Genomic DNA, 112644 nt, shown 5'->3' on the forward strand with positions numbered 1-112644 from the left:
AGGGAATGTTCCGCTCCGCCAAAAGCTGCGTGATCAGGCGGTTTTCCGAGTGCGGCGGGGTGAGGATCACGCCATCGGGCTGCAAGGCGGACAGCGCCGCCCCCAGCTCACGCTCGACATGATCGGAGTGGGTATCGACCAGCTCCACCATCATCCGGTAGCCGTGCTGCGAGCACGTCAGGATGCCGCCCAGCAGCATCTGGTCAACCCAGTCCGTGCCGAGCCGCGCGCGCCAATCGGCAAGCGTGCGTTCCCGGTCATTGATGGCGAGGATGATGTAGGAGCGCGATCCGCTCATCCGCTGGGCGGCGAGGCTGGGGACATAGCCCAGCCGGTCGATCGAGGCGCGCACCTTGTCGCGCAGCTGCGGGCGCACGTTCGGCCCGCCGTTTACCACCCGGCTTACGGTTTGGAGCGAAACACCCGCATCCTCCGCGACGTCCCTGATCGTGACTGTCTTGCGCACCCGCGCCATTGCCCGTCAAACCCCGTCCCGTTTACCGAATGCACGCGCGTCCCGTCGCGGGATCGCTGGCGCAGCGATAGACCCTGATCCAGTCGATTGCGAATTGCGCGGGAAAGGTATCCGCTGCAACCCCCTTGGCATTGTTTTCTTCCGACAATCGACCGCCCACGGCAAGGTTTGCCATGACATAGAAGGGTTGGTCGAAAGGTGCTGACGGGCGGCCTTTGGCGTTTGGTGCGGCGGTACTCCATTGGTCGGCAGTCACTGTTAGATGCACGCGGTCATCGACGAGGAACCGGATCAAGCCCTCGCCCCATTCCACTGAATAGACGTGGAAATCGTCCGACGGCAGGGCCAGATCGGGCAGCGCATTGCGGTGATCGACGAACTTGTTCTGCGGCGCGAAATTGCCGAAATGGAGTGCGCTGATGGTGCGGTTTTCGCCGCGACCGCCTTCGCATCGCTTGCACTTGGCGCCGATATTGACCGCTTCGAGAATATCGATCTCGCCCGATCGCGGCCAAGCGCCATAGACGTTGTCTTCCGGCATCATCCACACCGCGGGCCATGTCCCCTGCCCCGGCGGTACCTTGGCGCGCACTTCGATCCGGCCATATTTCCAAGCGTGCTGGCCGATGGTGCGAACCTTGCCGGAGGTGTGCGATTGGGTCACGCTGGGGTTATTGTATTCCGCAATCTCAGGCGGGCGCGCGGGGCCGACGAAGCGCTCCTTGCGGGCCTTCAGCAGCAGCATCCCGCCTTCGACCGCGATGTTATCGGGACGGTCGGTGTAGCATTGCCGTTCGGCATTGCCGCCGCCCCAGCACGAGACTTCGGGCGTCCACTTGGAGCGGTCGAGCTGCGCGCCTTCGAACTCGTCGGCCCAGACCAGCTCCCAGCCCGCCCCTTCCAGCGGGGCGAGCGCCTGCTGCTCGGTCGGAGGCGTCGCCCCCAAAAGCAGCAGGGCCGCTGTCAGCGTCCCCGCCTTCAGCAGCCCTGCAATCGTCATATCGTACTCTCTGATCAGAAGTCGAAGCGGGCAATGAAGGTGTAGCGGCGGTCATTGCGGAACACCGCACTGATCGGACGCGTTCCGTCATAGTCGATGACCGTTGACAGTTGGGTGGTCTCGTCGAGCAGGTTCACGCCCTGCACGCCCAGCTTGATGTTGTCGGTCAAGCTGTAAAGGATCGTCCCGTCAAGCTGGCCGCCGGCCTCCTGGAAGATCGGTGCGAACGGGAAAAGATCGTCCCGCTGCGTAACGAGGAAGGCGCTGCGCCAGTTATAGGCGGCACGCATCGACAGCGGCCCCTTTTCATAGAACAGCGTGGCGTTGACAGTATGCTTCGAAATCCCGGCAAGCGGCAGCTGACCGGAGAACGGGCCGTTGTTGAGCGGCTGGCCGCTCGAATTGACCGAGGGCGAACCAATGCCCGAGATGTTCGGGTTCGGGAAGTCACTGCCATCGACGTAGGTATACGTCACGGCCGTCCCAAGCCCGCTCAACAATCCGGGCAGGAAATCAAAGGTCTGCTGATAGGCCAGTTCGACACCCTTCAGAACGCCTGAGAGATCGTTGGCCGGACCATTGATGATCACTTCCTCGGAATTGCCATTGGGCGGGTCGTAATTGACGAGGCCCGTTCCGTTAGTAACGATCCCCTTGATGTCCTTGACGAAGAATGCCGCGCTCAGCTGGCCGACCTTGCCGAAATACCACTCCGCGCTGAGATCGTAGTTCCACGATTCGGTCGGCCGCAAGTTGCGGTTCCCGGTCGACACGGAGAGCAGCGGCCCATCCGTCACACGGCCGCTGAAGCCCAACACCCCGCCTGCGTTGAACAGGTTCAGGTCGGGACGACTGATCCCCTTCGAAACCGCCGCCCGAACAACGATCCCGCCGCCGTTGTCGTAGCGGACGTTGAAGGATGGCAGGAAGTGATCGAAGTTGATGTCGCGGGTGTCGCGGATGAGTTGACCGGTGTGCAACGCCGCAAATTCGGCAAGGCGTGAGCCGGTGAGCTGGCAGAAGACCTGCTGCGGAACGCCCGGGCCAGCCCCGCGGCAGGCGGCGGCGATTTCAGCCACCTGCACCGTGCCGTCACCGTTGCCGCCGACCGACGTCGCATCGAAGCGTGCCGGATCGGGGAACGCCAACAGCGAATTGTTGCTGACGTTTGTCCGAACGTAACGCAGGCCAATGTTCCCCGCGAGCGAAGCGCCTCCATCAAAATCGGCACCGAAATCAACGCGCGCATAGGCTGCCGAAGTGATTTCGGTGACATCCGAAACTTCCCCGGGGCAGAACGGACCGCACGCCACCGTCGTACCATCCAGCAATACACGGGTGCGGCCATTGACGCCGAGGTTGAAGCGTTCCGGGGACTGACCCAGGGTGCTGATTTGGTCCCACTGCTGATCTGTCACGCCCGACAGATATTCGCCAAGGAAGTCATCACCGCCATAGAAGAACGCACCGCCACCCGCGATCGGAGTGCTTGCTTCGCCCCGCTGGAAGTTGTCGGCGAACGGCGTGCGATACGCGGACGCATCGGGGACTTCATCGGTGAAGACACCACCCGCGATCGCGAATTCCTGCCCCGGCAGACCGGTGAAGAAGCGGCCCGGCCGAAAACCGCCGGTCGCAGCGCAGCCCGGACCTTCGTTCCACGGTGCACAGCCCGCACGCCCGGCCCAAGGCGCCGAAAGGTTGCCCCAGGTGCTGAAGTTAGTGTTGCGGTTGACACGATCGCGCGCCGCCCAGCGGCCGCCGACCTCGACCTTGCGGAAGAAACCATCGTCGCTGAGGTCGTATTCGAGACTGCCCGCAAGGCTGAACAATTCGCCCTCGTTCGCCTCGCGGCTGTCGAGACCGAACCAGTAATAGTTATTGCGCCCGCTGGTGAAGTAATCGGTCAGTGCGCCGACCGGGGCCAAGAATTGGATATCCGGCGTCTTGCCCCCCAGATCGATGGCGATGTCACTCCAGGTGCTCAACGCGCCGAATACCGCATCGCGGCGAAGGTTCGAGCTCAGGCTCTGCATCTCGATCTTGCCGCGGAAGCGCTCAGTGAAGTTCATCTTCGCATCGAACGAGATGTCCTGAGTGACCGAATTGACTTCACGCAGGAAGCGCAGCGAATCCGTGGGGATACCACCGCGCCCGAACGGGTTGGCATAGGCATTGCCGACATTCTGCGTGAGAATACCGCTGACGAAGTTGCCGTTCTCATCGAATTCGAAATTTGTACCCGGACGCGGCTGGTTCGTCGACACGCCATCGTCGATCCGGCCAAGCAGCGCAAATTCCTCCGTTGCAAAGCTCGTCTCCGAACGCAGGTATTCCAGCGTCATCACCAAGTCGCCATCAAGCGTTTCGAACTGGCCGATCGCCGAGATCGCCTCGCGATCGCGATCAAGTGTGGTCGAACGCACGTTGGCGAACTGCGGCACAACGACCGAGTTTGCTGGCGGGAAGTTTTCGGGCGTAAAGTTGGGCACATCACCGAACCCGCCCGAGTTGAGATTGAAAATGCGCGCACAGCCGCCGGAGAGGTCAGCCGGGCGATAGCAATAATCGACCAGCTGCGAGGCATCAGTCCGGCTCTTCAGCTTCGACTTCGAATAGCTGAGCTGCAACCCAAAGGTGCCCTGTCCGGTATCGAAGGTATTGGAGGCCAGGATGTTGTAGGTCGGCGACCATTCCTGCCGCAGATCGCCGTAGTTCGCTTCGATCGATCCGGCGACGTGGAAGCCGCGCCTGTCGAGCGGCTTGCGGGTGACGAGATTGACCAGACCCGCAATATGGCCTTCGATCTGGTCGGCAGTGATGTTCTTGTAGACTTCGACACGGCCCACAAGTTCGGGCGAAACGTCCTCGAAGCTCAGCGCACGGCCGCCATTGGCCGAGAAGATGTCGCGCCCGTTCAGCTGCGAACTGACAAAGGGCAGGCCACGAATGATCACGCCCGTGCCTTCGACCGAGAAGCGGGTTGGGTCAGACGTCTTTTCGAACCGGCCGATGTTGACGCCGGGGATACGCTGGAGCGTTTCCGCCACCGAACGGTCGGGCAGCGCGCCGATGTCTTCTGCCGAGATCACGTCGACCACGGTATCGGCGTTGCGCTTGATGTTCTGGGCGGATTGCAGCGAGGCGCGGAAGCCGGTGACGATGATATCGCCTACTTCCTCTTCGGCGGCGGCATCAGCGGCTTCTTGCGCGGTGGCATCGGCGTCCTGCGCCCATGCAGGAGCCGCAGTCGCCGCGGAAATCGCCAGCGCCGATGCGGTGCCGAGTGCGAACAGGCGCCGACGCGGCGCAACACTAGCGGTGTTCATGTGTTTCATCTCTCCCCATGCCGCGCGACAGATTCGTGTCTGTAACTGCGGTCTGCGAGATATTCCTACCGCATCTTGAGAGCGTTCTCAAGACTTGTAATCTTGGGTTCATATTGCATTCTGGCAACACTTCGCGGGGTAGTGTATTCCCCGCGGGCATAGCCCGCAGAGGCACGACCGGGATTGAGGAAAACGTGGCAATAGAACGAATTATCATCGTCGGTGGCGGTACGGCCGGGTGGATGGCAGCAGCAGCCCTGTCGCGCATCAAGGCGGGGCGGGCTGTGGAAATCACACTCATTGAGTCCGAAGCCATCGGCACGGTCGGGGTTGGCGAGGCAACGATTCCACCCTTTGTGGGCTTTAACGATCTGCTCGGCATCAAGGAAAGCGAGATGCTGGCCGCGGTCGGCGGCACGTTCAAACTGGGCATCCAGTTCGAAAACTGGGGCAATCTGGGCGAAAGCTACATCCACCCCTTCGGCGCCTATGGCTACTCGATGGGCGGGATCAGCTTTCATCATGTGTGGCACCGCATGGCCAAGGCCGGGGACAAGCGCCCCATCCAAGTCTTCAACGTGGAAACGATGGCTGCCTATTTCGGCAAGTTCGCCCGCACCGAGGATTACGCGAGCGAAGATCTGCCGCCGGTCAATTATGCCTATCACCTCGATGCCGGGCGTTATGCCGCGTTCCTGCGCCGCTTTGCGGAAGAACGCGGCGTGGTGCGGCAGGAAGGCAAGGTCGCCGATGTCGCGCTCGACCCTGAGAGCGGCTTTGTCACCGGAGTCACGCTGGACGATGGCCGCCAGTTTGCGGGCGACCTGTTCATCGATTGCTCGGGCTTCCGGGGCTTGCTGATCGAGCAGGCGCTGAAGACAGGCTATGACGACTGGAGCCAACATCTGCCCTGCAACCGTGCAGTGGCGCTGCCCTGCAAGCGTGACGACGGCAGCCCGCCCCCGCCCTTCACCCGCGCCACCGCGCATAGCGCCGGATGGCAATGGCAGGTGCCGCTGCAACACCGCAACGGAAACGGCCATGTCTATTGCTCCAGCTACATGGAAGACCAGCAGGCGCTCGACATCCTGCTCGGCAATATCGCGGGCAAACCGCAGGCGGAGCCCAATTGGCTGCGCTTTGTGACCGGGCGTCGCAAGAAGTTCTGGAACAAGAACGTCGTCGCCCTTGGGCTGGCGGCCGGCTTCATGGAGCCGCTGGAATCGACCTCGATCCACCTCATCAACACCGGGATAGACAAGCTGATCTCGCTGCTTTCGCTCGATGGGATCACACAGGTGCAGGAGGATACCTTCAACCGCCTGACGGGCCGCGAATATGCCCGCATCCGCGACTTCCTGATCCTGCACTACAACGCCACACAGCGCACCGATTCCGACTTCTGGAATTACGTCCGCACGATGGACGTGCCGGACACGCTCAAGGAGAAGGTCGAGATTTTCCGCGCCAACGGCCAGATCTTCCGCGAGGAGGACGAGCTGTTCACTGAAACCAGCTGGGCCGCGGTCATGATGGGTCAGGGGATCACCATGGGCGGGCACAATGCCATGGCCGACGCGCTCGATCCGGCCAAGACCCGCACAGAGGTGGACGAGATGGAAAGGTCGATCCGCTACCTCGTCCAGCATATGCCGGGGCATGGCGATTATCTGGCGCGCTATTGCCCCGCGCCGATCGCAGCGTGACTCCCGTCTAGCGGGCGATTCTTGACAAACGCGGGCGGCGCTTGAAAGGGGAAGCGTTGCCCCTCTCCCGCTCGCCCCGAGGTTTCCCCGCCATGACCCACGATCCGCACGGCTGGACCGCGCTGGTGCTGGCCGGACAGCGCCCGGGCGTTGACCCGGTGGCCGCCCATTTCGGGCTGGAGGCCAAGGCGCTGATGCCGGTCGCCGGTGAATTGATGCTGGGCCGGGTGCTGATGGCGCTGGCCGACACCCCGCAAGTCGCGCGGATCATTGTGCTGGCGCAAAACACGCTCAAGCTGAAAGCGCACCCCGATCTGGCCTGGGCGGTCGAAGAGCCGCGGATCACGTTCCAGGTTTCAGGCCCCACGATCAGCGGATCCGTTCTGGCGGCGGTGAACGATCCAGCGATCGGCCTACCGGTGCTAGTCACCACCGCCGACAATGTGATGCTCACGCCTGCCACCCTTGCGGAATTCATCGCCGGTGCCGGGTCAAGTGATGTCAGCGTGGCGATGGTCGAGCGCGCCCGGTTGGAAGCTGCGGTCGGCCCGAACCGGCGGACTTGGCTGACCTTCAAGGGCGGCGCTTACACCGGCGCGAACCTGTTCGCCCTGACTGCCCCGGCTGCACGCAATGCGCTGACGTTTTGGGAGCGGGTTGAGCAGGATCGCAAATCGGTGCTGCGGCTCGCCTCGCATTTTGGCCCGGTCTTGATGGCAAAGCTGCTGCTGCGGCGGATGACCGTCCACGAAGCGCTTGCGGCCGCAGGCACGAAGCTTGGCGCGAGCGCCGCGCCGGTGCTGCTCAGTGACGGGCGCATGGGGGTCGATGTCGACAAGGTCGAGGATCACGCGCTGGCCGAGCGGCTGCTGACGGCGCGGAACTGACACCTGTGCAAGCCATCGCCCTCTACGATCTCGACCGCACGGTGACCCGCGCGCCGACATTTACCCCGTTCCTTGTTCACATGGCTGCAAGCGGCAACCCGCTACGGCTGCTCGGCGTGCCACTGTGGGTGCTGGCGATGCTGGGCTACAAGGCAAAATTCTACGGGAGAAAGCCGCTCAAGCAGTTCGGTCTCAACCTGCTTGTCGGGCGCAAGGTGCGCAATGGGCGCCTGCAACCCCGGATCGACGCTTTCGTCGCCGGGCAGCTGGCACGCAATATCCAGCCGGGCGCGCGTGCGCAGATCGCCGCCGACCGGGAAGCGGGCGTGCGCCTCGTCCTCGTCACCGCTGCACCGGAGATTTACGCTGAGGCGTTGGCGCAGGCGCTGGGTTTCGAGGCCTGCATCGCCACCCGCCACCAGTGCGATGGTGCGGGCAACCTCCTCGCGCTGATCGACGGCGAGAACAATTACGGCGCACATAAGGTCGCCCGCGTCGAGGCATGGCTGGCAGAGCAAAGTCTCGCCCGCGCGGATTGCCACCTCACCGCCTATACCGACCACGCCAGCGACGCGCCGATCCTGAACTATGCCGACACCGGCGTGCTGGTCGGCCGCTACGCCAAGGCCCAGCCCGGGTGGGCGCAGGCTGACTGGAGCGCGCCTGAAATGAGCCGGGCCGCCACATGAGCCGCATCTGCTTCCTGTTCAACCACGACCAGACGCATCAGTTGGCGCATTCGCTCCCCATCGCGATGGCGTTGGCGGCGCGGAGCGAGCACCGGATCGTGCTTGCTTACACCAAGCCCGCGATCAGGGCCGAGATTGAGCGGCAGGCGGAGCCCGCGCTGCTCGCCAAGGTGGAACTGGTGCGGCTCACCCTCAAGCAGAGCGGATCGCAAGCGATCGCGAGCCTGCTCGAGCGACTGGTTCCGGCGCGTAAACTGCTCATCTACCGCGACAATCTCGATTTCTTTGCCAGCTTCGATGCGGTGGTGGTCTCGGAAAAGACCACGCTGCTGCTCAAGACCCTTTACGGGATGGACAAGGTTAAGCTGATCCACACCCGCCACGGCGCAGGCGACCGGGCAATCGGCTTCAACAAGGAAAGCGCCGGTTTCGATCTGGTGCTCGTCTCCGGCCCCAAAATCCGCGACCGGCTGATCGCGGAAGCGGGGCTCACGCCGGAACAGATCGCGCTGGTCGGCTATCCCAAGTTCGATCTGTGCGCGAACAACCGTTTCGCGGATACCTTCCCCGCGCCCGAGCGGCCGACCGTGATCTACAACCCCCACCCCTCGCCCAAGCTATCGAGCTGGTTCAAGCATGGCGCGGCGGTGATCGCGGCATTCCGGAATCAGGATCGTTACAATCTGATCTTCGCGCCGCACGTGATGTTGTTTGAGCGCAAGTGGGTGGTCACGCTGGACCCGCCGAGCCTTGCACGGGTGGTGCCGCCTGGCGCAGGGTACCGCGCAGAACGCCGCATCCACATCGACACGGGCAGTGCCGCCAGCAGCGACATGAGCTACACCAACCGCGCGGACATCTACCTCGGTGATGTCAGCAGCCAGGTCTATGAGTTCCTGCGCGCGCCCCGTCCGTGCCTGTTCTTGAACTCGCATGGCGTGGATTGGCATGATGATCCCAACTACCTCCACTGGCGCGCGGGCTCGGTGCTGGATTCGCCCGCCCATCTGCTCGATGCGATAGATGCTGCGGTCGCTGCGCATCCCGACTATGCACCCACCCAACAGGCACTGATCGACGCGACCTTCTCTCTCAGCGAGCGCGCCTCGGCCGAGCGGGCGGCGGATGCGATTGGCGAATTTCTCGAAGGAACCAAGCCCCTTGGGTAGTCTCACCGATTTCTGGCGTTACGGCGTGGTCAAGACAGCGCGCAAGCTGAAGGCCGCCGCACTATCGCCGGTGCTGGCCGCGCGCGGCGATGGTCCGGTGCGCTCGGCTTACGGCGTGCTGATGGTGCCCAACTGGCAGGACACCACGTTCCGCTATTGCATCTTCGGCACCTATGGCAGCGACTTGTCCGATCTGCTTCTGGGACAGCGGGAGCCATTCGTGTTTGTCGATATCGGCGCCAATCAGGGGCTCTATTCGCTGATCGCCGCGCAGAACCCCAAGTGCCGCCAGATCATCGCCTTTGAGCCCGTTCCAGTGACCCACGCGCGGCTAGCGGCGAATGTGGGGCTGAATGGCGGGGCGGAGCGCACGGTGTTGCACATGCTCGCCATCGCCGACAGCGTGGGCGAGGTTGAAATCAGCGTCGCGGAAGGTCACACCGGCACGGCAACGCTGGCAGGGCGCGAGGGACAGAGTGGTGGCGGCGGCGTGGTGATCCACACCATCGACGCCCCGCTGGTCGATCCGCTGCTGGCGGGCGAACTCCCGATGTTCGTGAAGATCGACGTCGAAGGGCTGGAGTCGGTGGTCATCGCCGAACTCGCCAAGACCAAGGCTGTCGCCCGCGTTGAGGCGATCTTCTACGAGGTCGATAACCGCTGGGCCAGCGCTCGCGAGATCGAGACTCTCCTACGTGCCAGCGGCTTTACACGCTTCGCCAAGTACGGGCGCGGCCACCACTACGACGTGCTGGCGACGCGCTCCTGAAGCAACGCCTGCGCGAGCGCCCGGCCTGACAACCAGGCGCCCTCCACCCGCGGGCTGTGGAGATAATCGCCCGCGATCCCGATCCGCAAAGCTGCATCGAAGCGCGCGCCTTCGCCGCTAAGCGCCTGCGGAAGGGCATAGAGCCATCGGTGCGTGTCCAAATGTCGTGGCGCGGCCGATGCGGCGCCGGTCGCAGCGAAGAAGTCGGCGAGCAAGATTTGTGCGACCTCTTCCTTGGGCAAGTCGATCAGTTCTCGGCTGCGGGTCGGCGAGGCGTGGATCACCCAAGTCTCCACCCCGCTACGCCCCGGCTTGGCCGAGTTGCGCGCGGCCCAGCTTACGGGGCCGGTATCGGAACGGTAGGTGTCGGCAGCAATCGGCAGCCTTGCGTTGAAGCCTGCCATTACAGCCCAGCAGGGTTCGGATTGGATATCCCCCGCTAGCGCTGCAAGTTCGGGCGCAGGCTCAGCCAGCAGCACGGCAGCCTGTTCGGCAGGGACAGCCACGAGCACTCTGGCGGCGGTGAAACTCTGATCGCCTGCTTCGATCCGCCAGCCTCCCGACGCCTGCTCCAAACGCTCGGCCCGCACACCCCAGCGCACGTCGAGCGTCTCGGCCATCGCCTTCACGCAAGCGTTCATCCCCGGCGTGCCGACCCACGCATCCTCGCCCGCAGCAGGCCATCGCGCGGCAACGCCTGCCGCTTCCCACGCCGCCACCGCCTCGCAGAATGCCGGATCGCGTGCGGTGAAATACTGCGCGCCGTGATCGAAGCCGATCTGCTCGCCGCCGATCTCCGCCCGCCGCGCCGCCATGCGCCCACCGGGGCCGCGCCCCTTGTCGAGCACGATGATGCGCTGACCCGCAGCCGCCAAAGCGGTCGCCGCGGAAAGTCCCGCCATGCCGCCGCCGATAATCAGAATATCACAATGTCCGTCCATCCCGCGCCAACGCTCGGAAGGCGGCGAAGTTTCAGGGCGCAGACCGCGGCGCGCGCGCTTCAGCCAGCAGCAGCGAAAATTGCTTGGCGTCATCGGTCCAGCGCGCCCGCGGCTCCCAGCCGCCCGCTGCCAGCAGCATCTGGCCCGACTGCTTGGTGAACTTGTGGCTGTTCTCGGTGTGGATGCTTTCACCCTCGCGCATGGAGAACGGCTGCTCGCTGACCGTGAAAGCGAGGTCTTGCCGCGCGACCAGATGCATCTCGATCCGCGCGAAGGTATCGTTCCAGCGCGCTTCGTGGCGGAAGGCGTCGACCGGAATATCACCGCCCAGCTCGTGATTGATGCGCGTCAGCAGGTTGAGGTTGAACTGCGCCGTCACCCCCGCCGCATCGTCATAGGCGGCGAGCAGGACGTCCTCGTCCTTCACCAGATCCATCCCGATCAACAGCAGCGCGCCCTCCCCCAAAGTCTCGCGCATCGAGCGCAGCAGGTCAGTCGCGGTGCGGGCGATCATGTTGCCGATGGTCGAGCCGGGGAAAAAGCCAAGTTTGGGCAAGCTGGCGACCTCTGCGGGAAGCTCGACCCGGCGCATGAAATCGGCCTCGACCGGATAGACCGGCAGGCCCGGAAACTTCGCCGCCAACGCCGCCGAAGATGCGCGCAGAAAATCGCCCGCGATGTCGAGCGGGACATAGGCCGAAGGCTGAATCGCCGACAGCAGCAGCGGCGTCTTGACCGATGAGCCCGAGCCAAACTCCACCACCGCCCGGCCCGGCCCGATCAGCTCGGCAATCTCTTGAGACCGACCGCGCAGGATCGCAGTCTCGGCGCGAGTCGGGTAATACTCGGGCAGCTGGGTGATGTCCTCGAACAACTGCGATCCGGCATCGTCATAGAACCAGCGCGCGGGGATCGCCTTCTGGGCAGCGGCAAGCCCCGCCAGAACATCGGCGCGGAACGCCAGATCGACGCCGCCGGCATCGCGATTGACCAGTTTGAGGCCCTTGGCAAAAGTCATCTCAAACGTCCTTGGCGAGCCTGAGCGCGGTGAATTGCCAGCGCTGATGCGGATAGAAGAAATTTCGATAGGAGGCGCGCGAATGGCCGCGCACCGTGGCGCAAGACGCGCCGCGCAGCACCACCTGTCCGCTCATGAATTTGCCATTATACTCGCCCACCGCGCCGTCGGCGACGCGGAAGCCGGGAAAAGGCAGATAGGCCGAGCGGGTAAATTGCCAGCCATCGCCGAACAGCCCCGCGCTGCCCGTGGGCAAAGGCGGGGCGGCGGCATCAAGCTGATTGCCGCCCGCAGGATCGTGCGCCGCTGCGATCGCTTCCCATTCGAATTCGGTCGGCAGCCGTGCGCCGGCCCAGGTCGCGAAAGCATCGGCCTCGAAATGCGAAATGTGGGTGACGGGTGCGTGGGCATCGCGGGTCTGCCAGCCTTGGTGGGTAAAGTGCTGATCCTCGCGCCAGTAAAGCGGCGCTGTGATGGCTTCACGCTGCACCCAGCCCCAGCCATCGGCGAGCCACAGGCGCGCATTGCGGTAGCCGCCATCGGCGATGAACGCGTCCCACTCGCCATTGGTTACCAGCCGGTCAGCCAGCGCAAAGGGTTCGAGCAGCACGCGGTGGCGCGGGCCTTCGTTGTCAAAGGCGAAGCCCTCCCCCTGATGCCCGACCAGCGCAATCCCTCCGGGATGCGCGTGCCAGCCCATCGGTGCGACGGGCGCGGCAGCGGCGGGCGGCGCACCATCCCACATGGCCGGGCCGAGCGGGTTCTGGAACAGGGCGTGCTTGATGTCGGTCAGCAGCAACTCGATGTGCTGCTGTTCATGCGCCACGCCAAGCGCAATCAGCGGCGCAAGTGCTGGGTCATCGAGCAGCGGCGCCATGGCCTCATTCACCACCGCGCGCCATTCCAGCACCTCAGCGAGCGAGGGGCGCGACAGCAACCCGCGCGCTGCCCGGCTGATCCGTGCACCCTCCGCCTCGTAATAGGAATTGAACAGAAACGGCCAGTCTTCGCGGTGGAGCTGATATCCCGGTGCGTGTTCGCGCAGCAGGAAGGTCTCCCAGAACCATGTCGTATGCGCCAAGTGCCACTTGCCAGGGCTCGCATCTTCCATCGACTGGATGCTGGCATCGGCGTCGCTCAACGGCGCGACCAGCGCTTCGGTCAGAGCGCGCGTCGCCCGGAACCGATCAGCCAAAGCGGCAAGATCATCGGCGCCGGCAGCCATCTGTCGTTCGTTGCGCTGCAACCCGCGTCTCCTGTTCCACCCTGCACCGTCAGATACGGATCATGTCTGCCTGCCGTTACACAAGAAAGACGCAACATAGGCACGAGGCTATCGGAAAATCATCACACGCATCAGATTTTCCTGCCGGATAGAAGCGGACTAAGCCCACCCCGACCCGAAATCAGGCCGCGTTGGCGCTGACTTCGGCCTCGCGTTCGCCTGCGGCAGAGTTCAACATCTCGGCCACTAGGAACGCCAGTTCGAGCGACTGTTCGGCGTTGAGGCGCGGGTCGCAATGGGTGTGATAGCGGTCGCCAAGGCGCTCTTCGGTGAGACCCACGGCCCCGCCGACGCATTCGGTCACGTCCTGCCCGGTCATCTCGATATGGATGCCTCCGGGATGAGAGCCTTCGGCGCGGTGGACGGCGAAGAAGCCCTTCACTTCGCGCGTGATCCGGTCGAACGGACGGGTCTTGAAGCCGGTGTCGGACTTCACGACGTTGCCGTGCATCGGGTCGCAGCTCCATACCACCGGGTGCCCTTCGCGCTGCACCGCGCGGACGAGGCGCGGCAAGCCGTCTTCGACCTTGTCATGGCCAAACCGGCTGATGAGCGTGATGCGCCCGGCTTCCCGCTTGGGGTTGAGATCGTCGAGCAGGCGCAGCAGTGCATCGGGCTCCAGCGAAGGCCCGCACTTCATACCCAGCGGGTTGCCGATCCCGCGCGCATATTCGATATGCGCCGAGCCGGGGAACCGCGTGCGATCGCCGATCCACAGCATGTGCGCCGAGGTCGCGTACCAATCGCCGGTCAGCGAATCCTGCCGCGTCATCGCCTCTTCGTAAGGCAGCAGCAGGCTTTCGTGGCTGGTGTAGAAGCTGGTGCCCTTCAATTGCGGCACGGTGCCGGGGTCGATCCCGCAGGCTTCCATGAAATCGAGCGCTTCGCCGATCCGGTCGGCCATCTCGCTGAACTTTTCGGTCCACGGCGTGCGGCCCATGAAATCGAGCGTCCACTGGTGGACCTGCCGCAGGTTGGCATAGCCGCCGCCCGCAAAGGCGCGCAGCAGGTTGAGTGTGGCGGCGGCCTGCGAATAGGCTTTGACCATGCGAGCCGGATCATTGCGGCGCGACACCGGATCGAACTCGATCCCGTTGATGTTGTCGCCGAGGTAGCTCGGCAGGGTCACGCCATCAATGGTTTCCGTCGGAGCCGAGCGCGGCTTGGCGAACTGTCCCGCCATGCGGCCGACCTTCACCACCGGACGCTTGCTGGCGAAGGTCATGACGACCGCCATCTGCAACAGCACGCGGAACGTATCGCGGATGTTGTTGGGGTGGAATTCGGCGAAGCTTTCCGCGCAGTCGCCGCCTTGCAGCAGGAACCCGTGGCCGTTCGCGACCTGCGCCAGATCGGCCTTGAGCGCGCGCGCTTCGCCTGCAAACACCAGCGGGGGATAGTGCGCGAGGGTCTTTTCCGCTTCCGCCAGCTCAGCCGCATCTTCGTAATGCGGCAGATGGCGCGCTTCGTGAGCCTTCCAGCTATCCGGGGTCCAGGTCTCGGGCACAGTCACAACTCTTTCTTCTCAATGGCGCGCGGCAAGGCTTGCGCGGGGGCGCCCGCTACAGGAGCGGGGCACGAATTGTAAAGCAGCAATGCCGCTCAAAACAACTTTATTTCCCGAACAGTGCCAGTGAGCGCAGCGATCAGCGACCTGAAGGCGCCGTCAGCGTAGCATTTGCACTCGCTCCGGCAGCCGGAGCCTCGGCCAAAGTCTGGCCTTCGGGAATGATGGCCAGACGGAATGGCGACGCCTTGGCCAGATAGCGATCAGCCAGGAACTGCATCACCTGCGGGCTGGTCTGCGAATAATCCGCCAGCAAGCTGCGCAGCAGGATGACACGCTGGGGATCCTGCGTCGCGCCTTCCAGGTTGTAGAGCCAGAACTGGTTGCCGGTCGATGCACGCCGGATCATCTGACTCAATGGCTCGGTCACCCGTTCAAGTTCATCGGCGGTGGGCGGGCTGGCGGCGAGGTCCCTGGCGATTTTCTCGGCCTCGGCGAAGAACACCGGCACGAACTCAGGTTCAAGCTGGGCAAGCGCAGTGATCCGCCCGCCGCTGGCGAGATCTGTCGGCCAGTTCGAGAACACCTGCGGCGAATAGCTCGCCCCGGCGCGTTCGCGCAGCGCATCCATCAGGCGGTTGTTGAACAGTTGGGTGAGAATTTCGAGCTGGCGGCTTTCGCGCAAGCTCGCAACTCCGCCCCCGCTGGGCCAGGCGACCACGGCGGCGGCCTGATTGGCATCGCCGCGGTGGGTCACGACCGAGGGAGTGGCCGAAGTCGGGGCGAAGGGCGGAACGCGCGCCGCAACATCGGCCGGGATCGGCTCACGCCGCGGCAGTGCTCCGAAGGTGAGGCGCAGCTGTTCGATCACGGCGGGGTGATCGAATTCGCCAAACACCAGCACTTCGATCGGCCCTTGCTTGAGCAGCGGCTCCCACACCGCGCGGAAGCCCTCGGGCGTGGCGGTCTTGAGCGCAGCCGGATCGGGCGTCGCAAACCGCTCGTCGCCGCCAGTCACGAGATATTCCAGATCGCGGTTGAGAATGCCGCCGGGGCTGGTGGAATAGGTGTTGTAGGCCAGCTCTGACGCCGCCTTGGCGCGGATCACCGGATCCTTGTCCCAGCGCGGCATCCCGAGCTTGGCGGCAAACAGATAGAGCTGGTCGTTCACATCTTCCGACCGGGTTTGAGCGGTAAAGGTGAACACCGCCTCGTCGATCGCAAAATCGAAGCCGATCTTGCGGCCTGTTGCCAGGCGGTCGAGCTCGTTCTGCCCGAGCTCGCCCACGCCCGATCCGACCAGCGCGCCTTGACCCAGCGCGGCATAGACCGCGTTGTCCTTGTCAAAAGCGCGGTAGCCTGCGCCAAAGCGCACGCGCACTGTCACCCGGCCCGGTTCGGCATCATTGGCCCAAACCAGTGCTTTAACGCCGTTGGCAAAGTCGACCTGCTCGATCTCGAGCACGCCGAGCGGGTTCTGCGCGGTGATGGCGCCGGGGGAACCGACCGGGGGCAGTTCGTCGAACGAGATCGACTGTGCAGCCAGCCGCGCAGTGCCATCGACCTTGGCTTCGGCAGCAAGCGCCAGCTTCAGCACGCCCACATCGGCCTCACCCGCTGTCGGCGTCACATAGACCGAACGGGTCACCGTGCCTTCAAACAGCCCGCGGGTCCGTTCCAGCACCACATCGGGCGTCAGGCGCGGCTTCATGCCCCGGAACACGTCAAGCACCACCTTGGGCGCGGCCACCGTCTCGCGGATATCGACCGCGTTGACGACGTTGTTGGCAAGATCAGAACCCGACTCCACGGTTTCCTGCTCGACCCCGTTGGCGAAGACCACGTCGAACTCGGCGACCTCGCGGTCAATTTCTTCCTGCGTCGGCGGGTTGGTGAGCGCGTCGGCAATCACGGCCCGAACATCGGCGAGCGCTGCCTGCCAGTCGCCCGTCAGCGGGGCAAAGGTCACGAAGGTCGCATCGGTTGAGCGCGAGACATCGTCCTGCTGCACCTGCGCATAGAGGAAGCTGCCGCCGCCGCGTGCGCGCGATTCGAGCCGCCGGTTGATGATCGCCTGAGCGACAGCATCGGTCAGCAGGCCTTCATTATACTTGATCGTATCGGTCACTTGCCGCCACGGACGCATCACCGCATAGGTCAGGCTCCGCGGCAAATCGGGTTCCACGCCGACCGCCAGCTGGCCAATCGGTGCGCCGGTCACGCCGTCATCCTGCGCGCCTGCGGGCGGGACAGGATCGCCGAAATCAGGGGCGACGCCGGGCTTGCCGGTGCCTTTCCAGTCCCCGAACCACTGCTCCACCAGCCCTGCCAGCACCATCGGATCGGCATCGCCGACAACCACGATCACGGTGTTTTCCGGGCGATACCAACGGTCATAGAACGCCTTCACGTCCTTGCCATTGGCGGCCTTCAGGGTTTCATCCGTGCCAATCGGGCTGCGGGTGGCGAGGCGCTGTCCGGCAAAGAAGGTCTGCCGCGTAAGGTCTGCCATGCGTAGCCCCGCCCCGCCGCGTTCACGCTTTTCGGCGAGCACGATCGGACGTTCGGCCGAAACATTGGCGTCGTTCAGCACCGGCTCGCGGATCATGCCCGACAGCAGCTTGAAACTCTCGCTGAGCTTGGCATCGTCGATATTGGGAATGTCGAGCTTGTAGGCGGTGTGGGTCGGGCTGGTTTCGGCGTTGGCATCACTGCCAAAGGTCGCACCCAACCGCTGCCAGGCGTAGATGGCCTCGGCCTGCCCGAGATACTTGCTCTCACGGAACAGCAAGTGTTCGAGCAGGTGAGCATAGCCCTGCTCCTTATCGGTTTCGTGCAGGGAGCCTGCATCAATGCGCACCCGGATCGAAACCTGGCGCGGCGGCACGCCATTGCGGCGCACTGCATAGCGTACGCCGTTCTTCATCTGCCCGAATAGCCACTTTTCATCGACCGGAACGTCCGAGCCCTTGTAAAGCCACGGCACTTCGCTGCCCGTCTGGAGCGCCTGCGGCTGGGGCACCGGCGGCAGTGGTTGCACTTCGACCGGCGGCGGGGGAGCGGCCTGCTGCGCGAGCAGCGGCTGCACCAGCGCAAAGGGGGCAAGAAGAATGGCGAGAGCGCGACCAGCACGGGAAAACGACGTCATATCTCACTTATAGGGCGGCAAAGTGTGAAGCGATAGTGAATGGTTCTCGGCCCATCCGCCCTTGCCCCGCGCAGCTGCGGCACCTAGATTGGGCTCATGTTCATAGAAACCGAAACCACTCCGAACCCCTCCGCCCTCAAGTTCCTGCCGGGCACCACCGTGATGCCCACCGGCAGCCGCGAATTCGCCACGCCCGAAGCGGCGGAAGCGAGCCCGCTGGCGCAGGCGATCTTCGACACGGGCGAGGTCGTGAACGTGTTCTTCGGTTCCGATTTCGTCAGCGTCACCGCTGCGCCGGGTGCCGATTGGAGCGCCCTGAAGCCGCAGGTCATCGCGATCCTGCTCGACCATTTCGTCTCGGAAGCACCGCTGTTTGCTGGCGGGAGCGGCAACGGGATTTCCGTTCCGCCCGAAGACGAAGCGGTGGTGGAAGAGCGTCCCGAAGATGCCGAGGTGATCGCGGCGATCAACGAACTGCTCGAGACCCGCGTGCGGCCCGCCGTGGCAGGTGACGGCGGCGACATCGCCTATCGCGGCTTCCGCGACGGGGTTGTGTATCTCACCCTGCAAGGCTCATGCTCGGGCTGCCCGTCGAGCACTGCGACGCTCAAGCACGGCATCGAAGGCCTGCTGAAGCATTACGTCCCCGAAGTGACCGAGGTGCGGGCGGCGTGACGGTGCAATTTCACGACCACGTCCTTTCGGACGCGGCGCTCGACCAGCTGTTCAATGAAGCGCGCAGCTATAATGGCTGGTTCGACAAGACTGTTTCGGACGAACAGCTTCACGCGATCTGGGATCTGATGAAGATGGCCCCGACCTCTGCCAATATGCAGCCGGTCAGAATCGTGTGGGTCAAATCATCCGATGCCAAAGCCAAGCTCGCCGAATGCGTGATGGAAGGCAACCGCGCCAAGGTGCTGGCCGCCCCCGTTACCGCTGTGATCGGATACGACATCGACTTCCACGAGGAACTGCCGTGGCTGTTCCCTCACGCCGACGCGAAGAGCTGGTTCGAGGGTGACGAACGGGCCCGTGAGCAAGGCGCGTTCCGCAACTCCTCGCTGCAAGGCGCCTATCTCATGCTCGCCGCACGCGCGCTGGGCCTCGATTGCGGCCCGATGTCAGGCTTCAACGGCGATGCCGTGAACGCCGCCTTCTTCGCCGACGAACCGCGTCACCGGGTCAATTTCATCTGCTCGGTCGGCTATGGCGATCCCGCCAGCATCTTCGAGCGCAGCCCGCGTCCGGAATTCGCGACCTTCAACCGCATCGCCTGACAGAAATCTCGCGCTTGCGCGGGCGCGCGGTGTGAGGCATCGCGCAGCGCCATGCGCGTGCTTGCCATCGAAACCGCCTCAGAGGCGTGCAGCATCGCCCTTACCGAGGGCGCAGCGATGCTTGCGCATGATCACCGCGTGATGGCCCGCGGCCATGCCGAGGCGCTGGTGCCGATGATCGGTGCCTTGCCGGACAAAGGCCGCGCCGACCGCATTCTCGTCAGCCTCGGGCCGGGCAGTTTCACCGGTGTGCGCATCGGATTGGCAACCGCCCGCGCGCTCGGGTTTGCGTGGGGCGCAGAGGTGCTCGGCTATCCGACATTGGCGCTGATCGCAGCGCAGGCCCAAGCGCTGCATCCGGGCGAACCCGTGACGGTCTGCATGAATGGCGGACACGGCGAATGGTTCGTACAGGATTTCGGAGCTGATGGCCTGACCGCCAATGAGCTGTCCTCTATGGCTCCTGCGGCGGCGATGGCAGCCGGAGCGCGGAACCTGATCGCAGGCAATCGCGCCGAGGACTTCGCCGCACTGTTGGGCGATGCACGACAAGTTGTCACGCTGCTGCCGGATGCCGCACAAGTGGGGCTGGTGCCTGACGCGCTGCTCACCACGCACCTCGCGCCAATCTATGGCCGGGGTGCCGATGCCACCCCGATGGCGCTGCGCAAACCCGCATGACCCCCCGCCCCGCTCCCAGTCCCGCTCTCATCGACCGGATCATGGTGGTGATGGAGGCAGCGTTCGACCCGGCCTATGGCGAGGCCTGGAACCGGCGGCAGGTGGCCGATGCGCTGACTCTATCCAGCACCCACGCGCTGGTGGTCGACGCTAACGGCGCGCCGATCCCTGACGAAGGCGATTTCAGTGAAGGCCCCGCACCCGCCGGCTTCGTGCTCACGCGCTATGTGCTCGACGAAGAAGAACTGCTGCTGATCGCGGTCATACCCGGCGCGCGGCGGCGCGGAGTTGGCGCGGCACTGCTCGAACACTTGTTCGCCGCCGCCCGATTGCGCGGCGTCACACGTATCTTCTTGGAAATGCGGCGCGGCAACCCCGCCATCCAATTGTATCACAAGTTTGGTTTTGAACCTATCGGTGAGCGGCGTAACTATTACCGCATGGCAAATGGCGAGCGTGTCGATGCGATTACTTTCGGTCGATCAATCTAGTAGAACTCCATTCATCGCAAATTGATGGCCAAGCGGACCACCACAGTTGCCAAGATTGACGACTTGATCCATGGCGCAGTAACCGGCGCGACTTGAACGCCGTGTGAGAGGAACTCATGCAGGATCTGGAAATTGATATGAACGAAACACTTATCACGCTGACCAGCGACATTGTCGCTGCGCACGTCAGCAACAATGATGTGGCGGTGACTGACGTCCCGGCACTCATCACCAACGTCTACAACGCGCTCGCCAATCTGGGTGAGAAGGTTGAGATCGAAGAACCCAAGCCCAAGCCTGCGGTCGCGATCCGCAATTCGGTCAAGCCGGATCACATCGTCTGTCTTGAAGATGGCAAGGAGCTGAAGATGCTCAAGCGCTATCTTCGCACCAATTACAACATGACGCCCGAAGACTACCGCGCGCGTTGGGGCCTGCCGGCCGATTACCCGATGGTCGCCCCCAACTATGCCGAAAAGCGCCGCGATCTTGCCAAGAAGATCGGTCTTGGTCGCAAGCCCGGCACTGTGATGGCTCCCAAGACGCGCCGCACCAAGAAGACGGCGTAAAACTGCGCCTTCCGGTCGCATTGTCCATCAGCCTGTCAGACCGCCCCTGTTGAGAGGGTGGACGGCCCGCTTGAGCAAGCAGCCTCGTCCCTGTAGGGATGAGGCTGTCTTGCTTTCGGGCGATCGCATCCCACAGGGGCGGCGCACTCGGCAATGGAGCGTTCCTTGACCCAGAAAATCGATCTCGAACAACTTTGCGCCGAAAAAGGCCTGCGCATTACCGAACAGCGCCGGGTGATCGCCAAGGTGTTGTCGGAAAGTGACGACCATCCCGATGTCGAGCTGCTGCACAGCCGCGCTGCTGCGGTCGATCCGCGCATCTCGATTGCGACGGTGTACCGCACCGTGCGCCTGTTCGAGGAAGCGGGTATCCTCGATCGCCATGATTTCGGCGATGGCCGCTCACGTTACGAGCCGGTGCCCGAAGCGCACCACGATCACCTGATCGACGTGGAAACCGGCAAGGTCGTCGAATTCGTCGACCCGGAAGTCGAAGCGCTGCAACGCCAGATTGCCGAGCGGCTGGGATACCGGCTCGTCGACCACCGCATGGAGCTCTACGGCGTGCGCCTGTCCCGCAATGACTGACGCAGAACTGCGCGCGGCTGCCGCGCGGGGGGAAAGCACGCCGGTATCCGCCATCGGCTGGATGCGGCTGACTGTCCGCGCGCTCGCGCTGGTCGGCCTCATCATCGTCTTCGTGCCGTTGCACTATCTGTTCCGGGTGGTGTCCTATGGATCACCGTTCCCGATGCTATTCCTGCGCTATGCGGCGCGGGTGTGCGGGGCCAGGGTCGAGGTGATCGGCACCCATCTGAAGCGCGACGTATTCTTCGTCGCCAACCACTTGTCGTGGATCGACATTCTCGCACTGGCAGGCGCTAGCGGCACCGCCTTTGTGGCCAAGGCGGAACTGGCTGAGGCCCCCGTGGTCGGCTGGCTCGCCAGTCTTAACCGCACTGTCTTCGTCAAACGCGAGCACCGCATGGGCGTGGCCGAGCAGATCAATGCGCTGAAGGAAGCGTTGGTCGATAACTGGTCGGTCACGGTATTCCCTGAAGGCACCACCACCGACGGCCAATCGCTGCTGCCGTTCAAGACCTCGATGCTGTCGGTGCTTGAACCGCCGCCGCCGGGCGTGCTGGTGCAGCCGGTGATCTTGGATTACGGCCCGGTTGCTGAATGGATCGGCTGGGTAGGCGAGGAAAGCGGCATCAACAATGCCAAGCGGGTGCTGTCACGCAAGGGCACCTTCAAGGTCCGGCTGCACTACCTCGAACCGTTCAGCCCGGAAGACTTCCGCGGCCGCAAGGCGATCAGCCATGAATCGCGCCGCCGGATCGAGGAAGCGCTGATCGACATTCTCGGCAAGCCGCTGCGCCCGTTCGCGCACACGGTTGCCCCGGTTCGCTACGAACCGAAGGTTGACGCGGCGGACTAAAGCCCTGCCCTGACCAGCCAATCGTGGAAGATGCGCACCGGGCGGCTTTCCAGCGCGACCGGTTTGCACACGAACCAGTAGCTATAGGGGCTCTCGACCGGCTTGCCCGGCAGGTTGATCAAGCGATTGTCGTTGGCGCGGCGCAAGTGGTCGTCGTGCATGATCGCGATGCCAAGGCCCTGTGCGGCCGCCTCCAGCATCAGCGCGCCGGAGTCGTAGTGGTCGATCGCGGCGGGATCCATCGCGTCGAGCCCGTTGGCCTTCTTCCACGCCATGAAGCTCTCGGGCAGTTCGTTGTGGATCAGGAAGGTCTGCTTGGTCATCACTTCAGGCGTGATGTCTGGGCCGATCGCGCGGGCGGTGTCCTTGGAACAGATCGCATGGACGAGATTGTGGTCGAGCCGCACAGCGTGCAGCCCGCTTGCCGGTCCGCGTGACAGGATGATCGCGGCATCGAGCGTGTCGCCCACCCGGTCTTCAAGATGCGGGGCGGTGTCGATGTCGATATGCAGCAGCGGGTGACGCTTGCGCAGCTCGCCCAGCCGCGGGAACAGACGCTGGCTGCCGAACATCGGCAACACGCCAAGACGCAGACGCAGCAGCGCGATATTGTCCGATTGGCTCTCCACCGCACGGGCGAGCGCTTCCATATGCGGGTTCACCGCCTCGTAGAAGGCCTGGCCCTCATCCGTCAGCTGCATCGACTGTCGCGCGCGGGTAAATAGCTTCTTGCCGACGAATTCTTCGAGATTGCTGATCCGGCGCGACAGCGCCGAGGGGCTGAGACCGATCTCCTCCGCCGCCGCCCGGGCAGAACCCAGACGGACCGTGCGCATGAAGGCTTCAAGCGCGCGCAGGGGGGGAAGACGACGTGCCGGCATGAATTCTCTCCTTGGTGAGAAGAGATACGCCCGAGACGCCGATTGGATGCAAAAAATCGAAGAAAAAATGCGTGGAAGACGAAAAAGTTGCGCCTATTGCATCTCACTTGCATCTTCTGGCGGGTGCAAGCGCAGCCGGGTCACGTGGGTTTCGTCGCCCGCCGTCACCTCAATCCGCCAACCGCTCGGATGTTCCAGCACTGTGCCGACATCTGGCACAGCCTCAGCCAGCACGAAGGCGAGACCGCCCAACGTGTCGACCGATTCTGCCACCTCGGCGAGGCGCGGGTCGATCCGCTCGGCAATGTCATCAAGCTCGGCGCGCGCGTCCACGTCCCACATGCCTTCGCCGATGGGGACGATCAGTTCTTCGGGCGTCTCGTCGTGCTCATCCTCGATCTCGCCGACGATTTCCTCGACCAGATCCTCAATCGTGATGAGCCCGTCGGTCCCCGAGAATTCATCGAGGACGATGGCAAGGTGCACGCGCTGGGTGCGCATGTCAGCGAGCACGTCCAGCGCGCCGCGCGCCTGCGGCACATAAAGCGGCTGGCGCATCAGCGTGGTCCAGTCAGCGGGTGGCGGCGTGCCGTTGGCGAGGAAAGGGAACACGTCCTTGATGTGGATCATGCCCACCACGCTATCGAGCGTTTCGCGATAGACCGGCATCCGCGAATGGCCATGCTCGCTGAAGGCGGCGACCATTTCTTCCCAGCTGATCGAGGCATCGACCGCGATGATCTTGCCGCGCGGCACAGCCACGTCATCGGCATCATGTTCAGAGAAGTGGAGGAGGTTGCGCAGCATCTGCCGCTCGACTCGCGACAGGTCACCCCCGCCACTGCCACCGGTATCAGAACCGGCGCCGCCGTTTTCGTCCTCGTGCTCGTCAATGGCTTCTTCAAGCTGCTCACGCAGGGAGCGGGCGCCTTCGAGCTTCAGGAGCTTGCGCAGCGCAGGCCACAGCCCGCTGCTACTGTCCGCGTCTCCGGATTGAGATGCGGGCGAATGGGAATCGGCCATGGCCTTGAATGGGGCTCCTATGCAGTTTCAAGCGTCATATGGGTCAGCGATGCCCAGTTTGGCAAGTATCGCTGTCTCCAGCGCCTCCATCGCCTCGGCCTGAGCGTCGCTGTCGACATGGTCGTGGCCGGCAAGATGGAGCAGTCCGTGGACGATGAGATGAGCGGCGTGGGCTTCAAGCGCCACGCCCTTCTCCGCCGCTTCGCGTGCACAAGTTTCATGCGCCAGTGCGATGTCACCGAGCATTTCGGGCGGGCCGTCTGATGCGAGGGCTTCGAGTTCCTCTCGCTCCAGCATCGGGAAGCTGAGGACGTTGGTCGGCTTGTCGCGCGCGCGCCATTCGCGGTTCAGCGTGTGAACCTCGGCATCGGAGGTGAACAGCAGGCTGGCGATCAGGCGTGGGTTGGCGAGCAGGGGTTCGGCCTCTCCCGCCGCCTGCGCGGCGCGCTCTGCCAGCGCTTCCCAGTCGCCCGCAGGCCAGTCTTCGATGTCGATGTCGAGTTGCATGATGGCGCCGCCCTTAGCGCGGAAAGCGCCGCCGCGAAACGCCGCGCTGCGTAATGCGGTCGCCTATTCGTGCCGCAGCGCGTCGATCGGATCGAGCTTGGACGCACGGCTGGCGGGGTAGTACCCGAACACGATCCCCATGCCCGCCGCGAACAGGAAGCTCACCAAATTGATCATCGGATCGAACACGAACGGCACATCGATGGCCGCTGCGAGCCCGATCGAAGCGCCGAAGCCCAAGGCAATCCCCACCAACCCGCCCAGCGCACAGAGCACCACCGCCTCGGTCAGGAACTGCAAGCGCACCTCGCGCGCCAGCGCGCCGATGGCGAGGCGGATGCCGATTTCGCGGGTCCGCTCGGTCACGGACACCAGCATGATGTTCATGATCCCGATCCCGCCGACCAAAAGGCTGATCGAGGCAATCACCGCCACCATCGCGGTCAGCGCGCCAGTTGCCGCGCCCAGCGCCTGATTGACCTGCGCGGTGTCGATGACGTTGAAGTCGTTGGGCTGCTCCCCTTGCAACAGGCGGCGCTCACGCAGCAGATCGACCAGCGAATCCTGAATGACAGACGGCGCATAGGAGGGGTCATACTTCAGTACGAAGTAATCGAGATTGTCATTGCCGCGGAACCGCCGCTGGACGTTCTTGAGCGGCAGATAGACCGCATCATCATCATCCGCCCCGTTGCCGCCCTGCCCGCGCTCTTCCATCACGCCAATCACCTGGCACGAGACATCGCCGAGCCGCATCCGCGCGCCGATCGGGCTGGTGCCCGGCACGAAGATCGCTTCGCGCACCTTGAGGCCGAGCAGACAGACGTTCTTGCCTGCCTCTTCTTCGTCCTTGCTGAAGGGACGACCTTCCTCGACCGTGATCGATTGCGCATCGAGGAAGTCGTTATTCGAGCCGACGACCCGTGTGTCCCAATCCTGCCCGTTGTAAAAGGCCGTAGCGTTGGAGGCGACGGTGCCGGCAGCGATTGTCACCCCGGCGATTTGCTGCTCGACCGCCTTCACATCCGCCTCATCGAAAGGACGGATCGTGCCGCGATCAGTGCGGACCGGGAAAACGATGAAGTTGCTCGCGCCGAGCGAGGAAATTTCTTCCTGCACAGAAGCGGTAACACCGTTGCCGAGCGTGACCATCGTCACCACCGCCGCGACCCCGATAATGATCCCGAGCGTCGTCAGGATCGAACGCAGGATGTGGCGGCGGATTTCGCGCAGCGCCAGAAGGAGGGTCGATCCAAGCATCAGGCGGGGCTGCCTTCCACGGCATGCGCACTGCGATCAATCCGTTCGACCAGGCCATCACGGAAGCGAACGATGGTCTTGGCGTAGGCGGCCATTTCCTCCTCGTGCGTAACCATCAGCACAGTGATGCCCTCACCATTCAGGCGTTGCAGTAGCTGCATGATCTCGACCGAGCGTTCGCTATCGAGGTTGCCGGTCGGTTCATCCGCCAGCAGCACATCGGGCTGCGTCACCAGTGCCCGCGCGATGGCGACGCGCTGTTGCTGACCGCCGGACAGTTCGGCCGGGGTGTGCGAAGCCCACGGCACCAGCCCGACCTGATCGAGAGCCCGCAAAGCCGATTCCCGCCGCTGGGCCTTGTTCTCGCCCCGATAGAGCAGCGGCAGCTCGACATTCTCGAGCGCGGTGGTGCGCGCGAGCAGGTTGAAGCCCTGAAACACGAAACCGAGATAGCGGCGGCGCAGCAGGCTGCGCTGATCGCGGTCCAGTTTTTGCACTTCAACCCCGCGAAACCGGAACACGCCGCCCGTCGGCACATCAAGGCAGCCGAGGATGTTCATCGTCGTCGACTTGCCGGACCCGGACGGCCCCATGATCGCGACGAACTCGCCGCGCTCGATGGTAAGGTCGACCCCTTTCAGCGCCTGAAACGCCGCCGCTCCGTTGCCGAAGGTCTTGGTGATGCCTTCCAGCTGGATCAGGGGTTCTGCTGTCACTGGGCCGCTGCCTTGATCCCGGTGACGACCTTCATCCCCGGCTTCAGCCCCTTGGAGGTGACCACGGTCCGCCGCCCATCGCTGCGGCCGGTCACGACTTCGACGGCTTTCAGCGTACCATCGGCTTGCAGCACCTGCACCAGCTGGCGGCTGCCTTCGCCGATGCTGGCCTGCTGCTTACCATCCTCAAGCCCGATCTGCGGATTGAACACGCCGCCCGCGGCTTCCTCCTCGGTCTCCGGACGGAACCGCAGCGCCGCGTTGGGCACCAGCATCGCGCGGCCGGTGTTCTGGGTTGCGATGGTTGCGGTCGCGGTCATTCCGGGACGCAGCAAGCCCTCGGGATTTTGCACGGTAAGCCGCGCTTCATAGCTGACCACCGATCCGCCTGTTGCCGCAGCTCCGGTGCCGCCGCTCGCCGCAGCCTGAGTCGTGCCGGTCGAAGCCAGATCGACCCGTTCGACCGTCGCCGGAAACTGGCGGCCGGGATAGGCATCGACGGTGAAGGTCGACTTCTGGCCCGGTCTGACCTGGCCCACATCGGCTTCGTCAATCGACACGCGCAGCTGCATGGCGGACAGGTCTTCAGCGATCACGAACAGCGTCACGGTGTTGAAGCTGGCAACCACGGTCTGCCCCGGTTCCACCCGGCGAGCGAGCACGACGCCGGTGACAGGCGCCCGGATCACGGCGCGGGTGCGGGTCGTGAGGCTGCCGTTCAGCGAAGCCTGCGCCGCTTCGATGTTGGCGCGCGCGGAAGCGACTGCGGCGCGATCACGCGCCACTGCGGCCTCGGCCCGCTCAACCTCGATCTGCGAAGGCACGCGTCCACCTGACAGGCGGCGCACTTCCTCAAGGCGGGCAAGCTGGACCTGATCGATCTCGATGGTTGCCTGCGCCTGCGCCAGCGCGGCGCGCGCGGCATTGAGGTTGGCGCGCGATTGGGCGATCTGCTGGTCGATAATCTCGGTATTTATCACCGCAATCACCTGCCCCTTGGTCACGCGGTCGTTGACGTCGACCAGCACGCTATCGAGCGGGCCGGTGACTTCTGCGCCGACCTCGACCTGATTGGTCGGGCGCAGATTGCCGGTCGCTGTGACCGACAGCGACAGCGATTCCTGCGCTACCGGAGCAGTGATATAGTCAGGCTTGGGCGCTTCCCCGGTGCATTGCGCGATGCCGAGGATCAGCAGCAGCACGATCAGGCCGAGCAGCCAGTACTTCATCCACCGCCGCCAGCGCGGGCGCGGCTTGGTGCCGAGGAATTCATCGACGCTTGGCTGCTCGTCCGGCTTGCTCAAATCGATCACTTGGTGGGCCCCTTCGCCGCGATGTCGTCAAGTCCAGCGCCATCGGGCACCGACCATCCCCCGCCCAGCGCGCGCGCCAGGCTGATAAAGGCGAGCGCGCGTCCGGCCTTGGCGTTGACCTCGGCGGTGCGTGTGCTCAGCAGCTGGCTTTCGGTCACCAGCAGCGTCTGAAAATCGATCAGCCCGGCCTGATACTGGCTGCGGGCGAGGATCGCGGCGTTCTGCGCGCCGTCACTGGCCTCAATGAGCGCCGTGACCCGCGTGCCGCTGGTCTCAAGGTCGACGCCTGCGCTTTCGACCTCTTCAAGCGCCACGAGAATGCTCTGCCGCCATGCCGCAAGCGAGCCATCCGCAATCGCTTCAGCACTCTCGATCTGCCCGCGCGCACGGCCGCCATCGAAGATCAGCTGGGAGAGGCTCGCGAATATATTGCCGGTAAGAATGTCGAACAGACTGCCCACATCGGTCGCGCTGGTGCCGATCGTGCCAGAGAGCCGCACCAGCGGGTAAAGCTGCGCGCGGGCCACGCCAATTCGGTTGAGATCGGCAGCCAGCCGGGCCTCGGCGCCGCTCACATCGGGGCGGCGACGCAGCATGTCGGCGGGAACGGACAGCGCAACATCGGTCGGCGGCACGGGAACGGCGCGCGGCGCTTCGGTCAGGGCGCGATAGACGCGGCCGGGCGGTTCGCCAATCAGGGTCGAAATCGCATTCGCCACCGCCACCAGGTCGCCTTCCAGCAGCGGAATACTGGCTGCGGTCTGGGCGCGCTGGGTGCGGGCCTGTTCTACGTCAAGGCTGTCGACCAATCCGGCCTGATTGCGCCAGCGGGCAATCTGGAGGTTGTCCTCCTGATTACCGAGCGTCTCGCGTGCAATAGCCAGCTGCGCGGCGAGTGAGCGCGCGGTCACCACCTGGCTCGCCACCTCTGCGACGATCACCCGTTCCAGATCGCCGACCGAATATCCCGCCGCCTGCAAATCATTGCGCGCGGCATCGACCGAGGCATCCAGCCGCCCGAACACATCGGCCTCCCACGCGAGATCTGCGCCAGCTGAGAACTGCACATCATTGCTGGCAAAATCGCCAACGTCGCGACCTGCGCCGCCACTTCCGGTGATTTGCGGCAAACGGGCCGCGCGGGCTTGGCGCAAGCCTGCCCGTGCCGCACGCAGCCGGGTTACGGCCTGCGTCAGATCGAGGTTGCTGGTTTGCGCCTGCGCGACGAATTCCTCGACCAGGGGGTCGTTCAGCAACACCCAGTAGCGATCAAGCGGAATGTCGGCCCCGGCAGGCTCGGCCAGAACCCATTGGTCCGGGATCGCCTGAGCGCTGGCCATCGCCGGCGGCGCGGCGCGCGGAATGGCGCAACCCGACAGAGCGAGCGCTGCGAGCGACAGCGGCACAATTCCGCGCGATACCGTAGCTCGGCCCCAAGGGCGATAAGCGGTCATGCGCGATCCCGAAATTGGTGATGAACCACGACGCCCGCCCCTGTGTTGCCGCGCAGATCAAAAGCGTTGCTCAGGCCGTCGGGACCAGAACAAAACTTCGCCAATGGCGGCCGTAAAATCATTATGTTGCTAACAGTCAGCCCCGATCCGCACAACGCAGTTTCGTCGGGCTGACTGCATCGCTCATCGAACAAGTGCGCGCCGCAGAGCTGTTAGCCCTCCTCGCCGCCCCCCTCATAGGCCTCGACAATGCGGCCCACGATCGGGTGGCGCACCACGTCAGCGGCGGTGAAGCGGATTGTGCCGAAGCCGTCGATGCCCTCCAGCCGCTCGACCGCGTCGTTCAATCCGCTCATCCTCGGACCGCCGGGAATATCGACCTGACGCGGATCGCCGCAGACCACCATCCGACTGTTCTGTCCAAAGCGGGTGAGGAACATCTTCATCTGTTCCTTGGTGGTGTTCTGCGCTTCGTCGAGGATGATGAAGCTGTCCGCCAGCGTCCGCCCGCGCATGAAGGCGATGGGCGCGATCTCGATCTCGCCATTAGCCAGCCTGCGCTCGACCTGTTCGGGCGGCATGCAGTCATTCAATGCGTCGTAGAGCGGCCGGAGATAGGGATCGACCTTCTCCTTCATGTCGCCGGGGAGGAAGCCCAGCTTCTCCCCGGCCTCCACCGCCGGGCGCGACAGGATCAGGCGCTGCACGCTCCCCGTGATCAACTGGCTGACCGCCTGGGCCACCGCGATATAAGTCTTGCCGGTGCCAGCCGGGCCAAGCGCAAAGATGATGTCATCCTTCGCCAGCGACCGCATATATTCGATCTGTGTCGCCGAGCGCGGCACGATCGTTTTCTTGCGCGTGCGGATCATAATCGGCGGGCCGTCCATCTCGCCCGAGATGATCCCTTCCAGCGTCGGTTCGGCCGACATCGCGATCATCGACTCCACCGCGCCCGCATCCAGCGCCTCACCGCGCGCCAGCCGGTCATACATGGTCTTCAATGTCTCGCGCGCCCGGGCGACGTCATCTTCAGGGCCTTCGATCACCACCTGATGCCCTCGGGCGTGGATATAGACGCCGAGCCGGTTTTCCACCTGCACCAGATTGGCATCGAACTGGCCGAACAACGGCCCCAGTAGCGCCTGGTTCTCGAAAGTCAGATCAACGCGCGCGCGCCGCGGTTCCGGAATGCCGCGCGGATCGGGCGAGAGCGCCGGGTGTCCGGCACGGGAGGGTCGTCGGCCCATAGGTTCCTTTGGCTGCGGCCGTGGGACAATCCCTCGTCCATGAGTCGTGAGGGTAAGCAGCCCTTCGCGCAAAGCAAGCAGGCTGCGGCGAGATGGTGGTGGATAGTCATCGAAACGCCATGTGCTTGCCATCGGGCGGGCCTAACGCGGTGCCTTTCGGAACGGACGGTTCATCCGGCATTCATGGCTAAAGTGTTGATATTTTGAAGAAGGAGTCGTCCTGATGAAGCACCTCTACACGTTCTTCGCCTTGGTGGCCGCTGCGGCCATCAGCGTCCCGGTCGCAGCACAGGAAAGCCAGGCCGAAAGCGCTGCGACAGACAGGACACCCTCAATTGCACTGGCCCCAATTGCATTGGCCAACGCCATCGCCGGCGAACCTGCCAAACGGCGTCCGCTTGCCCGCCTACGCTCACCGCTTTGCTTGGCCGTCGCGGCGCAGGATGAAGGCTTCGCGCGGACCGTAGCCAAGCGCATCATCGACAATGCCAAGGCTTCCGGTGTCAAAACCCGCCGCGCCGGGTGCAAACCCAATGCGCTGGTCACATTCTCGGACGATGCCCTCAACCAGATTTCCGCCTATCGCGCCGAGGGCCGTAAGGTGTTCAGGCGCATGAGCGAGCGCGAAATTGACGCCGCTCTTGCCGGGCGCGATCCGGCCTATGTGTTCCAAGCCGTCGAAGCGACCCCGCGGATCATGGAGGGTGATGCGCCGTGGCTGGATTGCGCTCAAAACTGGACAAAAGAACGCTCATACGTCCGCACGCCGGAGGATATGTTGAGCACGCTGGTGGTGATCGAGGCCGGGGCGATTGACGGTCTTAGCCCCGTGCAGATTGCAGACTATGCCAGCCTGCGCCTGCTCGCACCGACCGGGGAAGTTGCCGCAGATGGCGCGCGGACGCCCGACACGATCCTGTCGCTGTTTGCTGCCCCGGCTGAGGCCCCGAGCGAGATGACCCGCGCCGACCGCGCCTATCTCACATCGCTCTACAAGCTGCCGCGCACCGCTTTTGCCGCTGAAGTGCTGGAGGAAGCCGCGCAGGTCGCGAGCCGGTAGCGCTCTTTCAGGCGGGGGCGGAAATTACGCCCCTGAGCGAATTCGGGCCCGCGTCGGCGAGTGTCACTTCGACAAGATCACCAATTGCATAATCGCCCTCAAACCACACCGATTGCAGCCACGGCGACTTGCCGAGCCACTGGCCGGGGTCGCGGCCCGTGCGATCAATCATGACCGAGCAGGTCTTGCCGACACTCGCCTGATTGAAGGCATATTGGTGATGCGCGAGGCGGGCCTGCAAGCGTTGCAGGCGGTCGGCCATCACGTCTGGCGCAATCTGCCCCTCCATCGTCGCAGCAGGCGTGCCGGGTCGCGGCGAGTACTTGAAGCTGAAGCACGCAGCGTAGCGGACTTCGTCGACGATCCGCAGCGTGTCTTCAAACTCCGCCTCGGTCTCGCCCGGAAAGCCGACGATGAAATCTCCTGACAGCGCGATGTCGGGGCGCACCGCGCGGAAGCGTTCGATGATCCTCAGATAGCTTTCCGCCGTGTGCTGGCGGTTCATCGCCTTGAGGATGCGGTCATTCCCCGCCTGCACGGGCAAGTGCAGATAGGGCATGAGCTTATCCACCTCACCATGTGCGGCGATCAGCGCGTCGTCCATGTCGTTGGGGTGGCTGGTGGTGTAGCGGATGCGCTCCAGCCCATCGATCCGAGCGAGCGCGTGGATCAGGCCTGCCAGCCCGGTGCGGCGGCCCTTGTCGTCCTCGCCGCTCCAGGCGTTGACGTTCTGGCCGAGCAGCGTGATCTCCTTCGCGCCCGCCTCGACCAGCTTCTGCGCCTCGGCCACGAGATGCGGGAAGGGCCGCGAGATTTCCGCGCCGCGCGTATAGGGCACCACGCAGTAGGTGCAGAACTTGTCGCAGCCTTCCTGCACCGTCAGGAACGCACTGGGACCACGCTTCTTGCGCTGCGGGAGCGCGTCAAACTTGGCGATGGCGGGCATATCGGTATCGGTCGCGCGTTTGCCCTGCACCGCCTTGTCGAGCATTTCCGGCAGGCGGTGATAGGCCTGCGGGCCGACCACGATGCTGACCGCAGGCGCGCGCTTCATGATCTCCTCGCCCTCGGCCTGAGCAACGCAGCCGGCGACCGCAATCAGCGGCTGCTTGCCGGCCTGCTTGCCCGCAAAGACCAACCGGCCAATGTCCGAATAGACCTTCTCAGCGGCTCTCTCGCGGATGTGGCAGGTGTTGAGGATGACGAGATCGGCGTCCTCTCCCTCCGGCGCGGGCGCAATGCCGCGGTCCCCCAAAAGCTCGGCCATCCGCTCGCCATCATAGACGTTCATCTGGCAGCCGAAGCTTTTGACGCGGTAGGTTTTGGGAGGGACGGCAGCAGGTTTCATCAGGCCCGCGCCCTTAGCGCCGATGGCGGTCGCGTTCAATCGCCGCTGCGCCCGGCGGTTACCTGCGTTTGCCCTCGGGCTCGCGCAGGCTGTTGTGGACGCAGGGCTCTTCCGGCTTGGTGCCCGGCCCGGGGTGCGGCTTGTCCTCAGGCCCGCACTCCACGAAAGGCTTGGTGATGCCATTGGCTTTCATCACCTCGAAAGCGTCGCGGCTGGCATAGGCCGCGATCCAGGTGATGCAATCGGCCAGCGGACGCACTTTATGCTTGGTGATGCTGCCCTTGCGGGGCTCGCAATTGATGGTGAAGACATTGGCCGCAGGCGGCTCGCTGCTGCGCGCGAAGCGCCGCAGGATCTCGCCGCGTTCGTTGAAGACGGTTCGACGCAGGGCATTGGCGCGCACCTCGTCACGGTAGAAGGGCGAGGTGTTGAACAGGAAGGCGCGCACTTCGGGATGCGCGTTAGAAACCTCTGTCGCCAATGCACCGCCGAGCGAATGGCCGACCACTACCCACGGCAGATCATTGCCCAGCCGCTCGCGTTCGGCATCGAAATAGCGCAACGCCAGTTCGATCTGGTCATTGCGCAATGTGCCGAAGAAGATGTCGGAGAGGCCCTTGAAATCGGTGCCTCGGAAAGCGAGCACCCGCGCGACGGGCCTACGGGCCGCATCGCCGCCTGTGCCTGGCGCATACTGGTTAAACAGCTCGTAGCTGAAGCCCTTCCCCGCATCCTCGGGCGCGATCGACATATGCTCGATCCGCTGGAGCACCCGGCCCGGCTTGGCGAAAAGGTCATCGTCGCCGGTGTAGGCGTTGGTCGAGGCGACCACATAGGGCCACGCCTCGACCGCCGCCTCGCGCACAAAGCCGCACCACCCGCCAGGCTCAAGTTGGCAGGGGGAGCGCGACTGTGTGATGTCGGGCAGGGTGGCGCAGGCTCCCAGCAGCAGGGCACACAAGGCCACTGCCACCGAACGAATTGTCACCCCCTGGGCCCCTCGGTCCCCGTCAGGCCACCGTCGCCTTGACGATCTTGCCGGGGCTGCGCGGCGGTTCGCCCTTGGGCAGCGCGTGGACGTGTTCCATGCCGCTCGTGACCTGACCCCACACGGTATACTGCTTGTCGAGGAAGCGCGCATCATCAAGGCAGATGAAGAACTGCGAATTGGCGCTGTTCGGGTTCTGCGAACGGGCCATCGAGCACACGCCTTCGACGTGGGGTTCGGCGTTGAACTCGGCCGCGAGGTCGGGCTTGTCGCTGCCGCCCATGCCGGTGCCGGTCGGATCGCCGCCCTGCGCCATGAAGCCATTGATGACGCGGTGGAAGATCACGCCATCATAGAAGCCTTCGCTCGCCAGTTCGGTGATGCGCGCGACATGGCCGGGGGCCAGATCAGGGCGCAGCTTGATCACAACGTCGCGGGCTTCGCCGTCGCCGGTGTCGAGAGTGAAGGTGAGGGTATCGGCCATTTGTCTGTCTCCGCGTAACAATTCGGGCGGTTCTATAGCGCCCGTGACGAGCCTGTCACCCTCCCCGCTTGCTTTTCATAGGTCGCCACGTAAACGCCTCTGATATGGCCGAAGATCGCATCCACGACGACGACCTTGCCCTCGCCGATCACGGTGAGGGCGAAGTGCGTCCGGATGACCGGGTCAATGATGAACGCCATGACCAGGAAAACCGGCTCAAGCCCTCTTTTGTCAGCGCGGTTCACGATGCGCTGGCCGCGCGCGACAAGGGCGCGGTTTACGATCTGGTCGAACCGCTCCACGCCGCCGACATCGCCGACCTGATCGAACTGCTGGAACCGCGCGAACGCGCGCAGCTCGCCTCCACGATCAGCGACCTGATGACCGGCGATGTGGTCGCGGAACTGAACGATTACGTCCGCGAAGACCTGATGGACACATTGTCCGCGCAGGCTGTCGCAGTGATCGCCGAACAGCTCGACACCGACGATGCGGTGCAGCTGATCGAAGATCTCGACGAAGCCGATCAGCGCGCTGTCATGGCCGAGCTGGAGCCGGAAACCCGCGCGGCGGTCTCCAGCGCGCTCGCCTACCCCGAAGAGACCGCCGGCCGGTTGATGAGCCGTAACTTCGTTGCGGTCCCAGAACATATGAGCGTCGGCGATCTCATCGATTACCTGCGCGAAAACGGCGATATCGAGCATGACTTCTTCGAAGTCTTCGTGATCGACGAAGGACACCATCCGGTCGGCACCTGCGCGCTGAACTGGATCCTCACGACGCCGCGCTCCGTGCGCCTGACTGACCTGATGAAGCGCGACCAGACCCTGATCCCGGTGACGATGGATCAGGAAGAAGCCGCGCTGATGTTCCAGAAATACGCGCTGATTTCGGCGGCCGTGGTGGATGAAAGCGGGCGGCTGGTCGGCCAGATGACGGTCGACGACATCGTCCACATTATCTCCGAAGAAGCGGGCGAGGATGCGCTGCTACTGTCGGGCGCAGGCGATGGCGACATCAACGAGCCGATCCGAGAAGCCTATACTGCGCGCGTGCGGTGGCTGATCGCGAACCTTGGCACTGCGGTGATCGCCTCCTCCATCATCGCGCTGTTCGGCGCGGCGATTGAACAGTTGGTGGCGCTCGCGATCCTGATGCCGATTGTCGCCAGCATCGGCGGCAATGCCGGCACCCAGACGATGGCCGTGGCCGTGCGCGCGATTGCGACCAATCAGCTCACGCGCTCCAACACTCGCCGCATCCTTTGGCGCGAATTCCGCGTCGCGTTGCTCAACGGCGGCACTATCGCAATGCTGATCGGGGCGGCGACCGGCATCCTATTCACGCCGATGATGGGTCTGGTGATCGGCATGGCGATGATCATCAACATCGCGATTGCCGGGATTGCGGGCGTGGCTGTGCCGGTGATTTTCGAGCGGCTGGATCAGGACCCGGCGGTCGCCAGCAGCGTGTTCGTGACCATGATTACAGATTCGATGGGCTTCTTCGCCTTCTTAGGTTTGGCAGTGGCGATGGGTCTGGCCACGTTCTAACTCTCTCCCAAACGATAAAGGGAGAGAGTGATGGCAGGACGTGTGGCAGGCAAAGTGGTGCTGCTGACAGGCGGCGCGATGGGTCTGGGCAAGGCGGCGACCAAGGCTCTGATGGCCGAGGGCGCGACTGTCATCATCACCGATATCGACGAAGCGGCAGGCCGCGCCACGGCGGCGGAACTGGGCTGCGATTACCTCCATCAGGACGTCACCGACTGGGCGCGCTGGCAGGCGATCATCGCCGAGGTCGAAGCCAGCCACGGGCGGCTCGACGTGCTGGTCAACAATGCCGCGATCACGGTGTTCGGCTCCATCGCCGACATCTCGCCGGAGGATTTCAAGCGCTGTTACACGGTGGATGTCGATTCGATCTTCATGGGCTGCAAGGCGGCGATCCCTCTGATGGCCAAGAGCGGCGGCGGGTCGATCATCAACTTCTCCAGCGCGGCAGGCAACAAGCCCTCGCCCGATCTGGCCGCCTATAATAGCGCCAAGGCGGCAGTGGTGACGCTGACCAAGTCCATCGCGCTCTACTGCGCGCGCGAAAAGAACGGCGTGCGAGTGAACTCGGTGCAGCCCGGCACGATCCTGACCCCCAATGTCGAAAGCGTGATCGCCGGTACCCCCGATCCCGACGCCACCCGCGCGGCCTTCTCCATCGCCCAGCCGATTGGCCGCATGGGCGAGGTCGAGGATATCGCGCATCTCGTGGTCTATCTCGCCAGCGACGAGAGCAAGTTTGCCACCGGCGCGCCGTTCATCGTTGATGGCGGCCTGAGCATCGCGTGATGGGCACCGCGGACGACCGCTTCGCCATCATCGACCTCGCAGCGCTCTACATGCGCGGGCTCGACCGGCTCGATGGGGCATTGCTGGAGGCGCAGTTCTGGCCCGAGGCGCAGCTCGAATACGGGATTTTCAGCGGCGGCCCGGCGGATTTCGCCGCCTTCTGCATGGCCGCGCTCAAAGACCATGAGCGCAATCACCACATGCTGGGCCAGCACCTGATTGATCTTGTCGCGCCGGACGAAGCCTTCGGCGAGGTCTATTACCAGGCCTATCACCGGGTGCGCGACGAAGCCGGGGCCGCACGCGACCTGTTTATCGCGGGCCGCTATGTCGACCGGTACGAGCGGCGCGGCGGCGCGTGGCGCATGGCGTACCGCTCCGAGTTGGTCGACTGGGTGCGCGACGATCCGGCCACCGACGCGATGCTGGAAGCCGCTCCCTTTATAATCGGCGCGCGCAAGCCTGCTGATCCCCTCTACAACCGCCAGGCGATGAGACACCCATGACCCGACCCGATCTGACCGCCCCGTCCGACCCGGCGCTCGCCCCCGGCGAAGCGCGCTGTCCCGGCCCGTCGATGCAGGACATCCTCGATGCGGACGGCGACAATGCGCCCGCCGCGATGCGCGAGGAGGCCTATACCTTCCTTGGCGACACAGACGTGCCGTTTGCCCGTTATACCGACCCGGCGTTCCACGACCTCGAAATGGCACGGCTGTGGCCCAACGTCTGGCAATGGGCCTGCCGCGAGGAGCACATTCCCGATGTCGGCGATCGCTACGTCTATGACGTCGGGCATCATTCCGTGCTGGTGGTGCGCGGGGCCGACATGGCGATCCGCGCCTTCGTCAATTCCTGCCCGCACCGCGGGATGAAGTTCGCCGCTGAAGGCTCCCGCGGGGTCAGGCGCGCCAATATTCGTTGCCCGTTCCACGGGATGAGCTGGAACCTCGACGGAACCTTGCGGGAAATCCCCTGCCGCTGGGACTTCCCCCACGTGTCGGACGACACCTTCGGCCTCGATGAAGTCGCTTGCGACACCTGGGGCGGGTTTGTCTTCATACACATGGGCGACAATCCCCCGCCGCTCGCCGAGCAGCTCGAGGTGATGCCGGAGCATTTCAAGCTCTGGCCGATGGATGACCGCTATGTCGCGCTTCACACCGAAAAGGTGCTGCCGGCCAACTGGAAGATGGCGATGGAGGCCTTTCTCGAGGCCTTCCATGTGCTCGAAACCCACGCGCAGGCGGTCTACACTGCTGCGGACGCCAACGCGCAATACGACATCTTCGGAAAGCACGTCTCACGCTTCATCCATGCGATCGGCGTGCCCAGCCCGCACTTGAAGCAGGACATCAGCGAGCAAACCCTGTTCGGCAAGCTCGGCCGCGATCCCGCCGCCCTGCCGCCGGGTGCCTCGGCCCGCGCCGAACACGCGCGGTTGATGCGTGAGGAACTGGGCGCGGCCTTCGGCACTGACCTGTCGCAAGTCTCTACCACCGAGATGATGGATTCGATCGAGTATTTCCTGTTCCCCAATGCCTTCTTCTTCCCAGGCATCAGCATCCGCCTGTGTTACCGTTTCCGCCCGCTGGGGCCGGACGAGTGCCTGCACGAGATCCTCGTCCTCCAGCCGCTGCCCGCCAGCGGAGAACGCCCGCCGCCTGCGACACCGATCCGGCTGGGAGTGGAGGACAGCTACACCACCGTCCCCGGCTTCGCGCTCGCCGAGATCCTCGATCAGGATACCGACAACCTCGCGCTTCAGCGTGATGGGGCCAAGGCCTCGCGCAAGGGTGCGCAGACGCTCGGTAACTATCAGGAGGCGCGCATCCGCCAGCTGCAACTGACGCTCGACTCCTATCTCGCCGGTTGACACGCGCGCAGGGGCGCGTGACAGCGGGGCCATGCCGCTTCACCTGACCAAGATCGCCTTCGGGGCGAAAAGCTATGATCATCTCGAAGGCTGGTATGAGGGCCGCGGCGAGATCCGCCTCACCACCCGCAACCGGCCTACGCGGCACGAGGAAGTGGTGGGCGGCTCGCTCTACTGGATCATCAATCACGCCATCGTGGCGCGCTCACCGATTCTTGGCTTCGTAAAGACCGATGACGGACGCTGGGACATCGTGCTCGAACCCACCCTGATCCGGGTCCATCAGCAGGCCAAGCGCGCGCATCAGGGGTGGCGTTATCTGACGGACGAGAAGGCGCCCAAGGATCTCGCCGCGGGTGAGGATATCGGCGACGCGCTGCCCGGCAAGCTGGCGATGAAGCTGGAGCGGCTGGGGCTGGTTTAGCATTCTTGCGTCACCCCAGCGAAAGCTGGGGCCTAGGGCCTCGCACGCAGTGGTAGCCGCTCTAGGTCCCAGCTTTCGCTGGGATGACGATGTTGGGAGGGCTATCTCCTCCAGTGTCAGTCGGCATCCATCGGCCTGATCCGCGCGCGCCGCTGCTTTAGCCAGCGCTTGAAGAAGAACGCGATAGAAACTGCCACCACCATCGCAGGAATGAACCAGATGAACGCGAACAGCGCCAACTCCGCGCTCGTCCCATCGGTAACGAGCTTGTGGCTGTGCCACATGTGAACGAACATGCATTTGCGTCTGCAGGTGAAGCCATAATCTTCTGGCCAACCGATGTTGCCGGCAAGGCGGGCGAAAATCAGTCCATAGGCAAGGATAGGCGCCAGAATTGCTGCGAGAAGCAGGAAGAAACGCACCGGACCAAGCTGGCGAAACAGCGCTCCGATTTCCGTAAACGTCTTCATGGCAAGCGGCAGCGCGGCAGTGCTTTACTGGGCCGCCGCCCGCGTCTTTTCGGCCACCCGCCGCAATGCATTCACATAGACCTCGGGCGACTGCGCACCCGGGATCAGGAACTTGCCTTCCACAATCATCGCGGGAACGCCCGAGATGTTCATGTCCCACGCCTGCGCTTCCTCGGCGAGCACGCGGGCTTCGAGCTCAGGGTCGTCGAGCGCCGCCCTGGCCGCCGCGCGGTGCAGGCCGACGCTGGCGGCGATGTCGAGCAGCACGCCGCGGTCCCCCAAACGTTTGCGATCGTTGAAATGGGCGCGGAACAGCGCGAGTTTCAGAGCGGTCTGCACCTCGGGGCCGGCCTGCTCAAGCGCGAAGGTCAGCAGCTTGTGGCAGTCCCGCGTGTTCCACATCATCGCTGGGGGCGCTTCGCCCTCACCCTCGTAGGACAGCGACACCCCCGCCCCTTCCGCAATCGCCTTCATCTGGCCGCGCAGGGCTGCGCCTTCCTCGGCAGGGCGGCCATACTTGCGCTGGAGATGCGCTTCCTGCTCCTCGCCCTCGGCCGGCATCTGCGGGTTCAGCTCGAACGGCCGCCAGCGGATTTCCGCCGCGATTTCGCCTTCCAAATCGCTCAAGGCCTTGGTCAATTGACCGTAACCGATCAGGCACCACGGGCACATGACATCGGAATAGATGTCGATGGTGAGGCGATGAGCGGTCAACGGTCGAGCCACCAGGCGACCAAATGATGCGCAATCGCGAAGGGGCGCGGGAAATAGAGGAGTTCGGTGCCGTGTTCCCCTGCCGCGCGCGCCTCTTCCAGTTCGGCACGGGTGAACCAGCGCGCGTCTTCAAGTTCGGTGCGGTCGATGGTGAGTTCGGGATCATCCGTCACCGACGTGCAGCCGATCATCAGCTGGCTCGGGAAGGGCCACGGCTGGCTGGCGATGTATTTCACATCGCGCACCCGCACGCCCGCCTCTTCATGGATTTCGCGCGCCACGGCTTCCTCGATCGTCTCCCCCGGCTCGACGAAGCCCGCGAGCGCGGAGTACATTTTGGGCGGAAAGCGCGGCTGGCGGCCGAGGAGGAGGCGATCCTCATGCTCGACCAGCATGATCGTCACCGGATCGGTGCGCGGGAAGTGGTCCGCGCCGCAATTGTCGCAATGCCGCTGCCAGCCGCCCTTCACCGGCTTCGTGCCGCCGCCGCAGCGCGCGCAGAAGCGGTGCCGTGCGTGCCAATCGACGAGGCTCCTCGCCCCGCCATAGATCGCCAGATCGGGCGGCGAGAGCAGCTGCATCAGCTGCCATGCCGCAGGCTGCGCATAGGCCGGGCCTTCCGCGCCAGCAGGCGGGACGGGAGCAAAATGTGCCTTGCCGTCCATCATCCCGAGGAACACCAGCTCGGCATCCTCGGCCACATCGGCAAGGCTGCCCCAAACGAGGCCGCCCGCATCGTCCACGCCCGGCAGCAGCCCGTCGAGCAGCAGCACCCGCGCGCGCCAGTTCATCAGGCCCGCCAGCGCATCATCATCGACGCGGATATGATCCGCCCGGTCAAGTGGCGAGCCCGAGAACGCCATCGGCAGTGCAGTGGCAGGCGCGTGCATTACGCGGCTTTCTTTTTCTTGGCGCGCATGGCGGCAAGGTCGGCATCCATTGCGGCGATGAATTCATCGCGGATCGGATAGGCCTCGGACGGCATGTACTGCGTCCACAGGCACGAGCGCAGGTTGAGGTCAAAATCGACCGATGCCAGCGTGCCCGCAGCCCCGCCCCATCCGAAGGTCGCGCCCTTGGAGCGGCCACCTGCGCCGTGGCCTTCGCCCTCCAGCCAGCTGCCGGTGAGATCGACCGTCGCCGGGATCAGATCGGACACGCCCACGCGCACCGCTTCCTCGCTCATCACGAACTTGCCGTCGATCCTGCCGTAGCCGAGCAGCATCCGCAGGAAACGGTCGTAATCCTTGGGGCTCGACACCAGCCCGCCGCCGCCTGCGGGGACTTCCGGTGCATCAAGGTAGATCGAATTCGCCGCCGGATCGAGCGGGAAGACATTGCCGCCCAGCACGCCGATATTGTCGGTCAGGCGATGCGCCTCGCTGGCGGGAACCTGCATCCAGGTGCTGGTCATGCCGCAGGGATCGAAGATGCGCTTTTTCAGAAACGCCTCGAACTCCATCCCGCTCACCACTTCGATCACCCGGCCCAGCAGGTCGATCGAGCAGGAATAGCTCCACTTGGTCGCGGGCTGATACATCAGCGGCAGCTCGGCCAAGCGATCGGCCCAGGCGGCAAGGCCCGGTGCGGGGGTGACGACCGGGAAGCCGGGAATCGGCATCCGGCTGACCCGCCCGCCGACGAGGCCCTGTTCGTTGTAAGCGGCCTGAAGCGGCCCCTTGCTGATGATCTGATAGCCCAGCCCCGCGGTGTGCGTGAGCAGCTGGCGGATCGTGATCGGGCGGTCTGCGGGCACCGTATCCTGAAGATCGCCTGCCGGATCGACCAGCACCCTCATGTCGCGGAACGCGGGCAGGATCTCGGCCACCGGCTGATCGAGGCCGAGCTTGCCTTCGTCGATCAGGATCATCGTCGCCATGCCGGTGATCGGCTTCGACATCGAATAGATGCGGTAGAGCGAGTTTTCGTCCACCGCTCCCGGCTTGGCGAGCGACAGGTTACCGCCGCCGACGGTGTGGGCGTGATCTTCCTGCCGCCAGCCGAAGGTCAGGAGCAGGTTCGCCAGCTTGCGCTCGGACACGTAACGGTTCGCCATCGCGGCCACGTTCGGCCAGTTTTCGGCGACATCATGCGCCAGCAGCTGGCGTCCGAACGGCAGGCTGGCCAGCGCCGCCCCGCCAGCGAGCAGCGCGCTATGGCGGAACAGGGCGCGGCGCGTGAGAGCAGTCGAGGCGATGTCGTGAACAGGCATGAAGGAGAATCTCCGAAGCGAGGTTTGGTGCAGTGTCTGCGGCAGGCGGCGGCGCCGGTCAATCGTGGGGTCAATCGGAAGGGTTGCATTCGCGAGGTGTCTTGCGCATATAAGACACATGCTCAATGTTCTTGCCTATCTCATCGGCCTTGTCAGCCTGATCATCGTCATTCCGGCGCAGATCCCTCTGCTCGGCTGGGCCAACTGGTTTGCGCTGCCACTGATCGTGGTCGGGATCATCCTTGGCGCCTTGTCGTCCAAGGATGGTGGACGCAATTTCTGCCTCGTAGTGCTGCTGATTGCCGCGGTGCGCCTGACGCTGGGCGGCGGGCTCATCTAGTCTGCGGCGAGCGCAAGCTGCGCAGCCTTGGCGAAAAGGGTTGCGAGGCCCGCGTCGCCGATCCGGCTGACCGGCCACCACATGCCCTCGCCGAAGGGTTCGTGTTCCGTTTCCAAAGCCATCACAGTCAGCGTCAATTGCGCATGGGTGAAACCATGCCGCACAGCACCAAGGCTGCGCCATTCGCCTGCGAGCGGCCCTGTACCTGATCCGTCCGCGCGCGCCGTCCAGCCATCATCGGGCAGCGCGCGCATCCCGCCGAGCATCCCGGTGTCAGGCCGGGTGACGAGCCACACCTCGGAGCCGCTGGCGCGCGTGATCCAGAACGCTGTGCCCTTACGCTCCGGCACGGCCTTTTTCGCAGGCTTGACCGGCAAGCGCTCCGGCTCGCCCGCTTTGCGGCCCGCACAAGCTTCGGCCAGCGGGCAGAGCAGACAGCGCGGCGCGCGGCTGGTGCAGACGTGGGAGCCTAGGTCCATCATCGCTTGCGCAAAGTCGCCCGAGCGCGCGTCGGGCGTAATGGTATCGGCGGCGGCGCGGATGGCCTTGCGCGCCTTGGGCAGCGGTTCGTCGATGGCGAAGAGCCGCGCCACCACCCGCTCGACATTCGCGTCCACCACCACGGCGCGCCGCCCGAAAGCAATCGCGGCGATGGCGGCAGCGGTATAATCGCCCAATCCGGGGAGCTTCCGCAGCTCTGTCTCGGTGTCGGGAAAGCCGCCCAACTCGGCCACGGCGCGGGCGCATTTGAGCAGGTTGCGGGCGCGCGAATAATATCCCAGCCCGGCCCAAGCCGACATGACCTCCTCGTCTGAGGCCGATGCCAGCGCTTCGACCGTTGGCCAAATCGCGGTGAACTTCGCGAAATAGGGCTTCACCGCCGCCACGGTGGTCTGCTGGAGCATCACCTCTGACAGCCACACGCGGTAGGGCCAAGCGGGGTCATTCGGTGCCGCGCTCCCCGGCGGCACGCGCCACGGCAAATCGCGGGCGTGCTTGTCATACCACGTGAGCAGGTTGTCGGAGATGCTGGCAGTCACGCGCCGCCTATGGCATGGGGCAAGCACACATGGGAAGCTCGAAGAAAACCACGCCCAAACCCTACGCCCGCCCGCGCGGGACGGGCGCGCGTGCGATCGGTGATCTCATGCCCGAAATCGGCCGCACTGCCTTTCGCCGCTTCGGTTTTGTGCAAAGCTCGGTCGTCACTCGCTGGCCAGAAATCGTCGGCCCCAATCACGCCCGCGTGTGCAGCCCCGAAGCGATCCGCTTCCCCCCCGGCGAGAAGGCCGAGGGCATCCTCGATCTGGTGGTCGTCCCGGCCCATGCGCCGCTGATCACGCAGGTCATCCCCGAGATTATCGAGCGGGTGAACCGCTTCTTCGGCTACCGCGCTGTCGCCCGTGTCAAGCTCCGCCAGGGTGCGGTCACGCCGCCCCCCGATGGCCGCCCCGCCAAGCCCCCGCCATCTTTGAAGCCGATCCCGCTGGAATTGGGCGACAGCTTGCGCGATATCGGCGATCCGGAACTGCGGACCGTGCTCGAATCGCTCGCCCGCAGCCTAGGCAATAGCGAACCTGCCCCCTCACAGGATGACGACCTGCAATGATCAAGCCCCTCCTCCTTGCCGCTGCTGCGCTGGCTCTGACGACCGGCCCTGCGCTCGCCCAGCAAGACCTTTCGCGCCCGGACAGCAGCTTCCAGTCGAAGGACAATCCCGGCAACTGGCAGACCACGATTGCGCGCACGGATCGCGGGCACGTGATTGGCGATCCCAAGGCGGATACCAGGCTGGTCGAATTCATCAGCTACACCTGCCCGCACTGCGCCGATTTTGCCGCGCGCGGCGAGCCGGCGCTGGAGCTGGTGCTGCTGATGCCGGGCAAGATCAGCTTGGAAGTGCGCCCGGTGATCCGCAACGCGCTCGACCTGACCGTCACTTTGCTCGCCCAATGCGGCGATCCTTCCGGGTTCAAGAGCCGCCATCAGGCGCTGATGCTGGCGCAGGCCGATTGGCTGGGCAAGGCGCGCACCGCGCCCGAAAGCCAGCGCACGGCCTGGCTGCGGGGCGACAAGGCGGGCCGGATGAACGCGGCCAGCGCGCTCGGGCTGACGACGATGCTCGTCAACCGCGGCCAGTCGCAGACAGAGCTTGATGCCTGCGTGATGAATGATGTCGCCGCCAAGAAGTTGCTTGATAATGGCCGTGCGGATTTTGATGAGCTTGGCGTCAACAGCACGCCCAGCTTCGCGCTCGATGGCAAGCTGCTCAATGAGGTTCACAGCTGGGAAGATCTCTACCCGGTGCTCTCGGCCAAATTCAGCCCCGCGCCCGGCTAAGCGATTTGTTCACAGCCCTGATGCGGAATGCTTGCTGCATCGGGGCGTGAAGGGCTAGGTTCTCCCTCTTAGACATCCCAAGGATTGGTGCCACGATGACTGTCTCCCGCCTGTTTTCGCTCCCTCTGCTTGCGCTTGCACCGCTGATGCTGGCTTCCTGCGATGATGCCGCCACCGTTGACGGCGCGGCGAATGGCGAGGCGCTGCCCGCGATCGCTGCTCCGGCCGGTGCCAAGTGGACTGAGACGGTCACCGTCACACCCGAAGGCGGCTTCCTGCTCGGCAACCCCGATGCGCCTTTGAAGCTGGTCGAATATGCCTCGCACACGTGCTCGCATTGCGCCGAGTTCGCCAAGACGGGTAAGGAAACGCTCAAGAACCAGTATGTCGCCAGCGGCGTTGTCAGCTTCGAACAGCGCGAGGCGTTCCTCAATCCCTTCGACGTGGTGATCGCCGGACTCGCCCAATGCGGAGCGAAGGAGCAGATGCAGCCGCTGTCGGATGAAGTGTGGCAGAACCTTGATGCTGTGTTCGCCGGTCTTCAGGGCAATCAGCAGGGCGTTGAGGCCGCGGGGCAATTGCCGCTCAATCAGCGCTTTGTCGCGATTGCCGAGGCGACCGGGCTGCTCGAATTCTTCGCCGCGCGCGGGCTGTCCGCCGATCAGGGCCGTGCGTGCCTCGCCGATACCGCCAAGATCGAAGCGCTGGTGAAGACCGTCGAAGCCAATAACACCAACGACAAGATCGAAGGCACCCCGACCTTCTTCCTCAACGGCAAGAAGATCGACGGTACGACCTGGGAAGTGGTCGAGCCGCTGCTCAAAAGCGCGGGCGCGCGCTAAGGCAGACGGGCGGGGGCGAACGTCAGCCTGATGCAGATCCACCGGCTCAAGCTCAGCGGTTTCAAGAGCTTCGTCGAGCCGGCGGAACTGCGCATTGAACCCGGCCTGACCGGTGTCGTCGGCCCCAATGGCTGCGGCAAATCCAATCTGCTCGAAGCGATCCGCTGGGTCATGGGGGAAACCTCGGCCAAGTCGATGCGCTCGGGCGGAATGGAGGATGTGATCTTCGCGGGCACTTCGACCCGCCCCCCGCGCGATTTTGCCGAAGTGGTGCTGCACGCGCAGGATGATGGGGGTGAGGAACTGGTCGTCACCCGCCGGATCGAACGCGGGGCGGGTAGCGCCTACCGGGTCAATGGCCGCGATGTGCGGGCCAAGGATGTCGCGCTGACCTTCGCCGATGCTGCCACTGGGGCGCATTCCCCTGCGCTCGTCAGCCAAGGCAAAATCGCGCAGGTGATTGCCGCCAAGCCGACCGAACGCCGCGCGATGCTGGAAGAAGCCGCCGGGATCGCGGGCCTCCACGTCCGGCGCAAGGATGCCGAGGGCAAACTTAGGGGAGCCGAGGCGAACCTCGCCCGCCTCGAAGACCTGATGGCCGGGCTGGACGCCCAGATCGCATCGCTGCGGCGGCAGGCCAAGCAGGCTGAACGCTACACCGAACTCACTCACCGGATTCAGGCCGCCGAAGCCCGCCTGCTGTTCGCCCGTTGGCGCGAAGCAGCAGCCGCGGCAAAGGCGGCGCGCGCTGCGGCCGAGAGCGCCAGCGCGCAGGTTGCTGAGGCGCAAGCCGCCGTGGAACTTGCACAGAAGGAGCAGTCGGCCGCGGCCCATGCCTTGGCCGAAGCGCGCGATGAACTGGCCGACCGCCGCGATGATGCCAGCGCGCATGGGCACCGCATGGCAGCGCTCGCCGAGAAACTAGAGGCCGCCGAAACCCGCCTCGCCGATCTCGCCCGCCAGCAGCGGCGGTTGGAGGAAGACCGCGCCGATGCTGACCGGCTGACCTCGGCGGCGGTCGAGACGCTGGGGCGGCTGACCGGTGAACTCGCCGCCAGCCGTGCCGCCGTGAGCGACGCCGAGGCTGCCCGTCCTGCCCTTGCCGACAAGGCCGAAGACCGCGAACGCGCGCACCGCGCCGCCGAACTCGCGCTGGCGAAAGCCACCGCCGATCACGCCGGGGTCGAGGCCGAATGGCGCGTGGCCGAAGCGGCGGTGGAGCAGGCAGAGCATCGCCTCGCCCGGATCGAGGGGGAAGCGGCGCGCATTGCCCGCGCCCGCGCTGAACTTGCGGCGAGCGGCGACCCGGAAGCCGACGTCATTGCCGCGCGCGAAGCTGCTGACGAGGCCGCCAGCGCGGTCGTCCGCCTGCGCACCCGGCTGACAGCCGATCAGGCGCGCAAGGGCGAATTGCAGGCGCAGCGCGATGACGCCGCCAGCGACCTCGCCTCCGCCCGCGCCGAACTCGCCGGGATTGAGCGCGAACACACCGCGCTGGCCCGTGACCGCGAAGCCCGCGCCAAGCGTGAAGCCGGACGGCAGGGCATGGCCACCGCGCTCGACCGTGTGAGTGTCGCGCCAGGCTATGAACGCGCGCTCGCCGCTGTGCTGGGCCGCGATGGCAAGTCGCCGCTGGGGGCGCCTGCCGCTGCGCAGGAAGGACGGTTCTGGACCGGAGCCGTCGCACCTGCACAGGTCACCGACAGCCTGCTCGCCCGCCTCACCCAATGCCCGCCCGAACTCGCCGCGCGCCTTGCACTGGTGCACTGCGTTGAGACCGATGATGGCCGGACGCTCGGCCCCGGCGAATGGCTCGTCACCCGCGCCGGGCACCTGCGCCGCTGGGACGGCTTCGTCGCGCGCGGCGAAGGTGCTGCTGAGGCCGCGCAGCTCGAAGCCGCTAACCGCTTTGCCGAACTGGACGCCGCGCTCCCTCCGCTGCGCGAAGCGGCCGCCCGCGCCGAGGCCGAAGACAAGGCCGTGCGCGAAGAACTCAGCCAATTGCAGACCGCGCTGGTCGCGCAGGAACGCGGCATCGCCAGCGCGATCGAGACGGAACGCCACTCACTGCGCCGACTCGATCAGGCCGAAGCCGCCAAGGAACGCCTTGCTGCACGCCTCGCCGAACTGGCCGCCAGCGCCAGCGAGATCGAGACCCAGATTGCCGCCGCCAAGACCGATGTGACCGCCGCACGCGCGGCGCGCGAACGCCTGCCCGCCCGCGATGCCGAGCGCGCCGCGCTCGAAGCGGCGCAAGCCAAGAACGCCGCTGCCCGCGCTGCGGTGCAGGCCGCGCTCGCCGAACTCGCCGCGCAGGATCAGGCGCTGGCAGTAGCCCGCGAACGGCTCGCCGCGCAGGCCGCCGACCACGCCGGGTGGCAGGCGCGCTCCTCCGACGCCGAACGCCGCATGGCCGAGACCACCCGGCGCCTCGCCGAAATCGCCGAGGACCACGCCGTCCACGCAGCCAAGCCCGCCGCGCTGACCGCCGAAATCGAAGCGGGCGAAGAAGCACGCGCGCGGATCACCGCCGATCTCGCCGCCGCCGAAGCCGTAATGCGCGAGGCCGAAGCCCGCCAGCGCGCCGCCGACATGGCGCTGGCCGCGCGGACCGAAACCCTCGCCCAAGCCCGCGAAAGCCGCGCCAGCCTCGCCGCGCGGGCCGAGAACGAGGAACTGCGCCGCGCGGAAATGGCGCGCATCTCGGGCGAGCGCTTCCAATGCCCGCCGCCTTTGCTGGGCGAACGTTTCGGCTTTGCAGAAGGCGATCTTGCCCCCGCTGCCGATGAATCCACCGAATTGGAAAAGCTGACGGCCGCGCGTGAACGAATCGGGCCGGTCAATCTGGTCGCCGCCGACGAACTCGCCCGGATCGAGACCGAGCATGGCACCAGCGCCGAGGAACAGGCCGAACTGGTCGAAGCCATCGCCCGGCTGCGGGGCTCGATCGGTAGCCTCAATCGCGAAGGCCGCGAACGGCTGCGCGCGGCTTTCGAAGAGGTCGACGGCCATTTCCGCGTGCTGTTCACCCGCCTGTTCGAAGGCGGCGCCGCGCATCTGGCGTTGATCGACAGCGACGATCCGCTGGAGGCTGGCCTCGAAATCTACGCCCAGCCGCCCGGCAAGCGCTTGCAATCGCTGTCCTTGCTTTCCGGGGGGGAGCAGGCGCTGACGGCCACGGCACTGATCTTCGCCTTGTTCCTCACCAACCCCGCGCCGATCTGCGTCCTCGACGAAGTCGATGCGCCATTGGATGATGCCAATGTCGAACGCTTCTGCGACTTGCTCGATTCGATGGTGCGCGCCGCCACCACCCGCTACCTGATCGTCACCCACAACGCGGTGACGATGAGCCGGATGCACCGCCTGTTCGGGGTGACCATGGCGGAGAAGGGCGTGTCGCGCCTCGTCAGCGTGGATTTGGGAGAGGCTGCGCTGCTGGCGGCGGAGTAGGCTCAAGCCCCGAGTGCGGCCGCCAACCGAGCGCGGATCGACTTCAATGCGGCGATGGTTTCAGCCATGTCGGGGCTTTCGGTCACCATCAACCTTACGCCGGGTGTGCCATCGGAATCGGCATCGGCGCGGCGATCACCGCTGCGGCGGTCATCTGTGCGGCGGTCGAGATCGGATTTGCCCGCCGACCGCAGCACCGCTTCGGCGCCCTTGAGGGTATAGCCTTCGCGGTTGACCAGCCGGTCGATCGTTTCGACCAGCGCGACATCAGTGGGGCGGTAATAGCGCCGCCCGCCGCTGCGTTTCAGCGGTTTGAGCAGCGGGAACTGTGCTTCCCAATAGCGGAGCACGTGAGGTTTGATGCCCAGCGCGTCGCTGACTTCGCCGATGGTGCGCAGTGCGCTATCGTCCTTGCCGTCGTCGAAAGCTGTCATCAAACCTCACCTGTTCGCATGATTCCTTGGCTCGTTAGCCTTTGGAAATGCGTTCCTTGAGCAACTGGCTCGCGCGGAAAGTCATCACCCGGCGCGGCGTGATCGGCACTTCGACCCCGGTCTTAGGATTGCGGCCGATCCGTTCGTTCTTGTCACGCAGCACGAAGCTGCCAAAGCCTGAAATCTTGACGTTCTCGCCCCGCGAGAGCGCATCGCTCATCTTGTCGAGGATCGCTTCAACCATATCGAGCGACTCAGCTCGGCTGAATCCCATCTTGCGATTGATGGTCTCCGCCAGATCGGCGCGAGTCAAAGTGCCAACGGACCGCATCATGCGTATTCTCCTTCGCGGCGCGACCCGAAAGAAGACGTAAAGCTTACAAATTTCCTGCGGTTTTGCAATGCGATGCCCCGCGTAATGTTGAGTTTTCAGCAATAGTGTTAGTGAACGGGACAGTGTGTGCCCGCGCGCGTCACATTCGGATCAGGCTTGCACCCCAGGTAAAGCCGCCGCCCATCGCTTCGAGCATCACCAGATCGCCCGCCTTGATCCGTCCATCCTTGCGCGCGACATCCAGCGCCAGCGGCACCGATGCGGCCGAGGTGTTGGCGTGGCGGTCAACCGTGATGACCACTTTGTCGGGCGAAATGCCGAGCTTTTTCGCGGTCGCATCAAGGATCCGGGCATTGGCCTGGTGCGGCACGACCCAGTCGATCGCGTCAACAGAAACACCCGCGTCCTCAATCACTTCCCGTAGCACAGCGGCCAGGTTCACCACCGCGTGGCGGAACACTTCGGGGCCTCTCATGCGGACATGGCCCACGGTCTGCGTGGTCGAAGGCCCGCCATCAACATAGAGCAAGTCGTGCTGCGCGCCATCGGCATGGAGCCGGCTGCACAAGATCCCGGGCGCATCCTTGCCCGCGTTTTCGGCGCTGGGTGCTTCGAGCACCACGGCCCCTGCCCCGTCACCGAATAGCACGCAGGTGGTGCGATCTTCCCAATCGAGGATGCGGCTGAAAGTTTCCGCGCCGATCACCAGCGCGCGCTTGGCCATGCCGGTCTTGAGCAGCGAATCGGCAACGCTCAGCGCATAGAGAAAGCCCGAGCAGACGGCAGCGACATCGAAGGCGATCCCGCCATTGCAGCCCAGCGCGTCCTGCACCTTGGTGGCGGTGGCGGGGAAGGTGTTGTCGGGCGTCGCGGTGGCGAGCACGATCAGGTCGATGCTGCTGGCATCCACGCCCGCATCGGCCAGCGCCGCGTGAGCAGCGGCCGTCGCCAGCGTGGCGGTGGTCTCATCCGGTCCGGCAACATGGCGCTGGCGGATGCCGGTGCGCGCGGTAATCCATTCGTCCGAGGTGTCGACTCGCTCAGCAAGTTCGGCGTTGGTCACCACCCTGCGGGGCAGCGCCGAACCCGTTCCGAGTATCCGCGAACCATTCACGCAGGGGTCTCGCTGTCCTTGGACGAGGCGCCGCGCCCGTTCTTGCGCAGCGTTTCTTCGCCCAGTTGCGACAGGTCATGCGCGATCCGCTCGGTCAGCTTGTTCTCGAGCAGGCGCGCGGTCACCGCAACCGCATGGGCCACACCCTTGGCCGTCGCGCTGCCGTGGCTTTTGACCACCACGCCATTGAGTCCGAGGAACACCGCGCCATTATGGTTGTTGGGATCGAGGTGGTGCTTGAGCAGCTCGGTCGCCGGGCGCGAAACCAGAAAGCCGATCTTGGAGCGCAACGAGGACGTAAAGGCCTGACGCAGCAGATCGGTGACGAAGCGCGCCGAACCCTCAATCGCCTTGAGCGCGATATTGCCCGAGAAGCCGTCGGTCACGACCACATGGGTTTCACCGCGGTTGATCTTGTCGCTCTCGACAAAGCCGTCAAATTGCAGCGCCAGCGTCCCGCCCAGTGAAGCGGCGGTCAGCATCGCGGCGGCATCACGCAGTTCTTCGGTGCCCTTGATCTCTTCAGTGCCGATGTTGAGCAGCCGGACGACTGGCTTGTCGAAGCCGGTGACGATCCGCGAATAGGCCGCGCCCATCACCGCATATTGCACGAGGTTGCGGGCGTCCGCTTCGGTGTTGGCGCCCAGGTCCAGCATCACCACGTCATGCGCCTGCAAGGTGGGCATGATCGCCGCGAGCGCCGGGCGATCGATCCCCGGCATGGTGCGCAGGGCGAGCTTGCTCATCGCCATCAGCGCGCCAGTATTGCCTGCGCTGACCGCAGCGCCGGCATCGCCGGTCTTCACCGCGTTGACGGCAAGGCCCATGCTGGTGGTCTTGGCCCGGCGAATCGCCTTGCTGGGCAGCTCGTCGCCGCCCACCACGTCATCGCAATGGAGGATTTCGGAGGCCGCCCGCAGGTTGGGATGGTTGTCCAGCGCCGCTTCGATCCGCTGGCCGTCACCCACCAGCAGGAAATTGAAGCTGTCATGATCGCGGCGGGCCAACGCCGCACCTTCGATCATCACGCGCACGCCTTCATCGCCCCCCATCGCATCGATAGCGATACGCGGGAGGCTCATGATGCGTTACTCCGGTCTATGGTTCGGGCCACCGGCAATCAGCCGACGGCGACGACCTGACGCCCGTTGTAGTGGCCGCAGTGGCCGCAGATGTTGTGCGGACGCTTCAGCTCACCGCAGTTGCCGCATTCATGGAATGCTTCAACCTTGAGTGCGTCGTGCGAACGACGCATGCCGCGACGGGAAGGCGATACTTTTCTCTTGGGGACAGCCATGGTGGCACCAATTCCTCAAATAATACGTGTGTTCGCGCCACCGGCGCCATGATTCTCGAAGGCCGCCCTTAGGGCAAGGAGGTCGCTCGCACAAGCATCAGCACGTGCGCGCATTCCTTGGCCAGCAGTGGCGGGAAGGCGCGCGCTATAGCGGAAAAATCGCACGTTGCAACCCGCGCTGGCGCGCCCTAGCACCGTCGTCACATAATCGAGGGGATCTCAACATGACCGTGCTACCCGTAACGCTCGCCGCCGCGGCGGCGGCCGCTGTGCTCAACATCTGGCTGGGGATTCGCATTGGCGCCCTTCGCACCGCGCTCCAGATCAGCGTCGGCGACGGCGGGAGCGAGGCGCTGCAGCGCCGGATGCGGGCGCAGTTGAACTATGTCGAGAACACCGGCTTCGTGCTGGTGCTGATCGCCGCCATCGAGCTGGCAGGTCGAGGCAGCTGGTGGCTGGCCTACGTCGCAGCAGCCTATTTCCTTGCCCGGATCGCGCATGGCTTCGGCATGGACGGCGGCAAGGCGCAGATTGGCCGGATGATCGGCACGCTGACGACCATGCTGGTGCAGCTTGGACTGGCGGTGGTCGCCGTGCTGGTGGCAGCGAGGGTGATCTAGACCCTCTCAAGCGGAAGAAACGGCGGCGCGGGCAGTTCCACTCTGATCGCGTCGCCAGCCTGCACCATCCCGCCCGCCAGCACGATGCTCATGATACCGGACTTGCGGATCAGCGTGCCATCGGCCGCCTTGTCCAGCACGGCACTAAGCAGGCCGGGCTGAAAGGCCTCGATCTGGGCGCAGGGATTGCGCAGGCCTGTCACTTCCAACCGCACGCTCTCGCCGACCGCCAGCACCGTGCCGCGCGGAAGGGCGAGCAGATCGATCCCTTGCGTGGTGATGTTCTCGCCCAGATCGGCGGGGGCGACGGAGAAGCCCTTTGCCGCAACTTCGTCGAACAATTCGGCGTGGATCAGGTGAACTTGCCTGAGGTTGGGCTGCGTGGGATCGGCCTTCACCCGCGAGCGGTGCTTGACCGTGATCCCCGCATGGGCATCGCCCACGACCCCGAGCCCTTCGAGGATGATGATCGCCTCCACCACCTCCTTCGAGAAGCGGTGCGCGCCATTCCGCGCGACGGAGATCACTCGGCCTTCCATCCGCGGCCTCAGCTCAGTGCGTAGTCGCTCACAAACGCATTCGTTTTGCGCTCGCGGCCGAAGGTGCTCGTCGGGCCGTGGCCGGGGATGAACATCACGTCCTCTCCCAAAGGCCAGAGGCGCTGGGTGATCGAATCGATCAGGTCCTGATGGTTGCCGCGCGGGAAGTCGGTGCGCCCGATCGAGCCCTGAAACAGCACATCGCCGACAATCGCAAAGCGGCTGGGTTCGTGGAAGAACACCACGTGGCCGGGGGTGTGGCCGGGGCAGTGAATGACGTCGAGCATCAATTCGCCCACCGTCACCGTATCGCCGTGATGGAGCCAGCGGGTCGGCGTGAAGCTCTTTGCGACCATCCCCCAGCGCGGGCCGTCATCGTCCAATTGGTCGATCCAGAAGCGGTCATCCTCGTGCGGGCCTTCGATGTCGAGGCCCAGCTCGTCCGCCAGCATCCCCGCCTGTCCGCAGTGGTCGAGATGCCCGTGGGTGACGAGAATCTTTTCGAGGATAACGCCCGCCTTGGCGACGCCCTCTTTCAGCTTGTCGAGATCCCCGCCCGGATCAACCAGCGCGCCTTTCATGGTCTTGGTGCACCAGATCAGCGAGCAGTTCTGCTGGAGCGGCGTCACCGGGATGATGGCGGCGCGCATGGGCGGGATTGGCTTCAGGGTGTCGGTCATGGCTGGGGAATGGCGAGAGCCAATACCAATTGCAAGACCCGCCATGTCCCCCCGCCCCGGGCCCGACCCGGGGCCCCGCTACCTTCAGGGGCCGCAGAACAAGCGGGGCCCCGGATCAAGTCCGGGGCGGGGGGACATTGGAGAACGACATCACACCCGCCCCCCTTTCCACACAACCCGCCCGATAATCGTAACCTCATCCGCCGCCACCTCCACCGGCGGGTAGGCGAAGTTTTGCGAGAGCAGCACCACCCGGTCCGGCCCGGCGCTCGCCACGCGCTTCACCATCACCGCTTCGCCCAGCCGCACCACGTGGATGCCGTCGCGGAACGGGCGCGGGCTGCAATCGACGAGGATTTCGTCGCCGTCGTTGAGCAGCGGCTCCATCGAGTCCCCCTCGACCCGGATCGCGAATAGCTGCGCGCGGGCGAGGCCCTGTTCTTCCAGCCAGCGGCGGGAGAAGCGGAAGGTGTCGAACGCCGCCTCACCGCCCGCGACCCGGCCCGGCCCCGCTGACGCGCCGAGATCAAGCCGGGGCACCTCGCGCCAGTCGCCGGTCTCGCGCCGCCCAGGGGCTTTCACGTAGGAATTTTCCTGCGTCTCGCGCAATTCCACTTCCTCGATGCCGAGGAACCGGGCCAGCGTTGCGCGGTCCTGCTCCTCCAGCTTGCGCGGACTGCCTTTGCGAATAAATTGCTGAAGATAGCTAGGGTTGCGTCCGAGAAGTTCGGACAGCGCCGCCAAGCTCACCCCCCTCGCCTGCGACAATTCGAGCAGCCGCGCACGCGGACCAGTGATGGCATCACGGGTATTCTGGTGGGTTTCCTGCATAGGGATATCCTACACGAAGGATTTTTCCTAGACAAGTAGGAAATGGGATGGAACAAATAATGAACATCAGGCGAATCGCCCGGTGAATGCCAACCCAAACAGCACTTTAAAGGGACGCAAAACCATGCTGCTTCGGACCATCGAAACCTTTCTGCGAACTCATGCCATGCCCGCCACCAAGTTCGGGCGGCTCGCGGCCCATGATCCGCGCTTTGTGCTCGATCTGCGGATGGGGCGCATCCCCCGCCCCGATACCGAACTGCGCATCCGCGCCTGGATGCAGGGCTATGCCGATCGCGCGGCTGCTTGCACGCGGGAGGCCGCATGATGCTGACCGAATCCCTCCGCGATCCCTTCGCGCACATCTTCGCTGATTGCGATTCCATTGAGGTCAAATCGGTCGCCGCCCTGCGCCCGCGCCGCACGCTGGCTGATCGGGTGCGCGCCGCGCTGATGGCGCTCACGGGCGGCAGCGGCACGGTGCTTGTCCATACCGAAACGGCCTGGGCCTCGATCACCTTCGCGGGCACGCGCCACGAGGTGGTGCTGGAATTCTGCGGTGCGGATGCCGTCGCGGCCGGGGAGGCGTTGATCGAGCGGCTGCCTGATCACGAATTCGCGATTGCCCGCCAACTGGTCGCCGATGCGACAATCAACGCGGTCGATCACCGCTTCGGCGCGATGGAACGGCTGGAGGTGACGGCGGTGTTGCTGCTGCTGGAGGACGGGTGAGGGTGACCTCCCCCCCCGCAATAGCGAAAGTGTCAACTTCGTTTTTGGAGTTCAAGCATCTGATTTATTGAATAATAATCAAAAAATCGCCGGTTGACACGCTGTCAACTTTGTCAACTTCATCTTCGCCGGATCACCAGATTCCGGATCTCGCTCATGTCCTCCATGGCGAAACGCACACCTTCGCGGCCCAGCCCGGAATCCTTCACCCCGCCATAGGGCATATTGTCCACCCGGTAGCTCGGAACATCATTGATCACCACGCCGCCGACATCGAGCCGGTCCCACGCGTCAAACATCTGGAACAGGTCGCGGGTGAAGATGCCCGCTTGCAGGCCGAACTTCGAATTGTTCACCTCTTCCAGCGCCTCATCGAAGTGGTGGAAGCGTTGGAGGATGGCGAGCGGACCGAAGGCTTCCTCGTTCTTCGCCTTGGCATCATCGGGCACGCCTTCAAGCAGCGTCGCCTCCAGCATATTGCCGCGCGACAGGCCTCCGCCGCACAGGAGGGTTGCGCCTGCTGCCACGGCCTCGTCGATCCAGCCCTTCAGCCGCTTGGCCTCGCCGTCAGAGATCATCGGGCCGATGAAGGTGTCGCGATCTTTCGGGTCGCCTGCGATCAAGGTCTTCGCCTTCTTGACCAGCATCGCCTTGAAGGCGTCGTACACATCGTCGTGGATCAGGATGCGCTGCACCCCGATGCACGACTGGCCCGACTGGTAGAAGGCGCCGAAGATCACCCGTTCCAGCGCGTCAGAAAGGTCAGCATCCTTGTCGATGATCACCGCAGCATTGCCACCGAGTTCGAGTACGACCTTCTTCTTGCCTGCCTTGGCCTTGAGGTCCCAGCCCACACCGGGCGAGCCGGTGAAGGACAGGAGCTTCAACCGCTCGTCCTGCGTGAACATATCCGCGCCGTCACGGCTGGCGGGAAGAATGGAGAAAGCGCCTTCGGGCAGAATGTCGCACTCGGCCAAAACCTCGCCCATGATGATCGCGCCGAGCGGGGTCTTGGACGCGGGCTTCATCACGAAGGGGCAGCCGACCGCGATAGCAGGCGCGATCTTGTGCGCGGCGAGGTTGAGCGGAAAGTTGAACGGCGAGATGAAGCTGCACGGCCCGATGGGAACGCGCTTCCACATCCCCATGTAACCCTTGGCCCGCGCCGAGATATCGAGCGGCTGGACTTCGCCGTAATTGCGCACCGATTCCTCGGCGGCGATGCGAAAGGTGTCGATCAGGCGGGTGACCTCGCCCTCAGCATCCTTGATCGGCTTGCCCGCCTCGACGCACAGCGCATAGGCAAGTTCGTCAAACCGCTCCTTGAACCGCGCGACGCAGTGCATCAGCACGCCCTGCTTTTCATAGGAGGCAAGCCGCGCCATCGGCTCTGCCGCGCGCACGGCTCCGGCGATGGCCTCCTCGATCACATCAGGAGTGGCCAGCGCGGTGCGGAAGGCGACTTCGCCGGTGTATTTGTCAGTCACCGCGAGATCGGTGTTGGGCTGCACCGGTTTGTTGTTGAGGTAGAGCGGGTAGGTGGATTTGAGCTGGGGCATTTTCATCCTCCGTTCGGGCTGAGCCTGTCGAAGCCCTGCCCTTCTTCGTTCGCGCGGGACCAGAAGAAGTACAGCCCTTCGACAAGCTCAGGGCGAACGGAATTCGTGTTACAATTCCTTGCTCAGCCGCTTGATATCGTGGTTCAGGATCTGATCGTTCTCGGTATAGTCAACCGGACAATCGATCAGATGCACTCCCGGCGTGCTGAGGCAATGGGCCAGCAGATCGGTGAGGTGTTCGGACGATGTCACCCGGTGGCCGATCGCGCCGTAGCTTTCGGCATATTTCACGAAGTCGGGATTGCCATAGGTCAGGCCGAAATCGGCAAAACCCATATTGGCCTGCTTCCAGCGGATCATCCCGTAGGCATCGTCGCGCAGGATCAGCACGGTCAGGTTCAACCCGAGCCGCACCGCCGTCTCCATCTCCTGCGAATTCATCATGAACCCACCATCGCCGCAGATCGCCATGACCTTGCGATCCGGGTACAGCATCGAACTCATCATCGCACTCGGCAGTCCCGCACCCATCGTCGCCAGCGCATTGTCGAGCAGCACGGTGTTGGGCAGATACGCGCTGTAACCGCGCGCGAACCAGATCTTGTAGACCCCGTTATCGAGGCAGATGATCCCGTCCTCGGGCATCGCCCCGCGCACTTGCTGCACCAGATGCGGCGGGAAGATCGGGAAGCGCGTGTCGGCGGCGAGCGGTGCGGTGTGCGCGACCTCGGCCGCGCGATATTCCAGCATCCGGCGGAAGTCCCAGCGGCCTTGCGGCACAATGTCTTCCTTGATCTGCCAGATCGCGTTGGCGATATCGCCGATCACCTCGATCTGCGGGAAATAGACCGGATCGACCTCGGCCGTGCGGGTCGAAAGGTGGATCACGGTCGGCCCGCCCGCCTGCATGAAGAACGGCGGCTTTTCGATCACGTCATGACCGATATTGACGATGCAATCAGCGTCCTGAATCGCGCGGTGGACGAAGTCTCCGGCGGACAGCGCCGCGCAGCCCAGGAACAGCGGATGGCGTTCATCGACCACGCCCTTGCCCATCTGGGTGGTGACGAAGGGGATGCCGGTCTTGTCGATCAGTTGGCGCAGCATCCGCCCGGTCATCTTACGGTTTGCGCCCGCGCCAATGACGAGGATCGGCGCCTTCGCCCCCTCAATCGCCAGCACGGCCTGACGCACGGCCTTTTCTTCAGCCGAGGGCCGCCGCGCCAAGCTGGCGGGGATCGGCTGGCTGGCGGTCTGTTCCTCGGCAATGTCCTCAGGGAATTCGAGGTGGACCGCGCCCGGCTTTTCCTCCTCGGCCAGCCGGATCGCCTCGCGGACGCGGCTGGGGATGTTGTCGGCGCTGGCGAGCTGGTGGGCGTATTTGGTGATCGGCCCCATCATCGCCACGACATCGAGGATCTGGAACCGGCCCTGCTTCGATTTCTTGATCGGCTTCTGCCCGGTGATCGCCAGCGTCGGCATCCCGCCAAGCTGCGAATAGGCAACCGCCGTCACCATGTTGGTCGCCCCCGGCCCCAGCGTGGCGAGGAACACGCCGGTCTTGCCAGTGTGCCGCCCATAGGTCGCGGCCATGAACCCCGCGCCTTGTTCATGGCGGGTGAGGATCAGCTTGATTGTGTCAGACTTCGACAGGCTTTCGAGGAAATCGAGGTTTTCTTCACCCGGCACGCCGAAGATGTACTCGACGCCTTCTGCCTCAAGACACTTGATGAACAGGTCCGAAGCCTTCTGTGTGTCGCTCATGCTCGCAAATCCCCCCTTTGCTGCGATCAGCCCCCAAGCCCGTTAGCGTGCGTCTGTGACTGCTGCGTGATGGCGGAACAACTGCAACAGGTATTGCAGAAAAGCGCCAAAGCGCACAGCAGCAATGTCGGGTCGAGGCGATCAGTAGCCGAGGCGCGGATCGAACACCGGGGCGACCGGCTCACCCCGCAGATATTTCCCGAGATTGTCGAGGAAGCGGTCGCCGCTGCGCAGGAACATCTTGCTCTGCGCGCGGCCCGACAGGTGCATCGAAATATGCGCGTTATCGAGCGCCCACAGCGGATGATCGGCGGGCAGCGGCTCGGGCGAGGTGACGTCGAGGAACGCCGCACCGATGGTCTTCTTTTCAAGGGCTTCGACCAGCGCGGGCTGATCGATCACACTGCCGCGCGCGATGTTGACGATGACGGCATCGGATTTCATCGCGGCCAGCTCCGTAGCCCCGATCATGCTTTCCGTTTCCGGCGTGGCGGGGACGGCGAGGATGATCCAGTCGAACTCACCCAGCCGCGCGCGCCAGTCATCGGGGCCGAGGGTGTTGGGGCCGGGCGAGCGGCGGACAACGCTAACTTCGACGTCGAAGGCGGCAAGGCGCGGCTCGATCAGCTTCCCGATCGCGCCATAGCCGAGCAGCAGCGCCTTCGACCCCGCCAACTCGCGCTTGCCGGGCGAATCGAGCAGCCATTCATGTCGGTCCTGCGCGCGCACCACCTCGCGGTAGCCCTTGGCGATATTCAACATACCCATCACCACATATTCGGCGATGGTGATGGCGTTGATCCCCGCCCCGTTGGTGACGGTGATGCCGCGCTCGATCAGCACATCCATGGGAAGGAAATCGAGCCCGGCGTAGATCGAATTGAGCCACTTGAGCTTCTTCGCCGCGCGCAGCGTTTCAGCCATCGCCTGCTGATCGTTCATATCGAACCAGCCGATTTCGGCCTCGGCCACGGCCTCCATCGCCTCTTCGTGAGTCATGAACCAGCGCACCTCGAGGCCTTCCGGCAAGCGGTGTTCGAGCATCGGGCGGATCAGGCCGGAGATAGCGAGGATGGTCATGCCGACCGCGTTACTGCCGGAAAGCGAGCCACGCCACCCCTGCCAGAACTGGCAACCCCGCCAGATCGACCTGCGCGATCTTGCGCAGCGGCGCAGGCGATCCGGCCTGCCAGTAGAGGATAAGGAAGCTCACCATCCTGATGCCGACCACCAGCACGGCCAGCCGCCGTCCCTCGGGGACGAAGGCGGCGAAGATACAGGCGACGAACACCGCAAAGAACAGCCCCGCGCGGTGCTGCATGAGCAGGAACAACGGATTGTCCGGCTGGAGGCGGTAGAGTGAGGTCAAGGTCGCGGGCCGGAACAGCGCGAGCGCGGGCATAGCGTGGATCGCAGCGAGCATCAGCCAGAGAATCAGTTGCATCATGCAACTAATTTTAGCGTGCCGCTATTGACCTTTCCACCCCCGCCCCGGGCTTGGCCCGGGGCCCAGCTATTCTTGCAGCGCAGTCGGGGCCCCTGCTCGGGGGCCGGGGTGAGGGAAGGCTAAGTCAGCCTCCACTCCCAGCCAAGCGTATCGCCGTCCATCACCTCGACGCCTTGCGTGCTGAGTTCGTCGCGTATCGCGTCCGAGGCGGCGAAGTCCTTGGCGGCGCGCGCTTCCTTCCGGCGGGCAAGCGCGGCTTCGATGTCGGCTTCGGTGATGGTCGCGGCCTTAGGCCGGATGCGCAGGTCAGCGCGGGTCAGCGTAAACAGGCCGAGGCCCAGCACCGCGTCCATGTCTTCAACCACCGCGCGCTTGATCCCGGCATCGACCTTTTTGACCGCGAGCGCCTCTTCAAGCGCCGTCAGTGCGATCGGCGTGCCCAGATCATCCGCCATCGCTGCGTCAAACTTGGCCAGAACCGGCACGAATTTCGGATGCTCTGCCTCGGGTCGCGGCAACACGTCGGTGAGCGGCCCAGCCGCCATCACCATTCGCTTCAACCGCGTCAGCGCCGCGCCCAAGCCTTCCCACGAGAACTCCAGCTCGCTGCGATAATGCGCCTGCAAGCACATCAGCCGGTACGCCAACGGGTGATACCCCCGGTCGATCAGCAATTGCAGCCGCAGGAATTCGCCCGAGGACTTCGACATCTTCCCTGATCGCTCGACGAGGAAGTTGTTGTGCATCCAGATCTTCGCGCCCGAGTTGCGCGGATCATCCAAGCCATTGGTGCAGCAGAACGCCTGATTCTGCGCGATCTCGTTCGGATGGTGGATTTCGCGATGGTCGATCCCGCCGGTGTGGATGTCGAAGGGGAAGCCGAGCACTGCGCCGCTCATCACCGAGCATTCGAGATGCCAGCCCGGCGCGCCTTTACCCCATGGCGAATCCCACTCCATCTGGCGACTCTCGCCTGCCGGAGTCTTGCGCCAGATCGCGAAGTCGGCAGCGTTGCGTTTATCCTTTACAGGATCAATCCGCATGTGCGCCTCGTCCGCCTCAGCCAACTGCTCCTGCGCATGGCGACCAGCGAGAAGCGCATAATCGGCCACGGTCGACACATCGAAATAGAGCCCGCTGTCGAGCTCGTAGCAGTGCCTGTCCGCGATGCCCTTCGCAAACTCGATCATCTGCGGGACGTAGTCGGTCGCGACCGTCCACTGCGCCGGCTGGCGGATATTGAGCGCCTTTACGTCCGCCCAATAGGCCTGCTTGTAATGCTCGGCGATGTCCCAGATCGACTGCGCGCGTTCGGCAGCCATCTTCTCCATCTTGTCCTCGCCCGCGTCGGCATCATCGGTGAGGTGGCCCACATCGGTGATGTTGATCACGTGGGTGAGCTTGAGGCCCTTCCACGTGAGCGTGCGCCCCAGCACATCGGCAAACACATAGGCGCGCATATTGCCGATATGCGGGTAGTTATAGACTGTCGGCCCGCAGGTATAGACGCGCGCCTCGCCTGCGTGGACGGGCTCGAACACCTCGGCTTGGCGGGTGAGCGAGTTGAACAGCTTGAGCGGCGTATCGGTCATGGCGCGGGCTTTTGCCCTATTCCGTCATCCCGGCGCAAGCCGGGATCGCGCGCTGCCAAGCGGGAGCGTGCGGCCAGCGACCCCGGCTTGCGCCGGGGTGACGGGATTCATTCAAACCCGATGAACTTCACGTGCTCCTCCAGCGGCAAACGCTGGCGCTCGAAATTGTTCAGCGGCGCGTCCGGGTCGCGGTAGCCGATCGCCATGCCGCAGAAGAACATGTAGCGTTCGTGATCGAGGCCGAGGAAGTCGCGGATCGTGTTCGCGAAAATCGCCATGTATTCCTGGAAGCAGCTGTCCAGCCCCTCCTCGCGCAGCAACAGAGCGACGGTCTGGAGCCACATCCCCACATCCGACCACTGCGGCTCCTTCATCAGGCGCGGGAAGTAGACGAACAGCACGGCGGGGGCATCGAAGCTGGTGGTGTTGCGCGCCATCGCGGCCATGCGCCCCGCGCCGTCATCGCGGGCAATGCCCATAGCGCCGAACATGCCGGCCGAGACCGCATCGAGCCGCTTTTTGTAGGCTTCCTCGGTGCCCGGCGCGGCCCAATCATACTCGGCGGCCTTAGGGCCCTCGGCGATCATTTTCGCCTGAAGGTCCTTCAAGGGCTGGCCGGTGACGATGCTCGCTTCCCACGGCTGGTAATTGCAGCCCGAGGCCGCCCAGCGTGCCTTGTCCATCACGCGGGTGAGGGTTTCCAGATCAACCGGCTTGTCGAGAAAGGTGCGGATCGAGCGGCGGCTGGTGACGGCTTCGGTAATTGTGGTGGCGATGCTCATTTTCGTTTTGTGCCCTTCTCATCCTCAAACAGCTCCGCGAGCTGTTCCATGATCGTCCCGCCCAGCTGTTCCACGTCCATGATCGTCACCGCACGGCGATAATACCGCGTCACGTCGTGGCCGATGCCGATCGCCACCAGCTGGACGGGCGAGACCTTCTCGATCCACTCGATCACGGAGCGCAGGTGCGCCTCAAGATAGCCCGCCGAGTTCACGCTCAATGTCGAATCATCCACCGGCGCGCCATCGGAGATGACCATCAGAATGCGGCGTTCTTCGGGGCGGTAGAGGAGGCGGCTGTGCGCCCAGATCAGCGCCTCGCCGTCGATGTTTTCCTTCAGCAGCCCCTCGCGCATCATCAGCCCGAGATTGCGGCGCGCACGGCGCCACGGTTCGTCGGCCTGCTTGTAGATGATGTGCCGGAGGTCGTTGAGGCGACCGGGGTTCTGCGGCTTGCCATCGGCGAGCCAGGCTTCGCGGCTCTGCCCGCCCTTCCACGCGCGGGTGGTGAAGCCGAGAATCTCGGTCTTGACCCCGCAGCGCTCCAAGGTGCGCGCCAAAATGTCGGCGCTGATCGCGGCAATGCTGATCGGACGGCCGCGCATAGAGCCCGAATTGTCGATCAGCAGCGTGACGATGGTGTCCTTGAACTCGACATCGCGTTCAACCTTGTAGCTCAAGGCCGTGCCGGGCGAGATCACCACGCGGGCGAGGCGCGCGGCGTCGAGCACGCCCTCCTCCATGTCGAAATCCCAGCTGCGGTTCTGCTGCGCCATCAGGCGGCGCTGCAAGCGGTTGGCGAGCCGCGTCACCACGCCCTGCAATCCGGTCAGCTGACTATCGAGATAGGCGCGCAGCCGGTCGAGTTCCTCCGCATCGCACAAATCAGGCGCGGCGACTTCTTCGTCGAAGCGGGTGGTGAAGGCCTTGTAATCGACACTTGCGGGGACTTCGGCCTGCGGACGGTTGGGGCGGACAGGCGCGTTAGACGCATCGCCATCGTCTCTCGGCTCGCCGTCCGACATGTCGCTGTCGGTCTCGCTGTCGGAGCTTTCTTCGCCATCGCCGTCGCCTTCGGCCATCTCACCAGCCATTTCGGCCGCCTGCGGATCGCCCTCGCTCTGGCTGTCGTCCTCGCCCTGGCTGTCATCCTCCGGGCCGTCCTCGTCATCGGGCGAATCGCTGTCGCTCTCGTCGGGCGCGTCGGTCGGGCGGGTGAGATCGAGTTCGCGCAGCATGTCGAGCGCGAGCTTCTGGAAGGCCGCCTGATCGCCCAGCTTTTCCGCCAGCGCGCCGAAATCCTTGCCGACCTTCTCTTCAAGGAAATCGCGCACAAGCTCGATCCCGCCCTGCGCGCGCGCGGGCACGGCCTCACCGGTCAGCGCCTCGCGCACCAGCAGCGCGAGCGCGGTCTGGAGCGGCACTTCGGCAGAATTCTGCGCCCGCACGATCTTGTCGGAAGCGGTGCGCATTTCGGTCGCCGCGTCGAGATTGGCCTTGATCCCGCCGAAGCGATTGGCACCCAGCGCCTCGTAACGCACCTGCTCAATCGCGTCATAGCACGCCCGCGCAATGGGTTCGGGCGGCGCGGATTTAGCGTGGAGCGCGGCGTTGTGGTGACGCAGCTTCAGCGCGAACGAATCCGCAAACCCGCGCGCCTCGGTCACTTGATCCTTGGGCAGATCACGCCCCGGCAGCGGCACACGGAAGCGATTGCCCGCCGCGCCGGGCACATCCGCGCTCCACGCGACCTCGACCTCCGCATCGCGCGCAATCGCCCGCGATGCGCCGGTCAGCGCTTGCTTGAACAGATCGAGCGGGGACTGGTCAGCCATTATCCGTTTTCTTTAGCAACTAACTTCGCGCCCGGAAGCCCAAAAGCGCCCCCGCTCGCAAAAGTCACAGGATCGACTGACCCGTCTTGGCCCAATCGGCCATGAAGCCTTCGATGCCCTTGTCGGTCAGCACGTGCTTGAACAGGTCGTGGATCACCTTGGGCGGCGCGGTCATGACGTCGGCGCCGATCTTGGCGGCTTGCAGCACGTGCATGGTGTGGCGCACCGATGCGACCAGGATTTCGGTGGCGAAATTGTAGTTGTCGTAGATCAGGCGGATGTCCTCGATCAGGTCCATCCCGTCGAACCCGTTGTCATCATGCCGCCCCACGAACGGCGAGATGAAGCTCGCGCCCGCCTTGGCCGCCAGCAGCGCCTGATTGGCCGAGAAGCACAGCGTGACGTTGACCATCGTGCCTTCCGACGAAAGCGCCTTGCAGGTCTTCAGGCCATCCACCGTCAGCGGCACCTTGATGCAGACATTGTCGGCGATCTTGCGCAGCACTTCGGCCTCTTTCATCATCGTCGCGTGATCCAGTGCGACCACTTCGGCGCTGACCGGGCCATCCACGATGCCGCAGATTTCACGGGTGACTTCCATGAAATCCCGCCCGGACTTGGCGATCAGCGAGGGGTTGGTGGTCACCCCGTCCAGCAGGCCGGTGGCGGCGAGTTCGCGGATCGGTTCGATCTCGGCGGTGTCGACGAAGAATTTCATGGGTTCACTCCGGCAAATTACGATAGCCAGCGCCACATGGCGGGCCTAGGGGGCGCGCATGACACGATGGCCGATGCGTTTCGGGATGCTGCTTGCCGCCACACTGGCGGCTTGGCAACCATCGAAAGCCCATGCTGCCGATGAAGACGTGCAATTGTGGCAGTTCGTGTTCCTGACGGCCGATCTCGACAAGGACACGCGGCTGACTGTCGATGCCACCCACCGCTGGCGCGAAGACGCGCGCGGGGATGAGCAGCAAACCATCCGCTTCACCATTGAGCAAACCGTGGCGCAAGGCGTGCGCATCGGCGGCGGCGGGGCGGTATTCGATGCGGGCGGCACGACAGAAATCCGCCCGCACCAGCAGATCGTGCTGACCGAAGGGCGATTCGAATTTCGCACCCGGTTCGAACAGCGCTTCTTCGATGGCGCTGACCGGGTCGAGCTGCGCCTGCGCCAACGGGTGCAATACAACCAGCCGCTGGGCGATGGTTGGCGCGCGAGCGTGGGGGGCGAATGGCTCGGTCTGTTGCAGGGGCGCAATGACGGAGAAGGCGCCTCGACCGAGCAATGGCGCGCGCAGGCGGGCGTCGCCTACCGCATCAATGAACGGCTGGAAGTGGGCGCGAATTACTGGCTAATCGCCTCTCCGCGTGGCGACCGTCCGGCGCGCTATACGCACGTGCCGCAAACGACGCTCACCTACCGCTTCTAAATCCGGCTGAGCCCGCCGAACACGCCGATGAGCATCGGATCACGCGTGCTTTGCGGGTTGGCGCGGATCGCGGCTTCCTCGCGCGCGATTTCGCCCCAGATAGCGTTGTCCACTTCCCGGCCCAGCCGGTCGGCCACGCCTGCGGCATCCACTCCGGTAAGCGCACTCAGCGCCTGCCCGATCAGCGGATCGCGGCTCAGCCGGATCGCCTCGCCCAGTTCCGGCACCACCGCATCGATAAGCGCCGGGCCGACTTCGCCGCGCAGATAGCTGCTCGCGGCATCCGGCCCGCCCCGCACCAGCGCGATGGCGTTGTCGAAGCCGATCATCTGGATCGCGTCAGTCACCACCGGCGCGGCGCGAAAGCTCGCGTCGATCGCGAAGGAGGCAAAGCGCTCCTCCAGCCGATCCTTGACCAGCGCCGAGGTGAGAATGCGCGACAGCACATCGCCGCGCGTGCCCATCAGGTTGGCCAGCCCAAGCTGCGCCACCTGCTCGTCCCAGAACCCGCCCGGCGCGGTCAGACGCGCAAAGGCGTTCTCGGATGCGAGCAGCAGCAACCGCCGAACCGCTTCGACCATCGAAAAGCCGCCGGTGCTTGCGCAGCCGGGGAGCAGCAGCAAGGTCGCGCCGCCCGCGGCTCCGGCGAGCAGACTGCGGCGGGTTGGGGTGAAGTTCGCGGTTGTCATTTTCTCGGGTCTCCCAGCTTGCCCTTGTCCTTTGCCAAGCCCCATATGGCGGCAACATGAACCGCGTCCGCCTGTTAGTTTTGAACGCTGCGCTTGGCCCGCTGGATTACCGGCTGCCCGAGGGCGTCAGCGCGCCTGCGGGAAGCGTCGTTATCGCGCCGCTGGGGCCGCGCAAGGTGACGGGGATCGTGTGGGACGAGGGGCGCCTGCCGGGGGACGAAATCGCTTTCGAACGTCTGCGCCCCATACTGGAAGTGCTGCCCGTCCCACCCCTGCCCGCGCCGCTCAGGCGGCTGATTGAGTGGACCGCGGATTACTACTGCGCGCCCCTCGCCAGCGTCGCGCGCATGGCGTTGTCGAGCGGCGGCGCATTGGGCGGGCCAGCGACCTTGACAGAATACCGGCTGACGGGCGCGGAAGGCTCTGGGCGGCTGACTGCGCAGCGCAAGACCGCGCTGGAGAAGCTCGCAGGCCAGCAGGGCACGATGCGAGAGCTCGCTGCGCTGGCGGGCGTTTCGGAAGGCGTGCTGCGCGGCATGGCGGGGGCGCGGTTGCTCGAACCGGTTGTGGTAAATGTCGACCGCCCCTACCCGCCCGCCGATCCCGATCATCACCAGCCCGACCTTTCGCCCGATCAGCAGGCGGTCGCGGCGATCTTCACCGATGCCGTCAAGACGCGCGCCTTTGCCCCCTTCCTGCTCGACGGGGTGACGGGTTCCGGCAAGACGGAGACCTATTTCGAGCCCGTCGCCGAGGCGATCCGGTTGGGGCGGCAGGTGCTGGTGCTGCTCCCCGAAATCGCGCTGACCGAGAACTTCCTCAGCCGCTTTACCGCGAGGTTCGGCGCGGCGCCGGTGCTATGGCATTCCTCGCTCAAATCGACCGAGCGGCGGCGGGCCTGGCGGGCGATTGCGGATGGCAGCGCACAGGTCGTAGTCGGCGCGCGCTCGGCGCTCTTCCTGCCCTACGCCAACCTCGGGCTGATCGTGGTCGATGAAGCGCACGAGATCAGCTTCAAGCAGGATGACGGGGTGCGCTACAACGCCCGCGATGTCTCGGTGATGCGGGCACGGTTCGAGGGCGTGCCGGTGATCCTCGCCAGCGCCACCCCGGCGCTCGAAAGCCTGCACATGGCGGATATCGGCGTTTACACGAAGCTCGACCTGCCCGCCCGCTTCGGCGGTGCAAGCCTGCCGACGGTGCGGCTCGTCAACTTGACCGAGGAAAAGCCCGGCAGCCAGCGTTGGCTCGCCGGGCCACTGGTCGAGGGGTTGCGCGACCGGCTGGCGAAGGGCGAGCAATCGCTGCTGTTCCTCAACCGTCGCGGCTATGCCCCGCTGACCCTTTGCCGCAATTGCGGGCATCGGTTCAAATGCCCGTCGTGCAGCGCGTGGCTGGTGGAGCACCGCCTCTCCGCCCGCCTCGCCTGCCATCATTGCGGGTTCGAGACGCGGGTGCCCGAAGTCTGCCCGGAATGTGGCGAGAGCGACTGCCTTGTCGCCTGCGGCCCCGGTGTGGAGCGGATCGCCGCCGAAGTCGCCGACCTATTTCCCGAGGCGCGGGTGGCGGTGGCGACCTCCGACACCCTCAACACCCCCGAACGGGCGGCAGAATTCATCGCGATGGCGGAAGGCCGCGCAATCGATATCATCATCGGCACGCAGCTCGTGACTAAGGGGTTCCACTTCCCCGAACTGACGCTGGTGGGTGTGGTCGATGCCGATCTCGGCCTTGAAGGCGGAGACTTGCGCGCGGGCGAGCGCACCTTCAGCCAGATCGCGCAGGTCGCAGGCCGCGCCGGCCGGGGGGCCAAGCCGGGCGAGGTGCTGATCCAGACCCGCCACCCCGACGCGCCGGTCATCGCCGCACTGGCAGGCGGCGACCGCGATGCTTTCTACGCCGCCGAAACCGCCGGGCGGCGCGATGCGGGCGCACCGCCGTTCGGGCGCTGGGCGGCAATCATCCTGTCGAGCGAAGATGAGAAGGAAGCCCGCGAGGCCGCGGTGCGATTGGGCGATGTGCGGCCCCGGCTGGCCGACGTGCAGATCCTCGGCCCCGCCCCGGCCCCTCTCGCCTTGCTGCGCGGACGCTATCGCTATCGCTTTCTGGTGAACGCCAAGCGCAGCGCCAATATTCAGGCCGTCTTGCGCGACTGGATCGGCGCCGTGAACTTCGCCCCCGGAGTGCGAGTGGGCGTCGACATCGACCCTTACAGCTTCGTTTGATCTCATATTTACAGATGCTTGTCCGATGATATGATGTGACACATGGTGTCGCGCCTATTCCTGCTGCTAGTCCTGTCCCTCGGCCTTTCTGCTCCCGCTCATGCGAACCCATGGCTGCGCGCCGAAAGCGAGCATTACATCGTCCACGCGCAGATAGAGGAAGCCGAACTGCGCGCGCTGATGCAGACGATCGAGGACTTCGACCGTGTGCTCAATGGCCTGCTGCCGGGCGAGACATGGCATGGCCGCAAGCCCGAATTCTTCCTGACTCCCAATCCCCGCCGCATTGCGCGGGTGGTCGATTTCGGTGCGTCTGCGGTGTGCGAGAACCATGCCGAGCTGCCAGTCGCCTATGCGCTCTATCTGCCCGACGCGGCAGGGCAGCCCGATCCGGGTGAGATCTTCTACTGCCTGGCGCAGTTCCACCTCGGCAATGCCTTCTTCCGGCCCAAGCCGATGTGGACGTCGGCGGGCCTGTCGCATTACTTCGCCACCGCCATCCGCTCTGACAGGCAGGAGAGCGAAGGCGTTTTCGTCATCGGCCAGCCGCGCCGTCTGGCACCGGTCAGCGGCATCACCCGCAAGGCGCTGGCCGAAGCGCTGGCCGTACGGTTTCGCCACCGCACGGAGGAGGAATATGCGCGCTTCCTCGAAGTCAGCCGCGCGCTGGCCAGTCCGCTGCTGCTCGAACAGCGTTACGCAGGGGTGCTCGATCGCTATGTCGATGCCTATTCGGGCGGGCGCGACATGGAAGATGCCGCACGCGAGCTGGGCGACCTCGATGCGCTGGCGCAGGAGCTGGCGCGGCGGCGGGTCGTGGCGCCGGTGCGGCGGGTGAAGGTTGATCCGCCCGCTACCACCCGGGTCGCAATCCGCCCGATGCACCGCGACGAGATTGCCCTGATCGACTTACGATTGGAACGCCTGCTCGAAACCCGCCTCAAATCCACCGCCAAGGAGCTGCGCGAACTGACCGCCGACCACCCCTATAGCGCGCTGGTGTGGTACGAATATGCCGCGGCCGAATATGCCCGCGTCCAGCACAGCGATTTCGGCGGCCGGCCGGTGTTCCGCGGCTTCGGCTTTTCCAACGGCGAACTGATCGTCATGTCCAACCCCTATTCCGATGCCGAGGCGTGGCGGGCGGTCAATCGCGCGCTGGCGATCGACCCCGATCTGCAAAGCGCGCAGCGGCTCAAGGCCGAAATCATGCTCGCCCGGCTGGTGCGCGAGGGCAACCCGGACGATCCGCCTTCTTACGATGAAGTGCGTGCGCTGCTCAAAAGGCAGGCGCGCGATCCCGAGCTGCATCCGCTCGCCGCCGCGCTCTATCACCAGACCTATATCGAACAGGGCCGCACGCCGCCTGTGGCCGCACAAAAGCAGCTCGAACGCGCGTTCCTGCACAATGCCGGGGTGGGCGATTTCCGCTACGCGCAGGCGACCGCGCTGAGCCGCCGGGGGGACAAGGGGAAGGCGCGCGGGTTGCTGATCTCGATGCTTAATGATCCGGCCTTCTCCGCCGCCGCATGGCGGGCGCTGGAGGTCACGCAGTAGTTCCTGAGCGAAACCAAAGCGGGGGCGAGCGCGTATCCCCTGCATGACTCGTCCCGTTCTTGTGCCGATCCTCGGCGATCAGCTTTCGCGCAACCTCTCCAGCCTTCAAGGTCTTTCCCCCGGCGAGGCGGTTATCCTGATGATGGAGGTGTGGGACGAGGCGACCTATGTGAAACACCACAAGCAGAAGATCGTGCTGATTTTTTCGGCAATGCGCCACTTCGCTGCAGAGCTTCGCGCTGAAGGCTGGCACGTCGATTACGTCGCGTTGGATGGCGCCGCCAACACCGGCAGCTTCACTGGCGAAGTCGCCCGTGCTTGCGAGCGCCACGGCGCATCCGAAATCCGCATCACTGAAGCGAGCGAGTGGCGCGTTCAGCAGGCGATCATGGAATGGGAAGACCGCCTGCCCTGCCCGGTCAGCATCCTCCCCAACACCCGCTTCATCGCGACCCACGCCGAGTTCCGCGCCTTCGCTGACGGGCGCAAGCACCTCACGATGGAATATTTCTATCGCGAGATGCGCCGCAAAACCGGATTGCTGATGCGCGATGACGGCAAGCCGGAAGGCGACGTCTGGAACCTCGACGCCGATAATCGCGAACCGCCCAAGGGTGACATGTTAGCGCCGCCCGCGCCCAAGTTCGCGCCCGATACCGTCACGCAAGAGGTCGTCGCGCTGGTCGCCGAACGCTTCGCCGATCACTTCGGCGATCTGGAACCTTTCGGCTGGCCCGTCACCCGCGCCGAGGCGCTGGAGGCTGCCGAAGCCTTCTTCGCCCGACGGCTGGACCTGTTCGGGCCCTATCAGGACGCGATGGTCCACGGGAAGGACGACCTCTATCACTCGATGCTCTCAACCAGCCTCAACATCGGCCTGCTCGATCCGCTTGAACTGTGCCGCGCCGCCGAGGCTGCCTATAAATCAGGCAAGGCTCCGTTGAATTCCGTAGAGGGCTTCATCCGCCAGATCATCGGCTGGCGCGAATATGTGCGCGGGTTCTACTGGTACACGATGCCGGGGCTGGCCGAAGCCAACGAACTCGCCGCCCACCGCCCGCTGCCGGAATTCTTCTGGACCGGCAAAACCGACATGCGCTGCCTGTCTGACTGCATCCGCACCACGCGCGAAGATGCCCACGCGCACCATATCCAGCGGCTGATGGTGCTCGGCAATTTCTGCCTGATCGCCGGGATTGCACCCCGCGAGGTGCAGGACTGGTATCTGGCGGTCTATGCCGATGCCTTCGACTGGGTCGAGCTGCCGAACGTGTCGGGCATGGTGCTCTATGCCGATGGCGGCAGGCTCGCGACCAAGCCTTATGCGGCGAGCGGAAACTACATCAACAAGATGTCCGATTACTGCGGCAAGTGCCGTTACAAGGTCGCGCAGAAGACCGGGCCGAACGCCTGCCCGTTCAACCCGCTCTACTGGCACTTCATGGACCGGAACCGCGCGCGGCTGGAAAGCAACCACCGCATCGGCCGCATCTTCGCCACCTGGGACCGGATGGGCGAGGCCAAGCAGGCGGAATATCTGGAGAGCGCGGAAAAATTTCTCGACTCTCTCGAACCCGCCCGCAAAGGCTGGGCACGAGTTGAATAAGGGAGAAAGCCATGCTGACAATCCACCACCTGCGCCTGTCGCAATCCGAACGCATCGTCTGGCTGGCCGAGGAGCTGGGGCTGGATTACGAGTGCAAGCTCTACACCCGCCGCACCGACAACCGCTTGGCGCCCGATGAATACAAGGCGCTGCACCCGATGGGCATCGCCCCGGTCATTACCGATGGCGATCTGGTGCTGGGCGAGAGCGGTGCGATCATGGACTACATCATCGCCAAATATGCGCCGGAAACGGCGCTGGTGCCGGGCGCGGACCACCCCGATTTCGCCGACCACCTGTTCTACCTCCACTGGGCCAACGCAACCTTCATGACCAACGGCATGATGGCGCTGGTGGCGCAGTTCATGGGCGCCAAGGAGCTGCCGCCCTTCGTGGCGGACCGCGTGCAGAAAGGCTGGGCGATCGTCGAGAAGCGGCTGGGCGAGGCCGAGTATTTCGGCGGCGCGCAGCTGACCACCGCCGACATCATGATGGGCTTCCAACTGACGACGTCGCGCGCGATGAGCGGGATGAGCATCGACGGAATGCCGAACCTGCAAGCATATCTGAAGCGCATCGGCGAGCGGCCGGCGTATCAGGCGGCGATGGCGAAGTGCGAACCGGGGATGCCGCCGAAGCTGGATTGAGGTCGCACCCCTCCCTCGTTATTGCGAGGAGCAGGCGAAGCAATCCACGGACGAACCCAAGCCGCAGGTTGAACCCTCACACCATGGATTGCCGCGCCGCCTGCGGCGCCTCGCAATGACGAAGGCATTGGCGTCGCTCCACCCCCCAACGTCACCCCAGCGAAAGCTGGGGCCTAGGGCGGCGAGCGCTGCACTATGAGGCCCTAGGTCCCAGCTTTCGCTGGGATGACGGCCGAGGTGTTCTACCCAGCGCACGCCCCCGACCCGCCTCCGGGGCTTGGCTGGCTTCCTTCACTTCACCCTCAAAGTGGATAGCCAGAAAGAAGCCTGACCCCGGATCAAGCCCGAGGCGACGATGGAGTGGGGTAGCCTGCCTCAAACCCCCTCCCGCTTGAGCAACTCCGCCTTGATTGCCAGCCCATAGGCATAGCCACCCAGCGTTCCATCCGCCGCGATCACGCGGTGACACGGGATCAGGACCGCGACATTATTCGCCCCATTCGCCCCGCCGACCGCGCGGCTGGCTTTGGGGTTGCCAAGCGCCGCCGCCAACTCGCTATACGACCGCGTCTCGCCATGCGGGATGCGGCGCAGTTCTTCCCACACGCGCTGCTGAAACGCGGTGCCTTTCACATCGAGCGGGATCGCAGCCGAGCCCGGCCCCGGCTGCTCGACCGCCGCGACTACCTGCGCGAACAGATCGCGAAAGTCCTCACCCGCTGCCAACAGCTCGGCGCGCGGGAACCTTGCCTGCAACTCCGCCTCACCCTCTCCAAAGGCGAGACAGCACACGCCCATCTCAGTCGCCCCGACCAGCATTGGCCCCAGCGAGGTCGGCAGCACCGCCCAATAAACCACGCGGCCCGCGCCGCCTTTGCTCCAGTCACTCGGCGCCATGCCCAGCCTGCCTTTCGTCTCTGCGTAGAACTGTTTTGACCCGGCGTATCCGGCGTTTGACAGGGCTTGTGTCACGGTTTGACCCATGCTGAGCCCGGCGCGCACCCGCTCCTCGCGGATCGCGCGGGCAAAGGCGGCGGGCGACATTCCAACCGTGCGTTTGAACAGGCGTTGGAAATGCGTGGGCGTGTAGCCGGTGAGATCGGCCAGCGCCTCCAGCGTCAGCGCGCCTTCTGCGCGGATCGCAGCAATCGCAGCGAGCACGCAGGCCTCCTCGGCGCTTTGTGTAGCAGGAGAGCAGCGTTTACAAGGTCTTAATCCCGCTTTCTCGGCATCGGCAGGGGTGGCATAGAAGCGCACATTCTTGCGCAAGGGCGCCCGCGCCGGGCAGGACGGGCGGCAATAGATGCCGGTCGAATGAACGCCGGTGACGAAGGCCCCGTCAAACCGGCGGTCCTTGGCCAAGGCGATCTGCCAACGCACGTCGTCGGTTATGTTCTCTAAATGTTTCACGTGAAACACTCTGCCACACACCGCGCGGCCCTGCACCCCCGGGAATTGCGCTCAATGTCGCTTCACCTGTCGCGGCCTGCGAAAAAGCGGCTATATGCGGGCCATGCTTCGCTGTCTGCTCGCCCTCGCCTTGCTCGCTCTTGCCCTGCCCCAGCCTGCCGCTGCCGACCCCGGTGATGTCGATGCGGCGGCGCGCGGCGTAGTGCGGGTGGTGCTGATCGGTGAAGAGAACGGCGAGCCTGTCCCCGTCAGCCACGGCACCGGCTTTGCGGTCTCGGCCACGCGGATCATCACCAATGCCCACGTGGTGAGCGAGGCCGCACAGGACGATACCCTGCGGATCGGGATCGTACCGCCCGAAGGCGCTGGCGGGGCGTTTGCGCGGGTGGTTGCGATCAGCCCGCGTAATGATCTGGCGCTGCTGGAGATTGCGCCGAACAGCCTGCGCCTGCCGCCTCTGGCGCTGGCGGGCGGGGTCGGCGGGAACCTGGGTGAGGTCGCCGCAGTCGGCTATCCGATGAACGTCGATCTGGCCCAAGGCCTCGATATGGCGGACATCTTCCGCGCTCAGCCGCCGGTCAAATCGCGCGGGTTTCTGTCGGGCGAGCGGCCGTCGCGCCAGTTCGACACGATCCTCCACACCGCACCGATTGCACGCGGCAATTCGGGCGGGCCGCTGCTCGATCCGTGCGGGCGGGTGATCGGGGTGAACAGCTTCAGCGCGGATTCGGACAGCGGCGAGGCGGAGTTCTACTTCGCAGTGAGCTTGCGCGAATTGATGCCGTTCCTGCGCAAGAACGGGGTCGAACCGGTGACCAACACCCTCCCCTGCCGCTCGATCGACGAGTTGAATGCGGAGGAACGCCAAAGGCTTGAGGCGGAACAATCGCAGGCACGTGAAAAACTGGCGGACCGGGCGGAAACCATGCGCGAAGTGCGTGAGACCGCGCGGCTGACCGCGCAGATGGAGGTGCTCGAAGCGCGCGAGAACCGCATGGCGCTGGCGCTGATCGCGCTGCTGGCTGCGGTCGGGATCGGCTATGCCGCCGCCGTGTGGCGCGGTGACGAGGCGCGGCGCAATCACGCCATGATCGCGGCAGGGACGGCAGCCGCAGCGCTGGTGATCGCGCTGCTGCTATGGTTCACTCGCCCCGGCCTAGCTGAGATCGAGGACCGGGTCGCGGCCGCCGTCTCCAAGGCGGAAGGCGGCCCAGCCACTGGCGCTCAGGTTGCGGGCGACGCCGCTGAGGGCGCCTTGATCTGCACGCTCGTGCCGGATCGCAGCCGGGTGACGGCGGCAAAGACCGATGATGTCGCCTTTAACTGGTCCGCCGATGGCTGCGTCAACGCACGCACGCAATATGGTCTTGGCAAGGGCGGCGAATGGCAGCGGGTCTTCGCCGCGCAGGACGATGCCGCGGTCGCGGTCAACACCTATGACCCCGACACCCGCACCCTGCGCACCGATCGTTATCTGTTGGGGCAGGATGCGCTCGCCGAAGCGCGCGCTGCCCGCGCCGCCTACTCACCCCCCGCCTGCGGTGTGAGCGATGCAGCGCACACCTTGGGCGAACAGCAGTCGGCGCTGATCGCCAAACTGCCCGAGCGGCCGAACGAGCGGCTGGTTTATTCTTGCACGGCGAGGGCTGCCGCCAAATGATCCGTACGCCATCTCTGGCCTTGCTCGCAGGAGGCTTGGCGCTGATGCTAGCGGCCGGTTGTACGGCAACCCCAAACGCTCCGGCGCCTCAGTCGATGCCGACTTTGGACAGCCACGTCGCAGGCTTTGCGATGGCCTATTGCCTCCGCACGCTCAGCAACAAAGGTCTGCCGGAACGTGACGCTCAAGTTCTGCGCGAGCAGGGAGAGCGCTGGAATCAGGTGGTTGTCGAGCAATCGCGCGGCGACATCACGCTCTTCTTTGCGATGATGCCGGTGATCGACGCCGCGATAGCCGCGACCCCGATGGCGCAGGTCAAGGACGAGGCGAACGCCGGTTCGCTTCCGGCCCCCGTGTTTTATTGTGCCGAAATCCTCCGCCACCCTGCTGTCAGTCAGACCATGGCCGATGCCCGGACGAGCCTTGCCGCAGCTTATGCGGGCGATCAGCGCTGACCGCCTGCGAGGTTGCGTACAGAAGAGGCTTTTGTTCGCACCTGCACAATTCCCGCCCCTCCCGGCTTGCACCATCGGGAATCAATTGCTAGGCGCGCGCCAACCTTGAGGGCAGCCCTTGCGCACGCCCCGTTCCCAAGGCCCAAGCAAATTACCCTTTTGAAGCTTCCGAGAGGATTGCACGCGCGTGGATATTTCCGCCGGTATCAAGGCTAGCCTGGCTGGACGCTATGCCTCGGCCCTGTTCGATCTCGCCGCCGAAGGTGGCAAGGTGACAGCTGTCGAGAGCGATCTCGAGACGCTGGGCGCTGCCCTGGCCGAATCGGGCGATCTGACGGCGCTGACCACCAACCCTGAACTTGCCCGCGATGTGCAGGGCAAGGCGATGGCGGCCGTGGCGAAGAAGCTGAAGCTGAGCCCGCTCACCACCAATTTCATCGGCGTGCTGGCCGGCAACCGCCGCCTCGGCAAGCTGCCTGCGATCATCACTGCGTTCAAGGCGATTGCCGCGGCCCAGCGCGGTGAAGTGACCGCGACCGTCACCAGCGCCCACCCGCTGAGCGACGATCAGCTCGCCACCCTGAAGACCAAGCTGACTGCGCGCGAAGGCCGCACCGTCATGCTCACCGCCTCGGTCGATCCTGACCTTCTGGGCGGCCTCGTCGTCACCATCGGCTCGCAGCGCATTGATGCCTCGATCCGCACCCGTCTCAACTCGCTTGCCAAAGCCATGCAGGCTTAAAGGACACTACCCATGCAAATCCGCGCCGCAGAAATCTCGAAGGTCATCAAGGACCAGATCGCCAATTTCGGCACCGAGGCTGAAGTCAGCGAAACCGGCACCGTGCTGTCGGTGGGTGACGGGATCGCCCGTATCCACGGCCTCGATCAGGTGCAGGCCGGTGAGATGGTGGAATTCGCCAATGGCGTGCAGGGCATGGCCCTCAACCTCGAAGCCGATAACGTCGGCGTCGTGATCTTCGGCTCTGACGCCGAGATCAAGGAAGGCGATGTCGTCAAGCGCACCGGCACCATCGTCGACGTGCCGGTCGGCAAGGGCCTGCTCGGCCGCGTCGTCGACGCGCTCGGCAACCCGATCGATGGCAAGGGGCCGATTGTGGCTGAAAAGCGCAGCCGCGTCGAAGTGAAGGCGCCGGGCATTATCCCGCGCGAATCCGTGTCGGAGCCCGTCCAGACCGGTCTTAAGGCCATCGACGCGCTCGTCCCCGTGGGCCGCGGTCAGCGCGAGCTGATCATCGGTGACCGCCAGACCGGCAAGACCGCTGTCGCGATCGACACCTTCATCAACCAGAAGGAAGCCAACCAGGGCGACGATGAAGGCAAGAAGCTTTACTGCGTCTATGTCGCCGTCGGCCAGAAGCGTTCGACCGTCGCGCAGATCGTCAAGCAGCTCGAAGAAAACGGCGCGATGGAATACTCCATCGTGGTCGCCGCGACCGCATCAGAGCCCGCCCCGCTTCAGTATCTGGCACCCTACACCGGCTGCGCGATGGGTGAGTTCTTCCGCGACAACGGTATGCATGCCGTGATCGTCTATGACGACCTTTCCAAGCAGGCCGTGGCTTACCGCCAGATGTCGCTGCTGCTGCGTCGTCCTCCGGGCCGTGAAGCCTATCCGGGTGACGTGTTCTATCTCCATAGCCGCCTGCTCGAGCGCGCGGCGAAGATGAACAGCGACAACGGCAGCGGTTCGCTGACCGCGCTGCCGATCATTGAAACGCAGGCGGGCGACGTGTCGGCCTACATTCCGACCAACGTGATCTCGATCACCGACGGCCAGATCTTCCTCGAAACCGGCCTGTTCTATCAGGGTATCCGTCCGGCGATCAACGTCGGTCTGTCGGTGAGCCGCGTCGGCGGTGCCGCTCAGACCAAGGCGATGAAGAAGGTCTCGGGCTCGATGAAGCTGGACCTTGCGCAGTACCGCGAAATGGCGGCCTTCGCGCAGTTCGGTTCGGACCTCGACGCCTCGACCCAGAAGCTGCTGAACCGCGGCGCGCGTCTGACCGAGCTGCTGAAGCAGAAGCAATTCTCGCCGATGCCCTTCGAAGAGCAGACCGTGTCGATCTACGCCGGCACCAACGGCTTCCTCGACGCGATCCCGGTGAACCGGGTGAACGAGTACGAGACCCAGATGCTCGATTACATGCGCCGTGAGCATGGTTCGGTCCTGACCGAAATCCGCACCAGCAAGAAGTTCGAAGGCGAAGTCGCGGACAAGACCAAGGCCGCACTGCAAGCTTTCGCCAAGCAGTTCGCGTAAGGACGCCCTGAAGTGCCCTCACTCAAGGAACTCAAGGGCCGGATCAACTCGGTCAAGTCGACCCAGAAGATCACCAAGGCCAAGCAGATGGTCGCGGCGGCCAAGCTGCGCCGTGCCCAGGCTGCGGCCGAGGCCGGCCGGCCCTACGCCACTCGCCTTGCGGCGGTGATGGCGAGCCTCGCGGGCAAGGTTGCGGGCGATAGCGCCCCCAAGCTGCTTGGCGGGACCGGGTCAGACCAGCGTCACCTGCTTGTGGTGGTCAACACCGACAAGGGGCTGTGCGGCGGCCTGAACTCGAACTTGGTCAAGGCCGCCAAGCTGAAGGCGAAGGAACTGATCGCGGCTGGCAAGACGGTGGAATTCTACCTCGTCGGCAAGAAGGGCCGCGCGCCTTTGAAGCGCGAATACCCGACGCTGATCGGTGGCGGGTTCGACACCAGTACGGTTAAGACCCCCGGCTTTGCCGAAGCCGAAGGCATCGCCAACGAGTTGATCTCGCTGTTCGACGCTGGCCATTTCGATGTCGCGCACCTCGTCTACCCGACCTTCAAGTCGGCACTGGCGCAGGACCCGACCATCAACCAGCTGATCCCCGTCCCCGCGCCGACACTGGCCGAGGACACCGGATCGGTGGTCGATTATGAGCCGAGCGAAGAGGAAATCCTCGAAGAACTGCTGCCGCGTTATGTGCGCACCCAGCTCTTCGGCGCGCTGCTTGAACGTGAAGCCTCCGAACAGGGCGCCTCGATGACCGCGATGGATAACGCCACGCGCAACGCGGGCGAGCTGATCCAGAAGCTCACGATCATCTACAACCGCCAGCGTCAGGCGGCGATCACCACCGAACTCATCGAAATTATCGCGGGCGCAGAAGCGCTCTAATCGAAAGCCAAGGAAACAATCATGGCCACCGCCCCCGCTCTCAACCAGACCACCAACGGCACGATCAGCCAGGTCATCGGCGCTGTCGTCGACGTGCAGTTCCCGGGCGAACTGCCCGCGATCCTGACCGCGCTGGAAACCAAGAACAACGGCAAGACGCTGGTGCTCGAAGTCGCCCAGCACCTTGGCGAAAACACCGTGCGCACCATCGCGATGGACGCGACCGAAGGCCTCGTGCGCGGTAGCGAAGTCGTGAACACCGGCGCGCAGATCTCGGTGCCGGTCGGCCCCAAGGTGCTCGGCCGCATCATGAACGTGATCGGCGAAGCGATCGACGAGCGCGGCCCGATCGGCGCGGAAAGCACCATGCCGATCCACGCCGAAGCCCCGCTGTTCATCGACCAGTCGACCGACGCGGCGATCCTTGTCACCGGGATCAAGGTGATCGACCTGCTCGCGCCCTATGCGCGCGGCGGCAAGATCGGCCTGTTTGGCGGCGCGGGCGTTGGCAAGACTGTTCTCATTCAGGAACTGATCAACAACATCGCCAAGGGCCACGGCGGCGTGTCCGTCTTCGCCGGCGTGGGTGAGCGTACCCGCGAAGGCAACGACCTCTACCACGAATTCCTCGACGCGGGCGTTATCGCCAAGGATGCCGAGGGCAATGCGACCTCGGAAGGCTCCAAGGTGGCGCTGGTCTTCGGCCAGATGAACGAGCCCCCGGGTGCCCGCGCGCGCGTCGCGCTCTCGGGCCTGACGATGGCGGAGTATTTCCGCGACGTCGAAGGCCAGGACGTGCTGTTCTTCGTCGACAACATCTTCCGCTTCACGCAGGCGGGCTCCGAAGTGTCGGCATTGCTCGGCCGTATTCCTTCGGCGGTGGGTTATCAGCCGACGCTGGCGACCGACATGGGCAAGCTGCAGGAGCGCATCACCTCGACCAACAAGGGTTCGATCACCTCGGTGCAGGCGATCTACGTCCCCGCGGACGACTTGACCGACCCTGCGCCTGCCGCTTCGTTTGCTCACTTGGATGCGACCACGACGTTGAACCGCGCGATTTCGGAACTGGGCATTTACCCGGCGGTCGACCCTCTGGACTCGACCAGCCGCGTCCTCGAACCGCGTGTCGTGGGTGCCGAGCACTACGAAACCGCCCGCCGCGTTCAGGAAACCCTGCAGAAGTACAAGAGCCTGCAGGACATCATCGCCATCCTTGGGATGGATGAGCTCTCGGAAGAGGACAAGACGATCGTCGCCCGCGCGCGCAAGATCCAGAAGTTCCTGTCGCAGCCGTTCCACGTTGCGGAAGTCTTCACCGGCATTTCGGGCGTGTTCGTGCAGATCGAAGACACCGTGAAGAGCTTCAAGGCGGTGGTCGACGGCGAATATGACCACCTGCCGGAGCAGGCGTTCTACATGGTCGGCGGGATAGAGGATGTGGTCGCCAAGGCCAAGAAGATGGCCGAAGAGGTCTAAGGCATCATGCCCCTCCACTTCGAACTCGTCACTCCTGCCAAACTCGTCCGTTCGGAAGACGTCCACATGGTGGTCGTCCCCGGCACCGAGGGCGAATTCGGCGTGCTGGAGGGCCATGCGCCCTTCATGAGCACGATCCGCGACGGGGCGGTGCAGATCTTCGCCAAGGACGGCGCGACGCCGGAGATCATCCAGGTGCGCGGCGGCTTTGCTGAGGTGAACGAAAAGGGCCTCACCGTTCTCGCCGAACACGTCGAGGGCTGAGCCCCGCGATCGCTGCTGGAAACGCGCAAGGGCGGCCTCGCGGGGCCGCCGTTGCTATTTGCGGCTGGTGGAACCGGATAAGTCTCCCCTCTCAGGCTCCGCGCCATTTCAGCAGCATCCACGGAACGCGATCAGGGGCGAATTGGACCCGGCTCTTGCGGTCGAAGTAGGGCGGCATGTGATCACCGACGATGAGAATGTCGGTCGGCGGAAAATCGGCCGCAGTGATTTCCTTGACCATCGCCTTGTCGATGTCATCCCAGATCGCGACCTGCCGGCAAATTATCGGATAATCGGCCGCCAGACGGGGCGAGAGGCGCTCGCAGTTTTCCACGCCCAGATTGTTCGCCTCAGGCACCGGAAGGTGCGAATTGACCGTCAGCCAGTAGACGAACTGCGGCTTATCCGCAGCCTTGAGCTTGGCCGCGAGCTGGCGCGGAACGTCGCGGTCGCAGACCCCCGGGAACACCCCGCCGCAGCTCTCGGCACCGCCCTTCAGGAGATCGCTGCGGAAGTGCATCTTGTCGAAGCCGATATTGGGGTACCACGTGCTACGGTCGAAGAAGTCTCCGGCAAAGCTGTGGTAGGCGGACGTATCATACCCGCGCCGCGCCATCGTGGCAGGAAGGCAGCTATCATCGCTTCGGTCAAGCAGGTCATAATAGTCTCCCCAGCGCCCGCACAACTCGCGGACCTCGCCCGAAGTGGTCGAACCGTAATAGGTGCTGTCTCCGCGCGTCACATCGAACCGGGCGCGCACGGCGGGTTCGTTGTAACGGGCAAAGACCAGTCGTTCGAGATCGGCATTGCCGATCGGCTTGCCAAGAGATTCGACCATGACGATGAGAATATGCCGCGGGGCTTCTCCCGCAGCCGGCACCAGGCCACTCGCCGACACGCCCGAGGTGAACGCGGCGCCCTCGAAATTGTACCGCTTGTAGTGCCCGCGGCTTCCGAAACCCATTCCGTAATCGGTCGCTGCGACAAGCGCGACAGCAGCGCATGCGACCATGGCCGCGCGCTGGCTTGCGAAGTTGGTCGGTCGGCGCAAGGCCCAGAGAGCACAGCCAAGCATGACAAGCAAAAGCGTGCCGATGGCGACATATTCGACCGAATTGAGCGCGTTGAGGTCTCCCATAAACCTGATCGACTGGCTGAGCGAGTAGACGGGCAGATTAAACAGGGCGCCAAGAATCGTGAAGATTGCGTAGGCGAGGCCACCGACAAAGGCGAAGGCCCTGACAAAATAGGGCTGGTTGCGAACGAGCAGGCCGATGACGCCGAACGTCATGATCGACGTAATCCGCGGCGGTGAACCGGTGAAGTACATCAGGCTGAAAGCGGCATTTGCCAGTACCACCCAGACCAGCAACCAGTTAGCCACTCTCGTCTTTTCTTCTTCATCTTCGAAGAATGAAACGGGAAGACGTTTCAATAAAGAATGGCCCATAATTCGTGCGTCCCCGAACGGATGTTGATCCCGCTGCCACTTTGCGCAAGGAGCTGCCGGCGTCAGGGCAGGGGCTAGCCGATCAAGGTTAATTACCAGTAAACGTTCGGGGCTTACGAGCAGACAGGCGAACGATAACACGCGGTGGCTGCCGGACTTTTTGCTGTCCCCTCTTCCCTTTGCGTCGCTTGCTCGGCACAATATGGCGCAGCAAACCCCGAGGAGAGGACGCTTGAAACTTGTCTCCACTTTCGCCCTGGCGCTCGCAATGACTGCCCTATCGACCGCCGGTTTGGCCGCGCAGGACGCCCCAGCCGACACCGGCGTCCCCGGCCCCGAGCAGGATCCCTATATCTGGCTCGAGGAGGCCCGCAGCCCCGAGGCACTCGAATGGGTCGCCAAGGAGAACGAGCGGACGCTGGCGGCGTTCGAAGCTGATCCGCGCTATGCCCAATTGAAGGCCGAAGCGCTGGCGATCTTTGACAGCGAAGACCGCATCCCCTTCGTCAGCTTCCGCCCCGATGGGCTGTACAATTTCTGGCAGGACAAGGCGAACCCCAAGGGACTGCTGCGCCGCACGACGCTGGAATCCTATCGCACCGCCAAGCCGGAGTGGGAAATCGTCCTCGATGTCGATGCGCTCGCCAAGGCTGAAGGCAAGGAGTGGGTCTATCAGGGCATGACCTGCCTGCCGCCTGCGCTGACCAAGTGCATGGTCGCGCTGAGCGACGGCGGCGAGGATGCCACCATCATGCGCGAATTCGACACCACGACGAAGCAGTTCGTTGCAGGCGGTTTTGTGCTCGACACCAAAAGCCAGGGCGGCGTGCAGTGGATCGACGCGGATACGCTGCTGGTCGGTCGCGGCTTTGGCGAAGGCACGCTGACGGAGAGCGAGTATCCCTTCACCAGCCGTGTCTGGAAGCGCGGCACGGCCATCGCCGATGCGCCTGATATCTTCCGGGGCGAGGCAAGCGACGTGTGGGCCGGCGCGACCCTGCTGCGCGACAACAAGGGCACCATCCACGCCCGCACCGCCTATCGCGGCGTCAGCTTCCATGAGAGCATCAACTATGTCGAGCACAACGGAACGTGGCTCGAACTCGACATTCCCAAGAAGGCCGGACTGTTCGGGATCGTCGACGGCCACATCCTGCTGTCGACCGATGTCGACTGGACCACAGACGGCCAGACCTTCCCCGCTGACAGCCTGATTGCGGTCGATCTTGAGGAATGGAAAGCCAATCCCAACGGCGCGAAGAAGACCTTGGTATGGGCGCCGGGTGAGCGCCAGACCAAGCAGGGCGGCGCAGTCACCGGCAATGCGCTGTTCGTGACGCTGCTCGACAATGTCGTTGGCAAGGTGCTAGAGTTCAACTTCGACGGCGGCAAGTGGGTCAGCAAGGAAGTCCCCCTGCCCGATAACGCGACGCTCGGCATCGCGGCATCCTCGGACGAGACCGACCAGATCATGTACACGGTCAGCGATTTCCTCAACCCGACCACGCTCTACTACACGGACGGCAGCACGCCGCCCGCCGTGCTCAAGACCAGCCCGGCTTACTTCGATCCGGCGGGAATGGATGTCGAACAGCACGAGGCGACCAGCAAGGACGGGACCAAGATCCCCTACTTCATCGTCAAGCCCAAGGGGATGGCGCTGGATGGCACCATGGCGACACTGCTGACAGGCTACGGCGGGTTCCAAGTGCCGCGCCTGCCCGGTTACCTTGGCTCGACCGGCAAACTGTGGGTCGAAAAGGGCGGCGCCTATGTGCTCGCCAACCTGCGCGGTGGCGGCGAGTTTGGGCCTAACTGGCACCAGACCGCGATCCGCGAGAACAAGCAGCGCACCTGGGACGATTTCATCGCCGTGGGTGAAGATCTGGTGAAGCGCGGCTTCACGTCGCCCGAGCATCTTGGCATTCAGGGCGGCTCGCAGGGAGGGCTGCTGGTCGGCACCTTCTTCACTCAGCGCCCCGACCTGCTGAACGCCGCGATCGTGCAAATCCCGCTGTTCGACATGCTGCGCTATCACCTGATCGGGCGTGGGGCATCATGGATCGGTGAATATGGCGATCCGCGCATCCCCGAACAGCGCGCCTGGATCGAGGGCTATTCGCCCTATCAGAAGATCGTCGCAGGCGTGGATTACCCCGCGCCGTTCCTGTGGGCCTCGACCGCGGATGACCGCACCCACCCTGCCCACGCGCGCAAGGGTGCCGCCAAACTAAAGGCGCTCGGCCAGCCCTATTACTACTTCGAGGATACCACCGGGGGCCATTCTGGCGGGGTCGACAATGATCAGCGTGCGAAGCTTCAGGCGCTGCAATTCATCTACCTGATGCAGCGTTTGATGGCGCCGGTAACCGGCGGATAAACACGCGCTGACAGGCGATTTGCCAAGGGGCGGTTCCGGCAAGGAGTCGCCCCTTTTGCGTTAGGCCCGCAAGGCAACTCAACTGCCTGTAAGACAGGCCGACACTTTTTCCTCGGTTCGTCGCACCTAGGGAACGGGACGCTTCCTCAACGCAAAATTAACCCTGTTTCGAAAGGTCTGGTTAGGTCTTCCTGTCAACATTGCGGCCATCGGGGGCGATGAGCACAAGCGATGAGGAGCAAATTGATGGCCTACCCCAGAGAGATTTCGATCGCCGATGCGATCAAGAGCTACAACGCTCTGCCCAAGACGCACCGGGTCCACTGGTCAAAGGCGCGCAAGGACGAGGTTGTCCGCGCGGTGCACGAGAAGGCGATCAGCTTCCACGAAGCACGCGAACGCTATCTGCTGAGCCGCAGCGAGTTCGAACAATGGGAAGCCGATTATCTCGCCGATGCGCCCGCTGGTACGGGCCGGATGCAGGACGCGTGACGCCCCGCGCCGCGGGTCACTTCGTCGCGACGGGGATTAACACCTCGTTGCGGCGTAGCGGCCCCGGCACCATCGGCGCATCGTAGAAGGCAAACTCGGCCTCGCCAGCAGGCATCAGGCCTTGCGCCATCATCCAGTCCCGCAGACGTGCCTCCATCAGAGCGAGATCACGGCCTCCGCCATTGCCCGAAAACCGGATCGCCGCCATCCGCCGCGCGGGCACCTGGGTGAGCGCAATATCGGCCGGCGCAGACGGCAAGGTCTCGAGAGTGTATTTCGACGGCATGACAAACCGCATCCGCCATTCGCCCGGCTGGGTCTCGTCCTGAAGCACCGGCGCGGTCATCGCGATTTTCTCGCCGCCCGCTGGGCGATCCTGCGCAAAGATGTAGGCGGCGAGGCGCCGGAAGCTCGCACCGCTGGCGCGTTCACGGCTGCCCGAGTGGCTGACTTCAGCGACGACAAGTGAGGGGTAATCGCGTAGTTCGAAATCCTCGTCTGCGCTGACCAGCGCAAAGTCGGGCTGTTCGGTCTGACGGTATTGGGCATACACGGCGGCAGCTCCCACAGCGGCTAGGCCGATCCCGGCAGCGATCCAGCGTCCGGCGTTCATGGCGTTTCTCCTGATGACATGCACCACAAGTGGGCAGGCCAGCCGAAAGTTCCACCCCTACCGCGTCGGCGCGTCGAAATCGGCGGGCTTGTTGGCGATCCAGGCGACGAACTTCGCAATAGCGGGATTGTCGCGGATCACGCTGGCCTTGTCGCCGATGCGGGCGAGTTCGTTGTTGGTGAAGTTGGCGTGGATCGTCTTGTGGCAGATCGGGTGGATCGGCACTTTTACCTTGCCCTTCTTCGCCTTGGGCACCGGATGATGCCACTGGACGATGTCGCCGAGCGGGCGGGCGCAGAGCCAGCAATTGGGGTGGTCGCTCACCCCTTCTTCTCCGCCGCCTTTTTCTTCTTCATCGCATCGTGGAAGCGGTCGGCCCAACCGTCCTTCACCAACTGCTCGGCGCGAACCATCCTGAGTTCGCCCGGCGCGACATCGCGGCTGACCGCCGATCCTGCCGCGACAATCGCATCAGCGCCGATGGTCACAGGCGCGATGAGGGACGAGTTCGAACCGATGAAGGCGCCTGGCCCGATCACGGTCTTGTATTTGAAGTAGCCATCATAATTGCAGGTGATGGTGCCAGCGCCGATATTCGCGCCAGCACCGATGGTGGCGTCGCCCAGATAGGTGAGGTGGCTCGCCTTGGCGCCCTCGCCCAACACGGCGTTCTTCACTTCGACGAAATTGCCGATGAAGCTGTTCTCGCCCAGCACCGTGCCGGGGCGCAGACGCGCAAAGGGGCCGACCTTCACGCCGCTCGCCAGCTTCGCGCCTTCGATGTGGCTTTTGGCGCGGATCAGCACGTTATTGGCGATCTCCACGCCTGGGCCGAAGAACACGTTGGGCTCGATTGTCACATCGCGGCCCACCACCGTATCGTGGGCGAAGAACACCGTTTCGGGAGCGATCAGCGTGGCGCCGTCGTCCATCGCCTTGATCCGGCGGGTGGCCTGCCAGCGGGCCTCGGCCGCAGCGAGTTCGGCGCGGGAGTTGATGCCCGCAACCTCATCCGCCGTCTCGGCCACGATCACCGCGCAGGGGCGACCGTCGGCGATGGCGATATTGACGATGTCGGGGAGGTAATACTCGCCCTGCGCATTGTCGTTGCCGACCCGCGCCAGCAGTGCGAACAGATCGGCGGCACGTGCGGCAACCAGCCCAGAATTGCACAGCCGCGTGGCGCGCTCGCCTTCGTCGGCATCCTTGTATTCGACCATCTTGATGATGGTCCCCGCGTCATCCGCGATCACCCGGCCATAATGGAGCGGATCTTCCGGTTCGAAGCCAAGCACCACGGTCGCGGGGCTATCATCCGCGTGGAGCCGATCGATCATCGACCGCACTGTTTCGGCCCGGACCATCGGACAATCGCCGAAGCACACCAGCACATCGCCGTCGAAATCCGCCAGCGCCTCGCGCGCCATCAGCGCGGCATGGGCGGTGCCAAGCTGCGGCTCCTGCAAGGCGATAGTCACACCGCGCCCTTTCAAACCCGCTTCAAGCTGCTCGCGACGGTCTCCTGCAACCACCACCGTGCGCGCCAGCGACAGGGTGGCAAAGCTGTCGAGCAAATGCGCAATCATCGGCTTGCCGGCAATCGGGTGCAGAACCTTGTGCAGATCGCTCTTCATGCGAGTGCCCTTGCCCGCAGCAAGGATGATGGCGGCGAAAGGATGATGCGTCGTCGTGGTCATGAAAGCCCCTTTAAGCAAACCCGCGCCTGCCAGCAATTGCTTGCGGTTTGAAGAACCATCCGCCACCGCGCGCATCATGACGACGATCCCTTTTGACGCCATCGGCTTCGACCTTGATGGCACCCTGCTCGATACGTTCCGCGATCTCGGCGCGGCGGTGAACCACGCGCTGGTGTTGGGGGGCTTTGCCGAAGTCTCGGTCGAAACCTCGAAAGACCTGATCGGCGGAGGGGCCAAGATCATGCTCGCCCGCGCGATCGAGGCGCAGGGCGGCGTGGCCGAGGACGAGTTCAAGCGGCTCTACAAAGCGATGCTCGGCTTCTACGAACAGAACAATGCCGTCCACACCGCCCCCTACCCCGGCGTGCGCGAGGCTCTGGCGGACTTGGCCGCGCAGGGCGTGCGGATGGCGGTGGTCACCAACAAGTTCGAAGCCTTCGCGCGCAACGTGCTCACCCAGCTCGATCTGATCGGCACGTTCGAGACGGTGATCGGCGGCGATTCCATGGGGAAAGGCCCGGACGGCCAGTTCCTCGCCAAGCCCCACCCTGCCCCCGTCCTCGCCGCACGCGAGGCGCTCGGAGGCGGCCGCTTCGTCTTCATCGGCGATTCCACCTATGACGTGCGCGCCGCCAAATCCGCAGGCGTACCGGTCGTCGCGGCGGCCTATGGTTATTGCGACAAGCCTCCGCATGAACTCGGCGCAGATGCGGTGATCGATTCGTTTGCAGAGCTGATTCCCGCCCTCGGAGCCTTCAACACCGCGGCCTGACCTTACGGCATCGCACCCTGTCAGTTCGGATGTTGCAAGCCGGGCGCGAAAGTGCCACGCAGCGCCCGCATTTTGCTTTACGCAGGCGTAAACCGCGCCGCATGTTTGGACAGGAGAACCCACATGACCATCAGCTTCAAGGACAAGGTCGCCATCGTCACCGGTGCGGGCGGCGGGCTTGGCAAGGCCTACGCGCTCGAACTCGCCCGTCGCGGCGCGAAGGTTGTCGTCAACGACCTCGGTGGTTCGCGTGACGGCACCGGCACTTCGGATGCAGCAGCGCAGGTCGTCGCCGAAATCGAGGCGATGGGCGGCGAAGCGGTCGCCAATGGCGGTTCAGTCACCGAATTCGAACAGATGGAAAAGATGGTCGCCGACGCCAAGCAGAAGTGGGGCGGCGTCCATGTGCTGATCAACAACGCGGGCGTGCTGCGCGACAAGACCTTCGCCAAGATGGAGCCTGCGGACTTCGAATTCGTGGTCAAGGTTCACCTCACCGGCTCGGCCTTCGCCACCAAGGCGTGCTGGGAAACCTTCCGCGAACAGGGCTATGGCCGCATCCTCATGACCGCCTCGTCGACCGGCCTGTTCGGCAACTTCGGCCAGGCGAACTACGGCGCAGCCAAGCTCGGCCTTGCGGGTCTGACCAAGACGCTGGCGCTGGAAGGCGCGAAGTATAACGTGCGCTGCAACACCCTGTCGCCGGTCGCGGGCACCCGCATGACCGAAGACCTGTTCCCCGAAGAAGCCTTCAAGCTGTTTGCACCGGAAAACGTGGTCCCGGCCGCGCTGTTCCTCGTCAGCGAAGACGCGCCCAGCAACGCTATCGTCGGCGCGGGCGCTGGCGGCTTCCACTCCTCGTGGACTGTGATGAACGACGCCGTGTGGCTGAAGGACGAAGACCGCACCGTGGAAGGCTTCGCTGCCCGCTGGGAAGAGATCAACGCCTTCACCAACCTCATCGCCCCGCAATCGGGCTCCGAGCAGTCGGGTAACATCCTGCGCGCGATGCAGAAGGTCACCGGCACCGGCCCCGCCAGCGCGCGGGGGTAAGGGCGGTTAAACCGAGAACAAAAGGCCCGTCCCTGCGAGGGGGCGGGCCTTTGCTGTTTGTGGTTCAGTCCTCAACCGCCTTCAGCAGCTTGCGCTCCATCGGTGCGAGCACATTGGCAAGATCATGCCCGCGTTTCAGCACCTGTCCGTGTTCGCCGAACAGCGTCCACATCCCCTGCTTGGAACGCAGGGCCGGGCGCTTCTCCAGCCGCGCCTGAGGCCGCTCGGCCGTGCGGCGAAACGCGGCGAAGGTCGCCGCATGAGCATCGAAATCCATCGCATAATCGCGCCATTGGCCGGCCGCGACCATCCGCCCGTATAGATCGAGGATTCGCGTGAGTTCGGCCCGTTCAAACCCAACCTGATCTGCGCCCCTTCCGGGAAAGGGGACCACCTGACCGTGACCACCGGGGCTCTGCATTCCTGAGGTCAACCGGCTATTCCTTGGCCGCGCTCTTGCGGATGCGCACCGGCGTAGGCGGCGCAGCGCATTCGGCCAGCATTGCCTTCATCAGCGCCATTTCCTCGCGCATCGACGTAATCTCGGCCTCAAGCTTCTCGATGCAGTCGCGGCGCGGGCTGCCCTGTTCGTCGCACGGCGGATCATCGCAGGGCGTGCCATAGGGGATGAATTCGCGCAGCCAGTCCTCGGCCGGCACCAGCGTCGAGCGGGCCTTCAAGCCGATCATGGTCGCACCGGCAGGCACATCCTCAGTCACGACCGCATTGGCACCGACCCGCGCGCGCTCGCCCACGACGATCGGCCCGATGATCTGCGCGCCCGAACCAATGATGACATTGTCCATCAAGGTCGGGTGACGCTTGCCGCCTTTGCCATTGGTTGGATTCGATCCGCCCAACGTGACGCATTGGTAGATCGTGACATTATCGCCGATCTGCGCCGTCTCGCCGATCACGGTGAAGCCGTGGTCGATGAAGAAGTTCTTGCCGATGGTCGCACCCGGATGGATGTCGATAGCGGTCAGCGCCCGCGAAAAATGGTTCACGAACCGCGCGAGGAAATACAGCCGCGCCTCGAACAGCCAATGCGCCACGCGGTGCAGCCCCAGCGCCAGCACGCCGGGATAAAGCAGGATTTCCCAACGCGAACGCGGCGCAGGATCGCGCGCCCGCACCGAGTCGAGATAGCTGATCAGCCGTTCAAACATCGCCCGTCACATTCCCACCAAAGCCTGCGCGATGCAACTCGCAGGGCCTAGAACAGACGCTGCTGTTCGGGGCCGTGAAGGGCCTCGAGCGCGGCGCGCCACACAGACATGGTGGCAGGCGTCTGACGTTCAAGAGAGATCCGGTCGATTGCCGCCACCAACGCCTCGATCGCGGCAAAGCTGCGAGTCGTGCGCGGCACCAGATAGTCGCTCGCCCCTTCCGCCAGAATGAGCCCGCGCTGCTGAGCATGGGCGAGGATAAGCTCTCCCGCCATTTCGTCATCCGGCGCACGGACTTCGAGCTGCAACGACCCGCCGATGCGAGAGGCGAGATCAGGCAAAGCGATGCGCCAGCCGCCGTGATCAGGATCGGCATTGGCGATCATCAGCAGCGCGCCGCCCTCGCGCGATCCGCCCTGCTGCACGGCGTTCCAGCGGTGGAATAACGCGGTCTCGTCCAGGGTTTCCGCATCGTCGATCACGTCAAGCTGGCCCGCACCGTGGAGGCTCTGCGCCCAGTGGCCCAGCACCGTCTTGCCGGAACGCGGCGGGCCGACCAGCACGGCGACATGGAACGGCCAGCTAGTCGGTGCCTGCAACGCCTCGATCACCGCAGCATTGGCCGAACCGACCACGATCCGCAGCGCGCCTGCAGGCACACGCGCCGCCAGCGGCAGGGCAATCTGGGACGGCTCGCCCATTCCGGCGGCCTTAGCGGCTGATGGCGAGCGCGTTGGCCCCGCGCCGCACGCTGAACCCACGCGCTTCCAGAGCGGCGGCGAGGTCTTCCAGCGATCCGGCATAGCTTACGGACATCACCGAGGTGCCGCCAATCGCCGTGCTGGTGACGCCCACGCCGCGCACGCCGCCGGTGCCGCGCACTGCGCCAAGCGCCGAATCGAACGCGGCGGCATCGGGGGTGGCGAATTGCACTGAGATGTTGCGCACCGCAGCCTCGCCCGGTTCGACCCCGGTGACGATCTGAGCTTCGATCCGCGGCACCGCGCCGCTGGCCGCTGCCGCTGCTGCTGCCTTGCGTGCCTGAGCGGCGCGCCCGATCTCGATCAACCGCTGAATCGCGGGATCAATCTCGCCCCCGGCCCCCAGCCTCAGGCTAGGATCGGGACGCAGCTTGCCGGAATTGAGCGCTGCGGTGAAAATGCCGTCCATCCGCTCGACCGCCTGCGCTAGCATCGCCGGGAGCGCATCGGCGCTGTCGGCCTTGAGCGTAAAGGTTTCGATCGGGCGGCTATCTGGGCCATAACGCGCGGTGAAGGTGCCGCTGACCGGCCCACCGGGGAATTGATGATCGAGCCGGGCGAAGGCCATTAGCACATCGGTCGCCCCATACTGATCCAGAGTCGAGCGCCACCACGCGCGGCTGCGCCTGCCCGCCTGACCGAAATTGACCAGCAGCGAATCGCCCCCCGCCCCCGAAAGGCGGACGTAATCGATCCGGCTCGCGCCCGGATTGAACTCCGCCCAAGCGCGCTGCCATGGGTTGCGTTGTTCGAAGGTGATATAGGCGCCGCCCGAATCCTGCACGGGGATCAGCAGCAGCGGGGCCGATCGCACCTGCTGCGCTGCTCCGCCGAGGTAGGAGGCCGCGCGCTGGCGATCGAAGACTACGCCCAATGTGGCGATATAACGCCGGGGGCCCAAACGCTCCTGCTCGATCACAATGGCCGAGACCAAGCCGTCGAGCTGGCTGTCAGACAATTTGGGGCCCTTCAGCTTCTCCCACGCCCTCTTCTGCGCCTCGCGCCAGCCATTCGCACGGGCATCTTCGGCGCTTTTGCCCTTCACATCGACGCTGATGCCCTTGACCTCGATATCGGCGCTGGCGGCGGTGGGTGCGATGCCGCGCTCGCCCGCGACTTGCGCCACCAAGGCATAGCCGCCGCCCAGCAGCGCAAGCGCCAAAACCGCACCGCCAAGCCATCGCCGCAAGGGGCGAGACAGGGCAGCACCGGGGCTGGGAAGGGAGAGAGACGCGCTCATGGGGAAAACGCCATGTCCTTTGCCCAATGGCGAGTGGAATTCCAAGCGCGAAAGGCTATGGGACTGCGCATGACTTCGGGGACAAACGAGAGCAGCCCGCCGCAAGGCACCGGCTACACCTATGCCGACGCCGGCGTATCCATCGCTGCGGGCAATGCGCTGGTGAAGGCCATTGCCCCTTTGGCGAAGGCCACCGCGCGCCCCGGCGCGACGAGCGAGCTTGGCGGGTTCGGCGGGTTCTTCGATCCCAAGGCCGCCGGATATAATGATCCGCTGCTGGTCGCAGCCAATGATGGCGTGGGCACCAAGCTGAAGCTCGCCATCGAGCATGACCGGCATGACACGGTCGGCATTGATCTGGTTGCCATGTGCGTCAACGATCTGATCGTGCAGGGCGCCGAGCCTCTGTTCTTCCTCGACTATTTCGCCACCGGCAAGCTGGAGAACGGCGTCGCGGAACGCGTGATCGCGGGCATCGCTGACGGCTGCAAGATCGCCGGCTGCGCGCTAATCGGCGGGGAGACGGCGGAGATGCCGGGGATGTATGCGGCGGGCGATTATGACCTTGCCGGCTTCTGCGTCGGCGCGGTGGAGCGCGGCGAGCAGCTCACCGGCGACAAAGTTGCTCCGGGCGATGTGCTGCTGGGCCTCGCTTCGTCAGGTGTGCACTCCAACGGCTATTCACTGGTCAGGCGCTTGGCGGCGGACAAGGGGTGGAAGCTTAATCGCCCCGCCCTGTTCGATCAGGAGCAACTGCTGATCGACGCCCTGATCGCGCCGACGCGGATTTACGTGGCGAGCCTGCTGCCGCTGATCCGCGAAGGCCACATCAACGCGCTCGCCCACATCACGGGCGGTGGCCTTCTCGAAAACATTCCGCGCATCTTGCCCGAAGGCGCCCATGCGGTGGTAGATGCCGACCTGTGGCCCCAGCCGCGCCTAATGGCCTTCCTGCAAGCGCAGGGCCATATCGAGCCCGAGGAAATGGCGCGCACCTTCAACTGCGGGGTCGGCATGGCGCTCGCCGTGGCGGAAGATCGGGTGGCTGAAGTGACCCAGCGGCTCGAAGAGGCGGGCGAGACCGTCTTCCCGGTCGGACGCATAGAAGCAGGCGAGAAGGGGTGCACAGTGCGTGGTTCGGTCGAAACTTGGTCCGCCAAGAGCGACTGGAGCGCGACGCACCTTGCTTGATTGTCGTCACCCTGAACTTGTTTCAGGGTCCATCGTGCCGCAAAGTACAGTCGGCGCTGGGGGAGGAATGGATGCTGGAAGCGCAGCTCTGCTTGCAGAACCGAGTTCAGCATGACGGATAAGGCCAAAATCGCCGTCCTCATCTCCGGCGCGGGGACCAATATGGCCGCGCTGGTCTACGCCAGCCGGATTGGCGACTGCCCCTATGAGGTGGTGCTGGTCGCGAGCAATGACGCGCAAGCCCCCGGGCTCGCGCTCGCCGCAGCTGAGGGGATCGCCACATTCGCCCACCCTCACAAAGGCATGACCCGCGAGGCGCATGACGCTGCGATGGAAGACGCCGTGCGGCAAGCGGGCGCGGACTACATCGTGCTGGCCGGTTACATGCGCATCCTCTCGGACGATTTTGTGGAACGCTGGCAAGGCCGGATGCTCAACATCCACCCCTCGCTGCTGCCGCTGTACAAGGGGCTCGACACCCATGCCCGCGCCATTGCGGCGGGAGACAGCCACGGCGGAACCAGCGTCCACTTGGTGACGCCTGAACTGGACGCAGGCGAAGTGCTGGCGCAGGTGCGGGTACCGATAGTAACGGGTGACACGCCGCACAGCCTCGCCGAACGGGTAAAGCTCGCCGAACACCAGCTCTATCCGCGCGCGGTGGCAGAATACGTGTCGCGCTGGCGCAACCCGGCATGGCTGTTGGAGCGGCTGCGCGAGCGCGCACTGGCGCTCCCCGAAACCAGCGAGCAGGAGAGCTTCGGTTCGGCCGGCTTCCGTGTCGGTGAAGGCAAATCGGGCAAGTATTTCGCCTATTTCTCCGACCGCCCTCATGGCCACGAACGCATCGCCCTGCTGGTGAAAACCAGCGGGATGGACGAGCTCAACGCCCTCGTCGAAGATCAGCCCGAGACCTATTTCAAGCCCGCCTTCTACGGCGCGAGCGGCTGGGTCGGGATCATCCTTGATCGCCCCGATCTCGACTGGGGCGATGTCGAAGCGTGGCTCCAGCGCAGCTGGCGCAGCGTCGCACCCAAGCGGCTGACGCGGATGTTGGACATCGCGGACGAATTCTGATGGCGCCCACCCGCGACCACCTGCTGGCCCGAGGCCCGCTAGCGACCCGCGCCAACGCCTTTCTTGGCAAGGCGTGGCAGCGCGGCTGGTTGCCTCCGCCTGCGCTTGACCCAGACGCGCTGTGGGCGCTCGCCGCCAAGCCCTATGGCACGCGCGCCGAGGCTGTGGAGCATGGCGGGCGCTCGGACGAAGACGTCGCCGATTTCCGTGAGCGCCTTACGCGGCTGATCGCCGCCGCAGCGCAAGAGGCCGATCTCAACGCGCTGGGCCGAGCCATGGCCTGGGGGCAGCTTTCGCGGGTCGTAAAAAACCGGCTGGCATTCGGCGCGTTTTGGCTGGAACGGCCCGAACTGCTGGAAACACCTCTCGCCCCGCCCATGATCGTTATCGGCCATATGCGCAGCGGCACAACCCGCATCCACACGCTGCTCGCCGCCGATCCGGCGTTTTCGCACACACGCTATTGCGATGCCTATCACCCCGTGCCCGCGCGGCTCGGCATGAACCGGGTCAAGGCCGCGCTGGAGCTGGCGATGCTCGGCGCGCTCAATCCGTGGATGCAATCGATCCACCCTATGGCGGCGAGTGGGGTCGAGGAAGAGCTGGCCTGGCTCAGCGCCGCGCTCCACCATTCGATCTACGAATCGCAGTGGCATATCCCGGCCTATTCGGCGTGGAGCGAGGCGCGTGACCCCGCGCCGATCTACCGCGAGTTTGCCCGCATCCTGCGCACCGATGCCGCTATCCGCAGCGTTGCCGACAAGCCGCGCGTGCTCAAAGTCCCCGCCTTTGCGGAAGATCTGACAACGCTGCTGTCGCTGTTCCCCGATGCGCGCCTGGTGATCGCCCACCGCGCGCATGATGCGGTGCTGCGCAGCGCTATCTCGCTCGCGGCGAACCAGATGGCGATCCAGTCGGATAGCTGTGACCTCGCCAAGATCGAAGCACGCTGGCGCCACAAAATCGCCTTGCGCGAGGCGCGTATGGCGGAGGCTCTGGCAGACTGGCAGGGGCCGGTCGCGCGGCTGACCTTCGAAGACCTCAACGCCGACTGGGAGGGCGCGATTGCGCGCTGCTATGCCGATCTCGGTATCACGCTGTCCGGGCCTGCGCTGCTGGGGATGCACAACGTGATGGCGGCAAGCGAAAGCGGCCACCATCACGCTCACGCCGCGCAACTCGCCCGCTTTGCAGAGGCGGGCTGACGACCCAATGCAAAAGGGCCGCCCCCTTGCGGAGACGGCCCTTGGCAATGCGTCTGACCGTCAGATCAGCCGACGATTTCGTCTTCGTTGAAGAAGAAGGCGATTTCGATCGCGGCGTTTTCTTCCGAATCCGAACCGTGGACGGTGTTTTCGCCAATCGAGAGCGCCAGTTCTTTGCGGATCGTGCCCGGCGCAGCGTCAGCCGGGTTGGTCGCGCCCATGATGTCGCGGTTGCGGGTCACGGCGTCTTCGCCTTCGAGCACCTGCACGACCACCGGCTCGCTCATCATGAAGTCGACGAGTTCGCCGAAGAACGGACGCTCACGGTGCACGCCGTAGAAGCCTTCGGCCTGTTCGCGGGTCATGTGGATGCGCTTCGAAGCGACGACGCGCAGGCCAGCGTCTTCCAGCATCTTGGTGACGGCGCCGGTCAGGTTGCGACGGGTGGCGTCGGGCTTGATGATCGAAAAGGTGCGGGTAACCGCCATGATAATGCTCCTGTGAACGTCTGGTCTGGTGAGGGGGATATTGGCCGCGCCCCGTAGATGCTGCGCTGCAAAATGGCAAGCGTCAGCGCGCGCGGGGCTCTGTGCTGGGCGGTTTCGTTAATGGCGACGGCGTGGTATTGCGGTTGCAGGGCGCTCCGGGGGGACATCATGGATCACAATCATACGCTTTCACGCCGCCACTTTGCCGGAGCCGCGCTCATCGCGACCGGTTTGGTCGCAACCGGGGGCATCGCCCGCGCCGCTGCGCCCGCGCAAACCGCAGGCGGTCCGATCGGGCCGTTCTATCCGATCCTGCGGCCGGGCGACGATGATTTCGACATGACCATGATCAAGGGCAATAGCGGCCGTGCGCTTGGCCGGGTGATTGAGGTGACCGGTCGCGTTCTCGACCGTAAGGGCAATCCGGTCAGCGGTTCGGAGCTGGAAATCTGGCAGTGCAACGCGGCAGGACGCTATGCCCATCCGGGCGACATTGCGACCGCCCCGCTCGATCCCAATTTTCAGGGCTATGCCCGGCTGATGACGGGGCCGAGCGGCGAATGGCGGATCACCACGATCAAGCCCTCAGGCTATGACAGCCCGATCGGCCACCGCACGCCGCATATCCATTTCGACATCAAGGGCCGCCAGCACCGGCTGATCACGCAGATGTATTTCAGCGAGGATCACGCCACCAACAGCAAGGACGCGCTTTATAACGAGCTTGGCGAAGATGCCGTCACCGCAATGGCAGCGCAGGCAGCGGCTGACCGCTATCGCTGGGACATTGTGCTGGCCGAGGGCTGAGGAGGTCAACCGGCCTTCTTGGTGCCAATGATGATCTGCCCGGTGGTCGCGCTGTCATCGCCGGTGGTGGCGGTGACCGTGATCGACGACTCATCCGCCTTGCGCTCACCGCCGATCATCACTGTGCCGTTGGTAGTCATTTCCAGCTGGATGTCGAACCCGGCCGCCTTGGCCGCATCACGGTAGTGGGCGACGACTTTGTCGGCGGGCGCGTCGGCCTCGAACGCGACCATCGTGCCCTGTCCGTCCGGCTGGTTCACGACAGTGTTGGTGATGACCTTGGAACCCGGAAACAGGGTAAAGCCAGCCGGCAGGTTGACCGGCACATCCGCGCCCGATCGCAAGGTGGCCTCGCCGTCCTCGCCCTTGATCGTCATGCTGGTTTCGCCGGTGTCCTTGTCGATGGTGTATTCGGCGTTCTCACCGTCTGCCGTGGTGAATTCGCCCGAGGTTTCCGAACCACAGGCGCTGAGCATCAATGCCACACCCCCCGCCAACACCAGTGCCGCCTTGCGCATATGCTTTCCCCAATCACACGATGACGGGAGGTAGCATCACCTATCGCCTGTCGTGACGCAAGCCCTTCGGATCGGGTGCTTAGCCCTTCTTCACCCAGCGCCCGTCTTCCTGCGCGAAATAGGCGCGGGTGACATCCTCGCGCCCGTCATGCGCGCGCCAAGCGAGGCGGGCGGCGGGGGCAGCGTCGGGCGGGAAGAGCAGGAACACGCGGGCAAAGCCGCTGCTTTCGCGGAAAGTGCCATCAGCCAGGATCAGGTGGCTCGCCCCGTTGCTGGCGGCGATGTCGGCGGATAGCAGAATCGGTTGAAGCTCAGCGCCCGGCGCATCCGCTTCGCCATTGGCAAGAAAGGTCTCCGGCCCGGCCTGCCACAGTGTCCGGGCGATCACCTCGCGCTGTTCGGCATCGGCGGAGACGACCAGCACCCGCTCGCCCTCACCCAGCGCGCGCTTGGCGATCAGGGCGACGACCTTTTCGAGGGGGTCATGGGTGTATTGCCAGAAATCGAGCTTCATGTGCCTGGCCCAGAGCGCCTGCACCGATCGGAACAATACTTCACATTGTCCCAATCCCGCTCCCACTTCTTGCGCCACGTGAAAGGCAGCCCGCAGGCGAGGCAGGTCTTGGAGGGCAACTCGGACTTTTTGCGCATTTTGGGGATGGTGAAGTCTCCCCGTTAGCCTTCCGCCACATTCCGCACGAACTGGTCCAGCAGGCGCACGCCGTAACCGGTCGCGCCCTTCTCCCACGTCTGGCCCGGCTTGTTCGACCAGACCATGCCCGCGATATCGAGGTGCGCCCAAGGGGTGCCATTCTTGATGAAGCGCTGGATGAACTGCGCGGCGGTGATCGAGCCGGCCTCACGCGGGCCGACGTTCTTGATGTCGGCGATCGGCGAATCGATCAGCTTGTCGTAATTCGGCCCGAGCGGCATCCGCCACAGCTTGTCGCCGCTGGTCAGGCCTGCCGCTGAGAGCTGCGCCGCGAGCGTGTCATCATTGGCGAACATCCCGCCATATTCATTGCCGAGGCTGATGATCATAGCGCCGGTCAGCGTGGCCAGATCGACGATCCGCGCCGCGTCATACTGCTCCTGCACCCAATGCAGCACATCGCACAGCACCAGCCGGCCTTCCGCATCGGTGTTGAGCACTTCGACGGTCTGACCGCTCATCGTGGTGACGACATCGCCGGGGCGCTGCGCCTTGCCGTCGGGCATGTTCTCGACGAGGCCCACGACGCCGATCACGTTCGCCTTGGCCTTACGGCTGACGAGCGCCAGCATCGCGCCGACAACTGCGCCTGCACCGCCCATGTCCCACTTCATGTCTTCCATGCCCGGCGGCGGCTTCAGCGAGATGCCGCCGGTGTCGAAGGTGACGCCCTTGCCGACGAACACGGTCGGCTTGTCGCCCGCCGTGCCGCCGTTCCAGCGGATCGCGAGAATCTTCGATTCGCGTTCGGACCCCTGCCCGACGCCGATCAGCGCGCCCATGCCGAGCGCGGTCATCTCCGCTTCGCCCAGCACGGTGAGTTCCGCGCCGGTGCCGGCAAAGGCTTCCTCGCACGCGGCAACGAAGGTTTCGGGGTAGATGATGTTGGCCGGTTCCGTCACCAGGCCGCGGGTGAACTCCACCCCCTTGGCGAGGGCGGATTCCCGCTCCCAAGCGGCTACCGTGCCCTCGGGCGCGCCGGTGACGTGCACCGTGGTCAGCGAGGGGCGCTTATCCGCAGCAAGGCGCGTGCGGTATTTGTCATGCCGCCAGCCGCGCAGGCGCAAGCCGAGCAAAACGGCCGCCGCGTCATCGGCCGAGAGCCCGGCATTGGCGAGATCGACCACCATCACCGTCTCACCCGAAGCGAGATATTTCGCGGTCAACGCGGCGCCTGCCCGTTCGAGGTTCGCGCGGCGGTCAGCGGCATCGGCTTCCCCTGCGCCGGCCAGCGCGATCCGCTTGACCGAACCGCCGAGGTTCGCAAAGCCTTCGAACAATTGCCCTGCCCTGCCCGTAAAGCGCGAAGCCGCCGCGCCTTCAACGAATGTCGCATCAAGGCCTGTGATCGCCGCCCCCTGATTGATGATCTGCGCGTGCAGGCGAGTATCGGCGGGAGGGGTGGCGGTGAGATGGATTTGCATGGGTACTCCGAAGAAGCATGAGGTCGGGCATGCGGTCATGGTGTCCAGCACGTGCGACGAGCCGCGCGCCGGGGGGCGCAAACGCGATTGCGATTAGGCCCGAGCGGTGCAATAGGCAAGGCCATGTCGGGAGGCTTGTCAGACGGATCGCGGGACGGCGCGTGCCATGCCCAGCGCGTTCCGGGACGGGCCGGCGCGCCGCTTTGGGCGTTGGTGCTGGCGCTTCTAGGGACAGCCACTCCGCTCGCCGCGCAGGATGCAGGCGGTGTTGCTCAAACCGAAACTCCGCAACCCGCCACATCGGAACCCGCCGAGGCCCAAGCGCCTCGCAAGATCGATTTCGAAGCCCGCGAGCTGAGCTACAACAACGAAACGGAAACCGTCACCGCACGCGGCAATGTGATCCTGCGCTCCGAAGACCGCTCGGTCCGCGCCGATGAAGTGATCTGGGACCGCAATTCGGGCCGGATCATCGCCAGCGGCAATATCCGGCTGGTGGACGAGGCGGGCAACCAGCTGTTCACCGACCAGGTCGAACTGACCGAAGAATTCGATACCGGCGCGATGAGCGAACTCCTCATCGCCCTGCGCGCAGGTGGCCGGCTCGCGGCGCGATCGGCAGAACGCGGGGAGGACGGCGTCGCAGTGCTGACCGACGCCGCCTACAGCGCCTGTCCGGTGGTCGATGCCGAAGGCTGCGCTGCCGACCCCAGCTGGCGGATCACGGCCAAGCGGGTGATTTACAACCAGAAGACCAGTGTCGTCAGCTTTTCGGGTGCGGTGCTCGAACTGTTCGGCGCGCGCATCCTGCCTCTTCCGGGTCTCGGATTTCGCACGGATGGCAAGGGTACATCCGGCTTTCTGGTTCCCGATGTACGGATCACGCAGGTCAACGGGCTCGAACTGTCCGGCGAGTATTACTGGCGCTTCGGCGACAACCGCGATCTGACGCTGGGCGCCTATGTCTTCTCCAACGTGGCCCCGATGGCGAGCGCGGAGTGGCGGCACATCACTGACAAGGGCGCCTACCAGGTCACCGGCTACGGCACCTTCAGTGACCGCCTGACCGATTTCACCGGGGCGGACAGCTTCCAGAGCGATCCGCGTGGCTACCTTGACGCCAATGGCCGGTTCCAGTTCTCGCCCGACTGGAGCTTCACCTCCTCGATCCGCTTGGCATCAGACCGCACCTTCCTGCGCCGCTACGATATCAGCCGCGATGACCGGCTGCGCTCGACCGTCAATCTCGAACGGATCACGGACCGCTCCTATCTCTCGGTGGCCGGCTGGGCGACCCAGACGCTGCGGCTGAACGCCGATCAGGGGCAGGTCCCGCTTGCGCTGCCCGCGATCGATTTCCGCCAGAAGCTCGCTGACCCGGTGCTGGGCGGCAATGTGCAGTTTCAGGCGAACAGCCTCGCGCTGCTGCGCAATGACGGGCAGGACACCCAGCGCGCCTTTGCCGGGGCGCAGTGGGATCTGAAGCGGCTGACCGGCCTGGGGCAGGTCGTCACCCTTACCGCGCTGGTGCGCGGCGATGTTTACAACACCAACAATAGCATCGCGACCACCACCGCCAGCTACCGCGGCACCGAAGGCTGGACGACGCGCGGCATCGCCACGGCAGCGATCGACATCGAATGGCCGTTCGTGGGCGAAGCGTTCGGCGGCACGCAGGTGTTCAAGCCGCGCGTGCAAATCGTCGCCAGCCCCAAGATCCGCAATCTCGACGTCCCCAATGAAGATGCGCGCGCAATCGACCTTGAAGATTCCAACCTGTTCGCGCTCAACCGCTTCCCCGGATATGACCGGGTCGAGGATGGCAGCCGTGTCACCTGGGGCGTCGACTGGGAATTACAGCGCCCCGGCTGGAGGGTGCGCTCGACCATCGGCCAGTCCTTCCGGCTGGAGGCGCCGCGTGACGATATCTTCCCCGAAGGCACTGGCCTGTCCGAACGGGTATCCGATTTCGTGGGTCGCACCGAAGTCCGGTTTCGCAATCTGGTAAGCTTCACCCACCGCTTCCGGCTCGACAAGGACAACTTCGCGATCCGCCGCAACGAAATCGACGCAACCGTCGGCTCCCGCCGGACCTATCTGGAAGTTGGCTACCTGCGGCTGAACCGCGACATCGCCACGGTCGAGGATCTGCGTGACCGCGAGGAACTGCGCGCTGCAGCCCGGATTGCGATCGGCCGCAAATGGTCGGTGTTCGGCTCGGGCGTGTTCAACCTCACCGACGCGGACGAAGATCCGGTGTTCCAGCCCGACGGGTTCGAGCCGATCCGCACCCGGCTCGGCGTGGCCTATTCCGACGATTGTATCGAATTCGGCGCCACCTGGCGGCGCGACTTCATCGATGCAGGCGATGCGCGGCGCGGCAATGCGTTCCAGCTGTTCTTTGCCATTCGCAATCTGGGGTTCCGTTAATCTGCGCGAATTGGCAGGCTTGGCAAATGGCGTTAAGGAAGCCGCCTAAAGCAAGCTGACCACGCTCTGGGGGATCGGGCGGGACTCAGCTTCCATTAAGCCGGCACAGAACATTGGCGGCACATTGCGTCAGGGGTCGCGCGAATTGGTTGGCCACACGTCAGGCTAAAAGAACGGGAACGAACGAGTGAGTGTAAAGCTGTTTTCCAAGGCGCTGTTTGCCAGAACCGGGACCGCTCTTGCGGTGGCCGGGATGATCGGCCTTGCGCTGACGCCGGTTGCGGCTCCGGCCCAGACCGTCGCCGTGCCGACCGCGGACAATCCCTTCGGCCTGCCCGAAGACATCACGCTGTTCGGCAAGGCTGACCCTGACCGCCGCACGGCGACCGCGATCGTCAATGGCTTTGTCATCACTGGCACCGACATCGACATGCGCGTGGCGCTGGTGACGGCGGCATCGGATGCCGCAATTTCCGAAGAGGAAATGCTGCGTCTGCGGGTGCAGGTGCTGCGCAACCTCATCGACGAAACGCTCAAGATCCAGGCCGCTGCTGCCGCCGAAATGGAAGTGAAGCGCGAAGAGGTCGAACAGACCTACCAGCAGCTCGCCGCCCAGAACTTCGGCAGCGATCCGAAGAAGATGGACGAATACCTGGTCTCGATCGGTTCCTCGCCCGCCTCCCTCAAGCGCCAGATCGAAGGCGAAGCAGCTTGGGAAAACCTCCTGCGCCGCAACATCATGCCGTTCGTCAATGTCTCGGCCGAAGAGGTCAATGATTCGCTCAAGCGGATGAACGAGGCCAAAGGCACCGACGAATACCGGCTGGGCGAAATCTTCCTCTCGGCCACCAGCGAAAACCGCGCGGCAGTGCTCGCCAATGCTCAGCAGATCGTCCAGCAATTGCAGCAGGGCGGCAGTTTTGTCGCCTATGCGCGCCAATATTCCGAAGCGACCACCGCAGTGGTCGGCGGCGATCTGGGCTGGGTGCGGCTGGGTCAGCTCCCCCCGCAGCTTGCCGCGGCTGCCCGCACCATGAGCGCCGGGCAGTTGCAGGGGCCGATCGAAATTCCGGGCGGCTTTTCGATCCTGTATCTGATCAACAAGCGTCAGGTGCTGATGGCCGACCCGAATGAGGCGGTGCTGAACCTGAAGCAGATCTCGATCATGTTCCCGGCCGGCGTCACCCAGGCCCAGGCCGAAGCGAAAGTCTCGGAATTCGGCAACTTCGCCGATAGCCTGCGCGGCTGCGCCGATGTCGAAGCGGGCGCGGCCAAGATCGGCGCTGAAGTGGTGACCAACGACCAGATCAAGGCCGAGGTGCTCCCGCCGCAGCTGCGCGACATCATCCTCAACCTCCAGATCGGGCAGACCACCCCGCCGTTCGGCAATATCCAAGAAGGCGTGCGGGTGTTCATGCTGTGCGGCCGCGACGATCCCAAGGATGCCGGTGCCCCGACCTTTGCCGCAGTGATGGACCAGCTGGAAGAAGAACGCGTCAACAAGCGCGCCCAGCGCTTCTTGCGCGATCTGCGTAACGACGCTTACATCGAATACAATTGACACCGCCCGCCCTGTCTCTGACCGCGCCGCTTGCGATCAGCCTCGGCGATCCGGCCGGGATTGGGCCGGAAGTCATCCTTGGCGCATGGGCGCGATTGCGGTCTGAACGCCGCGCGCCTCCCTCCTTCGTGGTCGGCGGGCCGCAATTGCTGCGCGCGCTGGCCGAACGGCTCGGAATCGACTGCCCGATCGTACCGATTGCCGACCCGGCCGAAGCGATGTTCGCTGCCGGAGCGGGGTTGCCGGTTCTTGCCGGGCTAGATGGCCCATCATCGCCCGGTCATCCCGCAGCAGATGGTGCCCGGTTGGCGCTTGCTTCGCTGCAATGGGGCACGAAATTCGCGCTTTCGGGGGTGGCCACCGGACTGGTGACCGCGCCGGTTTCCAAGGGCGAGTTGGCTGCGGTCGGGTGGGATTACCCGGGACAGACCGAATTCCTCGCCGACGCCTGCGGGCGGCCCTATCGCGATGCGGTGATGATGCTCGCGGGGCCTTCGCTGCGCACTGTGCCGCTGACCGTGCATGTCTCCCTGGCCGAGGTGCCGGGGCTGATCTCGGCCGAGTTGATCACCCACAAGGCGCGGATCGTGGCCGCAGGATTGCGCCGCGATTTCCGGATTCCCGCCCCGCGCCTCGCGATTGCGGCACTCAACCCGCACGCGGGTGAAGGCGGCAAGTTCGGGGATGAGGAAGCCCGGATCATCGCCCCTGCCATCGCCGCCTTGCAGGCCGAGGGGATCGACGCTTTCGGCCCCGTCCCGGGCGACGCGCTGTTCACGCCGCGGGCACGCGCGGGCTATGATGCGGCCTTGTGCATGTATCACGACCAAGCACTTATCCCTCTGAAAGCGCTGGAGTTTGACGAAGGCGTGAATGTCACCTTGGGCTTGCCGCTCATCCGCACCTCGCCCGACCACGGCACTGCGTTCGACATCGCCGGACAAGGCTTGGCCGATCCCGGCGCGATGGCAGCGGCAATCGTGATGGCGAGCGAGATGGCCATAGCCCGGGCAAGCACCGGTGCCTGACCTTCCCCCCATCCGCGAGGTCATCCAGCGGCATAACCTCGCCGCTTCCAAGGCGCTGGGGCAGAACTTCCTGCTCGACGAGCAGCTGCTCGCCCGCATTGCCGCCCTGCCCGGAGACCTCACGGGCCAGCAGGTGCTCGAAGTCGGCCCCGGCCCCGGCGGCCTCACCCGTGCACTGCTCAGGTCGGGCGCACGCGTCACCGCCATCGAGATGGACCGCCGCTGCATGCCTGCCTTGGCGGAACTCGGCGAGGCCTTCCCCGGCCAGCTGACCGTAATCGAGGGCGATGCCCTGAAGCTGGATCATGCCGCGCTGATGCAAGGCGCGCCATTTCATGTGCTTTCGAACCTGCCCTACAACGTCGGCACCGCGCTGTTCGTGCGCTGGCTTTCGGGTGAGGCTTGGCCGCCGCTGTGGCAGTCGCTCACCCTGATGTTCCAGCGCGAAGTCGCTGACCGGATCGTCGCGGACGCCGGAGACGACGCCTATGGCCGCCTCGCCGTGCTGGCGCAGTGGCGGGCCGAGGTGCGGTTGGCAATGAAGGTGCACCGCAGCGCCTTCACCCCGCCGCCCAAGGTGATGAGCGCGGTCGTCCACGTGACCCCCGCCGCCATGCCCGAGGGCGTGTCGGCCCGGATGCTCGAACGCCTCACCGAAGCCGCCTTCGGCCAACGCCGCAAGATGCTGCGCCAGAGCCTCAAGGGCGTGCCGGGCGCGCTCGAGGCGCTGGCGACGCTGGGGATCGACGAGACCCGGCGGGCCGAGACGGTCAGCGTGGCCGAGTTCGTCGCGGTGGCGAAGACGCTGACCGCCTGAAACCGCACCGAGCGCTGCCTCTGATTCGCGCCCTCTCCACGCCCTGTTGGAGACACATGAGACACTGTCCAGAAGCCAAAAACTGCCCCCACAAGCTGTGCGTCTGAGATAGGACACAAGGGAGCGCGGCAAGTCATGCGGAGCAGCCTGCCGAGATTGGCGCGAGTAGGAAAGCGCGGACGTGCCCGCAGCCGACCGGTGCGCGGGAAATCGACGAAAGGCGGCGGGCCGAAGCGGTCAGCGTGGCGGAGTTTTCGCGGCGGCGCGGCAGCTGACTTAACAAGCCGGCCAGTTGACGCCTAGGTGATGACCTTCACATCTGACGACGCAGTAGGTGTAGAGGAACCGCTCGGCACCTCCAGAGCGCAGACAGGAGCTGCCTTTGCTAGCTCACTAAACGGGCTACTTAGCTGCTCCGCCCACTTCTTCCATTCTGCGTCTATCCACTGAGCAATCTGAATCGCGTCATCGAGATTCACTGGGTCATTCTTCAACCGATCAGTGGAAAGGTGGAAAAATGATGCATTCAATCGCCCATCCACGCGACTTGGTGCCGAGCGCTTCCGGCCCGCCAAGTAATCATCGGCACGGATGGTATTTCCCTTTTGGCCTTCGTGACGAAGGAAATCATACAAGTTACGCGCATGTAAACCAAACGACTCGAAAAACGCGCACCATCTCAAGCCGTCCGACCGAAACAGCATCTTAAAGGTGAAACCCAGCATCTCGCGTTCGTAGGCCAGATGGTTCGTAAGGTATTCAACTAGTTCCGCTTCCGCCTTAGCTTTCATAAGAGCTATTTACCCCGCCTTCTTCCGCAACCGCCAAGCATGCAGCAGCGGCTCCGTATAGCCGCTGGGCTGTTCCACTCCCTTGAAGATCAGCTCCTTCGCCGCGCTAAACGCCGCGCCGCTTTCGTTGCCGGTGAGCGGCTCGTAGAGCGGGTCGCCCGCGTTCTGCGCGTCAACCTTGGCGGCCATGCGGGCGAGGCTGTCCATCACCTGCGCCTCGCTGACCACACCGTGGAGCAGCCAGTTGGCGATGTGCTGCGAGGAGATGCGCAGCGTCGCACGGTCCTCCATCAGGCCGACGTCGTTGATGTCGGGCACCTTGGAGCAGCCCACGCCCTGATCGACCCAGCGCACCACATAGCCGAGCAGGCCCTGACAATTATTGTCGAGCTCCTCGGCGATTTCCTCGGCGGACCAATTCACGCCGTCCGCCAGCGGAATGCTGAGTAGCGCGTCAAGGCCCATCGGTTCGGGCAGCGTCTTCTGCACCGCAAAGACGTCCTCGGCATGATAATGCAGCGCGTGCAACGTCGCCGCCGTGGGCGATGGCACCCATGCGGTGTTAGCCCCGGCGCGCAGGTGGGCGATTTTCTCGACCATCATCTGCCCCATCAGATCGGGCGCCGCCCACATCCCCTTGCCGATCTGCGCCTTGCCCGAGAGGCCGTGACGGAGGCCGATGGCGACGTTGCGCGCCTCATAGGCCTTGAGCCAGTCCGAACCCTTCATCGCGCCTTTGCGCAGCATCGGCCCGGCGCGCATCGAGGTGTGGATTTCGTCGCCGGTGCGGTCGAGGAAGCCGGTGTTGATGAACACGATCCGGTCCTTCACCGCATGGATACAGGCCGCGAGGTTGGCCGAAGTGCGACGCTCCTCGTCCATCACACCGACCTTGATCGTGTGGCGGGGCAGCTTCAAAAGATCTTCAACAGCGTCGAACAGGTCGTTGGTAAAGGTGCATTCTTCTGGCCCGTGCATCTTGGGCTTCACGATGTAGATCGACCCGCAGCGCGAGTTGCCGAACTTGCCGTGTCCCTCCACGTCCAGCGTGCTGATCGCCGAGGTGAACACCGCGTCCATGATGCCCTCGGGGATTTCGCTGCCATCGGCGAGGCGGATCGCCGGGTTGGTCATCAGATGACCGACATTGCGCACGAACATCAGGCTGCGGCCGGAGAGGGTGTGCGTGGTACCATCGGGAGCGGTGTAGGTTTTGTCGCCTGCCAGCGTGCGGGTGAGCGTCTTGCCGCCCTTTTCGAAGCTCTCCGACAGATCGCCGCGGATGATGCCGAGCCAGTTGGTATAGGCGACCAGCTTGTCGTCGGCATCGACCGCGGCGACTGAGTCTTCGCAGTCGGCAATCGTGGTGAGCGCGGCTTCGACGATGATGTCAGCGATACCCGCCTTGTCAGTTGAACCCACAGGCGTGCTCGAATCGAATACAACTTCGATATGCAAGCCATTGTTCTTGAAAAGAACGCCCTTCTCCGTCTCGCCGATATACTGTGCCGCATCGGCGAGCGTCATGCCATCGCGGCCCGCCAGATCGGCCCAGCTGCCCCTCGCCAAGGGGAACGCCGAATCAAGGAACTGCCGCCCACGCGCGATCACCGCCGCGCCGCGCGTCTCGTCATAGCCACCGGGCTTGGCAGGTTCGGCATCTAGGGCATCGGTGCCGTAGAGCGCATCATACAGGCTCCCCCAGCGGGCATTCGCGGCATTGAGCAGGAAGCGGGCGTTGAGGATCGGCACCACCAGCTGCGGCCCCGCCATGGTGGCGATCTCGGGGTCGACGTTCTGGGTGCCGATCTGGAAGTCACTCGGCTCGGGTACGAGGTAGCCGATATCTGTGAGGAACGCCTTGTAAGCTGCTGGATCGTGTTGCTTTCCAGCACGCTCAACGTGCCAAGCGTCGATCTGCGCTTGCAAGTCCTCGCGCTTGGCCAGCAGCGCCGCGTTGCGCGGAGCGAAGTCGGCAAGCAGCGCGGCAAAGCCTTGCCAGAATGCATCCACATCGCGGCCCAGCGGCGTCAGAACCTGCGTTTCAAGGAAATCCGCCAGCCGGGAATCTATCGCGATACCGGCGCGGTTGGTCATGTCAGTCATGCGGGTCCTCATGGGCGTTGGCTTGGCAAACATCCTGGGGAGGAGAGGACGCGCGGCCTATGGCGCAGGGGCAGCGCGATTGCAACGGGTTGGCCCCGCGCCCGCGCACGGCTAGAGGGGGGGCATGAGAGAGGATGGGAACCTGACCGCGATCGACGGCGCTGCCATGCTGGCGCAGGTCGAAGCGTGGAGCGCGATCAATACCGGCACCGCGAATCTCTCCGGGCTCGCCCAGCAGGCAGCCGCGCTGGCTCAGGCCTTTGCGGTGCTCCCCGGCACAGTAGAGCTGGTCGACCCCGCGCCTGTGACCGCCATCGCTGCGGATGGTTCTGCCGTCCAGAAGCCCCACGGTCAGCATCTGGTGGTGCGGGTGCGGCCCCAGGCCAATCGCCGCATCCTGCTGACCGGGCATATGGACACGGTGTTTCCGGCCGATCATGCCTTTCAGCGTCTGCGCTGGCTCGACGCGGAGACGTTGAACGGGCCGGGTGTGGCTGACATGAAGGGCGGGATCGCCGTGATGCTCCACGCGCTGATGGCGTTCGAGGAGACCGCCAGCGCTTCGGGCCTCGGCTATGACGTGCTGATCAATTCCGACGAGGAAACCGGTTCGCTGGCGAGCAGCGCCCTGATCGCCGAACTGGCGGCGGGCAAGCTGGCGGCGCTGACCTATGAGCCCGCCGCCCTGCCCGATGGCACGCTGGCGCATGAGCGCGGGGGGACGGGGAACTATTCGATCACCTTCACCGGCAAGTCCGCTCACGCCGGGCGCAACCCGCATGAAGGGCGCAACGCGGTTGTCGCGGCGGCCGATCTGATCCTGCGGCTGAAGGCGCTTGAAACGCCGGAGATCACCGTCAATCCGGCCAAGCTCGAAGGCGGGGCGGCGAACAACGTCGTGCCCGATCATGCCGTGCTGCGCTTCAACGTTCGTCCCAAGACGGTCGAGGCAGGCGCTGCGTTTGATCATGCGCTCAGTCATTTGCTGATCGACATTCAGGCCGCGCACGGCGTCGCCACCCAACGCCACGGCGGCGTCACTCGCCCACCCAAGAAGGTGGATGCGGCTGCGCAGAAGCTGTTCGATCTGGTGCGCGCCTGCGGGGCGGAACTGGGCGAAGACATCCGCTGGCAGGCCTCTGGCGGCGTGTGTGACGGCAACAACATCGCTGCCTGCGGCGTCCCGGTGGTCGACACCATGGGCGTGCGCGGCGGTGCCATCCACAGCCCGGACGAATATCTCATCGTCCCCAGCCTCGTGTCCCGCGCGGCCCTGTCTGCCCGCGTGATCACCCGACTTGCTCAAGGAGCCCTGTCTTGACCTTCCGTTTGCGCGCCGCGCGCTCTGCCGATCTCGAAGCGCTATACGAAATGGCCAAGCTGACGGGCGGCGGCTTCACCAACCTCCCGCCGGATCGCGCGGCGCTGAAGAACAAGCTCGAACGCGCTGAGGCATCCTTTGCCAAGGATACCGAGGCGCTGGCGGACGAGCTGTTCGTGCTGGTGCTCGAAGACGCCCGCACAGGCGCAGTGCGCGGGACATGCCAGTTGATGAGCCAGGTCGGCCAGCGCTGGCCGTTCTATTCCTACCGCCTCAACACGCTCACCCAGTATTCGCAGGAGCTCGACCGCACGGTGCGGGCCGAACTGCTCAGCCTGGTCACCGATCTGGAAGGGTCGAGCGAGGTCGGCGGGCTGTTCCTCCACCCGAACGAACGTGCAGGCGGCCTCGGCCTGCTGCTCGCCCGCTCGCGCTATCTGTTCGTGGCCATGCACCGCCAACGCTTTGCCGACCGCATTCTGGCAGAGCTGCGCGGCATCATCGACGAGCGCGGCGGTTCGCCCTTCTGGGACGGGGTCGCGGGGCGGTTCTTCGGGATGAGCTTTCAGGACGCGGACTATTTCAACGCCATCAACGGCAACCAGTTCATCGCCGACCTGATGCCCAAGCATCCGGTCTATATCGCCATGCTGAACGATGACGCGCGCAGCGTCATCGGCGTCCCCCACCCCACCGGCCGCGCGGCGATGCGGATGCTGGAGGACGAAGGCTTCCGCGCCGAGGGCTATGTCGACATCTTCGACGGCGGGCCGACGATGGTCGCGCGCACCGACAGCGTCACCAGCGTCAAGAACAGCTCCTTGCGCACAGTCACCGCAATGTCTGTGGCCGAAGGTGAGCGCGCGATTCTGGCGACCGGGCGGCTCGGCACTTTCCGGGCGTGCTTCGGTGCGAGAGTCTTGGACGAGGACGGCGGCATCGCCATCGATTCCGCCAGCGCCGATCTGCTCGATGTGTGCGAAGGCGACATGGTGTGGAGCGTGGCACGATGAGCCTGACCGAAATCAATTTCGACGGGATCGTCGGACCCTCGCACAATTATGCGGGCCTCAGCCTCGGCAATATCGCCAGCGCGAACAATGCGGGTGATCCGTCCTTCCCGCGCGCGGCTGCGCTTCAGGGTGTGGCGAAGATGCGCGGCAATCTGGCGAGGCTTGGCGTGCAGGGCTTCCTGTTGCCGCTGCCCCGCCCCAATCACGGCCTGCTCGACGCGCTGGCATTGGACGACACCACTCCGCCGCAGCTGCGCGCCGCCGCTTGGTCTGCTTCGTCGATGTGGACCGCCAACGCCGCGACTGTCAGCCCCGCACCGGACACCGCCGACGGGCGCTGCCATCTGACGCCCGCCAACCTCGTCACCATGCTGCACCGCGCGCAGGAATGGCCCGATACCAAGCGTCAGCTTGCGGTCGCTTTCGGCGACACCCGTCACTTCGCGATTCACGACGCGGTGCCGCCGACCTTCGGCGATGAGGGCGCGGCCAACCATATGCGGCTGTGTGAAAGTCACGATGCCCCCGGCGTCGAGGTGTTCGTCTATGGCAAGACCGGCGGTCGCTTCCCCGCGCGCCAGCACGAACAGGCCAGCCGCATCGTCGCCCGCCGCCACGGCCTCGATCCGGCGCGCACCGTGTTTATCGAGCAGAACCCAGATGCCATTGCAGCGGGCGCTTTCCACAATGATGTC

Annotated in this window: 110 protein-coding genes (2 of these 110 cut by a window edge); 53 read left to right on the forward strand and 57 right to left on the reverse strand. The window is 64.6% G+C overall.

Annotated elements, in window-relative coordinates:
- The 3 genes in view from GRI59_RS11775 to GRI59_RS11785 are tightly spaced (at most 22 nt apart) and all read right to left on the reverse strand, a layout consistent with a single transcriptional unit that may run on beyond the window.
- Positions 1–475, reverse strand: the 5' portion of a protein-coding gene (locus GRI59_RS11775) for a LacI family DNA-binding transcriptional regulator (RefSeq protein ID WP_160761338.1). 617 nt of this gene lie to the left of the window's left edge; the window shows 475 of its 1092 coding nt (coding positions 1–475); its start codon is at positions 473–475; its stop codon lies beyond the left edge, outside the window.
- Between the two features lie 22 nt (positions 476–497).
- On the reverse strand, positions 498–1475 hold the full coding sequence (locus tag GRI59_RS11780; protein WP_160761339.1) for a glycoside hydrolase family 16 protein: 978 nt from the start codon (positions 1473–1475) through the stop codon (positions 498–500).
- 14 nt (positions 1476–1489) lie between these two features.
- Complete coding sequence (locus GRI59_RS11785; RefSeq protein WP_160761340.1) at positions 1490–4804, reverse strand: TonB-dependent receptor; 3315 nt, start codon at positions 4802–4804, stop codon at positions 1490–1492.
- A 194-nt stretch (positions 4805–4998) separates the two neighbouring features.
- Between GRI59_RS11785 and GRI59_RS11790 the strand changes: the two genes are divergently transcribed.
- From GRI59_RS11790 to GRI59_RS11810, 5 genes are all read left to right on the forward strand, one after another.
- The gene (locus GRI59_RS11790) at positions 4999–6510 is read left to right on the forward strand and encodes a tryptophan halogenase family protein (RefSeq protein ID WP_337190263.1); all 1512 of its coding nucleotides are present in this window, start codon (positions 4999–5001) and stop codon (positions 6508–6510) included.
- A 92-nt stretch (positions 6511–6602) separates the two neighbouring features.
- Complete coding sequence (locus GRI59_RS11795; RefSeq protein WP_160761342.1) at positions 6603–7397, forward strand: nucleotidyltransferase family protein; 795 nt, start codon at positions 6603–6605, stop codon at positions 7395–7397.
- 5 nt (positions 7398–7402) lie between these two features.
- The gene (locus GRI59_RS11800; protein WP_160761343.1) at positions 7403–8086 is read left to right on the forward strand and encodes an HAD family hydrolase; all 684 of its coding nucleotides are present in this window, start codon (positions 7403–7405) and stop codon (positions 8084–8086) included.
- The gene (locus GRI59_RS11805; protein WP_160761344.1) at positions 8083–9255 is read left to right on the forward strand and encodes a hypothetical protein; all 1173 of its coding nucleotides are present in this window, start codon (positions 8083–8085) and stop codon (positions 9253–9255) included. The genes GRI59_RS11800 and GRI59_RS11805 overlap by 4 nt, the downstream gene beginning before the upstream one ends.
- Positions 9248–10024, forward strand: a complete 777-nt coding sequence (locus tag GRI59_RS11810) for an FkbM family methyltransferase (protein WP_160761345.1) — start codon at positions 9248–9250, stop codon at positions 10022–10024. The genes GRI59_RS11805 and GRI59_RS11810 overlap by 8 nt, the downstream gene beginning before the upstream one ends.
- Here the strand turns inward: GRI59_RS11810 and GRI59_RS11815 are convergent.
- The 5 genes from GRI59_RS11815 to GRI59_RS11835 form a co-directional block, all read right to left on the reverse strand.
- Positions 9997–10965 carry an NAD(P)/FAD-dependent oxidoreductase gene (locus tag GRI59_RS11815; RefSeq protein WP_160761346.1) on the reverse strand — a complete coding sequence of 323 codons (969 nt, stop codon included), beginning with the start codon at positions 10963–10965 and terminating at the stop codon, positions 9997–9999. The two genes, GRI59_RS11810 and GRI59_RS11815, sit on opposite strands and share 28 nt — an antisense overlap.
- Positions 10966–10996: 31 nt before the next feature.
- Positions 10997–11983 carry an L-histidine N(alpha)-methyltransferase gene (egtD, locus tag GRI59_RS11820; protein WP_160761347.1) on the reverse strand — a complete coding sequence of 329 codons (987 nt, stop codon included), beginning with the start codon at positions 11981–11983 and terminating at the stop codon, positions 10997–10999.
- 1 nt (position 11984) lies between these two features.
- Positions 11985–13208, reverse strand: coding sequence for an ergothioneine biosynthesis protein EgtB (gene egtB / locus GRI59_RS11825; RefSeq protein WP_160761348.1), 1224 nt, complete (start codon positions 13206–13208; stop codon positions 11985–11987).
- A gap of 181 nt (positions 13209–13389) precedes the next feature.
- Positions 13390–14775 carry a class II 3-deoxy-7-phosphoheptulonate synthase gene (locus tag GRI59_RS11830; protein ID WP_160761349.1) on the reverse strand — a complete coding sequence of 462 codons (1386 nt, stop codon included), beginning with the start codon at positions 14773–14775 and terminating at the stop codon, positions 13390–13392.
- Between the two features lie 139 nt (positions 14776–14914).
- A complete protein-coding gene (locus GRI59_RS11835; protein ID WP_160761350.1) occupies positions 14915–17923 on the reverse strand; it encodes a M16 family metallopeptidase in 3009 nt (1002 codons plus the stop codon).
- A gap of 96 nt (positions 17924–18019) precedes the next feature.
- Between GRI59_RS11835 and GRI59_RS11840 the strand changes: the two genes are divergently transcribed.
- From GRI59_RS11840 to GRI59_RS11870, 7 genes are all read left to right on the forward strand, one after another.
- Positions 18020–18598, forward strand: a complete 579-nt coding sequence (locus GRI59_RS11840; protein WP_160761351.1) for a NifU family protein — start codon at positions 18020–18022, stop codon at positions 18596–18598.
- Positions 18595–19203 carry a malonic semialdehyde reductase gene (locus tag GRI59_RS11845; protein WP_160761352.1) on the forward strand — a complete coding sequence of 203 codons (609 nt, stop codon included), beginning with the start codon at positions 18595–18597 and terminating at the stop codon, positions 19201–19203. The genes GRI59_RS11840 and GRI59_RS11845 overlap by 4 nt, the downstream gene beginning before the upstream one ends.
- A 51-nt stretch (positions 19204–19254) precedes the next feature.
- Positions 19255–19884 (forward strand): tRNA (adenosine(37)-N6)-threonylcarbamoyltransferase complex dimerization subunit type 1 TsaB, encoded by a 630-nt coding sequence (gene tsaB / locus GRI59_RS11850; protein ID WP_160761353.1) that lies wholly within the window; start codon positions 19255–19257, stop codon positions 19882–19884.
- On the forward strand, positions 19881–20375 hold the full coding sequence (locus tag GRI59_RS11855; protein WP_160761354.1) for a GNAT family N-acetyltransferase: 495 nt from the start codon (positions 19881–19883) through the stop codon (positions 20373–20375). Before tsaB ends, GRI59_RS11855 begins: the two co-directional genes overlap by 4 nt.
- A gap of 116 nt (positions 20376–20491) precedes the next feature.
- Entirely contained in the window at positions 20492–20944 is a 453-nt protein-coding gene (locus tag GRI59_RS11860) for a Ros/MucR family transcriptional regulator (protein ID WP_160761355.1), read from the forward strand.
- A gap of 165 nt (positions 20945–21109) precedes the next feature.
- Positions 21110–21532 (forward strand): Fur family transcriptional regulator, encoded by a 423-nt coding sequence (locus tag GRI59_RS11865; RefSeq protein WP_069311290.1) that lies wholly within the window; start codon positions 21110–21112, stop codon positions 21530–21532.
- The gene (locus GRI59_RS11870) at positions 21525–22385 is read left to right on the forward strand and encodes a lysophospholipid acyltransferase family protein (RefSeq protein WP_160761356.1); all 861 of its coding nucleotides are present in this window, start codon (positions 21525–21527) and stop codon (positions 22383–22385) included. Before GRI59_RS11865 ends, GRI59_RS11870 begins: the two co-directional genes overlap by 8 nt.
- On the opposite strand, the gene GRI59_RS11875 is transcribed toward GRI59_RS11870, so the two are convergent.
- The 8 genes from GRI59_RS11875 to GRI59_RS11910 all read right to left on the reverse strand — a co-directional run bounded on the left by GRI59_RS11875 (position 22382) and on the right by GRI59_RS11910 (position 30789).
- Positions 22382–23266 (reverse strand): LysR substrate-binding domain-containing protein, encoded by an 885-nt coding sequence (locus tag GRI59_RS11875; protein ID WP_160761357.1) that lies wholly within the window; start codon positions 23264–23266, stop codon positions 22382–22384. The two genes, GRI59_RS11870 and GRI59_RS11875, sit on opposite strands and share 4 nt — an antisense overlap.
- A 93-nt stretch (positions 23267–23359) precedes the next feature.
- Entirely contained in the window at positions 23360–24289 is a 930-nt protein-coding gene (locus tag GRI59_RS11880; protein ID WP_160761358.1) for a hemolysin family protein, read from the reverse strand.
- 27 nt (positions 24290–24316) lie between these two features.
- Positions 24317–24796 (reverse strand): rRNA maturation RNase YbeY, encoded by a 480-nt coding sequence (ybeY, locus tag GRI59_RS11885; protein ID WP_160761359.1) that lies wholly within the window; start codon positions 24794–24796, stop codon positions 24317–24319.
- Between the two features lie 63 nt (positions 24797–24859).
- On the reverse strand, positions 24860–26056 hold the full coding sequence (locus GRI59_RS11890; RefSeq protein ID WP_160761360.1) for an ABC transporter permease: 1197 nt from the start codon (positions 26054–26056) through the stop codon (positions 24860–24862).
- A complete protein-coding gene (locus GRI59_RS11895; RefSeq protein ID WP_160761361.1) occupies positions 26056–26772 on the reverse strand; it encodes an ATP-binding cassette domain-containing protein in 717 nt (238 codons plus the stop codon). Before GRI59_RS11895 ends, GRI59_RS11890 begins: the two co-directional genes overlap by 1 nt.
- On the reverse strand, positions 26769–28085 hold the full coding sequence (locus GRI59_RS11900) for an efflux RND transporter periplasmic adaptor subunit (RefSeq protein WP_337190264.1): 1317 nt from the start codon (positions 28083–28085) through the stop codon (positions 26769–26771). The genes GRI59_RS11895 and GRI59_RS11900 overlap by 4 nt, the downstream gene beginning before the upstream one ends.
- Positions 28082–29539, reverse strand: a complete 1458-nt coding sequence (locus GRI59_RS11905) for an efflux transporter outer membrane subunit (protein WP_160761362.1) — start codon at positions 29537–29539, stop codon at positions 28082–28084. The genes GRI59_RS11900 and GRI59_RS11905 overlap by 4 nt, the downstream gene beginning before the upstream one ends.
- 212 nt (positions 29540–29751) lie before the next feature.
- Positions 29752–30789, reverse strand: coding sequence for a PhoH family protein (locus tag GRI59_RS11910; protein WP_160761363.1), 1038 nt, complete (start codon positions 30787–30789; stop codon positions 29752–29754).
- A 223-nt stretch (positions 30790–31012) separates the two neighbouring features.
- Between GRI59_RS11910 and GRI59_RS11915 the strand changes: the two genes are divergently transcribed.
- The gene (locus GRI59_RS11915) at positions 31013–31849 is read left to right on the forward strand and encodes a hypothetical protein (protein ID WP_160761364.1); all 837 of its coding nucleotides are present in this window, start codon (positions 31013–31015) and stop codon (positions 31847–31849) included.
- Positions 31850–31856: 7 nt separating this feature from the next.
- Here the strand turns inward: GRI59_RS11915 and miaB are convergent, their stop codons facing one another.
- The 3 genes from miaB to GRI59_RS11930 are packed head-to-tail and all read right to left on the reverse strand — an operon-like array spanning position 31857 to position 34669.
- Entirely contained in the window at positions 31857–33197 is a 1341-nt protein-coding gene (gene miaB, locus GRI59_RS11920; protein WP_160761365.1) for a tRNA (N6-isopentenyl adenosine(37)-C2)-methylthiotransferase MiaB, read from the reverse strand.
- Between the two features lie 58 nt (positions 33198–33255).
- The gene (locus GRI59_RS11925; protein WP_160761366.1) at positions 33256–34185 is read right to left on the reverse strand and encodes an alpha/beta fold hydrolase; all 930 of its coding nucleotides are present in this window, start codon (positions 34183–34185) and stop codon (positions 33256–33258) included.
- Between the two features lie 22 nt (positions 34186–34207).
- Positions 34208–34669 (reverse strand): peptidylprolyl isomerase, encoded by a 462-nt coding sequence (locus tag GRI59_RS11930; protein ID WP_160761367.1) that lies wholly within the window; start codon positions 34667–34669, stop codon positions 34208–34210.
- 104 nt (positions 34670–34773) lie between these two features.
- Between GRI59_RS11930 and mgtE the strand changes: the two genes are divergently transcribed.
- The 5 genes from mgtE to GRI59_RS11955 are packed head-to-tail and all read left to right on the forward strand — an operon-like array spanning position 34774 to position 39311.
- Positions 34774–36222: a magnesium transporter gene (gene mgtE / locus GRI59_RS11935; protein ID WP_160761368.1), complete on the forward strand. Its 1449-nt coding sequence runs from the start codon at positions 34774–34776 to the stop codon at positions 36220–36222.
- 30 nt (positions 36223–36252) lie between these two features.
- Positions 36253–37011, forward strand: coding sequence for a glucose 1-dehydrogenase (locus tag GRI59_RS11940; RefSeq protein WP_160761369.1), 759 nt, complete (start codon positions 36253–36255; stop codon positions 37009–37011).
- Positions 37011–37517 (forward strand): nuclear transport factor 2 family protein, encoded by a 507-nt coding sequence (locus GRI59_RS11945; protein WP_160761370.1) that lies wholly within the window; start codon positions 37011–37013, stop codon positions 37515–37517. Before GRI59_RS11940 ends, GRI59_RS11945 begins: the two co-directional genes overlap by 1 nt.
- Positions 37514–38887: an aromatic ring-hydroxylating oxygenase subunit alpha gene (locus GRI59_RS11950; RefSeq protein WP_160761371.1), complete on the forward strand. Its 1374-nt coding sequence runs from the start codon at positions 37514–37516 to the stop codon at positions 38885–38887. The genes GRI59_RS11945 and GRI59_RS11950 overlap by 4 nt, the downstream gene beginning before the upstream one ends.
- Positions 38888–38918: 31 nt before the next feature.
- Complete coding sequence (locus GRI59_RS11955) at positions 38919–39311, forward strand: DUF1489 family protein (RefSeq protein ID WP_160761372.1); 393 nt, start codon at positions 38919–38921, stop codon at positions 39309–39311.
- A 116-nt stretch (positions 39312–39427) separates the two neighbouring features.
- On the opposite strand, the gene GRI59_RS11960 is transcribed toward GRI59_RS11955, so the two are convergent.
- Genes GRI59_RS11960 through GRI59_RS11975 form a run of 4 tightly spaced genes read right to left on the reverse strand, consistent with a single transcriptional unit; the run spans position 39428 to position 42707 of the window.
- Entirely contained in the window at positions 39428–39781 is a 354-nt protein-coding gene (locus GRI59_RS11960) for a hypothetical protein (protein WP_160761373.1), read from the reverse strand.
- 24 nt (positions 39782–39805) lie between these two features.
- Positions 39806–40495 carry a DsbA family oxidoreductase gene (locus GRI59_RS11965; protein ID WP_160761374.1) on the reverse strand — a complete coding sequence of 230 codons (690 nt, stop codon included), beginning with the start codon at positions 40493–40495 and terminating at the stop codon, positions 39806–39808.
- Positions 40492–41385: an NAD(+) diphosphatase gene (gene nudC, locus GRI59_RS11970; RefSeq protein ID WP_160761375.1), complete on the reverse strand. Its 894-nt coding sequence runs from the start codon at positions 41383–41385 to the stop codon at positions 40492–40494. Before nudC ends, GRI59_RS11965 begins: the two co-directional genes overlap by 4 nt.
- Positions 41385–42707 (reverse strand): serine hydrolase domain-containing protein, encoded by a 1323-nt coding sequence (locus tag GRI59_RS11975; RefSeq protein ID WP_160761376.1) that lies wholly within the window; start codon positions 42705–42707, stop codon positions 41385–41387. Before GRI59_RS11975 ends, nudC begins: the two co-directional genes overlap by 1 nt.
- Before the next feature lie 118 nt (positions 42708–42825).
- On the opposite strand from GRI59_RS11975, the gene GRI59_RS11980 reads away from it, so the two are divergent.
- Positions 42826–43047, forward strand: coding sequence for a hypothetical protein (locus GRI59_RS11980; protein ID WP_160761377.1), 222 nt, complete (start codon positions 42826–42828; stop codon positions 43045–43047).
- On the opposite strand, the gene GRI59_RS11985 is transcribed toward GRI59_RS11980, so the two are convergent.
- Positions 43044–44087 (reverse strand): NUDIX domain-containing protein, encoded by a 1044-nt coding sequence (locus tag GRI59_RS11985; protein ID WP_160761378.1) that lies wholly within the window; start codon positions 44085–44087, stop codon positions 43044–43046. The two genes, GRI59_RS11980 and GRI59_RS11985, sit on opposite strands and share 4 nt — an antisense overlap.
- 14 nt (positions 44088–44101) lie before the next feature.
- Here GRI59_RS11985 and GRI59_RS11990 point away from each other — a divergent pair, with 14 nt between their 5' ends.
- From GRI59_RS11990 to smc, 4 genes are all read left to right on the forward strand, one after another.
- Positions 44102–44656 (forward strand): DUF721 domain-containing protein, encoded by a 555-nt coding sequence (locus GRI59_RS11990; protein WP_160761379.1) that lies wholly within the window; start codon positions 44102–44104, stop codon positions 44654–44656.
- Positions 44653–45387: a DsbA family protein gene (locus tag GRI59_RS11995; protein ID WP_160761380.1), complete on the forward strand. Its 735-nt coding sequence runs from the start codon at positions 44653–44655 to the stop codon at positions 45385–45387. The genes GRI59_RS11990 and GRI59_RS11995 overlap by 4 nt, the downstream gene beginning before the upstream one ends.
- A gap of 95 nt (positions 45388–45482) precedes the next feature.
- Entirely contained in the window at positions 45483–46229 is a 747-nt protein-coding gene (locus GRI59_RS12000; RefSeq protein ID WP_160761381.1) for a thioredoxin domain-containing protein, read from the forward strand.
- 30 nt (positions 46230–46259) lie between these two features.
- A complete protein-coding gene (gene smc / locus GRI59_RS12005) occupies positions 46260–49682 on the forward strand; it encodes a chromosome segregation protein SMC (protein ID WP_160761382.1) in 3423 nt (1140 codons plus the stop codon).
- A gap of 2 nt (positions 49683–49684) precedes the next feature.
- Here the strand turns inward: smc and GRI59_RS12010 are convergent, their stop codons facing one another.
- The 5 genes from GRI59_RS12010 to rpmF all read right to left on the reverse strand — a co-directional run bounded on the left by GRI59_RS12010 (position 49685) and on the right by rpmF (position 52861).
- Positions 49685–50116 (reverse strand): MerR family transcriptional regulator, encoded by a 432-nt coding sequence (locus GRI59_RS12010; RefSeq protein WP_160761383.1) that lies wholly within the window; start codon positions 50114–50116, stop codon positions 49685–49687.
- A gap of 34 nt (positions 50117–50150) precedes the next feature.
- The gene (locus tag GRI59_RS12015) at positions 50151–50450 is read right to left on the reverse strand and encodes an integration host factor subunit alpha (RefSeq protein WP_183363596.1); all 300 of its coding nucleotides are present in this window, start codon (positions 50448–50450) and stop codon (positions 50151–50153) included.
- A gap of 139 nt (positions 50451–50589) precedes the next feature.
- Positions 50590–51564 carry a beta-ketoacyl-ACP synthase 3 gene (locus tag GRI59_RS12020; RefSeq protein ID WP_160761384.1) on the reverse strand — a complete coding sequence of 325 codons (975 nt, stop codon included), beginning with the start codon at positions 51562–51564 and terminating at the stop codon, positions 50590–50592.
- On the reverse strand, positions 51561–52646 hold the full coding sequence (plsX, locus tag GRI59_RS12025; RefSeq protein WP_160761385.1) for a phosphate acyltransferase PlsX: 1086 nt from the start codon (positions 52644–52646) through the stop codon (positions 51561–51563). The genes GRI59_RS12020 and plsX overlap by 4 nt, the downstream gene beginning before the upstream one ends.
- Positions 52647–52684: 38 nt before the next feature.
- The gene (gene rpmF / locus GRI59_RS12030; protein WP_160761386.1) at positions 52685–52861 is read right to left on the reverse strand and encodes a 50S ribosomal protein L32; all 177 of its coding nucleotides are present in this window, start codon (positions 52859–52861) and stop codon (positions 52685–52687) included.
- 224 nt (positions 52862–53085) lie between these two features.
- Here rpmF and GRI59_RS12035 point away from each other — a divergent pair, with 224 nt between their 5' ends.
- On the forward strand, positions 53086–53481 hold the full coding sequence (locus GRI59_RS12035; protein ID WP_160761387.1) for an MAPEG family protein: 396 nt from the start codon (positions 53086–53088) through the stop codon (positions 53479–53481).
- On the opposite strand, the gene GRI59_RS12040 is transcribed toward GRI59_RS12035, so the two are convergent.
- From GRI59_RS12040 to GRI59_RS12050, 3 genes are all read right to left on the reverse strand, one after another.
- A complete protein-coding gene (locus GRI59_RS12040) occupies positions 53478–54008 on the reverse strand; it encodes an MOSC domain-containing protein (RefSeq protein WP_337190266.1) in 531 nt (176 codons plus the stop codon). The two genes, GRI59_RS12035 and GRI59_RS12040, sit on opposite strands and share 4 nt — an antisense overlap.
- Positions 54009–54028: 20 nt before the next feature.
- The gene (locus GRI59_RS12045) at positions 54029–54670 is read right to left on the reverse strand and encodes an MBL fold metallo-hydrolase (RefSeq protein ID WP_160761649.1); all 642 of its coding nucleotides are present in this window, start codon (positions 54668–54670) and stop codon (positions 54029–54031) included.
- A gap of 180 nt (positions 54671–54850) precedes the next feature.
- Complete coding sequence (locus tag GRI59_RS12050) at positions 54851–55531, reverse strand: S24 family peptidase (RefSeq protein WP_160761389.1); 681 nt, start codon at positions 55529–55531, stop codon at positions 54851–54853.
- 124 nt (positions 55532–55655) lie between these two features.
- On the opposite strand from GRI59_RS12050, the gene GRI59_RS12055 reads away from it, so the two are divergent.
- Both GRI59_RS12055 and GRI59_RS12060 read left to right on the forward strand, forming a co-directional pair.
- Positions 55656–55859, forward strand: a complete 204-nt coding sequence (locus GRI59_RS12055) for a hypothetical protein (protein WP_160761390.1) — start codon at positions 55656–55658, stop codon at positions 55857–55859.
- Positions 55856–56263, forward strand: coding sequence for a hypothetical protein (locus GRI59_RS12060; protein WP_160761391.1), 408 nt, complete (start codon positions 55856–55858; stop codon positions 56261–56263). The genes GRI59_RS12055 and GRI59_RS12060 overlap by 4 nt, the downstream gene beginning before the upstream one ends.
- Before the next feature lie 119 nt (positions 56264–56382).
- Here GRI59_RS12060 and GRI59_RS12065 read toward each other — a convergent pair whose 3' ends face one another.
- The 8 genes from GRI59_RS12065 to fsa all read right to left on the reverse strand — a co-directional run bounded on the left by GRI59_RS12065 (position 56383) and on the right by fsa (position 65960).
- Complete coding sequence (locus GRI59_RS12065) at positions 56383–57822, reverse strand: aldehyde dehydrogenase family protein (protein WP_419866801.1); 1440 nt, start codon at positions 57820–57822, stop codon at positions 56383–56385.
- A 108-nt stretch (positions 57823–57930) separates the two neighbouring features.
- Positions 57931–59586: an acetolactate synthase large subunit gene (locus GRI59_RS12070; protein WP_160761393.1), complete on the reverse strand. Its 1656-nt coding sequence runs from the start codon at positions 59584–59586 to the stop codon at positions 57931–57933.
- A gap of 141 nt (positions 59587–59727) precedes the next feature.
- Positions 59728–60666: a D-2-hydroxyacid dehydrogenase gene (locus GRI59_RS12075; protein WP_160761394.1), complete on the reverse strand. Its 939-nt coding sequence runs from the start codon at positions 60664–60666 to the stop codon at positions 59728–59730.
- Between the two features lie 10 nt (positions 60667–60676).
- Positions 60677–61033: a hypothetical protein gene (locus tag GRI59_RS12080; RefSeq protein WP_160761395.1), complete on the reverse strand. Its 357-nt coding sequence runs from the start codon at positions 61031–61033 to the stop codon at positions 60677–60679.
- 119 nt (positions 61034–61152) lie between these two features.
- Complete coding sequence (cysS, locus tag GRI59_RS12085; RefSeq protein WP_160761396.1) at positions 61153–62625, reverse strand: cysteine--tRNA ligase; 1473 nt, start codon at positions 62623–62625, stop codon at positions 61153–61155.
- Positions 62626–62732: 107 nt separating this feature from the next.
- A complete protein-coding gene (locus GRI59_RS12090; protein ID WP_160761397.1) occupies positions 62733–63407 on the reverse strand; it encodes a nitroreductase in 675 nt (224 codons plus the stop codon).
- Complete coding sequence (cobT, locus tag GRI59_RS12095) at positions 63404–65242, reverse strand: cobaltochelatase subunit CobT (protein WP_160761398.1); 1839 nt, start codon at positions 65240–65242, stop codon at positions 63404–63406. The genes GRI59_RS12090 and cobT overlap by 4 nt, the downstream gene beginning before the upstream one ends.
- A 64-nt stretch (positions 65243–65306) precedes the next feature.
- On the reverse strand, positions 65307–65960 hold the full coding sequence (gene fsa, locus GRI59_RS12100) for a fructose-6-phosphate aldolase (RefSeq protein WP_160761399.1): 654 nt from the start codon (positions 65958–65960) through the stop codon (positions 65307–65309).
- 58 nt (positions 65961–66018) lie between these two features.
- Between fsa and GRI59_RS12105 the strand changes: the two genes are divergently transcribed.
- Complete coding sequence (locus GRI59_RS12105) at positions 66019–66675, forward strand: DUF2490 domain-containing protein (protein WP_160761400.1); 657 nt, start codon at positions 66019–66021, stop codon at positions 66673–66675.
- On the opposite strand, the gene GRI59_RS12110 is transcribed toward GRI59_RS12105, so the two are convergent.
- Complete coding sequence (locus GRI59_RS12110) at positions 66672–67364, reverse strand: DUF4197 domain-containing protein (protein ID WP_160761401.1); 693 nt, start codon at positions 67362–67364, stop codon at positions 66672–66674. The genes GRI59_RS12105 and GRI59_RS12110 overlap by 4 nt on opposite strands.
- A gap of 56 nt (positions 67365–67420) precedes the next feature.
- Here GRI59_RS12110 and GRI59_RS12115 point away from each other — a divergent pair, with 56 nt between their 5' ends.
- From GRI59_RS12115 to GRI59_RS12130, 4 genes are read left to right on the forward strand one after another with little or no spacing between them, the layout of a single operon-like run.
- The gene (locus GRI59_RS12115) at positions 67421–69589 is read left to right on the forward strand and encodes a primosomal protein N' (RefSeq protein WP_160761402.1); all 2169 of its coding nucleotides are present in this window, start codon (positions 67421–67423) and stop codon (positions 69587–69589) included.
- A 42-nt stretch (positions 69590–69631) separates the two neighbouring features.
- Positions 69632–71146 (forward strand): tetratricopeptide repeat protein, encoded by a 1515-nt coding sequence (locus GRI59_RS12120; protein ID WP_160761403.1) that lies wholly within the window; start codon positions 69632–69634, stop codon positions 71144–71146.
- A 43-nt stretch (positions 71147–71189) separates the two neighbouring features.
- Entirely contained in the window at positions 71190–72752 is a 1563-nt protein-coding gene (locus GRI59_RS12125; RefSeq protein ID WP_160761404.1) for a cryptochrome/photolyase family protein, read from the forward strand.
- Positions 72753–72763: 11 nt separating this feature from the next.
- The gene (locus GRI59_RS12130) at positions 72764–73399 is read left to right on the forward strand and encodes a glutathione S-transferase family protein (protein WP_160761405.1); all 636 of its coding nucleotides are present in this window, start codon (positions 72764–72766) and stop codon (positions 73397–73399) included.
- A 375-nt stretch (positions 73400–73774) separates the two neighbouring features.
- On the opposite strand, the gene ada is transcribed toward GRI59_RS12130, so the two are convergent.
- The gene (ada, locus tag GRI59_RS12135) at positions 73775–74809 is read right to left on the reverse strand and encodes a bifunctional DNA-binding transcriptional regulator/O6-methylguanine-DNA methyltransferase Ada (RefSeq protein WP_160761406.1); all 1035 of its coding nucleotides are present in this window, start codon (positions 74807–74809) and stop codon (positions 73775–73777) included.
- Between the two features lie 103 nt (positions 74810–74912).
- On the opposite strand from ada, the gene GRI59_RS12140 reads away from it, so the two are divergent.
- From GRI59_RS12140 to GRI59_RS12170, 7 genes are all read left to right on the forward strand, one after another.
- Positions 74913–76469 carry a S1 family peptidase gene (locus GRI59_RS12140; RefSeq protein ID WP_183363595.1) on the forward strand — a complete coding sequence of 519 codons (1557 nt, stop codon included), beginning with the start codon at positions 74913–74915 and terminating at the stop codon, positions 76467–76469.
- Between the two features lie 95 nt (positions 76470–76564).
- On the forward strand, positions 76565–76924 hold the full coding sequence (locus tag GRI59_RS12145; protein WP_160761408.1) for a hypothetical protein: 360 nt from the start codon (positions 76565–76567) through the stop codon (positions 76922–76924).
- A gap of 187 nt (positions 76925–77111) precedes the next feature.
- Positions 77112–77666 (forward strand): F0F1 ATP synthase subunit delta, encoded by a 555-nt coding sequence (locus GRI59_RS12150; protein ID WP_160761409.1) that lies wholly within the window; start codon positions 77112–77114, stop codon positions 77664–77666.
- Between the two features lie 12 nt (positions 77667–77678).
- The gene (atpA, locus tag GRI59_RS12155) at positions 77679–79208 is read left to right on the forward strand and encodes a F0F1 ATP synthase subunit alpha (protein WP_160761410.1); all 1530 of its coding nucleotides are present in this window, start codon (positions 77679–77681) and stop codon (positions 79206–79208) included.
- A 12-nt stretch (positions 79209–79220) separates the two neighbouring features.
- Positions 79221–80090, forward strand: coding sequence for a F0F1 ATP synthase subunit gamma (locus GRI59_RS12160; RefSeq protein WP_160761411.1), 870 nt, complete (start codon positions 79221–79223; stop codon positions 80088–80090).
- Between the two features lie 21 nt (positions 80091–80111).
- Complete coding sequence (gene atpD, locus GRI59_RS12165; protein ID WP_160761412.1) at positions 80112–81569, forward strand: F0F1 ATP synthase subunit beta; 1458 nt, start codon at positions 80112–80114, stop codon at positions 81567–81569.
- A 6-nt stretch (positions 81570–81575) separates the two neighbouring features.
- Positions 81576–81833 carry an ATP synthase F1 subunit epsilon gene (locus GRI59_RS12170; RefSeq protein ID WP_160761413.1) on the forward strand — a complete coding sequence of 86 codons (258 nt, stop codon included), beginning with the start codon at positions 81576–81578 and terminating at the stop codon, positions 81831–81833.
- Between the two features lie 91 nt (positions 81834–81924).
- On the opposite strand, the gene GRI59_RS16005 is transcribed toward GRI59_RS12170, so the two are convergent.
- A complete protein-coding gene (locus GRI59_RS16005; RefSeq protein WP_160761414.1) occupies positions 81925–83424 on the reverse strand; it encodes a sulfatase-like hydrolase/transferase in 1500 nt (499 codons plus the stop codon).
- A 127-nt stretch (positions 83425–83551) separates the two neighbouring features.
- On the opposite strand from GRI59_RS16005, the gene GRI59_RS12180 reads away from it, so the two are divergent.
- Positions 83552–85663 carry a prolyl oligopeptidase family serine peptidase gene (locus GRI59_RS12180; protein ID WP_160761415.1) on the forward strand — a complete coding sequence of 704 codons (2112 nt, stop codon included), beginning with the start codon at positions 83552–83554 and terminating at the stop codon, positions 85661–85663.
- A gap of 246 nt (positions 85664–85909) precedes the next feature.
- Positions 85910–86155: a DUF1153 domain-containing protein gene (locus GRI59_RS12185; protein WP_160761416.1), complete on the forward strand. Its 246-nt coding sequence runs from the start codon at positions 85910–85912 to the stop codon at positions 86153–86155.
- 16 nt (positions 86156–86171) lie between these two features.
- Here GRI59_RS12185 and GRI59_RS12190 read toward each other — a convergent pair whose 3' ends face one another.
- The 3 genes from GRI59_RS12190 to glmU are packed head-to-tail and all read right to left on the reverse strand — an operon-like array spanning position 86172 to position 88465.
- Complete coding sequence (locus GRI59_RS12190) at positions 86172–86768, reverse strand: SOUL family heme-binding protein (protein ID WP_160761417.1); 597 nt, start codon at positions 86766–86768, stop codon at positions 86172–86174.
- A 57-nt stretch (positions 86769–86825) separates the two neighbouring features.
- On the reverse strand, positions 86826–87092 hold the full coding sequence (locus tag GRI59_RS12195) for an HNH endonuclease (protein WP_160761418.1): 267 nt from the start codon (positions 87090–87092) through the stop codon (positions 86826–86828).
- Complete coding sequence (glmU, locus tag GRI59_RS12200; protein ID WP_160761419.1) at positions 87089–88465, reverse strand: bifunctional UDP-N-acetylglucosamine diphosphorylase/glucosamine-1-phosphate N-acetyltransferase GlmU; 1377 nt, start codon at positions 88463–88465, stop codon at positions 87089–87091. The genes GRI59_RS12195 and glmU overlap by 4 nt, the downstream gene beginning before the upstream one ends.
- A 76-nt stretch (positions 88466–88541) precedes the next feature.
- Between glmU and GRI59_RS12205 the strand changes: the two genes are divergently transcribed.
- Both GRI59_RS12205 and GRI59_RS12210 read left to right on the forward strand, forming a co-directional pair.
- Positions 88542–89237 (forward strand): HAD-IA family hydrolase, encoded by a 696-nt coding sequence (locus tag GRI59_RS12205; RefSeq protein ID WP_160761420.1) that lies wholly within the window; start codon positions 88542–88544, stop codon positions 89235–89237.
- Between the two features lie 123 nt (positions 89238–89360).
- Complete coding sequence (locus GRI59_RS12210) at positions 89361–90290, forward strand: SDR family NAD(P)-dependent oxidoreductase (RefSeq protein WP_160761421.1); 930 nt, start codon at positions 89361–89363, stop codon at positions 90288–90290.
- Between the two features lie 64 nt (positions 90291–90354).
- Here GRI59_RS12210 and GRI59_RS12215 read toward each other — a convergent pair whose 3' ends face one another.
- Genes GRI59_RS12215 through GRI59_RS12230 form a run of 4 tightly spaced genes read right to left on the reverse strand, consistent with a single transcriptional unit; the run spans position 90355 to position 93460 of the window.
- A complete protein-coding gene (locus GRI59_RS12215) occupies positions 90355–90711 on the reverse strand; it encodes a DUF2794 domain-containing protein (protein WP_160761650.1) in 357 nt (118 codons plus the stop codon).
- A 16-nt stretch (positions 90712–90727) separates the two neighbouring features.
- On the reverse strand, positions 90728–91459 hold the full coding sequence (gene epsC, locus GRI59_RS12220; protein WP_160761422.1) for a serine O-acetyltransferase EpsC: 732 nt from the start codon (positions 91457–91459) through the stop codon (positions 90728–90730).
- A 47-nt stretch (positions 91460–91506) separates the two neighbouring features.
- On the reverse strand, positions 91507–92160 hold the full coding sequence (locus GRI59_RS12225; RefSeq protein WP_160761423.1) for an HdaA/DnaA family protein: 654 nt from the start codon (positions 92158–92160) through the stop codon (positions 91507–91509).
- Between the two features lie 10 nt (positions 92161–92170).
- A complete protein-coding gene (locus GRI59_RS12230; RefSeq protein ID WP_160761424.1) occupies positions 92171–93460 on the reverse strand; it encodes a heavy-metal-associated domain-containing protein in 1290 nt (429 codons plus the stop codon).
- Between the two features lie 69 nt (positions 93461–93529).
- Here GRI59_RS12230 and purM point away from each other — a divergent pair, with 69 nt between their 5' ends.
- The 3 genes from purM (at position 93530) to GRI59_RS12245 (ending at position 96933) form a co-directional block, all read left to right on the forward strand.
- A complete protein-coding gene (gene purM, locus GRI59_RS12235; protein WP_160761425.1) occupies positions 93530–94651 on the forward strand; it encodes a phosphoribosylformylglycinamidine cyclo-ligase in 1122 nt (373 codons plus the stop codon).
- 111 nt (positions 94652–94762) lie between these two features.
- Positions 94763–95728, forward strand: a complete 966-nt coding sequence (gene purN / locus GRI59_RS12240) for a phosphoribosylglycinamide formyltransferase (protein WP_160761426.1) — start codon at positions 94763–94765, stop codon at positions 95726–95728.
- A complete protein-coding gene (locus tag GRI59_RS12245) occupies positions 95728–96933 on the forward strand; it encodes a sulfotransferase family protein (protein WP_237440784.1) in 1206 nt (401 codons plus the stop codon). Before purN ends, GRI59_RS12245 begins: the two co-directional genes overlap by 1 nt.
- A gap of 65 nt (positions 96934–96998) precedes the next feature.
- Here the strand turns inward: GRI59_RS12245 and ndk are convergent, their stop codons facing one another.
- Positions 96999–97421 carry a nucleoside-diphosphate kinase gene (gene ndk / locus GRI59_RS12250; protein ID WP_072673444.1) on the reverse strand — a complete coding sequence of 141 codons (423 nt, stop codon included), beginning with the start codon at positions 97419–97421 and terminating at the stop codon, positions 96999–97001.
- Between the two features lie 168 nt (positions 97422–97589).
- Between ndk and GRI59_RS12255 the strand changes: the two genes are divergently transcribed.
- Complete coding sequence (locus GRI59_RS12255; protein ID WP_160761427.1) at positions 97590–98228, forward strand: dioxygenase family protein; 639 nt, start codon at positions 97590–97592, stop codon at positions 98226–98228.
- Between the two features lie 5 nt (positions 98229–98233).
- On the opposite strand, the gene GRI59_RS12260 is transcribed toward GRI59_RS12255, so the two are convergent.
- The 4 genes from GRI59_RS12260 to GRI59_RS12275 all read right to left on the reverse strand — a co-directional run bounded on the left by GRI59_RS12260 (position 98234) and on the right by GRI59_RS12275 (position 100882).
- On the reverse strand, positions 98234–98746 hold the full coding sequence (locus GRI59_RS12260; protein ID WP_160761428.1) for a hypothetical protein: 513 nt from the start codon (positions 98744–98746) through the stop codon (positions 98234–98236).
- Positions 98747–98825: 79 nt separating this feature from the next.
- Complete coding sequence (locus GRI59_RS12265) at positions 98826–99260, reverse strand: DNA polymerase III subunit chi (protein WP_160761429.1); 435 nt, start codon at positions 99258–99260, stop codon at positions 98826–98828.
- Positions 99257–99397 (reverse strand): DUF2256 domain-containing protein, encoded by a 141-nt coding sequence (locus GRI59_RS12270; RefSeq protein WP_160761430.1) that lies wholly within the window; start codon positions 99395–99397, stop codon positions 99257–99259. The genes GRI59_RS12265 and GRI59_RS12270 overlap by 4 nt, the downstream gene beginning before the upstream one ends.
- 24 nt (positions 99398–99421) lie before the next feature.
- Complete coding sequence (locus GRI59_RS12275; protein WP_160761431.1) at positions 99422–100882, reverse strand: leucyl aminopeptidase; 1461 nt, start codon at positions 100880–100882, stop codon at positions 99422–99424.
- A 123-nt stretch (positions 100883–101005) separates the two neighbouring features.
- On the opposite strand from GRI59_RS12275, the gene GRI59_RS12280 reads away from it, so the two are divergent.
- The 4 genes from GRI59_RS12280 (at position 101006) to rsmA (ending at position 106718) form a co-directional block, all read left to right on the forward strand.
- Positions 101006–103312, forward strand: a complete 2307-nt coding sequence (locus GRI59_RS12280; protein WP_160761432.1) for an LPS-assembly protein LptD — start codon at positions 101006–101008, stop codon at positions 103310–103312.
- 253 nt (positions 103313–103565) lie between these two features.
- Positions 103566–104873, forward strand: coding sequence for a peptidylprolyl isomerase (locus tag GRI59_RS12285; protein WP_160761652.1), 1308 nt, complete (start codon positions 103566–103568; stop codon positions 104871–104873).
- A gap of 11 nt (positions 104874–104884) precedes the next feature.
- Positions 104885–105901, forward strand: a complete 1017-nt coding sequence (gene pdxA, locus GRI59_RS12290) for a 4-hydroxythreonine-4-phosphate dehydrogenase PdxA (RefSeq protein WP_160761653.1) — start codon at positions 104885–104887, stop codon at positions 105899–105901.
- Complete coding sequence (rsmA, locus tag GRI59_RS12295; RefSeq protein WP_160761433.1) at positions 105894–106718, forward strand: 16S rRNA (adenine(1518)-N(6)/adenine(1519)-N(6))-dimethyltransferase RsmA; 825 nt, start codon at positions 105894–105896, stop codon at positions 106716–106718. Before pdxA ends, rsmA begins: the two co-directional genes overlap by 8 nt.
- A 299-nt stretch (positions 106719–107017) precedes the next feature.
- Here rsmA and GRI59_RS12300 read toward each other — a convergent pair whose 3' ends face one another.
- Complete coding sequence (locus GRI59_RS12300; protein WP_160761434.1) at positions 107018–107509, reverse strand: hypothetical protein; 492 nt, start codon at positions 107507–107509, stop codon at positions 107018–107020.
- Between the two features lie 9 nt (positions 107510–107518).
- Positions 107519–109615 carry a malate synthase G gene (locus tag GRI59_RS12305; protein ID WP_160761435.1) on the reverse strand — a complete coding sequence of 699 codons (2097 nt, stop codon included), beginning with the start codon at positions 109613–109615 and terminating at the stop codon, positions 107519–107521.
- Positions 109616–109739: 124 nt separating this feature from the next.
- Between GRI59_RS12305 and GRI59_RS12310 the strand changes: the two genes are divergently transcribed.
- The 3 genes in view from GRI59_RS12310 to GRI59_RS12320 are tightly spaced (each overlapping or abutting the next) and all read left to right on the forward strand, a layout consistent with a single transcriptional unit that may run on beyond the window.
- The gene (locus tag GRI59_RS12310; RefSeq protein WP_237440785.1) at positions 109740–110936 is read left to right on the forward strand and encodes a hydrolase; all 1197 of its coding nucleotides are present in this window, start codon (positions 109740–109742) and stop codon (positions 110934–110936) included.
- Complete coding sequence (locus GRI59_RS12315; protein WP_160761436.1) at positions 110933–111949, forward strand: arginine N-succinyltransferase; 1017 nt, start codon at positions 110933–110935, stop codon at positions 111947–111949. Before GRI59_RS12310 ends, GRI59_RS12315 begins: the two co-directional genes overlap by 4 nt.
- Positions 111946–112644, forward strand: the 5' portion of a protein-coding gene (locus GRI59_RS12320; protein ID WP_160761437.1) for an N-succinylarginine dihydrolase. 552 nt of this gene lie beyond the right edge of the window; 699 of the gene's 1251 nt are visible here — the first part of the coding sequence; the start codon lies at positions 111946–111948; the stop codon falls past the right edge of the window. The genes GRI59_RS12315 and GRI59_RS12320 overlap by 4 nt, the downstream gene beginning before the upstream one ends.

The organism is Erythrobacter ramosus (assembly GCF_009828055.1).
In the GTDB taxonomy this organism is placed as follows: Bacteria; Pseudomonadota; Alphaproteobacteria; order Sphingomonadales; family Sphingomonadaceae; genus Erythrobacter; species Erythrobacter ramosus.

Coding starts and splice junctions, on each gene's coding strand:
- GRI59_RS11780 (WP_160761339.1), bottom strand. CDS start 1,475: ATGACGATTGCAGGGCTGCTGAAGGCGGGGACGCTGACAGCGGCCCTG.
- GRI59_RS11785 (WP_160761340.1), bottom strand. CDS start 4,804: ATGAACACCGCTAGTGTTGCGCCGCGTCGGCGCCTGTTCGCACTCGGC.
- GRI59_RS11795 (WP_160761342.1), top strand. CDS start 6,603: ATGACCCACGATCCGCACGGCTGGACCGCGCTGGTGCTGGCCGGACAG.
- GRI59_RS11805 (WP_160761344.1), top strand. CDS start 8,083: ATGAGCCGCATCTGCTTCCTGTTCAACCACGACCAGACGCATCAGTTG.
- GRI59_RS11815 (WP_160761346.1), bottom strand. CDS start 10,965: ATGGACGGACATTGTGATATTCTGATTATCGGCGGCGGCATGGCGGGA.
- egtD (WP_160761347.1), bottom strand. CDS start 11,983: ATGACTTTTGCCAAGGGCCTCAAACTGGTCAATCGCGATGCCGGCGGC.
- egtB (WP_160761348.1), bottom strand. CDS start 13,208: ATGGCTGCCGGCGCCGATGATCTTGCCGCTTTGGCTGATCGGTTCCGG.
- GRI59_RS11835 (WP_160761350.1), bottom strand. CDS start 17,923: ATGACGTCGTTTTCCCGTGCTGGTCGCGCTCTCGCCATTCTTCTTGCC.
- GRI59_RS11840 (WP_160761351.1), top strand. CDS start 18,020: ATGTTCATAGAAACCGAAACCACTCCGAACCCCTCCGCCCTCAAGTTC.
- tsaB (WP_160761353.1), top strand. CDS start 19,255: ATGCGCGTGCTTGCCATCGAAACCGCCTCAGAGGCGTGCAGCATCGCC.
- GRI59_RS11855 (WP_160761354.1), top strand. CDS start 19,881: ATGACCCCCCGCCCCGCTCCCAGTCCCGCTCTCATCGACCGGATCATG.
- GRI59_RS11860 (WP_160761355.1), top strand. CDS start 20,492: ATGCAGGATCTGGAAATTGATATGAACGAAACACTTATCACGCTGACC.
- GRI59_RS11870 (WP_160761356.1), top strand. CDS start 21,525: ATGACTGACGCAGAACTGCGCGCGGCTGCCGCGCGGGGGGAAAGCACG.
- GRI59_RS11875 (WP_160761357.1), bottom strand. CDS start 23,266: ATGCCGGCACGTCGTCTTCCCCCCCTGCGCGCGCTTGAAGCCTTCATG.
- GRI59_RS11880 (WP_160761358.1), bottom strand. CDS start 24,289: ATGGCCGATTCCCATTCGCCCGCATCTCAATCCGGAGACGCGGACAGT.
- ybeY (WP_160761359.1), bottom strand. CDS start 24,796: ATGCAACTCGACATCGACATCGAAGACTGGCCTGCGGGCGACTGGGAA.
- GRI59_RS11890 (WP_160761360.1), bottom strand. CDS start 26,056: ATGCTTGGATCGACCCTCCTTCTGGCGCTGCGCGAAATCCGCCGCCAC.
- GRI59_RS11905 (WP_160761362.1), bottom strand. CDS start 29,539: ATGACCGCTTATCGCCCTTGGGGCCGAGCTACGGTATCGCGCGGAATT.
- GRI59_RS11910 (WP_160761363.1), bottom strand. CDS start 30,789: ATGGGCCGACGACCCTCCCGTGCCGGACACCCGGCGCTCTCGCCCGAT.
- GRI59_RS11915 (WP_160761364.1), top strand. CDS start 31,013: ATGAAGCACCTCTACACGTTCTTCGCCTTGGTGGCCGCTGCGGCCATC.
- miaB (WP_160761365.1), bottom strand. CDS start 33,197: ATGAAACCTGCTGCCGTCCCTCCCAAAACCTACCGCGTCAAAAGCTTC.
- GRI59_RS11930 (WP_160761367.1), bottom strand. CDS start 34,669: ATGGCCGATACCCTCACCTTCACTCTCGACACCGGCGACGGCGAAGCC.
- mgtE (WP_160761368.1), top strand. CDS start 34,774: ATGGCCGAAGATCGCATCCACGACGACGACCTTGCCCTCGCCGATCAC.
- GRI59_RS11940 (WP_160761369.1), top strand. CDS start 36,253: ATGGCAGGACGTGTGGCAGGCAAAGTGGTGCTGCTGACAGGCGGCGCG.
- GRI59_RS11945 (WP_160761370.1), top strand. CDS start 37,011: ATGGGCACCGCGGACGACCGCTTCGCCATCATCGACCTCGCAGCGCTC.
- GRI59_RS11950 (WP_160761371.1), top strand. CDS start 37,514: ATGACCCGACCCGATCTGACCGCCCCGTCCGACCCGGCGCTCGCCCCC.
- GRI59_RS11955 (WP_160761372.1), top strand. CDS start 38,919: ATGCCGCTTCACCTGACCAAGATCGCCTTCGGGGCGAAAAGCTATGAT.
- GRI59_RS11960 (WP_160761373.1), bottom strand. CDS start 39,781: ATGAAGACGTTTACGGAAATCGGAGCGCTGTTTCGCCAGCTTGGTCCG.
- nudC (WP_160761375.1), bottom strand. CDS start 41,385: ATGCACGCGCCTGCCACTGCACTGCCGATGGCGTTCTCGGGCTCGCCA.
- GRI59_RS11975 (WP_160761376.1), bottom strand. CDS start 42,707: ATGCCTGTTCACGACATCGCCTCGACTGCTCTCACGCGCCGCGCCCTG.
- GRI59_RS11980 (WP_160761377.1), top strand. CDS start 42,826: ATGCTCAATGTTCTTGCCTATCTCATCGGCCTTGTCAGCCTGATCATC.
- GRI59_RS11990 (WP_160761379.1), top strand. CDS start 44,102: ATGGGGCAAGCACACATGGGAAGCTCGAAGAAAACCACGCCCAAACCC.
- GRI59_RS11995 (WP_160761380.1), top strand. CDS start 44,653: ATGATCAAGCCCCTCCTCCTTGCCGCTGCTGCGCTGGCTCTGACGACC.
- GRI59_RS12000 (WP_160761381.1), top strand. CDS start 45,483: ATGACTGTCTCCCGCCTGTTTTCGCTCCCTCTGCTTGCGCTTGCACCG.
- smc (WP_160761382.1), top strand. CDS start 46,260: ATGCAGATCCACCGGCTCAAGCTCAGCGGTTTCAAGAGCTTCGTCGAG.
- GRI59_RS12010 (WP_160761383.1), bottom strand. CDS start 50,116: ATGACAGCTTTCGACGACGGCAAGGACGATAGCGCACTGCGCACCATC.
- GRI59_RS12015 (WP_183363596.1), bottom strand. CDS start 50,450: ATGATGCGGTCCGTTGGCACTTTGACTCGCGCCGATCTGGCGGAGACC.
- plsX (WP_160761385.1), bottom strand. CDS start 52,646: ATGAGCCTCCCGCGTATCGCTATCGATGCGATGGGGGGCGATGAAGGC.
- rpmF (WP_160761386.1), bottom strand. CDS start 52,861: ATGGCTGTCCCCAAGAGAAAAGTATCGCCTTCCCGTCGCGGCATGCGT.
- GRI59_RS12035 (WP_160761387.1), top strand. CDS start 53,086: ATGACCGTGCTACCCGTAACGCTCGCCGCCGCGGCGGCGGCCGCTGTG.
- GRI59_RS12045 (WP_160761649.1), bottom strand. CDS start 54,670: ATGCGCGCCGCCATCATCCCGGTGACGCCGCTCCAGCAGAACTGCTCG.
- GRI59_RS12050 (WP_160761389.1), bottom strand. CDS start 55,531: ATGCAGGAAACCCACCAGAATACCCGTGATGCCATCACTGGTCCGCGT.
- GRI59_RS12055 (WP_160761390.1), top strand. CDS start 55,656: ATGCTGCTTCGGACCATCGAAACCTTTCTGCGAACTCATGCCATGCCC.
- GRI59_RS12060 (WP_160761391.1), top strand. CDS start 55,856: ATGATGCTGACCGAATCCCTCCGCGATCCCTTCGCGCACATCTTCGCT.
- GRI59_RS12065 (WP_419866801.1), bottom strand. CDS start 57,822: ATGCCCCAGCTCAAATCCACCTACCCGCTCTACCTCAACAACAAACCG.
- GRI59_RS12070 (WP_160761393.1), bottom strand. CDS start 59,586: ATGAGCGACACACAGAAGGCTTCGGACCTGTTCATCAAGTGTCTTGAG.
- GRI59_RS12075 (WP_160761394.1), bottom strand. CDS start 60,666: ATGACCATCCTCGCTATCTCCGGCCTGATCCGCCCGATGCTCGAACAC.
- GRI59_RS12080 (WP_160761395.1), bottom strand. CDS start 61,033: ATGATGCAACTGATTCTCTGGCTGATGCTCGCTGCGATCCACGCTATG.
- cysS (WP_160761396.1), bottom strand. CDS start 62,625: ATGACCGATACGCCGCTCAAGCTGTTCAACTCGCTCACCCGCCAAGCC.
- GRI59_RS12090 (WP_160761397.1), bottom strand. CDS start 63,407: ATGAGCATCGCCACCACAATTACCGAAGCCGTCACCAGCCGCCGCTCG.
- cobT (WP_160761398.1), bottom strand. CDS start 65,242: ATGGCTGACCAGTCCCCGCTCGATCTGTTCAAGCAAGCGCTGACCGGC.
- fsa (WP_160761399.1), bottom strand. CDS start 65,960: ATGAAATTCTTCGTCGACACCGCCGAGATCGAACCGATCCGCGAACTC.
- GRI59_RS12105 (WP_160761400.1), top strand. CDS start 66,019: ATGACACGATGGCCGATGCGTTTCGGGATGCTGCTTGCCGCCACACTG.
- GRI59_RS12110 (WP_160761401.1), bottom strand. CDS start 67,364: ATGACAACCGCGAACTTCACCCCAACCCGCCGCAGTCTGCTCGCCGGA.
- GRI59_RS12115 (WP_160761402.1), top strand. CDS start 67,421: ATGAACCGCGTCCGCCTGTTAGTTTTGAACGCTGCGCTTGGCCCGCTG.
- GRI59_RS12120 (WP_160761403.1), top strand. CDS start 69,632: ATGGTGTCGCGCCTATTCCTGCTGCTAGTCCTGTCCCTCGGCCTTTCT.
- GRI59_RS12125 (WP_160761404.1), top strand. CDS start 71,190: ATGACTCGTCCCGTTCTTGTGCCGATCCTCGGCGATCAGCTTTCGCGC.
- GRI59_RS12130 (WP_160761405.1), top strand. CDS start 72,764: ATGCTGACAATCCACCACCTGCGCCTGTCGCAATCCGAACGCATCGTC.
- GRI59_RS12140 (WP_183363595.1), top strand. CDS start 74,913: ATGCTTCGCTGTCTGCTCGCCCTCGCCTTGCTCGCTCTTGCCCTGCCC.
- GRI59_RS12145 (WP_160761408.1), top strand. CDS start 76,565: ATGCCGACTTTGGACAGCCACGTCGCAGGCTTTGCGATGGCCTATTGC.
- atpA (WP_160761410.1), top strand. CDS start 77,679: ATGCAAATCCGCGCCGCAGAAATCTCGAAGGTCATCAAGGACCAGATC.
- atpD (WP_160761412.1), top strand. CDS start 80,112: ATGGCCACCGCCCCCGCTCTCAACCAGACCACCAACGGCACGATCAGC.
- GRI59_RS12170 (WP_160761413.1), top strand. CDS start 81,576: ATGCCCCTCCACTTCGAACTCGTCACTCCTGCCAAACTCGTCCGTTCG.
- GRI59_RS12180 (WP_160761415.1), top strand. CDS start 83,552: ATGACTGCCCTATCGACCGCCGGTTTGGCCGCGCAGGACGCCCCAGCC.
- GRI59_RS12185 (WP_160761416.1), top strand. CDS start 85,910: ATGGCCTACCCCAGAGAGATTTCGATCGCCGATGCGATCAAGAGCTAC.
- GRI59_RS12190 (WP_160761417.1), bottom strand. CDS start 86,768: ATGAACGCCGGACGCTGGATCGCTGCCGGGATCGGCCTAGCCGCTGTG.
- glmU (WP_160761419.1), bottom strand. CDS start 88,465: ATGACCACGACGACGCATCATCCTTTCGCCGCCATCATCCTTGCTGCG.
- GRI59_RS12205 (WP_160761420.1), top strand. CDS start 88,542: ATGACGACGATCCCTTTTGACGCCATCGGCTTCGACCTTGATGGCACC.
- GRI59_RS12210 (WP_160761421.1), top strand. CDS start 89,361: ATGACCATCAGCTTCAAGGACAAGGTCGCCATCGTCACCGGTGCGGGC.
- GRI59_RS12215 (WP_160761650.1), bottom strand. CDS start 90,711: ATGCAGAGCCCCGGTGGTCACGGTCAGGTGGTCCCCTTTCCCGGAAGG.
- epsC (WP_160761422.1), bottom strand. CDS start 91,459: ATGTTTGAACGGCTGATCAGCTATCTCGACTCGGTGCGGGCGCGCGAT.
- GRI59_RS12225 (WP_160761423.1), bottom strand. CDS start 92,160: ATGGGCGAGCCGTCCCAGATTGCCCTGCCGCTGGCGGCGCGTGTGCCT.
- GRI59_RS12230 (WP_160761424.1), bottom strand. CDS start 93,460: ATGAGCGCGTCTCTCTCCCTTCCCAGCCCCGGTGCTGCCCTGTCTCGC.
- purM (WP_160761425.1), top strand. CDS start 93,530: ATGACTTCGGGGACAAACGAGAGCAGCCCGCCGCAAGGCACCGGCTAC.
- purN (WP_160761426.1), top strand. CDS start 94,763: ATGACGGATAAGGCCAAAATCGCCGTCCTCATCTCCGGCGCGGGGACC.
- GRI59_RS12245 (WP_237440784.1), top strand. CDS start 95,728: ATGGCGCCCACCCGCGACCACCTGCTGGCCCGAGGCCCGCTAGCGACC.
- ndk (WP_072673444.1), bottom strand. CDS start 97,421: ATGGCGGTTACCCGCACCTTTTCGATCATCAAGCCCGACGCCACCCGT.
- GRI59_RS12255 (WP_160761427.1), top strand. CDS start 97,590: ATGGATCACAATCATACGCTTTCACGCCGCCACTTTGCCGGAGCCGCG.
- GRI59_RS12260 (WP_160761428.1), bottom strand. CDS start 98,746: ATGCGCAAGGCGGCACTGGTGTTGGCGGGGGGTGTGGCATTGATGCTC.
- GRI59_RS12265 (WP_160761429.1), bottom strand. CDS start 99,260: ATGAAGCTCGATTTCTGGCAATACACCCATGACCCCCTCGAAAAGGTC.
- GRI59_RS12270 (WP_160761430.1), bottom strand. CDS start 99,397: ATGCGCAAAAAGTCCGAGTTGCCCTCCAAGACCTGCCTCGCCTGCGGG.
- GRI59_RS12275 (WP_160761431.1), bottom strand. CDS start 100,882: ATGCAAATCCATCTCACCGCCACCCCTCCCGCCGATACTCGCCTGCAC.
- GRI59_RS12280 (WP_160761432.1), top strand. CDS start 101,006: ATGTCGGGAGGCTTGTCAGACGGATCGCGGGACGGCGCGTGCCATGCC.
- GRI59_RS12285 (WP_160761652.1), top strand. CDS start 103,566: ATGATCGGCCTTGCGCTGACGCCGGTTGCGGCTCCGGCCCAGACCGTC.
- GRI59_RS12300 (WP_160761434.1), bottom strand. CDS start 107,509: ATGAAAGCTAAGGCGGAAGCGGAACTAGTTGAATACCTTACGAACCAT.
- GRI59_RS12305 (WP_160761435.1), bottom strand. CDS start 109,615: ATGACTGACATGACCAACCGCGCCGGTATCGCGATAGATTCCCGGCTG.
- GRI59_RS12310 (WP_237440785.1), top strand. CDS start 109,740: ATGAGAGAGGATGGGAACCTGACCGCGATCGACGGCGCTGCCATGCTG.